88 protein-coding genes (1 of these 88 cut by a window edge) are annotated in these 82,652 nt (G+C 49.1%); 21 read left to right on the forward strand and 67 right to left on the reverse strand.

The features are described 5' to 3' along the window. From pssD to BLV22_RS07065, 5 genes are all read right to left on the reverse strand, one after another. On the reverse strand, positions 1-392 hold the 5' portion of the coding sequence (gene pssD, locus BLV22_RS07045; RefSeq protein ID WP_091613112.1) for a PssD/Cps14F family polysaccharide biosynthesis glycosyltransferase. Its footprint begins 73 nt before the window's first position; the window shows 392 of its 465 coding nt (coding positions 1-392); the start codon lies at positions 390-392; its stop codon lies off the left edge, out of view. Between the two features lie 18 nt (positions 393-410). Beyond that, complete coding sequence (locus BLV22_RS07050) at positions 411-1,856, reverse strand: O-antigen ligase family protein (RefSeq protein WP_091613116.1); 1,446 nt, start codon at positions 1,854-1,856, stop codon at positions 411-413. A 257-nt stretch (positions 1,857-2,113) separates the two neighbouring features. Continuing rightward, positions 2,114-3,112, reverse strand: coding sequence for a glycosyltransferase family 2 protein (locus BLV22_RS07055; protein WP_091613118.1), 999 nt, complete (start codon positions 3,110-3,112; stop codon positions 2,114-2,116). A 27-nt stretch (positions 3,113-3,139) separates the two neighbouring features. Beyond that, entirely contained in the window at positions 3,140-4,231 is a 1,092-nt protein-coding gene (locus BLV22_RS07060; RefSeq protein ID WP_091613121.1) for a glycosyltransferase family 4 protein, read from the reverse strand. Between the two features lie 110 nt (positions 4,232-4,341). Beyond that, positions 4,342-5,397 (reverse strand): glycosyltransferase family 4 protein, encoded by a 1,056-nt coding sequence (locus tag BLV22_RS07065; protein WP_091613124.1) that lies wholly within the window; start codon positions 5,395-5,397, stop codon positions 4,342-4,344. A 523-nt stretch (positions 5,398-5,920) separates the two neighbouring features. On the opposite strand from BLV22_RS07065, the gene BLV22_RS07070 reads away from it, so the two are divergent. Then, positions 5,921-7,927 (forward strand): acyltransferase family protein, encoded by a 2,007-nt coding sequence (locus tag BLV22_RS07070; protein WP_091613126.1) that lies wholly within the window; start codon positions 5,921-5,923, stop codon positions 7,925-7,927. Positions 7,928-7,980: 53 nt separating this feature from the next. On the opposite strand, the gene fabZ is transcribed toward BLV22_RS07070, so the two are convergent. From fabZ to prfA, 23 genes are all read right to left on the reverse strand, one after another. Beyond that, positions 7,981-8,403, reverse strand: a complete 423-nt coding sequence (fabZ, locus tag BLV22_RS07075) for a 3-hydroxyacyl-ACP dehydratase FabZ (protein WP_091613129.1) — start codon at positions 8,401-8,403, stop codon at positions 7,981-7,983. 22 nt (positions 8,404-8,425) lie between these two features. Beyond that, positions 8,426-8,605, reverse strand: coding sequence for a DNA-directed RNA polymerase subunit beta (locus tag BLV22_RS07080; RefSeq protein ID WP_245724036.1), 180 nt, complete (start codon positions 8,603-8,605; stop codon positions 8,426-8,428). A 108-nt stretch (positions 8,606-8,713) separates the two neighbouring features. Then, the gene (locus BLV22_RS07085; protein ID WP_091613134.1) at positions 8,714-9,028 is read right to left on the reverse strand and encodes a flagellar basal body rod C-terminal domain-containing protein; all 315 of its coding nucleotides are present in this window, start codon (positions 9,026-9,028) and stop codon (positions 8,714-8,716) included. A gap of 231 nt (positions 9,029-9,259) precedes the next feature. Next, positions 9,260-10,561, reverse strand: a complete 1,302-nt coding sequence (gene murA, locus BLV22_RS07090; protein WP_091613137.1) for a UDP-N-acetylglucosamine 1-carboxyvinyltransferase — start codon at positions 10,559-10,561, stop codon at positions 9,260-9,262. Between the two features lie 229 nt (positions 10,562-10,790). Beyond that, positions 10,791-11,030: a DUF1146 family protein gene (locus BLV22_RS07095; protein WP_091613140.1), complete on the reverse strand. Its 240-nt coding sequence runs from the start codon at positions 11,028-11,030 to the stop codon at positions 10,791-10,793. A gap of 340 nt (positions 11,031-11,370) precedes the next feature. Next, complete coding sequence (locus tag BLV22_RS07100) at positions 11,371-11,775, reverse strand: F0F1 ATP synthase subunit epsilon (RefSeq protein WP_091613143.1); 405 nt, start codon at positions 11,773-11,775, stop codon at positions 11,371-11,373. A gap of 27 nt (positions 11,776-11,802) precedes the next feature. Next, on the reverse strand, positions 11,803-13,218 hold the full coding sequence (gene atpD / locus BLV22_RS07105) for a F0F1 ATP synthase subunit beta (RefSeq protein ID WP_091613145.1): 1,416 nt from the start codon (positions 13,216-13,218) through the stop codon (positions 11,803-11,805). 51 nt (positions 13,219-13,269) lie between these two features. After that, positions 13,270-14,136: an ATP synthase F1 subunit gamma gene (atpG, locus tag BLV22_RS07110; protein WP_091613148.1), complete on the reverse strand. Its 867-nt coding sequence runs from the start codon at positions 14,134-14,136 to the stop codon at positions 13,270-13,272. Between the two features lie 40 nt (positions 14,137-14,176). Beyond that, entirely contained in the window at positions 14,177-15,685 is a 1,509-nt protein-coding gene (atpA, locus tag BLV22_RS07115; RefSeq protein WP_091613151.1) for a F0F1 ATP synthase subunit alpha, read from the reverse strand. 15 nt (positions 15,686-15,700) lie between these two features. Next, positions 15,701-16,249 (reverse strand): F0F1 ATP synthase subunit delta, encoded by a 549-nt coding sequence (locus tag BLV22_RS07120; RefSeq protein WP_091613153.1) that lies wholly within the window; start codon positions 16,247-16,249, stop codon positions 15,701-15,703. Continuing rightward, positions 16,246-16,737 carry a F0F1 ATP synthase subunit B gene (gene atpF / locus BLV22_RS07125; RefSeq protein ID WP_091613156.1) on the reverse strand — a complete coding sequence of 164 codons (492 nt, stop codon included), beginning with the start codon at positions 16,735-16,737 and terminating at the stop codon, positions 16,246-16,248. The genes BLV22_RS07120 and atpF overlap by 4 nt, the downstream gene beginning before the upstream one ends. A 90-nt stretch (positions 16,738-16,827) precedes the next feature. Further along, positions 16,828-17,040, reverse strand: a complete 213-nt coding sequence (gene atpE / locus BLV22_RS07130) for a F0F1 ATP synthase subunit C (protein ID WP_022794575.1) — start codon at positions 17,038-17,040, stop codon at positions 16,828-16,830. Between the two features lie 69 nt (positions 17,041-17,109). Further along, positions 17,110-17,838: a F0F1 ATP synthase subunit A gene (gene atpB / locus BLV22_RS07135; protein ID WP_091613398.1), complete on the reverse strand. Its 729-nt coding sequence runs from the start codon at positions 17,836-17,838 to the stop codon at positions 17,110-17,112. A gap of 58 nt (positions 17,839-17,896) precedes the next feature. Beyond that, positions 17,897-18,265, reverse strand: a complete 369-nt coding sequence (locus BLV22_RS07140; protein WP_091613158.1) for an ATP synthase subunit I — start codon at positions 18,263-18,265, stop codon at positions 17,897-17,899. Positions 18,266-18,735: 470 nt separating this feature from the next. After that, positions 18,736-19,365 (reverse strand): uracil phosphoribosyltransferase, encoded by a 630-nt coding sequence (gene upp, locus BLV22_RS07145; protein WP_091613161.1) that lies wholly within the window; start codon positions 19,363-19,365, stop codon positions 18,736-18,738. Between the two features lie 192 nt (positions 19,366-19,557). Further along, positions 19,558-20,052, reverse strand: coding sequence for a peroxiredoxin family protein (locus tag BLV22_RS07150; RefSeq protein WP_091613165.1), 495 nt, complete (start codon positions 20,050-20,052; stop codon positions 19,558-19,560). A gap of 161 nt (positions 20,053-20,213) precedes the next feature. Next, complete coding sequence (glyA, locus tag BLV22_RS07155; protein ID WP_091613168.1) at positions 20,214-21,473, reverse strand: serine hydroxymethyltransferase; 1,260 nt, start codon at positions 21,471-21,473, stop codon at positions 20,214-20,216. A gap of 232 nt (positions 21,474-21,705) precedes the next feature. Continuing rightward, positions 21,706-22,251 (reverse strand): TIGR01440 family protein, encoded by a 546-nt coding sequence (locus BLV22_RS07160; protein WP_091613171.1) that lies wholly within the window; start codon positions 22,249-22,251, stop codon positions 21,706-21,708. Positions 22,252-22,275: 24 nt separating this feature from the next. After that, entirely contained in the window at positions 22,276-22,713 is a 438-nt protein-coding gene (rpiB, locus tag BLV22_RS07165; protein WP_091613174.1) for a ribose 5-phosphate isomerase B, read from the reverse strand. Between the two features lie 72 nt (positions 22,714-22,785). Further along, the gene (locus tag BLV22_RS07170) at positions 22,786-23,241 is read right to left on the reverse strand and encodes a low molecular weight protein arginine phosphatase (RefSeq protein ID WP_091613176.1); all 456 of its coding nucleotides are present in this window, start codon (positions 23,239-23,241) and stop codon (positions 22,786-22,788) included. A 28-nt stretch (positions 23,242-23,269) separates the two neighbouring features. After that, positions 23,270-24,319 (reverse strand): L-threonylcarbamoyladenylate synthase, encoded by a 1,050-nt coding sequence (locus BLV22_RS07175; protein WP_091613179.1) that lies wholly within the window; start codon positions 24,317-24,319, stop codon positions 23,270-23,272. Between the two features lie 223 nt (positions 24,320-24,542). Next, positions 24,543-25,409 (reverse strand): peptide chain release factor N(5)-glutamine methyltransferase, encoded by an 867-nt coding sequence (gene prmC, locus BLV22_RS07180; protein WP_091613182.1) that lies wholly within the window; start codon positions 25,407-25,409, stop codon positions 24,543-24,545. After that, positions 25,409-26,482, reverse strand: a complete 1,074-nt coding sequence (gene prfA / locus BLV22_RS07185) for a peptide chain release factor 1 (RefSeq protein WP_143030961.1) — start codon at positions 26,480-26,482, stop codon at positions 25,409-25,411. Before prfA ends, prmC begins: the two co-directional genes overlap by 1 nt. 211 nt (positions 26,483-26,693) lie before the next feature. On the opposite strand from prfA, the gene BLV22_RS07190 reads away from it, so the two are divergent. Continuing rightward, the gene (locus BLV22_RS07190; RefSeq protein WP_091613186.1) at positions 26,694-28,022 is read left to right on the forward strand and encodes an FAD-dependent oxidoreductase; all 1,329 of its coding nucleotides are present in this window, start codon (positions 26,694-26,696) and stop codon (positions 28,020-28,022) included. Positions 28,023-28,079: 57 nt separating this feature from the next. Here the strand turns inward: BLV22_RS07190 and BLV22_RS07195 are convergent, their stop codons facing one another. The 8 genes from BLV22_RS07195 to BLV22_RS07230 form a co-directional block, all read right to left on the reverse strand. Then, positions 28,080-28,658 carry a thymidine kinase gene (locus BLV22_RS07195; protein WP_091613188.1) on the reverse strand — a complete coding sequence of 193 codons (579 nt, stop codon included), beginning with the start codon at positions 28,656-28,658 and terminating at the stop codon, positions 28,080-28,082. A gap of 84 nt (positions 28,659-28,742) precedes the next feature. After that, on the reverse strand, positions 28,743-28,985 hold the full coding sequence (locus tag BLV22_RS07200; protein ID WP_022794589.1) for a type B 50S ribosomal protein L31: 243 nt from the start codon (positions 28,983-28,985) through the stop codon (positions 28,743-28,745). A gap of 88 nt (positions 28,986-29,073) precedes the next feature. Next, on the reverse strand, positions 29,074-30,351 hold the full coding sequence (gene rho / locus BLV22_RS07205) for a transcription termination factor Rho (protein WP_091613191.1): 1,278 nt from the start codon (positions 30,349-30,351) through the stop codon (positions 29,074-29,076). 384 nt (positions 30,352-30,735) lie between these two features. Beyond that, the gene (glpX, locus tag BLV22_RS07210) at positions 30,736-31,707 is read right to left on the reverse strand and encodes a class II fructose-bisphosphatase (protein ID WP_091613195.1); all 972 of its coding nucleotides are present in this window, start codon (positions 31,705-31,707) and stop codon (positions 30,736-30,738) included. A gap of 18 nt (positions 31,708-31,725) precedes the next feature. Next, positions 31,726-33,012 carry a UDP-N-acetylglucosamine 1-carboxyvinyltransferase gene (locus tag BLV22_RS07215; RefSeq protein ID WP_091613199.1) on the reverse strand — a complete coding sequence of 429 codons (1,287 nt, stop codon included), beginning with the start codon at positions 33,010-33,012 and terminating at the stop codon, positions 31,726-31,728. Positions 33,013-33,264: 252 nt separating this feature from the next. Continuing rightward, positions 33,265-33,909 (reverse strand): fructose-6-phosphate aldolase, encoded by a 645-nt coding sequence (gene fsa, locus BLV22_RS07220; RefSeq protein ID WP_091613202.1) that lies wholly within the window; start codon positions 33,907-33,909, stop codon positions 33,265-33,267. A 142-nt stretch (positions 33,910-34,051) separates the two neighbouring features. Continuing rightward, entirely contained in the window at positions 34,052-34,915 is an 864-nt protein-coding gene (fba, locus tag BLV22_RS07225; protein WP_091613205.1) for a class II fructose-1,6-bisphosphate aldolase, read from the reverse strand. A 248-nt stretch (positions 34,916-35,163) separates the two neighbouring features. Then, positions 35,164-35,532: a response regulator gene (locus BLV22_RS07230; RefSeq protein WP_091613207.1), complete on the reverse strand. Its 369-nt coding sequence runs from the start codon at positions 35,530-35,532 to the stop codon at positions 35,164-35,166. 114 nt (positions 35,533-35,646) lie between these two features. On the opposite strand from BLV22_RS07230, the gene BLV22_RS07235 reads away from it, so the two are divergent. Then, the gene (locus BLV22_RS07235; RefSeq protein WP_176967696.1) at positions 35,647-36,168 is read left to right on the forward strand and encodes a DUF2529 family protein; all 522 of its coding nucleotides are present in this window, start codon (positions 35,647-35,649) and stop codon (positions 36,166-36,168) included. Between the two features lie 60 nt (positions 36,169-36,228). Here the strand turns inward: BLV22_RS07235 and BLV22_RS07240 are convergent, their stop codons facing one another. The 4 genes from BLV22_RS07240 to BLV22_RS07255 all read right to left on the reverse strand — a co-directional run bounded on the left by BLV22_RS07240 (position 36,229) and on the right by BLV22_RS07255 (position 40,627). Beyond that, positions 36,229-37,830 carry a CTP synthase gene (locus BLV22_RS07240; protein WP_091613213.1) on the reverse strand — a complete coding sequence of 534 codons (1,602 nt, stop codon included), beginning with the start codon at positions 37,828-37,830 and terminating at the stop codon, positions 36,229-36,231. Positions 37,831-38,205: 375 nt separating this feature from the next. Continuing rightward, a complete protein-coding gene (gene rpoE / locus BLV22_RS07245) occupies positions 38,206-38,742 on the reverse strand; it encodes a DNA-directed RNA polymerase subunit delta (RefSeq protein WP_176967697.1) in 537 nt (178 codons plus the stop codon). Positions 38,743-38,903: 161 nt separating this feature from the next. Then, positions 38,904-40,355 carry a sodium/pantothenate symporter gene (gene panF / locus BLV22_RS07250; RefSeq protein ID WP_091613218.1) on the reverse strand — a complete coding sequence of 484 codons (1,452 nt, stop codon included), beginning with the start codon at positions 40,353-40,355 and terminating at the stop codon, positions 38,904-38,906. Further along, a complete protein-coding gene (locus tag BLV22_RS07255; RefSeq protein WP_245724037.1) occupies positions 40,355-40,627 on the reverse strand; it encodes a YhdT family protein in 273 nt (90 codons plus the stop codon). The genes panF and BLV22_RS07255 overlap by 1 nt, the downstream gene beginning before the upstream one ends. 193 nt (positions 40,628-40,820) lie before the next feature. Here BLV22_RS07255 and BLV22_RS07260 point away from each other — a divergent pair, with 193 nt between their 5' ends. Further along, complete coding sequence (locus tag BLV22_RS07260; protein WP_022794603.1) at positions 40,821-41,012, forward strand: hypothetical protein; 192 nt, start codon at positions 40,821-40,823, stop codon at positions 41,010-41,012. Between the two features lie 273 nt (positions 41,013-41,285). Here the strand turns inward: BLV22_RS07260 and BLV22_RS07265 are convergent, their stop codons facing one another. Beyond that, complete coding sequence (locus tag BLV22_RS07265; protein ID WP_176967698.1) at positions 41,286-41,771, reverse strand: GNAT family N-acetyltransferase; 486 nt, start codon at positions 41,769-41,771, stop codon at positions 41,286-41,288. A gap of 181 nt (positions 41,772-41,952) precedes the next feature. Here BLV22_RS07265 and BLV22_RS07270 point away from each other — a divergent pair, with 181 nt between their 5' ends. Continuing rightward, positions 41,953-43,413 (forward strand): carbon starvation CstA family protein, encoded by a 1,461-nt coding sequence (locus BLV22_RS07270; protein WP_091613226.1) that lies wholly within the window; start codon positions 41,953-41,955, stop codon positions 43,411-43,413. A gap of 40 nt (positions 43,414-43,453) precedes the next feature. On the opposite strand, the gene argS is transcribed toward BLV22_RS07270, so the two are convergent. The 3 genes from argS to BLV22_RS07285 form a co-directional block, all read right to left on the reverse strand. Then, positions 43,454-45,124, reverse strand: coding sequence for an arginine--tRNA ligase (gene argS, locus BLV22_RS07275; RefSeq protein WP_091613229.1), 1,671 nt, complete (start codon positions 45,122-45,124; stop codon positions 43,454-43,456). A gap of 4 nt (positions 45,125-45,128) precedes the next feature. Next, positions 45,129-45,566: a YwiB family protein gene (locus BLV22_RS07280; RefSeq protein ID WP_176967699.1), complete on the reverse strand. Its 438-nt coding sequence runs from the start codon at positions 45,564-45,566 to the stop codon at positions 45,129-45,131. Positions 45,567-45,864: 298 nt separating this feature from the next. Beyond that, entirely contained in the window at positions 45,865-46,851 is a 987-nt protein-coding gene (locus tag BLV22_RS07285; protein ID WP_091613235.1) for a cyclodeaminase, read from the reverse strand. Positions 46,852-46,991: 140 nt separating this feature from the next. Here BLV22_RS07285 and BLV22_RS07290 point away from each other — a divergent pair, with 140 nt between their 5' ends. Next, the gene (locus BLV22_RS07290) at positions 46,992-47,975 is read left to right on the forward strand and encodes an aldo/keto reductase (RefSeq protein WP_091613238.1); all 984 of its coding nucleotides are present in this window, start codon (positions 46,992-46,994) and stop codon (positions 47,973-47,975) included. A gap of 75 nt (positions 47,976-48,050) precedes the next feature. Continuing rightward, positions 48,051-48,290, forward strand: coding sequence for a hypothetical protein (locus tag BLV22_RS07295; protein WP_091613240.1), 240 nt, complete (start codon positions 48,051-48,053; stop codon positions 48,288-48,290). 66 nt (positions 48,291-48,356) lie between these two features. On the opposite strand, the gene BLV22_RS07300 is transcribed toward BLV22_RS07295, so the two are convergent. From BLV22_RS07300 to BLV22_RS07310, 3 genes are all read right to left on the reverse strand, one after another. Beyond that, positions 48,357-49,190: an STAS domain-containing protein gene (locus BLV22_RS07300; RefSeq protein ID WP_091613243.1), complete on the reverse strand. Its 834-nt coding sequence runs from the start codon at positions 49,188-49,190 to the stop codon at positions 48,357-48,359. Between the two features lie 82 nt (positions 49,191-49,272). Beyond that, complete coding sequence (locus BLV22_RS07305) at positions 49,273-50,709, reverse strand: NAD(P)H-binding protein (protein ID WP_091613246.1); 1,437 nt, start codon at positions 50,707-50,709, stop codon at positions 49,273-49,275. Positions 50,710-50,773: 64 nt separating this feature from the next. Beyond that, on the reverse strand, positions 50,774-50,956 hold the full coding sequence (locus tag BLV22_RS07310) for a hypothetical protein (RefSeq protein ID WP_091613249.1): 183 nt from the start codon (positions 50,954-50,956) through the stop codon (positions 50,774-50,776). Between the two features lie 183 nt (positions 50,957-51,139). Here BLV22_RS07310 and BLV22_RS07315 point away from each other — a divergent pair, with 183 nt between their 5' ends. Both BLV22_RS07315 and BLV22_RS07320 read left to right on the forward strand, forming a co-directional pair. Further along, the gene (locus BLV22_RS07315) at positions 51,140-52,102 is read left to right on the forward strand and encodes an L-lactate dehydrogenase (RefSeq protein ID WP_091613252.1); all 963 of its coding nucleotides are present in this window, start codon (positions 51,140-51,142) and stop codon (positions 52,100-52,102) included. 163 nt (positions 52,103-52,265) lie between these two features. Then, the gene (locus BLV22_RS07320; protein ID WP_091613255.1) at positions 52,266-53,312 is read left to right on the forward strand and encodes an SEC-C metal-binding domain-containing protein; all 1,047 of its coding nucleotides are present in this window, start codon (positions 52,266-52,268) and stop codon (positions 53,310-53,312) included. 51 nt (positions 53,313-53,363) lie between these two features. Here BLV22_RS07320 and BLV22_RS07325 read toward each other — a convergent pair whose 3' ends face one another. Continuing rightward, positions 53,364-53,750: a DoxX family protein gene (locus tag BLV22_RS07325; RefSeq protein ID WP_091613258.1), complete on the reverse strand. Its 387-nt coding sequence runs from the start codon at positions 53,748-53,750 to the stop codon at positions 53,364-53,366. Between the two features lie 115 nt (positions 53,751-53,865). After that, the gene (locus BLV22_RS07330) at positions 53,866-54,288 is read right to left on the reverse strand and encodes a hypothetical protein (protein ID WP_091613261.1); all 423 of its coding nucleotides are present in this window, start codon (positions 54,286-54,288) and stop codon (positions 53,866-53,868) included. Positions 54,289-54,460: 172 nt separating this feature from the next. Between BLV22_RS07330 and BLV22_RS07335 the strand changes: the two genes are divergently transcribed. Next, positions 54,461-54,727, forward strand: coding sequence for a hypothetical protein (locus BLV22_RS07335; RefSeq protein ID WP_091613265.1), 267 nt, complete (start codon positions 54,461-54,463; stop codon positions 54,725-54,727). Positions 54,728-54,797: 70 nt separating this feature from the next. Here the strand turns inward: BLV22_RS07335 and BLV22_RS07340 are convergent, their stop codons facing one another. The 4 genes from BLV22_RS07340 to BLV22_RS07355 form a co-directional block, all read right to left on the reverse strand. Continuing rightward, a complete protein-coding gene (locus BLV22_RS07340) occupies positions 54,798-54,980 on the reverse strand; it encodes a hypothetical protein (RefSeq protein ID WP_091613268.1) in 183 nt (60 codons plus the stop codon). 221 nt (positions 54,981-55,201) lie between these two features. Then, positions 55,202-57,619 carry a heavy metal translocating P-type ATPase gene (locus tag BLV22_RS07345; RefSeq protein ID WP_091613271.1) on the reverse strand — a complete coding sequence of 806 codons (2,418 nt, stop codon included), beginning with the start codon at positions 57,617-57,619 and terminating at the stop codon, positions 55,202-55,204. A 123-nt stretch (positions 57,620-57,742) separates the two neighbouring features. Beyond that, positions 57,743-57,955, reverse strand: coding sequence for a copper chaperone CopZ (gene copZ, locus BLV22_RS07350; protein WP_022793956.1), 213 nt, complete (start codon positions 57,953-57,955; stop codon positions 57,743-57,745). 58 nt (positions 57,956-58,013) lie between these two features. Then, positions 58,014-58,316 carry a metal-sensitive transcriptional regulator gene (locus BLV22_RS07355; RefSeq protein ID WP_371862273.1) on the reverse strand — a complete coding sequence of 101 codons (303 nt, stop codon included), beginning with the start codon at positions 58,314-58,316 and terminating at the stop codon, positions 58,014-58,016. 181 nt (positions 58,317-58,497) lie between these two features. Between BLV22_RS07355 and BLV22_RS07360 the strand changes: the two genes are divergently transcribed. The 6 genes from BLV22_RS07360 to BLV22_RS07385 all read left to right on the forward strand — a co-directional run bounded on the left by BLV22_RS07360 (position 58,498) and on the right by BLV22_RS07385 (position 65,081). Next, positions 58,498-59,511 (forward strand): LacI family DNA-binding transcriptional regulator, encoded by a 1,014-nt coding sequence (locus BLV22_RS07360; RefSeq protein WP_091613274.1) that lies wholly within the window; start codon positions 58,498-58,500, stop codon positions 59,509-59,511. A 76-nt stretch (positions 59,512-59,587) separates the two neighbouring features. Then, positions 59,588-60,847, forward strand: coding sequence for an ABC transporter substrate-binding protein (locus tag BLV22_RS07365; protein ID WP_091613277.1), 1,260 nt, complete (start codon positions 59,588-59,590; stop codon positions 60,845-60,847). A gap of 24 nt (positions 60,848-60,871) precedes the next feature. After that, complete coding sequence (locus BLV22_RS07370; protein ID WP_091613280.1) at positions 60,872-62,197, forward strand: carbohydrate ABC transporter permease; 1,326 nt, start codon at positions 60,872-60,874, stop codon at positions 62,195-62,197. 19 nt (positions 62,198-62,216) lie between these two features. Next, positions 62,217-63,038, forward strand: coding sequence for a carbohydrate ABC transporter permease (locus BLV22_RS07375; RefSeq protein ID WP_022793961.1), 822 nt, complete (start codon positions 62,217-62,219; stop codon positions 63,036-63,038). Positions 63,039-63,069: 31 nt separating this feature from the next. Beyond that, positions 63,070-64,113 carry a Gfo/Idh/MocA family protein gene (locus tag BLV22_RS07380; RefSeq protein WP_091613283.1) on the forward strand — a complete coding sequence of 348 codons (1,044 nt, stop codon included), beginning with the start codon at positions 63,070-63,072 and terminating at the stop codon, positions 64,111-64,113. Continuing rightward, entirely contained in the window at positions 64,113-65,081 is a 969-nt protein-coding gene (locus BLV22_RS07385) for a sugar phosphate isomerase/epimerase family protein (RefSeq protein WP_091613286.1), read from the forward strand. The genes BLV22_RS07380 and BLV22_RS07385 overlap by 1 nt, the downstream gene beginning before the upstream one ends. A 47-nt stretch (positions 65,082-65,128) precedes the next feature. Here BLV22_RS07385 and BLV22_RS07390 read toward each other — a convergent pair whose 3' ends face one another. From BLV22_RS07390 to BLV22_RS07420, 7 genes are all read right to left on the reverse strand, one after another. Beyond that, positions 65,129-65,758 (reverse strand): response regulator, encoded by a 630-nt coding sequence (locus BLV22_RS07390; RefSeq protein WP_091613289.1) that lies wholly within the window; start codon positions 65,756-65,758, stop codon positions 65,129-65,131. Then, a complete protein-coding gene (locus BLV22_RS07395; RefSeq protein WP_245724038.1) occupies positions 65,755-66,789 on the reverse strand; it encodes a sensor histidine kinase in 1,035 nt (344 codons plus the stop codon). The genes BLV22_RS07390 and BLV22_RS07395 overlap by 4 nt, the downstream gene beginning before the upstream one ends. Next, positions 66,786-67,508, reverse strand: a complete 723-nt coding sequence (gene liaF, locus BLV22_RS07400) for a cell wall-active antibiotics response protein LiaF (protein ID WP_091613292.1) — start codon at positions 67,506-67,508, stop codon at positions 66,786-66,788. The genes BLV22_RS07395 and liaF overlap by 4 nt, the downstream gene beginning before the upstream one ends. Before the next feature lie 66 nt (positions 67,509-67,574). Further along, positions 67,575-68,213 carry a hypothetical protein gene (locus tag BLV22_RS07405; protein ID WP_091613295.1) on the reverse strand — a complete coding sequence of 213 codons (639 nt, stop codon included), beginning with the start codon at positions 68,211-68,213 and terminating at the stop codon, positions 67,575-67,577. A 17-nt stretch (positions 68,214-68,230) separates the two neighbouring features. Next, complete coding sequence (locus tag BLV22_RS07410) at positions 68,231-68,587, reverse strand: lmo0954 family membrane protein (protein ID WP_091613298.1); 357 nt, start codon at positions 68,585-68,587, stop codon at positions 68,231-68,233. A 131-nt stretch (positions 68,588-68,718) separates the two neighbouring features. Further along, positions 68,719-69,345, reverse strand: a complete 627-nt coding sequence (locus tag BLV22_RS07415; protein ID WP_091613301.1) for a hypothetical protein — start codon at positions 69,343-69,345, stop codon at positions 68,719-68,721. Positions 69,346-69,394: 49 nt separating this feature from the next. Continuing rightward, positions 69,395-70,255, reverse strand: coding sequence for a GAF domain-containing protein (locus tag BLV22_RS07420; RefSeq protein ID WP_091613303.1), 861 nt, complete (start codon positions 70,253-70,255; stop codon positions 69,395-69,397). Positions 70,256-70,513: 258 nt separating this feature from the next. On the opposite strand from BLV22_RS07420, the gene BLV22_RS07425 reads away from it, so the two are divergent. From BLV22_RS07425 to BLV22_RS07445, 5 genes are all read left to right on the forward strand, one after another. Further along, positions 70,514-71,086 (forward strand): RNA polymerase sigma factor, encoded by a 573-nt coding sequence (locus BLV22_RS07425; protein WP_091613306.1) that lies wholly within the window; start codon positions 70,514-70,516, stop codon positions 71,084-71,086. Then, positions 71,086-71,262 (forward strand): YvrJ family protein, encoded by a 177-nt coding sequence (locus BLV22_RS07430; protein WP_091613309.1) that lies wholly within the window; start codon positions 71,086-71,088, stop codon positions 71,260-71,262. The genes BLV22_RS07425 and BLV22_RS07430 overlap by 1 nt, the downstream gene beginning before the upstream one ends. Beyond that, positions 71,255-71,494, forward strand: a complete 240-nt coding sequence (locus BLV22_RS07435; RefSeq protein WP_245724048.1) for a helix-turn-helix domain-containing protein — start codon at positions 71,255-71,257, stop codon at positions 71,492-71,494. The genes BLV22_RS07430 and BLV22_RS07435 overlap by 8 nt, the downstream gene beginning before the upstream one ends. Positions 71,495-71,878: 384 nt before the next feature. Then, positions 71,879-72,301, forward strand: a complete 423-nt coding sequence (locus BLV22_RS07440; RefSeq protein WP_091613311.1) for a MarR family winged helix-turn-helix transcriptional regulator — start codon at positions 71,879-71,881, stop codon at positions 72,299-72,301. Beyond that, a complete protein-coding gene (locus BLV22_RS07445; protein WP_245724039.1) occupies positions 72,298-73,491 on the forward strand; it encodes an MFS transporter in 1,194 nt (397 codons plus the stop codon). The genes BLV22_RS07440 and BLV22_RS07445 overlap by 4 nt, the downstream gene beginning before the upstream one ends. A gap of 55 nt (positions 73,492-73,546) precedes the next feature. On the opposite strand, the gene BLV22_RS07450 is transcribed toward BLV22_RS07445, so the two are convergent. The 7 genes from BLV22_RS07450 to iolD form a co-directional block, all read right to left on the reverse strand. Next, positions 73,547-74,902, reverse strand: a complete 1,356-nt coding sequence (locus BLV22_RS07450; RefSeq protein ID WP_091613314.1) for a sigma-54 interaction domain-containing protein — start codon at positions 74,900-74,902, stop codon at positions 73,547-73,549. A gap of 150 nt (positions 74,903-75,052) precedes the next feature. Next, a complete protein-coding gene (locus BLV22_RS07455; RefSeq protein ID WP_091613317.1) occupies positions 75,053-75,967 on the reverse strand; it encodes an aldo/keto reductase in 915 nt (304 codons plus the stop codon). Further along, complete coding sequence (locus BLV22_RS07460) at positions 75,964-76,995, reverse strand: LacI family DNA-binding transcriptional regulator (protein WP_091613320.1); 1,032 nt, start codon at positions 76,993-76,995, stop codon at positions 75,964-75,966. The genes BLV22_RS07455 and BLV22_RS07460 overlap by 4 nt, the downstream gene beginning before the upstream one ends. Before the next feature lie 188 nt (positions 76,996-77,183). Continuing rightward, a complete protein-coding gene (iolE, locus tag BLV22_RS07465) occupies positions 77,184-78,122 on the reverse strand; it encodes a myo-inosose-2 dehydratase (RefSeq protein WP_091613323.1) in 939 nt (312 codons plus the stop codon). Positions 78,123-78,159: 37 nt separating this feature from the next. Continuing rightward, complete coding sequence (gene iolG, locus BLV22_RS07470) at positions 78,160-79,200, reverse strand: inositol 2-dehydrogenase (protein WP_091613325.1); 1,041 nt, start codon at positions 79,198-79,200, stop codon at positions 78,160-78,162. A gap of 89 nt (positions 79,201-79,289) precedes the next feature. Then, positions 79,290-80,303, reverse strand: coding sequence for a Gfo/Idh/MocA family protein (locus tag BLV22_RS07475; protein WP_091613329.1), 1,014 nt, complete (start codon positions 80,301-80,303; stop codon positions 79,290-79,292). Positions 80,304-80,499: 196 nt separating this feature from the next. Further along, entirely contained in the window at positions 80,500-82,419 is a 1,920-nt protein-coding gene (gene iolD, locus BLV22_RS07480; protein WP_091613331.1) for a 3D-(3,5/4)-trihydroxycyclohexane-1,2-dione acylhydrolase (decyclizing), read from the reverse strand. Positions 82,420-82,652 lie beyond the last annotated feature (233 nt).

Consider the following 82,652-nt stretch of genomic DNA (forward strand, 5'->3'; position numbering starts at 1 on the left):
TCCGCAATAGGATACACTAACCGCCCCGCCAGATTCGGGGAATGTGATTTGGCAAAGCTTTCAATATAGATGACTTTTTTGCGGAATAGCTTCGCAATGTAACACATCGGCACCGCTGTGTGTACGCCTGTCGTAACCACTACATCCGGACGCAGCTTTAAAAACAAAAACAGCGATTTAACAATGTTGTAGGAAAACTTAAACAGGTACCTGAAGGGATAGTTTCTGGCTCCGTATACTAAAAAGGACATCGGGTACTTTTCTTTCATATCCACCGTTATATCTGTTTTTTCTGTAATCACATGATAATCGTATTCTGAAAACAGGGGTTCGAGCTGCAATAACTGGGTTAGATGACCACCGACAGACGAAATAAATACTACTTTTTTCATTTTATAGAATCCTTTTTATTAATATTTGTTTTTGCTGCGAAACGACAGGGTATTTTGCTGCGGCTCGGAATATTTCATGGTCAACGCCATTGCCACTGCCAGATAGATGGCCGCTGCCGGGTAATACAGAATATGACCTGCTATAATAGAAGCACTTATGCCGAGCCCCATACTGATCAGTCCGAAGAAAAAATAAATGTTCAGGGGAGCCATCTTATATTTAATCAAGTTTCGAATAATCACATACGCTGTTACAAATATCGGGAACGTTAAAATCAGCAGGCCGATAAATCCATAATCGAAAAACCAGTCAAACAAATCCATTTCAATAGGGGCCGCTTCTTCTTCATTAGGATAGTTCTGATACACGCCCATTCCCACGATTTTTTGAATAACCGGAGCTTCATTTAATTGATGAAAAGCCTCCGCCAAATGCTCTTCCCGTCCGCTGAGGATAGCGGAATGGTAAGGGATACTGTTAATGGTATTTAAAATTTCCTGGTTTGGTTCTTCTTCACTTGGTTCCTCCGTATTTTCAGCTGCATTCTCTTCACCGCCTGCATCTTCCGGCTGACCTTCCGCAGAAGCGCTTTCCTCTTCCTCTTCTGCCGGTTCCGGCTCTTCATTCATGCTTTCAGTGACAGCGAGACCGAGATTATTGCCTATCGGCATAGCCGGGGTAGCTACGGCAGTTACGATGAAAACGACAGCCAAAATCACGAAATTAAGATATTTTCGCTGAAATAACGTTATGATGGCGTATACGATTCCAAGTACAAGGCCTGCAATAAGGCCGACAAAAGCCACCTTGGTGCCAAGCGTCATCATCGCCCATATGATCAGCAGAGCACCCGCCATTATCGCCATTTTTTTCCATAATTTTTCTGTTTTCATTAACACGAGTACTACAAAGGGAAAGCCCATCGCAGTAATAGCGCTGATCTCATTGCCGGAGAAAAACCAGCCTGTGTGTCCCTCTTTTGCTAAAAATCCATATGCTCTTCGGCCTGTCCCGGTAATATCAGCCAGGAACACCACTACTCCTATAACGAGCATGTTGATTCCTAAAATGTACGGAATGATTTTTTTATGTAAACCTTCGTCTATTTGTTGATAAATAAACGTCAAATATGTGAAAACGATAATTGGAAAATAAATAGATTTTACGATATTTGTAACTTCAATTGAAAGAACATACGGATCTTTCACAAAATAATTGACGCCGAAATTAATCGCAAAGTACACAAATAACACAGGAATATAAATGAATAAAAGCTTTCTTATCCATCCTGTAGAAAAAAAGTATAAATAGACCAGCCCTGCGCCAATAAATAAGGCCCGGAGCTGGGAAACGAGCGGCGTATCGAAAAATATTAATAAATCTAAAACAGGCTGGACGAGTAAATAAGTTAAAAGAACAATCCTGGCAATATTCTCAAAACTAAGGCTTGCAGTTCTTTCCATCAAGTCGCATCCTCCTAAAAAGGATAGATAATATTATTGCAGCTGCACGTACTCTCACGACGAGAATACTATCATATATTATACCACTCCACTAGAGAGAAAAGTATCTAAACCGCCCTAATCATTACTCATTTTGTCTTCGGCTAATGCAAATCTTTACTTTTTTATTTCAAATAAGGTAAAAAAGATTAACACATAAAATGATTTCAATCATTTACATTAATTAGGTAGTTACGCTTTGCATGGGCAGACGCCGCTTAGCTGCTCTTAAAATTTTCGTTCATGTACTGTTTCCACTCTTTATTCAGTTTTTTAGTTTTTCCTTTCTGCACTGTCTGTTTAAATAGCTGCACAGGGGGGGTGTGAACAAAAGCATTTCTCCATACCTGTATTTTTTTGGCTGAAGTTAATTTTTGTTTTTCTTCGTTAAAATACTGGAAAAAAGTTTTATACTTTCTGTTTCTCGTATAAATTTTACTCACTTCCACGATATGCGTCTGTTCAATTTTTTTTGCTTCATGCACCGGGAGGTGAGTTAAAAAATAATCCTTTTTATATTCAAACAACTGTTCAAGACCTTTCACCTTTGGCTCGAAGCTGTCAGATATCCGGTTCATGGAGTGAACCCGGTACAGTATTAATACGTCCTCTACAGCGTAGACTTTATAGCCGTTTGCGAGTATACGTAAATACAAATCTGTCTCCTGCGCACTCACCACTTCCGGCCGGAACCCGTTCACTTCCATGAGGCATTCTCTTTTTATAAGTGGAAAGGAAGCTCCTCCTATAAAGTTTTCCGTCAGCATTTTAGTGAACGCTTCTTCATTACTGTATAAGTAGTTGTTTCCCCTGTTCATGTAACGTTCAATCTGCAGATCCTGATACACGACCAGACTGCTGCAGGTCACGATACCGACAGCGCTGTCACGTTTAAAGGCTTCCTGCTGCTTTTCAAGCTTTGTATCTGCCCACACGTCGTCATCGTCCAAAAAAGCAACGTAGGCGCCGCTGCTTGCTTCGAGTCCTTTGTTTCTGGCAATGTTTCCTCCCTGCGGAGTAGTGTGCGTAATCACCTTCAGCCTGGGCTCATCAATATTTTTTAAATAAGTGGCGGTATCGTCTTCAGAGGCTTCATCTATCACGATAATTTCAATATTTGTATATGTCTGGGTTCTCGCGCTTTCAACTGCCTGCTGCAGTAGTGTCCGCCTGTTTCTTGTTGGAATAACCACACTGATTAATTCTGGGAAACTCATTGTACCCTTCCTACTTTCTAAAGAGGTTTATTTATTGCCACGAAATATTTGGATAAACTGGTCTTTAATATTATTAATTACATATTTTTTAGACATTTTATCTGCTTCTTCCTGCATCCATCGGTACTTATCGTCATCTGCGTATATTACTTTTCCAAGGTAATAAGCAAACTGTTTTTCGTCGCCCGGAGGCGCTAAATAGCCGTTTTCCCCGTGACGGAGATAGCCCTTCAAACCTCCAATACTGCTCCCCACTACCGGCCGCTTTGACGCCAATGCTTCGAGTCCTACCAGTCCCAGGCTTTCTCCCTTTCTTTCAGTCGGAAAGCAGAACACTTTAAAGCAATTCATCAGCTCGGCTACTTCTTCCTGCTTTAAAGCCCCGTAATGAATGATCGCCTCGCCGATTCCAAGCTCGTTTACTTTTCCCCAAAACTGATCCACTTCTCCGCCTCCACCTACGACAATCCCTTTCACAGCGCGATCCTCTCTACGGAGCAGGGCGATTGACTCCAAAAAAGTCTCCCACCCCTTACCGTAGTCGATTCGGCTTATAAATCCAATATATATATGTTTTTCGTCCAAATGATACTTTTGCTTTAACGCCGCGATATTATCTCTTTCATAAAAAATTTCCGGGTTTATACCACCAGACGGAAAAACGTACAGCTTTTCTTTGGGAATTTTATGTTTTTGTATTACTAAATCGCGGAAGTATTCAGATGGGCAGATGATTTTATCTGCACGCTTTAACGAAAGCACTGTTATTGTATTCATGATTTTTTGCTTCATGTTTTCCGGTACTACGTCACTTCCATGAATGTTCACATAAACATTCAGCTTTTTTAAATAGCCCGCGATCAATACAGATATAGAAGACAAAGACGGGTAATGCACATAAACAGCATCATATTTATTTGCCAGCGCCTTTACTAGTGTTTTGGCGTAAAATAATCCATAATTCAAATACCTTGAGACAGGATTCTGGTGTTTTGTTAAGACAGCTTTCTCCACTTTTATTCCATTTTCTTCGAGCATTTTTTCTGAGTTTCTTACAAATGTTCCATATGAAGGATATTTATTACTTGGATACATATTAGACACAAGCAATACTTTCATGATTATGCCACCTTCACTGTAGGTTACACATCTAAATAAAATAGACCCGGTCCAAAAGCTGAAAGGTAGCTGGCGGCGGATCTATTTATACATGGATTTTAGTTCTCAGCTTATTCTTTCATAGAGCCGGACAACCGTTTAATAAAGTTTAAAAACGGCCGGTACTCTTGACTGACTAGTCCCACACTTTCCACTAGAATCTCAATCAAAATCATTACCACCAACAGCAGAATGAGTGATACCCACAGTGTAGAGAGGGTGAACGCTACAGCAGAAATACTGCATACAGCACTTATGCAGTAAATAATGAGCACTGTTTCCCGGTGGGAATACCCGAGCCGCAGAAGGCAGTGGTGCAGATGGGATTTGTCGGGGGCCGATAAAGACTGCTTATGCACAATTCTCCGGATGATCGCAAAAAACGTATCTGATATCGGCACGGCCAGTATGAGTGCCGGCACGATTAGAGAAAATACGGTCACATTTTTGAAGCCCATCAGTGCAATAACTGCGATCATAAACCCTAAAAACAGGGCACCGGCGTCTCCCATGAAAATTTTAGCCGGATGAAAATTATACACTAAAAATCCAAGCGTACCCCCGAGAAGAGCGATGCTTAAGGCTACAATGAAGATGTCACTCTGCAGAATGGCAAGCACCGAAATAGTTGTTAACACGATAGCAGAAACTCCGGCAGACAAACCATCAAGGCCGTCGATTAAGTTTATCGCATTGGTCACCCCGACGATCCAGAGCAGTGTGATTGGGATACTGAAAAGGCCCAGTTCAAGCTCTCCGCCAAACGGCAGATTAATAAAGGTTACCTGCACGCCTCCAATAATGACGATTACAGCTGCAACAATCTGGGCCAAGAACTTTACTTTAGCCGTTAATTGATAAATATCATCCATAACACCAGTTGCTATAACAATCGTGCTAGCGATAAGGATATAAAAATAGGTTTCGTTTTCCGGACGCAAAATCAGCACACCCGCTAAAAAAGCAATATAAATAGCAAGACCGCCCATTCTGGCCATCTGACCGGTGTGAACTTTTCGGGCATTCGGCTGATCGGTAGCACCAATTTTAAACGCCAGCTTTTTTACTAAAGGCGTTATTAGCAAGGCCACTACAAAACTAGTTATTAACGCAATAGCAGTAACCATTGTGGTCCCCCTGTTGAAGAACGTTTTATATGAACATTTCAGGCACGTTCGAATCCGGGAAGTGAGACCTATTATCTTAACTATGCATTCCTATAATCATCCCATTCCAAAAATCCCTACAAATTTAGACGTTTCTTCATGTGAAAAGTTTCGTTATTCTCAAGATAAATAACTGGCATATGAAGGTTACAAATTAGTTAATGAAATCTCATTATATCTTAGAATAAGCATAAAAACCCGAAAACGCCTAAAAACCAATAAATAGTACCTTCTTTGTACAATTACTGCCTGTGCCTATATTATTTAAAAAGCCGGGATATATCTGCTTTTTTGGTTATCATCTATCTTTATACATCATCAGTTCAGATAGATTAGACTCGTTTCATAGATAAATATTTCAAGGAAAGCATATTCTTCCACCTTCCATGCTAAAATATATACTACTTACATATTGTGTTAACGTAAGAACATTTTGAAAATTAACGCTTTTTAGAAGGAAATTACAGGTTTGGAGTGAATACCAATGAATGATTTGCGGACACCTGAGAAAAGATTCCGGCCTGAAATTGAAGGGGTGCGAGCTGTAGCTGCATTTTTAGTGGCTGTGTATCATATTTGGCTCGGTTCTGTTTCAGGCGGAGTGGATGTATTTTTCGTCGTTTCTGGTTATTTGATTACTACATCACTGCTATCAAGAATTGAACGGGAAGGAACAATTAACCTCCCTGAATACCTGCTTGGCCTCGGCCGCCGGCTGCTGCCTCTTGCTGTAATCGTTATTTTGTTTACGATGGCCGGCTCCATTGTCTTTCTTCCGCAGTCACAATGGGAACAGATTGTTTCGGAAATGCTTGCTTCGGCGCTGTATTTTCAAAACTGGGAGCTCGCCACCAGTGCTGTCGACTATCTGGCGCAAAACAACGAAGCCAGTCCATTTCAGCATTTTTGGGCACTTTCCATTCAGGGACAGTTTTATGTGTTCTGGCCTCTACTTATACTATTAACCTATTTTCTTGCAAAAAAAACATTTAATACTCCTGTACGTAAAACCCTGTGCGGTGTACTGGCTGCTGTGTTCATACTTTCACTCAGCTATTCTATTTATATTACCGCTGTCAATCAGCCCTGGGCTTACTTTGATACGTTTGCCAGGGTATGGGAATTCAGCCTTGGAGGTCTTGTGGCGCTGCTGCTTCCTTATTTAACGATGAAAAAATCCGTCGGCTTTGTTCTTGGCTGGCTGGGGCTTGCAGTTATTTCTCTCACCGGCCTGCTTCTTCCTGTTTCTACTGTTTTTCCCGGCGCCGCTGCTTTACTGCCGACCACCGGGGCGCTTCTAATTATTACGGCAGCTGAAAACAGCAGCCGCTTCGGCGTCGACAAGCTGTTGGGCTCCAAGCCGTTTCTATATTTCGGCAGCATTTCCTACGGATTTTATTTATGGCACTGGCCAATTCTTATTTTTTATTTTGCCTATTTCGACAACACAACGGTATCGATCAAGGGCGGCATAGCTATTATAGTTCTTGCCTTCGCCGCTTCGGCGCTCTCTGTCAAAATAATTGAAACACCGCTGCGCAAAATAAACATTAAACAATCAAAGGCAAAAGCAGTAACTGCACTGGTCTTATTCCTGCTGCCGGCCCTTACAGCTGCCGGTATCTGGGACAATTATGTGGATAAAAATCAGTCAGGCGTCGGAGAGGACTATACAGTAACTGACTACCCCGGGGCCCGCGCGATATCAGAGGATATTGAACCAAATCCAGATATCGATCCTCTCGAAAATGTGGTACAGGCCGAAAGTGAAATGCCGGCTTTTTATGCTGAAAGCGAATGCTACTCCAATCTTGAAGAGACGGAAATCAGCATGTGCTCTTACGGGGACACGACTGATCCCGAATATACCATTGCCCTTGTAGGCGGTTCTCATTCCGGCCACTGGTTTCCGGCCCTTGAAAAAATGTCTGAGGATCTGAGCCTTCAGATCGACGTGTTTAATAAAGACGGCTGCCGTTTTTCTGCAGATGATTTTGACGGTACCCTGTCTGACTCATGCATGCAGTGGAATGAAGATTCCATTGAACCGCTGAAGAAAAACGATCCTGATTTACTTTTCACTACCGCCAATGTAAATGCTGGAGGCACCATACCAGAAGGCTACCTTGAGATCTGGGAAGAATTCGAAGGCCATACGGAAGTATTCGCGATACGTGACAACCCGAGAATGCAGGAGGACATCCCTTCCTGCCTGGAAGAAAGCGACGATCCGGCCGATTGTGCCGTACCAAGAGAAGAGGTATTATCTGAGAACCCTCCTTGGGAAAACACAGAAGAGGAAAATATTCCGGATAACGTAACCTTTGCTGATATGTCTCCTTACTTTTGTGATGACGACACGTGTGACCCTGTGATTGGCAACGTCATTACTTTCCGGGACAACCACCACATTTCCACCCTCTATTCCCGCACGATGGGACCGGCGCTTAAAGATCACATTGAAGATGCATTAGAGGAAAATGACGAATAACAGCAGACAGTAAAAAAAGGACTGCAGCCAAGAGTCGGCTGCAGTCCTTTTTCCTATTGAATCGCAAACATCAGGTCGGCTTCTGCGACGACTTTGCCGTCCACGGAAGCTGTCCCTTTTCCTTTGACGATGGAGCGTCTCTGTTTGGTGACCTCCATTTCGAGGCGCAGCTGATCTCCCGGCTTCACCTGTCCTTTAAACCGGCATTCATCAATGCCTGCAAACAAGGCGAGTTTTCCTTTCATGTCTTCCTGCTGCATCAGTGCGACACCGCCGGTCTGGGCGATTGCTTCAATAATAAGCACTCCCGGCATCACCGGATAATCGGGGAAGTGTCCGTTGAAAAATTCTTCATTGGCGCTGACATTTTTAATGCCTACCGCCCGCTCTCCGGGTTCTACTTCGATAATTTTATCGACAAGCAGAAACGGGTAGCGGTGGGGAATAATTTCTTTGATTTGTTCTATTGAAAGCATCATTTTTTCCTCACTTTTTATGCTAATTTCCTCGCATTAACCGATAAATCTCCAGCCACGTCGATGGGTTTAAAGCCTGAAAAGGATTGCCTCCCCCGACAGCATAGCCAATCATCAAGCCGATAATCGAGCAGATAAAAGCCAGAATTAAAATAATAATCAGCCAGTGCCACCAGAGCAGGTGCTGAAGACGTGCCCACACCTTTTGCGCGCCTCTTTTCAGCTGTGCTTTCCTATCTGGTTTAGACGTCCTTGTATGGTTGTCCTGATTGCTCATATGTACTATCTATGCTCCCTTAACCGCAAAGACTTATCGAATACTGTTAATTAATCCAAGCATCTGGTCTCCCTGCGTCAACGCACGGGAATTAAACGAGTATTGTCTTTGGGCATTCATCATATTTACTAATTCGTTCGATAAATCCACATTAGACTGCTCGACCATTCCCTGCTTTACGCTGGACGGGTCAGCTTCTATAACCATATCATCTTCCGCTGCCCCGAGTCCATCTAAATCCTCAAAACGGTACCGATTACCTCCGACAGACGTCAACGCCTGCGGATGCTCCACTTTTCTCTGCTGGGCTGTCATCCCCGATGCAGTGTTATAAAAACCCCTCAGCATAATTGTATTCCCCGTTTCCGTAAATGCAGGCCGAACATAAACCCGGTGGGCATGCTTCCATCTTCAAATCGTTCATATTTATAATCAGTTCTATTTTACCACAAAAGCCTGTCATGAGGAATATAAGCCGGCATTTAGCGATGTATATCCTATTTCATCAGATACTATATACCTACTATTAAAATATAAAAAGACCACCACTGAATAGTGATGGCCTGCGTTATTAAACCACTAGGAGCGCTGGGCGGTTTTCAGGGAAGTGTCTGCTTCCTCGTCTGCATTCACGCGCTCTACATTTGCGCCGAGACCCTGCAGTTTTTTATGAAAGTCCACGTATCCGCGGTCAAGATGACGGAGCTCTGTGACCGTTGTTTCTCCCTCCGCTACGAGACCGGCAACGATCAAGGCAGCGCCTGCGCGGAGATCGGTAGCCGACACTTCAGCACCCTGCAGTTTTTTCGGACCACTGATGATCGCTGTGCGTCCTTCGATCTTGATGCTTGCGTTCATGCGCTGGAACTCCTCTACGTGCATAAAGCGGTTTTCAAAAACCGTTTCTGTGATAAGACCTGTGCCCTTTGCCTGGGTTAACAGCGCCATAAACTGCGCCTGCATGTCTGTTGGAAAACCGGGATGCGGCATTGTTTTAATATCCACCGGTCTTAAAATATCCGGACCTGTGACAAGCATGCCTCCGTCGCTTTCTTCAATCTTCACACCCATTTCACGCATTTTTGCTACAAGCGGACGTAAATGTTCATGCATTGCCCCTTCGACGAATACTTCTCCCCCGGTAATTGCAGCGGCAATCATAAAGGTGCCTGCTTCAATCCGGTCCGGAATAATCGTGTGCTCCGCTCCGGTTAATTTATCTACACCCTCAATGCGGATAGTGCCGGTTCCGGCGCCGCGCACTTTGCCTCCCATGGCATTAATAAAGTTGGCAAGGTCAACGATTTCCGGTTCCTCTGCTACGTTTTCAAGCGTGGTAGTACCTTCTGCAAGAGCAGCGGCCATCATAATATTTTCAGTTGCGCCGACGCTTGGAAAATCCAGATAAATGCGTGCTCCCTGCAGGCGATCTTCTACCTTCGCTTCGATATAGCCATTGCCGATTTCAACGTGAGCGCCCATCGCTTCAAACCCTTTTAAGTGCTGGTCGATCGGACGGGAGCCAATCGCACATCCCCCCGGAAGTGCAATATGGGCGATTCCTTTTCTCGCCAGAAGCGGACCCATGACGAGGAATGAAGCCCGCATTTTGCTGACATACTCAAACGGAGCTTCTGTGGAAAGATCCCCGGTGGCATCAGCCGTCCAGCGGTGGTTCTCGTAATTAACTTCTGTTCCGACATGGCGCAGAACATTGGAAATCGTGTCTACGTCTGCGAGCGGCGGCACATCATAAAGTGTGCTGCGTCCTTCTTCTGCCAAAAGAGTAGCTGCAATAACAGGCAGAACCGCATTTTTTGCTCCTTCTGCTTTGACGGACCCCTTTAGGCGTCTGCCTCCCTGTACAATAATTTTATCCAATTTAATTCCCTCCGCTATACTTATGCATATTATCTTTTTGTGCTGCGTACTTTACCTAAAGAACCGTGCTTTTCTTTCGTCCATTTGTCTAACCTTTTCATTAGTCGCTTCTCGTCTCAAAACGTTACATTGGTAAAGAGACAGTTTTTTCCGTGTCAATTTCAGCAGCATCAATGAGTTTCATTACAGAATCCTTTACCCGCTCCCGCATTTTCATAATCTTTTATGCCTAAAGTGTGAAAAACAGGTAACGGAGGTACAAGGAAAAATCAAAATAATCGATAAAGAAACTGCTTACAGAGTAGCTGATTGCAATAGCGAACAGTATAATCAAAAGCCTTCCCTTCAGGCTTTCCGGCCGCCGGATAAAAACGTCAAACCGAAACGCCTGCAGACACCACCAGGTCAAGATAAAAAAAGAGAGATGAAGCAGGATATGTATTAGTGCTTCCTGACCGTCCGGATTCATGCCATCATGCCTTTCTTTGTTGCCGTACAACGTTCATTGCAAATTTTGAACCACGTTTCAGAATAATTAAATGCATCAGGGAAAACAAGAGACAAAGGTTCTGCTACTATGTGCGGCGGTCATTGGAGTCATGGATTCATTTACTGGTTTAATGGAATTTTATAACTATAAGCTCATTTTATTATAAAGGATTCGTAATTAAACATCTATAGTTCTATCTTCTTTAGAAAAGGAAGATATTGCTACTACTTAACTCCGGCTTTTTCTGCCGAATAGCAATACGAATGTAAAACAAAAGAACCGTTTCTCCTTTTGGAAAAACGATTCTTCAGATGTATCTTTATGAGCCTTCGGAAACCTTCAGGCGGGTGTTCGCCCGTTTCAAGGCAAGCTTTGCCCGCATGACATCAATTTCCTCTTCATTTATCCGGTCCAGTCGTTCTTCTGCCCGCTCTTTGGCGATACGGGCCCGTTTCGGATCGATCTCTCCTGGAGTTTCTGCAGATTCCGCCAAAATATTAACTGCGTCAGAGCGGACTTCCACGAAGCCTTCACTCACAGCCAGTAATTTCACTTTGTTTTCGTACTTAATGCGGACTGCATCAATTTTTAGAGGAGCCACGGTTGGAACGTGGCCGGGGAGAATCCCCATTTCGCCACTTTCCGCACGAACACTGACCATCTCTACTTCTCCATCAAAGACGGACCCGTCCGGAGTCACTACGCTGAGATGCATCGTTGCCATCTGTGTTCTCCCTCCCCCGTGTCGTCCTTAGGACATAGATTTTGCTTTTTCCACTACATCTTCAATCGGGCCGACAAGGCGGAAGGCGTCTTCCGGTACATCATCGTGCTGCCCGTCAAGAATTTCCTTGAATCCACGTACCGTATCCTGCACGGACACATACGTACCCTTCTGGCCGGTAAACTGCTCTGCCACGTGGAAATTCTGTGAAAGGAAGAACTGAATGCGGCGGGCACGGTTTACCGTGAGCTTGTCTTCTTCGGAAAGCTCTTCCATCCCGAGGATGGCGATAATATCCTGGAGTTCATTGTACTTCTGGATCGTTTGTTTTACCTGCTGGGCGACTTCGTAATGCTCCTCACCAACAACCTCCGGTGCAAGCGCACGTGATGTGGAAGCGAGCGGATCCACAGCCGGATAAATACCCATCTCTGTTAACCGGCGCTCCAGGTTGGTGGTTGCGTCAAGGTGGGCAAACGTTGTTGCCGGTGCCGGGTCCGTGTAGTCATCGGCCGGTACATACACTGCCTGAATCGAGGTAACCGATCCTTTTTTCGTGGAAGTGATACGTTCCTGAAGCTGACCCATTTCTGTCGCAAGCGTCGGCTGATAACCAACAGCGGACGGCATCCGGCCGAGAAGGGCGGATACTTCCGAGCCTGCCTGCGTGAAACGGTAAATGTTGTCGATAAAGAGAAGCACGTCGGCCCCTTCTTCATCACGGAAATGCTCTGCCATTGTCAGGCCGGTCAGAGCTACGCGCATCCGGGCACCCGGCGGCTCGTTCATCTGGCCAAACACCATGGCTGCTTTGTTAATAACACCGGAATCGCTCATTTCAAAGTAAAGATCGTTCCCTTCACGGGTACGCTCCCCTACGCCGGCGAACACGGAAATACCGCCGTGCTCCTGGGCAATGTTGTTAATGAGCTCCTGGATAAGTACGGTTTTCCCTACGCCGGCACCGCCGAACAGGCCGATTTTTCCGCCTTTTACGTAAGGTGCAAGCAGGTCTACGACCTTAATGCCTGTTTCAAGCACCTGCGTTTCCACAGCGAGTTCGTCAAACTTCGGCGGCTTGCGGTGGATCGGCTTGCGCTCCACGCTGTCGGCCACCTGCTCTTTCATATCAATCGGCTCGCCGAGAACGTTAAATACGCGGCTGAGCGTATCGTTTCCGACCGGCACTGAAATCGAGCCTCCTGTGTTGGTCACTTCTGTTCCGCGAATAAGACCGTCTGTCGAAGACATCGCGATCGTCCGCACGGAGTTGTCGCCCAAATGCTGCGCAACTTCGAGGGTGACTTCTATTGCATCTTTATTTTCAGTTGCCGGCTGTGATACGCGGAGCGCGTTGTTTAGTTCCGGAAGCTGGCCGCTTGGAAACTGAACATCAATAACCGGTCCCAAAATCTGAGTAATTCGACCGTTTTCTTCACTCATTGTAATCGTTCCCCTCCTTACTGTCCGGCAGGGCCGGACGAAATGATTCTTTTATTCAAGCGCAGCTGCACCGCCGACGATTTCGGTGATTTCCTGCGTAACCGCTGCCTGGCGGGCACGGTTGTAGGAAAGTGTTAGATCATCGACCATGTTATTGGCGTTATCGGTTGCTGCACTCATCGCTGTCATCCGGGCCCCGAACTCGCTCGCTTTGGCATCGAGCAGGGCGCCGTAGATTAAGCTTTCCGCATACTGCGGGAGAAGCTGCTTTAAAATCGCTTCCGGTGAAGGCTCGTATTCATACTGGGCCGTGCCTTTGCTGTCCTCTTCGCTTACTTCCTCCGTCAGCGGCAGCAGTTTCTTTTCTGTCACCTTCTGCTGGATCGGATTAATAAAGTGGTTGTACCAGATATACAATTCGTCCACATCTTCATTTGCATACAAATCAACCGCCAGACGCGTGACGTTTTTAATATCGTTAAAGGACGGCTGGTCCGGCAGGCCCGTGATTTCGTCGAACATCGGAATGCCGTAGCGTTTTAACAGGTCTCTTCCTGTCCGGCCAATCACAATGACGGTGTATTCGTCCTTTGACTGGTGGCGCTCCCGCAGCTTTTGCATTAAGTCCCGAAGAATATTCGAGTTGTATGCCCCCGCAAGCCCCTGGTCTGTAAATATGGCAATATAGCCAGTCTTCTTTACAGGCCGTTCTTCAAGCATGGGGTGGGAGATACCGCTGCTGCCGGCAGCGATGCCGGAGACAACGTCTTTAATTTTTTTCGTATACGGCTCATATCGTTGAGCATTTTGCTGAGCCTTATTCAGCTTCGACGCAGAGACCATTTCCATGGCACTTGTAATCTGCTTCGTTTTTTTCGTCGACTGAATACGGCCTTTAATTTCTTTTAAGGAAGCCATCTGTTCACCACCTTTTGAACCTTTTTACGTTCGGCACTCTTTATTTTGAAGGATTAAATGACTTCTCAAACGATTGAATCGCCTGTTTGAACTCTTCTTCGTCCGGAAGCTTTCCAGTGTCACGAATACCTGCCAGAAGCTCTGAATGACTTGATTCAAGATACGCAAGCAGTTCTTTTTCGTAACGGCGGATGTCTTCTGTCGGGATGTTGTCCAGGAATCCTCTTGTCAGGGCAAACACAATTGCCACCTGCAGCTCCATACGGAGCGGCTGGTGCAGTCCCTGTTTGAGCACTTCCACTGTTCTTCCCCCGCGGGCCAGTTTGTCCTGTGTCGATTTGTCCAGATCGGAACCGAACTGGGAGAAGGCTTCAAGTTCACGGAACGAGGCCAGATCCAGACGGAGCGTACCGGAAACTTTTTTCATTGCTTTCGTCTGAGCCGAGCCGCCGACACGGGATACGGAAATACCCGGGTTGATGGCCGGACGGACGCCGGAGTTGAAAAGGTTTGCCTGCAGGAAGATCTGGCCGTCGGTGATGGAAATCACGTTTGTTGGAATGTAGGCACCTACGTCCCCTGCCTGGGTTTCAATGATTGGAAGAGCTGTCATTGAACCAGAGCCTTTTTCATCACTCAGCTTTGCTGCACGTTCGAGCAGACGGGAGTGAAGGTAAAAGACGTCCCCTGGGAAGGCTTCACGGCCCGGTGGGCGGCGAAGAAGGAGGGAAAGTTCACGATAGGCGTTCGCCTGTTTTGTTAAGTCATCATATACAATAAGCACGTGCTTGCCGTTGTACATAAACTCTTCGCCCATGGACGCTCCGGCATACGGGGCCAGATAAAGCATTGGTGCAGGCTCGGAAGCCCCTGCGTTTACGACAATCGTGTAATCAAGCGCACCTTTCTGGCGGAACGTATCCACGACTTCTGCCACGGTGGAGTCTTTTTGGCCGATCGCTACATAAATGCAGATAACGTCTTCGTCTTTCTGGTTCAAAATCGTATCGATCGCAACTGCCGTTTTACCGGTCTGGCGGTCGCCGATAATGAGCTCACGCTGGCCGCGGCCGATAGGGATCATTGTGTCCACGGCTTTAATACCGGTCTGGAGCGGTTCGGATACCGACTGACGGTCCATAATTCCAGGCGCTCCGCTTTCAATCGGACGGGATTTGTTCGTGTTTGTGGAGCCGAGTCCGTCTACAGGCTGGCCGAGGGCGTTAACTACACGTCCGAGCAGCTCTTCGCCTACCGGTACTTCCATGATACGGCCGGTCCGTTTGACCTGGTCGCCTTCGCGAATTTCTTCATAGGCACCGAGAATAATAATACCTACGTTGCCTTCTTCAAGGTTCTGCGCCATACCCATGACGCCGTTTTCGAATTCCAGAAGTTCACCGGCCATTGCGTTATCCAGACCGTAGGCACGGGCGATACCGTCCCCTACCTGAATGACGATGCCGACTTCTTTGGACTCTGTCTCCGCTTCAAACTGTTCAATCTGCTGTTTAATTAAAGAACTAATTTCATCGGGTTTGATACTCACCAGGATTCACCCCATTCATGATAAATTCGTTTGCGTTATTTCACGCTGCAAGCGGTCTAGCTGACCTTGAATGCTTCCGTCAAAAATTGTATGTCCAATGTGCACCTTCATGCCGCCAATGAGCGAAGGATCTACTCTGTTTTCAATATAAAGCTCGCGCTTTCCGACCCGCTGGGCAAACTTGCGGGAGACTGCCTGCTTCTCTTCGTCCGTTAATGGCTTCACGGTATAAACGACCGCATGGGCAATGCCGAGACGGTCGTTAATCAGCGCAATCACTTCCACTGCTACTTCATCAATCAGGTGAAGCCGTTTCCGGTCAAGCAGCACACTCATCATTGAACGGCTGCGTTCACTCCAGGACCCAAAAGTACTTGCTATGAAAGACTGTTTTCTTTCACGGCTGATTGATGGATACCTGAAAATCTGAGCAATCTCCGGATGCGCGTGGAACACTTCGAGCATCGCTTCCCATTCCTGCTTGGTTTCTTCAAGAGCCCCGTGTTCTTCCGCACTTTTTAAAAGCGCTCGGGCATAGCGTTTTGCCAGGGTTGGATTACTCATAAGCGACCGCCGCTTTCCTGTACGTATTCCTGAATCAGTTTTTCCTGTTCTTCTTCATCTAATTCTTTTTCAATAATTTTCGTCGCAATTAACACAGAAAGCTGGCCGACCTGGGCACGAAGCGCTTCAACTGCCTGCTCCCGCTCTCTCGTAATATCAGCGAGGGCATTGTCTTTCATGCGGTTTGCTTCTTCGTGGGACTCCCGGATGATTTCCTTGGATTGCTCCTGAGCCGTTTTACGGGATGTTTCGATGATGGACTGCGCTTCTTCACGCGCTTTTTCCATTTCCACCCGCTGCTCTTCTAAATATTTTTCCGCTTCCTGACGGTGATTTTCCGCTGTCTCTATTTCATTGGAAATGTGATTTTCACGTTTTTTCATCTGTTCCACAATTGGACCCCAGGCGAACCGGCGAAGCAAAAGCAGTAAAATGAGAAACGTAAAAAGTGAGAAAAGCACATCTCCGAACGCAAATGTAGATGGCAAAAGATTTCACTCCTTTCTTAGATATACAAAAGGAATGGCGAAGCCAGTTCCCCCACTCCGCCATTTTGCTTCCCTTTCCAAAACTTATGTTTATTGGAAAAGCGTGATAAAACCAACAACGACTGCGATGATCGGAACTGCCTCAACAAGACCGATACCGATGAACATAAGTGTCTGCAATCTGCCGCCAAGCTCCGGCTGACGGGAAGTACCGTCGATTGCCCCTTTGATTACGATTGCGTTACCAATACCTGCACCAATTGCTGCTAAACCTGCTGCGATTGCAGCTGCTAAAAGACCCATGTGCAAATCCTCCTTAAATTAGTTTAAAACTATATTGTTGTTTCGTTGTTTCTGCAGATGCTGCTGTCATTAATGATCCGTTTCCACTTTGTGAGAAATGTAGACCATGGTCAGTACCAGGAAGATAAACGCCTGGATAAAACCGATAAACAAGCTGTATCCCTGCCAGGCAACCATTGGAATAATACCAAGAGCGGTACCGATTGGAAAAGCTGTACCCACCGTCGCCAGAAGCGTCAGCAGTATCTCTTTGGCATAAAGGTTGCCGAAAAGCCGTGCCCCGAGTGTCAGAGTGTTGGTGAACTCTTCAAGGATGTTAATCGGAAAGAGAAATTTCTTTGGACGGAAGTAGTTCTTTCCGTACTCTTTCGCTCCACGAAGCTTGATGCCGTAGAAGTGTGAAATCACAATTACCATTACAGCAAGTGTCATCGTCACCACCGGATCAGCCGTCGGTGATTTCCACCAAAGCACGTGGGTTTCATCATTAATCAGCATGAACGGAATCCCGAGCAGATTCGCTACCAGTATGAACAGGAAAATCGTAATTCCAAGTCCGAAGAAACGCTCTCCGGTTTTCCAGTCCATAGTGCTGCCAATCATATTGCGGACGAATTCAATCACCATTTCAAATGCGTTCTGCATACCAGTTGGTTTCATAGAAAGAGTCCGCGCACTCACCACACCAATGATAAACACAATGACTGCCGCAATAGTCAGCATCATGATGTTGGAAAGATTAGCATGGAAGCCCGGTATCCCAAACACATCATAGACGTACGGCGATTCGTGCTCTATATTCAAGTCTCAGTCACCCCTTTACTATGTTAGTCGATTGTGCGCTGCAGCTGAAAAACTACTTTTCTTTGCTGAAGTGAACGGATAAAGCATAAAGCAGCAGATATGGACTGAACAATCCAATCACAAGGTAAAGCAGACGGAATTGTTCCGGAAACCGGACATAGAGCATAGCAATGACTACTCCTACTGCGAGCCTTGTGGCCATGCCAAACGGAAAAATCTTTTTTTCCGCGAGTACCGCCTTCTGGATTCGTTTTGTCTCCCGGTGAGCGTGCCAAATGTTAAAAGCTCCTCCGCACGCTCCTGCAAATAAGCTCACTGCTTCCTGCCGGAACGTTGGAATCAGCGCCGGTGCACCAAACAATACAAGCATTACAGCCAATCCTATAAATAACGAGCGGAGATACAAGCTTGTATTATTCATGCGCGGGCCACCTTTTCCTCCGAAACAGACTGATTAGTCCGTTAATACACTACGAAATCCATTGAGAGAATTTTTACACAACTTTATGTAACGTAGTTGTCCCTGCATGTTTTTAGGCAAAAAAAAGAAACAAATGCGTGAATCATGCCGTTAATGTAGGAAATCCAAATTTCTCCCATATGTAAACCTTATCATACGTTCTTCATCATCGTACAATAGCCGCCCCTTGATGTCAATGGACGAAAATTAATAAAACCCTTTAATGTCGCGTGTTTCAGGCATTTTTTATTTTGTGTCTATTAAGTGACATTTTCATATCTTTAAGTCAATAAAAAGCTGGGCGGAAAGCATGAACGTCCGGCATCCATTCCATGCATAAACGTTATCTGACTGCCCTGCTTCATTAACAGGATACACTTTTTACAAATCAAAGGGCTTTTCCGTCCGTACGGGAAAAGCCCTCTCCTACATTATTTCGTGCCGAACAAACGGTCGCCCGCATCTCCGAGACCCGGAACAATATAACCCTTGTCGTTTAACTTTTCATCCATCGAAGCCAGGTAAATGTCCACATCCGGATGTGCTTCCTGAACAAGTGCCACTCCTTCAGGCGCTGCGATTAAACACATGAGCTTGATATTTTGGGCTCCGCGTTTTTTCAGGCTGTTTAACGCTTCAATAGCAGAACCGCCTGTCGCAAGCATCGGATCAATCACGATAAATTCCCGCTCTTCGACATCACTTGGCAGCTTCACATAATACTCCACCGGCTGCAGCGTTTCCGGATCCCGGTACAGCCCGACGTGCCCAACCTTTGCCGCCGGGATCAGTTTGATGATACCGTCGGTCATGCCTAATCCTGCGCGCAAAATCGGCACCACTCCCAGCTTTTTGCCTGCAAGCGTATAGGATTTGGCCGGTCCCACCGGAGTTTCCACCGTTACTTCCTGAAGCTGAAGGTTTCTTGTAATCTCAAACGCCATAAGGGTGGACACTTCATCGACAAGCTCCCGGAATTCCTTCGTTCCTGTTGAGACGTCCCGGATGAATGTAAGTTTATGTTGAATGAGCGGATGATCCAGTACATGTACATTTCCCATAAGTATAGTCGGCTCCTTTTTCCCCGGCGCCAGCCGGTGCTTATTAACCCATGTCCCTATCGAACATATTCTTTAGAAATTCTACCTAAAAAGCGTGATGGATTCAAGGTTATATAAAATGACAGAAATATGCCGCAACTTCTGCGCTCTGCTGGAAATAACAGCAGCGCCCGGATACACTGCTGCGAACGTTTATTTTAAATTATCTTCAATATACTTTACTGTTTTGCGAAATTCCTTCGGACCCGGCCGGCCGAATGGATTTGTCTGGCGGTGCTGATATAAAAATCTGCCCTCTTCGTCGAGCAGAAAATATGCAGGCTCCCCGTGAGCCCCGTGGTCTTCATACGGCGCTTCCGAGCTGTGATAAAAGACGCCGTAATCATCGAGCACCTTCAGCGCTTCGTCGACGAGCACCGGGAACGTGAGTCCGTATTCTCCGGTCATCGTGCTCAGATCTTCTGGATTGTCAGTAGAAATGGCTGTGATATTTACATTGTTGTTTTCAAAAAAACTGCGGTGTTCTTCCCAGGCCTGCAGCTCTTCTTTACATACCGGGCACCATGACCCCCGGAAAAACACGAGCAGCTGCCAGCCCTTACCTATTTTATCTTCGAGTTTAAATTCTTCGCCATTCACATCAGCAAGCGTGAACATTGGCGCTTTTTCATTTAGTGCAAAAACCATTTGAACTCCTCCTTTTCCCAATCTACATATACCCTAACACACTTGCATTCACCCCTGAAAAACAAAGGGTTTTTCCGAAATAATAAAGAAAAACAGCTGCCTCCTTTAAATAGGAGAACAGCTGTATCCATGTCCCCGTTTTTTGGCCGGGGTCTGCCACCTTACAGGTATTCGTAAATTGGGAAACGGCCCGTTAAAGCTTTCACGCGTTCAGCCGCTTCTTTTAATGCGTCTTCATCCTCATGGTTTTTCAGCGTATAGGCGATGATGGCGCCTATTTCTTTCATTTCTCCTTCGCCAAACCCGCGGGAGGTAACGGCTGCAGAACCGAGACGGATACCACTTGTGACGAATGGCTTTTCCGGGTCATACGGAATAGCATTTTTGTTCGCTGTGAGGCCGACCTCGTCCAGTGCTTTTTCCGCAATTTTCCCTGTCAGCTCCAGGCTGCGGGTATCCATCAGCACGAGATGGTTGTCGGTGCCGCCCGAAACGACGGTAACCCCTTCGTTCTGCAATGAGTCGCTTAAACTGCGGGCGTTTTTCACGACGTTTTCGGAATACGTTACGAAATCCTTCTGCAGTGCTTCGCCGAAGGCAACGGCTTTCGCCGCAATCACGTGCATAAGCGGTCCACCCTGAAGACCCGGGAATACTGCTTTATCAATCTTTTTGCCGAACTCTTCCTTACAAAGCACGAGTCCTCCACGTGGCCCGCGCAGCGTTTTGTGCGTTGTTGTCGTAACAAAATGCGAATGAGGCACCGGGTTTTGGTGCACCCCTGCTGCTACCAGTCCGGCAATGTGTGCCATATCGACCATTAAGTACGCATCTACCTCATCGGCAATTTCGCGGAATTTTTTAAAGTCAATTTCACGCGGATATGCACTTGCGCCGGCAACGATTAACTTCGGCTGTGTTTCTTTTGCCACGCGAAGCACTTCATCGTAATCGATCATCTGGTCTTCTTTAGTCACACCGTATTCCACGAAGTTGTACTGCACACCGCTGAAGTTGACGGGGCTTCCGTGGGTTAAGTGGCCGCCGTGGGAAAGATTCATGCCAAGCACTGTGTCGCCGTGATTTAAAATCGTATAGTAAACAGCCATATTTGCCTGCGCGCCGGAGTGAGGCTGCACGTTCGCATATTCTGCCGAGAACAGTTCCTTCGCCCGGTCAATCGCGAGCTGTTCGACCGTGTCTACGTGCTCACATCCGCCGTAATAGCGGCGGTTCGGGTAGCCTTCCGCATATTTGTTGGTAAGCACGGATCCCTGCGCTTCCATTACTGCACGGCTCGTAAAGTTTTCCGAAGCGATCAGCTCAATCTTATCGCGCTGGCGCCCCAGCTCCTTCTGCATTGCCTCAAATATGGCCGGATCCTGCGTTTGTACACTTTCTGCATTTACCTTTGTTTCCATCTGTAAATCTCCCTTCCCTTTCGATCCAACAACGAACGATTATCTTTTCCGCTAATATTTCGTTCGTTATTTTTCTCTCCGTGTTACTATGTTTTTCATTGTAACACGTATTTTTTACGAAATTCCGTACCTTTCGAAATTTTTTCGGATTTCTTTATTTTCTGCGTGCATAGGAAGAAAAAAGAACCGCGGCATGCGATTCTTTTTCCGGCCTCTTTCCGTACAGCGGCGGCTATTCGTAGCGGGCCCGCTCACCGCCGATCAGCTTCGGCCGTGTTTTTGCCATCGTTACATAGGCAGAACCAATCTGCTTCTGCGGGCCGCGCACCGGAACTGCCACCGGCTTTAAATGCATACCGATCAGGGTGGATCCGATATCAATGCCTGCGTCCGCTTTTACCGCTTCGATGACGACCGGCTCACTCATGTGTTTATATGCATACGAGCTCATCGAACCGCCCGCCCTTGGGTGAGGCACCACACTTACTGCTTCGAGGCCGTAGGCTTCCGCCGTTTCCCTTTCCACCGTGAGCGCCCGGTTAATATGCTCACAGCCCTGAAATGCAAGGTGCACGCCGGATTCTTCGCGGAACTCCTGAAAGACGTCAAACAGCGCTTCGGCTACTTCCTCAGAGCCTGCCTTACCGATATGCTCCCCGAGCACTTCACTTGTGCTCGTTCCAATCACAAGCACCTGGCCGCTGCGGAGCGACGCCTGTTCCTTTAATGAAGCTAACAATTCACGTAAAGGTTGCTGCCATTCTGCTTTGTTCACCATGACAACTCATCCTTTCTTCGTTCCTTATTGTTCAATAGCCGCTACTTTTTGAATGCGGTCGGCGTGCCGGCCACCTTCATGTTCCGTGCTGATCCAGGCTTTGACAATTTCACCGGCGAGGCCGGAACCAACAACTCTCGCACCCATAGCCAGTACATTGCTGTCGTTATGCGCCCGGGTCATCTTCGCACTGAATACATCATGGACAAGCGCGCAGCGGATGCCGTTAACTTTATTCGCAGCAATCGACATGCCGATGCCTGTGCCGCAGACAAGAATCCCGCGGTCCACTTCGCCGGCCGTTACTTTTTCAGCCACCGGCACCGCGTAGTCCGGATAGTCTACAGAGTCACTGCAGTCACATCCCAGATCTTCGTATTCCACGCCTGCTTCATCCAGTACAGATTTAATTTCCTCTTTTAATTCATATCCGCCGTGATCGGCACCCAATGCTACTTTCATGTCAACCTCTCCTCCGTTTGATTGTACTGATTTCAGTCTCTCACGTATCCATCAGCCTGTAAATCTCCAGGCTCAGTCCAGCGACTTTTCTTTCATATACCGCTCCCATGCTGCCTGAAGCGACTCTTCCATTTCTTCTGCCGTTTCGTGATACACCTCCCGGCCGCCGCCGATAGGGTCTCCAATATCCTTATCCCCACTGGCACCGGCATATTCCTTTAAGAGCACCGTTTTCTTTTCGGCCCCCGGAAACATCCGCTGCATAATATCTTTATGTCCCCGGGTCATGGCAAAGATAACGTCCGCCCAGTCGATTAATTCCTTTGTGAGCGGCTGGGATTCATGATTCATCTCCACCCGCCTTTCATCCATCGCCCGGACGGCTTCTGTCGCTGCCGGTTCTCCATTTGTAGCCATTACTCCGGCTGAAGCCACTTCCACTTCCGGGTAGTGGTGCTTCATCAGCGCAGCGGCCATAGGACTCCGGCATGTGTTCCCTGTACAGATAAACAATACGTGATAACTCATCGTCATCGACTCCTTGCAGAAGTTTTCATTATTCTGAAGATGCTGCTTTTTCCAGACGGTTCATGAGCGCAGTCCCGATCCCTTCTTTTGAAAAAACTTCACAGAACGCAGCGTCCACCTCCATTGTATCTAATTCACGGAGAACAGCGTACAATTTTGCTGCCGTTTCTTCGGGCGCCCGGCGCGAGCCTAAACTAAGAAAGGCATCCGCCTGCTTCCACGCTGATTTGTTCTCTTCAACGGCAAGCACCGCTACTTTCTTTCCCTCTTCCTGGAAGGCCCGGAGCTTTCTCTGCCATATTTCCTCCGATCCTTTCATTAAATACAGGGAGGTCGCCGGCGAATAGTGACGGTATTTCATCCCCGGTGCTGCAGGCGCTTCCTCTGAAGAAGCACTTTGCGAATAGCGGACTGTGCCGGGGCCGAGCACCTGCTCGATCTGTTCTTTAGTAACTCCTCCCGGACGCAGAATCCAACAGATTTCTGCCGTACAGTCCACGACGGTGGACTCCACTCCGTATCCACACGGACCGCCGTCGATCACAGCATCAATTTTCCCGTGCAGGTCACTGTATACGTGATCCGCCGTGGTCGGGCTCGGGGAGCCGGAACGGTTGGCACTCGGCGCTGCGATCGGCACGCCTGCGTGCTTTAGCACTGCCCTTGCCACCTCGTGCTCCGGAATCCGTACAGCCACTGTGGACAACCCCGCCGTTACCAGGGGCGATAGAGGAGTTTCTGCCGTCAGTGGGAATATAAGCGTTAACGGGCCGGGCCAGAACGCATCCATCAGCTTTTCCATGCTCTCTGTCCACGTAACCCCAAGCGTGTCGAGCTGGGCACGGTCAGCAATATGAGCAATCAGCGGATTGTCCGGGGGACGGTTTTTAGCTTCAAAAATCGCCCGGACGGCTTCAGTGCATACGGCGCTTGCCCCGAGGCCGTAAACCGTTTCTGTTGGAAGTGCCACTGTCTTCCCCTGCGTTATCCACAGCCCCATTTCCTTTAATACAGAATTCTCCGTAGAGGCTTCATTTATTTTATCCACATTTTTTATGACCGTCTGTTTATAACTCATGCGGCTTTCGTTCCTTCCAAAAAATTAAAATGCTTTCACATCAGGGTTTATTTTACATTAATTTAGGTTTTTCACACTATTAACAGGCGCTTATTTTCTGTGGATAACTAGAATTTACACTGCTAATTCAGCCTTTGAATTTACATTTTTTACGAAAAATTAATGTTTTCCACATATATGGGGTCATTTGTCTTTTGTTATCCACAAACCGTGGATAACTTTCTTACTTATTCACAACTGTAACGATTCGGTCGTTCCCATTCAAGTCCTTTATTACCTGAATCCTTTTTCCCGGGAAAACTTTTTCAGCCGCTTCCATCACTGCTTTCCCCTGCTGCCAGCCGATTTCAAAAGCAAGCAGTCCACCAGGAGCCAGAACTTCGGCAGCACGACTGATAATTTCTTCATAGCTGTGAATTCCTTCTTTTCCTTTACCGATCAATGCAACCGCAGGCTCCTTATCCCGGACGAGCGGGTCGAGCTTCTCCCATTCGTCTTTTGGAATGTACGGAGGATTGGATACAATAACCTCGGCCTGTTCTTTCCGGGACGCCATGCCTTCAAGAAACGATTCCTGATGAAAGGTAACCGGTGCCTGCAGCCGATCTGCATTTCGTTTAGCCGTCTCAAGCGCCCGGCTGTCAATATCTACAGCCTGCACTCGTGCCGATGAAAGCTCCAGCGCAAGCGTGACTGCGATGATGCCGCTTCCTGTGCCGACGTCGACAATCACCGGGGATTTCAGCTCTTTGTTTTTTTGCACCCAGTCGATCACGTGCCAGACGAGCTCCTCGGTTTCCATCCGGGGAATCAGCACGTCTGGATTGACGTGAAACTCGCGGTCGTAAAAAAAGCTGCTGCCTGTTAAATGCTGCACCGGTGTCCCGGCTGCATGGTTACGCACGTCTTGCTGGAAATGCTCCCACGTCTGCAGTGCTACCTTCTCTCTGGCAGCAGCCAGCAGCTGGGACCGGGAGAGCTGCAGATGATGCTCCAGAAGCCAGTCTGCTGCCGTTTCTTCTCTTCCGTGCTCCTTCAAAAAAGAAGAAGCCCATCTCCGGGCTTCAAATACAAGTGGTTCTTCTTTCATTACGCTTCGCCTGCTTTTTCCATCAGCTCGGCCTGTTCTTCCATTACGAGCGGTTCGATAATCTGGTCGAGCTCTCCCTGAAGAATCTGGTCAAGCTTTTGCAGCGTCAGGCCAATACGGTGATCGGTTACACGCGTCTGCGGAAAATTGTACGTCCGGATCCGCTCGGAACGATCCCCGGTTCCTACCGCCGATTTCCGGTTTTCATCGTATTCCGCCTGGGCTTCCTGCTGGAATTTGTCATACACCCGGGCACGGAGAATCGTCATTGCTTTTTCTTTGTTTTTAATCTGGGATTTTCCGTCCTGACAGGAAGCGACAATACCTGTCGGCACGTGCGTCAGCCGCACCGCCGACATAGTCGTGTTTACACTCTGGCCGCCGGGTCCGCTCGCTGCGAACGTATCAACGCGGATATCCTTATCGTGAATGTCTACTTCCACTTCCTCGGCTTCCGGAAGGACAGCCACCGTAGCTGTGGACGTATGCACGCGTCCACCCGATTCCGTGCTTGGCACCCGCTGAACCCGGTGGGCCCCGTTTTCATATTTCATTTTCGAATATGCCGAATCGCCGTTAATCATAAAAATGATTTCCCGGTAGCCGCCAAGGTCGCTTGCGGTCGATTCCACGATTTCTGCTTTCCAGCCCTGTTTCTCTGCATAACGGGTGTACATTTTGTATAAATCAGCGGCAAACAGCGCCGCTTCTTCACCGCCTGCGGCTCCACGTATTTCAATAATAACGTTTTTATCATCATTTGGATCCTTCGGAAGAAGGAGCCTCCGGAGCTCTTCCTCTTGATTTTCAATACGTTCGCTCAATTCTTCGACTTCCGATTTTACCATGTCTTTCATTTCTGCATCGAGCTCGTCTTCAAGCATCGATTTAGCTTCATCAAGCTGCTGCCGGGCTTCTTTATATTCCCGGTAAACCTCCACTGTCCGCTGCATCTGTGCCTGCTCTTTGGACAGCTCCTTGATTTTATTCGGATCGTTTGCGATTTCCGGATCGCTCAGCTGTTCATTTAAATATTCATAACGGTCTTCCACCGTCTGCAGTCGCTCTAACACACCGTTCACCTCTATTTTTCAAATTTTATCCGGCTGAATTGTATTTCGTTACGTTTTACACGTTACTCGTTCTCCTTTACAGTATACTAATTATAATACAGGGGCATAGGGGCGTCAAAATACCACCGCCTCTATAAATTTCGTTTGACCAGCGCGGGAGCGGGGAACCGCCCTGTAAGTGCCTATTGTTTAAGCAGAAGGGGGAAAAACAATGAAATACGTTATTATCGGTGGTGACGCTGCCGGCATGAGTGCAGCTATGCAGATCTACCGGCAGGATGAGAATGCAGAAATTATTACACTCGAAGCTGGGGAAGTATATTCCTACGCTCAGTGCGGCCTTCCTTACATACTCGGGGGCGAAGTCGAAGACAGCGCGAATTTAATCGCCCGCGACGTCGATACGTTCCGGGAAAAGTACGGCATCGATGCCCGGGTAAACCACGAGGTGACCGGCGTCAATGTGGATACAAAAGAAGTGACCGGTGTACATACCGGCACCGGCAAGCCGTTTCAGGTTACGTATGATAAGCTGCTGATTGCTTCCGGCGGGCGTCCGATCCTGCCAGACTGGCCGGGGCGGGAGCTTGAAGGCGTTCATACGCTGAAAACGATCCCGGATGCCGAAACGATCAAAGCAGATCTTGCGAACGTAAACCACGTCACTGTCGTAGGCGGCGGCTATATCGGCCTTGAGGTGGCGGAAAACTGTATTCATGCTGGAAAGAAAGTGACGCTCGTACAGCGGGGCGATCAGCTTGCCGGTATATTCGATCCGGACATGGCAGCATATATTGCTGAAGAAGCGGAAGCAAACGGCATTGAGCTGTTGCTTGAGGAAAACATTCAGCATTTGTCGGGAAAAAGCCGGGTGGAAGCCGTGCATACCGACCGCCGGGTGATCGATACCGATGCCGTGATTGCCGGCGTCGGCCTGCGCCCGAATACGGAAATGGTGTCCAAATGCGGCCTGTTCCGTCACGGTAATGGAGCTCTCCAGGTGAACCGCTACATGGAAACCAATGTCCCGGACATATATGCCGCCGGAGACTGTGCCACCCAGTTTCACCGGATCAAGGAGATCGATGACTATCTTCCGCTCGGAACCCATGCCAATAAGCAGGGACGGGTCGCCGGCCTTAACATGGCAGGAAGCGTAAAGTCCTTTAAAGGCGTAACCGGCACCTCTATTCTCCGCTTTTTCAGCCTGACGCTCGGTAAAACCGGCATCTCTGAAACGGAAGCTGCCGATATGCGCTTTCCTTACCGCAGCGAGGCGCTTACTACCTCGAGTCATGCCGGCTATTTCCCGGGAAATAGCAAGCTTCATATTAAAGTTACGTACTGTCCGGACACAGGCATCATCCTGGGCGGCCAGCTTATTGGCGGTGACGGCACAGACAAACGGCTCGACGTTCTGGCAACCGCCCTCTTCCACCGTATGACGGTAACCGATTTTGAGGATCTGGACCTAAGCTACGCTCCGCCTTACAATAAAGTGTGGGATCCGCTTCAGCAGGTGATCCGTCGGGCGAAGTAACTGTCCATTTATATAGATAAAGCCAGCCGGCACAGTGCCGGCTGGCTTGTTTTTTGTTTACAGGGCAATAGGCGGATTGGCATGGCATCTCCGGCACACCGGATAATAGGAGTCATTGCCGCCGATATGAATCTGATCGCCTGTATAAATCGGCCGGCCCTCGCCGTCGAGTCTTAAATTCATGACTGCTTTTTTATGACAGAACCAACAGATGGTCTTCATTTCTTCGATTTTATCCGCATAGAGCAGCAGATGCTTGCTGCCTTCAAACAGTTCATTTTGAAAATCGTTTTTCAGGCCGAAGCTCATCACCGGAATATCAAGGTTATCAACAATTTCCGCCAGCTGAATGATGTGCTCCTGGGATAGAAACTGTGCTTCGTCCACGAGGATGCAGAAGGGACGCTGCGCTTCCTGACGGACAATATCATAAATGTTTGTCTCTTCAAACACTGGTACAGCCTCACGCTCCACTCCGATTCTGCTTGCTACAAATCCGACTCCGCGCCGGTCATCCAGACCGGAGGTAAAGATGAGCACCGGCTTATTCTGCTCTTCATAATTGTGGGCCACCTTTAAAATTTCGATGGACTTGCCGCTGTTCATTGTTCCGTATTTAAAAAATAACTGCGCCATATTTTTCTCCCCCGCTTATCGGTTTCGGTTCGTGATACAAAAAAGACGGAAGCCGCAGCTTCCGCCTTTACCCAACCATTGTGCTTAGCGGTTGTATTTTCTTTTGAACTTGTCCACACGGCCGCCGGCAGTGTTCTGCTTCTGCTTGCCGGTATAGAACGGGTGGGAGTCGGAGCTTACCTCAATTTTGATTACTGGGTACGTGTTTCCGTCTTCCCATTCGATAGTTTCAGACGAGCTTTCTGTCGAACCGCTCAAAAACTTGAATCCCGTACTTGTATCCATAAACACAACTTTATGATATTCCGGATGCACTTGTTGTTTCATAGCTGGTCACTTCCTTTCGATTCTTCTCTTTTTCACACATAACGAGATTATAACAACTTCCCCGAAATTTATCAATCTTTCATTTCGTTTATTTCTTTCCGGTCGTTACTTTTCCCTGTTTGTCTTTTTGAAGCTCTTCAAAAAATTCTTCGTTCGTTTTGGTCTGCTTAATGCGCCGGATAAAGTGATCCACGAAATCCGGCGCATCGTTCATCGTCTTGCGGATCGCCCATAAATTATCCAGATGCTCCTTGGAAACGAGCAGCTCTTCTTTCCGGGTGCTTGAACGGCGGATATCGATCGATGGGAAAATACGGCGCTCAGCCAGACGGCGGTCGAGGTGGAGTTCCATGTTCCCTGTGCCTTTAAATTCCTCATAAATCACGTCGTCCATCCGCGACCCGGTTTCTACAAGGGCCGTCGCCAGAATGGTCAGGCTTCCGCCTTCTTCAATATTGCGGGCTGCCCCGAAGAAGCGCTTCGGACGGTGAAGCGCTGCAGGGTCAATACCACCGGAAAGCGTCCGGCCGCTTGGCGGCAGCACCAGGTTGTACGCCCGTGCTAGTCGGGTGATGCTGTCGAGCAGAATGACGACATCTTTTTTGTGCTCCACGAGCCGCATCGCCCGTTCAAGAACAAGTTCAGAAACTTTAATATGGTTTTCGGGAACTTCATCAAAAGTTGAGCTGGCTACGTCCCCGTCTACAGAACGCTCGATATCTGTAACCTCCTCCGGACGCTCGTCCACAAGCAGCACAATCAGCTCGGTTTCCGGATGGTTTTCAGTGATACTGTTGGCAACTTCTTTCAACAGCGACGTCTTTCCGGCTTTTGGCGGAGCCACAATGAGCCCGCGCTGGCCGAAGCCTACCGGGGTAATCAGATCGATAATCCGTGAAGACGCGCGATTGGGATGGGTTTCCATCTGCATGCGCTCTTCCGGATACAGGGGTGTCAGCGCCGGAAAATGCGGGCGCTCCTTCGAAGAGTCGGGGTCTTCCCCGTTGACTGCTTCCACCTGCAGCAGGCCGTGGTACCGCTCCGAATCCTTCGGCGGCCGTACCTTTCCGGAAACTTTATCCCCATTTCTCAAGTCAAAACGGCGGATCTGCGAGGCAGAGATATAAATGTCCTCCGTGCTCGGCAGATAGTTAATCGGGCGCAGAAACCCGTAGCCTTCTGCCTGGATAATTTCAAGCACGCCTTCCATAAACATCAGGCCGTCTTTTTCCGCCTGCCCTTTTAAAATCGCAAAGACGAGTTCCCGTTTGTTTAATTTGCTGTAATACGATACCTTGTATTCCTTGGCGAGCCGGTACAATTCTTTCAGCGTCATTGTTTCGAGCTCTGCGATGTTGACTGCCAATGCGGTCACCACTTTCTTTTTCTATTATGAATGTAAAAAAATAATCATGTATATTAGTTCCATCAACGTGAAGAAACACTTACACTTTGTGAATGTAAGCTGCCTTTTTTATTTCCGTTATGGCTTTCCGGCAAAGCGTGTTGGGATAATTGGAAGATAAGAAAAGGAACGGATGCCCTGCATTCTTGGAGCGTTGAAGCAGATGTGCCTTCGCTCTGCATAAAGGAGAGGAGAACTGTTGAATGGCAGTAAACGTTTTACGAATACAGTTTGTACTTCATTATTTTAACTTTGAACGTCTCTGTCTGCAAGTGAAATTATCAGCACGGAACGCTTCCGGCATAAAAATGAGAAAAGGACAGGTTTCCCTGCCCTCTGACCGTTCTATTCGTCTCTGATGACAAAGTCCGGCTTTTTCTGCACGTTGTGCTTGCCGTCGACAAAGCGGACCGTACCCGATTTCGCCCTCATAACAAGGGACTGGGTCGTAGCCTTGGAGCTTTTAAAATTCACGCCCTTCAGCAGCTCGCCCTCTGTTACGCCGGTAGCGGCGAAGATGCAGTCCTCCCCGCCGACCAGATCCGACATAAGAAGCGGCCGGCTGACGTCCTCAATGCCCATTTCTGTGCACCGGGCCAGCTCATCGTCGTTCTGCGGAAGCAGCTTACCCTGCATTTCCCCGCCCAGACATTTGAGTCCGACAGCGGCAATAACACCCTCCGGGGCTCCCCCGGATCCGAGCAGTATATCCACGCCTGTTTCATCAAAGGCGGTATTAATCGCCCCGGCAACGTCCCCCGCAGGAATCAGCTTGATGCGGGCACCGGTGTCGCGGACGTCCTGAATCAGTTTGGCATGGCGCTCCCTGTCTAAAATGGTAACCACCACGTCTTCGATATCCTTGCCTTTTGCCTTCGCTACGGCGTGCAGGTTGTCTGCGACCGGCGCATCGATATCAATTGTCCCGATTGCTTCAGGCCCTACCGCAATTTTATCCATATACATGTCCGGAGCATGGAGAAGCCTTCCATGGTCAGCAATGGCAAGTACCGCGAGGGCATTCCAGGAGCCGCTGGCGACGATTTCTGTACCTTCAAGCGGGTCTACTGCCACATCGACTCTCGGGCCGAAGCCGGTACCGAGCTTTTCCCCAATGTAGAGCATCGGGGCTTCATCCATTTCCCCTTCGCCGATGACCACAGTCCCTTTCATTGGGATCGTGTCAAATACATCGCGCATTGCGCTTGTGGCAGCATCGTCAGCCTCGTCCTTTTTTCCACGGCCCATCCAGCGCGCAGACGATAACGCCGCTGCTTCTGTCACCCGTACTAACTCCATCGATAGACTTCTTTCCATTGTTATACTCCCCCAAGCTTATGAATTTTGAATTTCCTGCATTTCCTGCTCGCTAATAGTCTCTAAACGGACTTCAGCGCCTAAATAACGCAACTTGTGCTCAATTTTTTCATAGCCCCGGGCCACATGCTCAAACCCGGTGATGACGGTCTCTCCTTCGGCCATCAGCCCGGCTACAATCAGGGCAGCTCCGGCTCTCAGATCGCTTGCTGCCACCTGTGCACCCTGAAGCTGCGCAGGACCCCGCACAATCGCAGTACCTTCACCGGTAGTCACGTCCGCTCCCATGCGCGACAGCTCATCTACGTGCTTGAACCGGGACGGATAAATGGTGTCGTGAACAATCGTTTTTCCTTCGGCTCTTGTCATAAGCGCCGTGAACGGCTGCTGCAGATCGGTAGGGAATCCAGGGTACACGAGCGTTTTTAACTGCACGCCCTGCAGCTGATCCGTCCCCGTAACACGGACTGAATTATCATACCATTCAACGCCCGTACCTGTTTCCCGGAGCTTGGCCGTTAACGCTTCGAGGTGGTCCGGGATGACGTTATCTATTACTACTTCGCTTCCCATAGCCGCCCCGGCAATCATATAAGTGCCCGCCTCGATCCGGTCAGGGATAATTGAATGAGTGCATCCGTTTAATTCTTCGACGCCGTCAATGCGGATAACATTTGTGCCCGCACCTTTAATATTTGCCCCCATATTTGTTAAAAGAGTGGCTACGTCGATGATTTCCGGCTCTTTCGCGGCATTTTCGATGACTGTCCGGCCCTTGGCCATAACTGCCGCCATCATAATGTTAATCGTCGCCCCAACGCTCACCACATCCAGATAAATGCGGGCACCTTTCAGCTCTTTGGCGTGAATATGGAGCGAGCCGTGTTCATTTTCGACCGTAGCACCGAGAGCTTCGAAGCCTTTGATGTGCTGATCAATCGGCCGCGGACCAAGATAGCAGCCGCCCGGCATGCCGATAACCGCCTTTTTAAACCGGCCGAGCATCGCCCCCATCAGGTAGTAGGAAGCACGCAGCTTCTTTACTTTGCCGTTTGGCAGCGGCAGCGGACGAACATTCTTCGCGTTGATTTTCATTCGGTGATTTTCTGTTTTTACATTCGCTCCCGCGTCCTGCAAAATCTCAGCCAGCGTGTCGATATCGTGAATGTCGGGAAGGTTCTCAAGAGTCACGTGGCCATTGGCCATCAGTGCAGCCGGAACCAGTGCCACTGCGCTGTTTTTCGCTCCGCTGACCGACACCCGTCCTTCTAAAGGCCTGCCGCCTTCAATAATCATTTTCTGCATGCAATCATCCTCTATAGTCATTATCCGGCATCCTCAGCTAGTCTGTATGGACCGGTATGCAAAAGCTGAAGCCCGGACCCGGGCCCAGGCAGCACCTGCCCTTTTTATGCTATTTGTGTCCTACTATTTGTTAAAAGTGTTTTCTTTTTTCAGCATAGATGTTTTTCCACTTATTAGCAAGAGAATTTGGCTGAATTTTCATACAAAAAAAGGCTTCTGCAGAGTTTCTGCAGAAGCCTGTGCTGTTTTATTTTACTGCTTACGGTTTTCCCAGTCGCTCAGGAATTTTTCGATGCCCTGATCTGTCAGCGGATGCTTCAGGAGGCCAGGAACAACTTTAAACGGAATGGTCGCGATATGGGCACCGCGGGCCGCTGCTTCTGCCACGTGAGTGGAATGGCGCACGGAGGCAGCAATAATTTTCGTTTCAATGCCGTGAACGTTAAAGATCTCGGAAATTTCACTGATCAGGTCCAGGCCGTTGTGACCGATATCGTCCAGACGTCCAAGGAACGGGGACACGTATGTCGCTCCTGCTCTTGCCGCAATTAACGCCTGGACGGAAGAGAAGACGAGCGTAACATTTGTTTGAATGTTTTCTTCTGTAAAGACCTTTACGGCTTTCATGCCTTCAAGTGTCATTGGAACTTTGACCGTAATATTTGGAGCAATTTTTGCGAGCTCCCGGCCTTCCGTGATCATGCCTTCTGCTTCGGTCGAAATAACTTCGGCACTGACGGAGCCGTCGACGATAGCAGTAATCTCTTTTAACCGTTCATGAAAGTCGACGCCTTCTTTGGCGACAAGACTCGGATTCGTGGTGACGCCCGCGAGAATCCCGAGGTCATTCGCCTCTCTGATTTCATCGACATTCGCTGTATCTACAAAAAACTTCATACATGTTCCCTCCTATTATTTAGTACTCTTTATCCATTTCAAGCAAACGCTTGCAAATCATTTTACTATGGGAAGAAGAAAGTAAGGCGGAGAAAGAAGCGGCCCGTGGCCGGGCCCCTTTTCTTCGCTTTGTGCTCATTATTTACGCCTGGTTGGAAGAACCAAATTCCTGCATTTTGAACTTCACTGTTTCTTTGACAGCATCGCGTGCCGGACCGAGGTATTTACGAGGGTCATACTGGTTCGGCTGCTCTGCCAATACTTCGCGTACTTTCGCCGCAGAAGACATCTGGCTTTCCGTGTTTACGTTCACTTTTGCGTGACCGTAACGGATCGCTTTTTTCACGTCTTCTGTCGGGATGCCTGTACCACCGTGCAGAACGAATGGAACGTCCACGAGCTGCTGGATTTCTTCCATGCGGGTAAAGCTGAGGTTCGGCTCGCCTTTGTACGGGCCGTGCACAGAACCGAGTGCTGCTGCGAAGCAGTCAACTCCGGTCTGCTCTACAAGCTCTTTACATTCTGCAGGAATAGCGTAAGCTTCTTCCGCTTCAGAAACGACCAGGTCGTCTTCCTGCCCGCCTACACGGCCGAGCTCGGCTTCTACAGATACGCCGATCGCGTGCGCAGCATCTACAACGCGCTTAGTCATTTCAATGTTGTATTCGAGCGGGTGGTGGGATCCGTCGATCATTACAGAAGTAAATCCTGCTTTCATTGCCTTCATGCAGTTTTCAAAGCTCGAACCGTGGTCGAGGTGAATGGCTACAGGTACTGTGACGTTGTATTCTTTCATCAACGATTTCACCAGGGTAACGACTGTTTCGAAGCCACCCATGTAACGGGCCGCGCCTTCAGAAACACCGCAGATTACTGGAGATTTTTCTTCTTCAGCCGCCTGAAGAATGGCCTGGGTGAATTCCATGTTGTTCAGGTTGAACTGTCCTACGGCATACTGATTTTTTTGTGCTGTTTTCAGCATTTCCGTCATTGATACCAATGGCATAAAAAATATCCTCCCTCTTCGTTTCAAGCAAAATGTTTGAGCAGCTTCCATACATAGTAAATATATTTAAGCACACGAAAGCATCTGCAGCTTTCATTCAGGCTGCATCGAATAGTGTTTATTAAAGCGTGATGATGATATGATCAGGGCGTCTTCACTGTCAGATACTTCCGCTTGAAAACAAACCGACTATGCTATGTAGATCTTACTCAAATTCTTTTTTCATTATAGCATATCGAGGCCAATTGTCACCCTTCTTGCGAAACTTTGCCGATGACGCTCTTTAAGTTTTCAATGTCAAACGGCTTGGCGATATAGTAATCCGCCCCGTTTTGTCTGGCCGCTTCCACCTGCTCCTTTTCACCAAAGGCAGTCATTATAATCACGTAGGCACCTTCAAGACGGGAGGAGCTTTGAAGTTCTTTAAGCAGTGTGAGCCCGTCGATCCCCGGGAGTTTCATATCGATGATAAAAATTTCCGGCGTCCATTCTTCCACCATATGTAAAGCAAGTTCACCGTTATGTGCTTCTTTGACGGTGTACCCCTCTTCTTCGAGCACCTCTTTTAGGAGAAGCCGGATTCCCATTTGATCATCTACAATTAACACCCGTTCCATTACATGAATTCCTCCTTCTCTACTTTCTTCTACCTGCAGTATATATTACTATGAGATTTATGACCACGTATGTTTCATCCAGGCATCAATTTCAAAGCAGAAAAGAGGATTTTCATGAAAATTTTTTCTACCCAGCTTCAGGGTAAATTCCAAAGTATCATGGACCAGGAGGAAGAATTTGAAGATGCGGCACGTCTGGCCGTACAGGCTGTAAGAGGGCTGGGCAGGCTCTGGGTCGCGGGATCGCCGTCCGCCCATGCTATTGCCCTGGCGCTGGCTGGTCATCCGGACGCCCCGGAAGGCACGACGGCCATTGTACCTTCTCCCGAGACCGAAGCCCTGGCTGAGGTCGACCGTTTGTTCTTAATCATTCATCCTGACGAGCAGGAGGACATGCTTTCGTTTATCCGGACATGCGAAAACAGCGAAACACCTTTAATTATTTTTACGCAGGACGATGCCCGGATCAACGAACTGCTTGGGCCGTTAAACTGCCATATTTCAGCACCTTCGGCTGACCCGGTCATTCCGGACGAAAACGGAGAGCGCTACGGGTATCCATTTGACTTGTCAGCAATGTTTGCCGGCCAGCTTTTATATTTATATATTAAAGAATTATCGGATGAACTCGAATAAAGCAGTAGTATTATGTACAAAGAAGCCTGGATGGTCTATGCCATCCAGGCTTCTTTTCATTTATTCACCTGCAGAGTAACGGATAAATTCGCGGAATAAAGGCTGCGGGCGGGTCGGACGGGAAACAAATTCCGGATGAAACTGCGAAGCAACAAAGTAAGGATGGTCTGCTACTTCAATAATTTCTGCCAGACGGCCGTCCGGGCTCGTACCACTGAAGATAAATCCGTGGTTTTCCAGCTGCTCTCTGTAGGCATTGCTGAATTCATAGCGGTGGCGGTGACGTTCGTAGACGATCTCCGCCTCATCGTAAGCTTCCTTCGCTCGGGAGCCTTCTTTTAGCTTACAAGGATAAAGACCGAGCCGGAGCGTACCGCCAAGATCTTCTACATCCTTCTGCTCCGGAAGCAGGTCGATTACTGCATTTTTGGCATCGGGATGAAATTCTGCCGAGCCCGCATCCTCTATGCCGGCCACGTTTCTTGCAAATTCCACGCTTGCAAGCTGCATGCCAAGACAAATTCCGAGAAACGGAATCTTCTGTTCACGGGCATAGGTGATCGCTTCAATCTTACCCTGGATGCCCCGGTCTCCGAAGCCTCCGGGCACGAGAATTCCATCGGCATCCTTCAGGCGCTCAGCCACATTATTTTTATTCAGATCCTCCGACTGCACCCAGTCGATTTCGATGTCTGCATCAAAGTGGTAGCCCGCGTGCTTAAGCGACTCCGCCACTGAAAGATACGCATCCGGAAGCGCCACATATTTTCCCACAAGGGCAATGCGTACAGTTTTACTTAAGTTTTTCACCCGGTCGACGAGCGCAGTCCATTCCGTCATTTCTGCCGGAGGCGCTGTCAGCTTCAGGTGATCGCAGACAATCTGGTCCATATGCTGGCGCTGCAGTTCAAGCGGGATCTGGTACAACACTTCTGCATCCCCTGCTTCAATGACCGACTCTGAAGGCACGTCGCAGAAGGAAGCAATTTTTTCCTTCATGTTTTCCGGCACCGGCTTTTCTGTCCGGAGTACAATGACGTTCGGCTGAATGCCGATGCCGCGCAGCTCTTTGACACTGTGCTGCGTCGGTTTGGATTTCATTTCTCCGGCTGCGGATAAGTATGGGATTAACGTACAGTGCACGTACATTACGTTGTCGCGTCCGACATCGCTTTTGATCTGGCGAATGGCTTCAAGAAACGGCAGGCTTTCAATATCGCCGACCGTGCCGCCGATTTCTGTAATTACCACGTCGGCCCCTGTTTCTCTTCCTGCACGGTAGACCCGTTCCTTAATCTCATTTGTGACATGCGGAATAACCTGTACAGTACCGCCGAGATAGTCGCCGCGCCGTTCTTTGCGAATAACGGACGAATATACTTTTCCGGTCGTGACATTGCTGTTTTTGCTGAGGTTGATATCGATAAAGCGTTCATAGTGTCCGAGATCCAGGTCTGTTTCCGCTCCGTCGTCTGTCACGAAAACTTCCCCGTGCTGATACGGGCTCATTGTTCCCGGGTCCACGTTGATATATGGGTCAAACTTTTGGATAGTAACACTAAGTCCTCTGTTTTTAAGCAGTCTTCCGAGGGAAGCTGCTGTAATGCCTTTACCTAACGAAGATACAACGCCGCCAGTAACGAAAATATATTTACTCGCCATATACCTATCTGCCTCTCTTTATATAAATGTTCTTTAAAATAGTGCTTCCAGGGCCCGCGCCGCTAAACAGGCTTCCTTCGCTTTTCTTTGTCCAGCTTCGGGTGTTACCAGCTTAATCCATTCGTGATTTCAGATCGTTTGCGACTTCGTCTCAAGCCGACTGAAATCGACGAGCCGTTTAAGCTGGTGCCCAAACACCCTGCGCTTTTCTTTAATCATAAAAAAAACAAAAGTGGCGCCCTGCCACCATATGGAGGGGGCACACTTTTGTTTGTCGTTCATGCTTATATAGGTATCATTTTCACCTTTACGTCACAGCCCAAAAATGATTGTACCTATACGAGTTTCGAAAGTCAAGATCTGGACACGATAAAATTACCGGTTCTCTTCTTCACTTTCCTCTGTATTGTCGCTTCCACTGTCTTCTTCATCTTCGTCTTCCTCTTCGTCAAATCCTGGCCCCGCGTTGCCCGGCTCAAAGCCTTCGAGATCATTATCATCAAATGTGTCTTCATCGGCATCGTCTTTTTTAGAGATGGCGTCCAGATCGTCGGAGATGTCCACCAGGTCATCGTCATACGTTTCTTCCTCCGGATCAATCTCTTCCGCAAGCTCGTCCGATCCCTGCACTGTGTGGCTCAGTTCCTCATCTGACTGATCGAGAGGATACCATCCGCGAAGACCCCAGTGGTTTTCGCCCAGATGCACAAACCGTCCATCCAGATTCATGGAGGTAAACAGTTTGATCATACGGCTTTTTCTTTCTTCTTCCGTGTACCCTTTTAATTCTGTCAAACGGTCCATGACTCTCGTATAGCCTGATGCTCCGCCCTCTTCCTCGAGAATCATATACGCCAGTTCCATCGAGGACATTTCCCTTACTTTTTCTTCGTTCAACTCATTTATTTTCACAGCTTCATCGCTCCTTTTCACGAACATGCCCTTATGCTGATTCCTTTATGTTAATCGCTTCATCGCTACGAAAATTCATACCTAAAATTATAAACATATTTCGAAGGAAAATTCCATAATTATTATTCAATTCCTGCTGATAGAATTTACCGTCTGCCTGCTTAATTGTTTTCCAGGGGGCTCCATTCGTTCTCCTGCCGGTTTGTGAGAAGAGAAACGAGCACAAACGCTGCAAGTGAAAAAAGAACAGGCATTGCCACTTCGTGCATACCGAGCCACCCCGGGACCCAGATCGAAATAATCATGTATGAGGCGATACCGGTGATCATCGCTGCAAGCGCTCCCCATCCATTTGCCTTTTTCCAATAAAGACCTAAAACGATTGGCCAGATAAACGCTGCTTCCAGTCCTCCAAAGGCAAACAGATTGAGCCAGATTAAAAACTCCGGCGGGCTCCATGAAATAGCTACAACAATAATGCCGACTGCTGCCGTAACAATCAGGCTCAGCAGGCGTATTCTGTTTTCCGAAGCGTCCGGCTTGATATAGTTAATGTATACATCTTTTACTACGGAGGAGCTGATCATCAGGAGCAGAGAATCCACGGTGCTCATGATGGCCGCCATCGGCGCTGCCAGTACGATACCGGCCAGCCATCCCGGAAGGACAGTCATGGTAAGCTCGGGCATAACGGTATCGGCAACTTCAATGCCCGGAACGACGACGCGGCCCATAACCCCGGCCATATGCATTCCAAACATCATAAAAGCAACCACTGCCGTTCCGATAAGAAGCGCACGATGCATAGCAGCCGAGCTTTTATACGACATCGCCCGTACTGCCACTTGAGGCAGCCCGACCACTCCCACACCGACTAAAATCCAGAATGATGATACATAAAGGGCCGTTAAATCTCCGTCCGCGCCGAACGGTGTAACGAGGTTCGGGTTCTCCTGGTACAGGGAGGTCATAATATTATTCATGCCGCCCCCTGCTATCAACGTAGCGGTGAAAATGATCAACGTACCGACTACCATAATAATGCCCTGCACCGCATCTGTAACCACTACCGCCCGGAAGCCCCCGATAATTACGTAAAACAGTACAGCTCCTGCAAACAGGAACAGGGATGCCTGATAGCTCATGCCTGTGACCGACTCAATGAGCCTCGCCCCACCTACCCACTGGGCGGCCATGGCGGAAAATAAAAAGACTACAATGCTGAATGCTCCTACAATAACGACCAGCCCGTTATTGTAGCGGGAGCGGAGAAAATCCACGAGTGTTACAGCCCGGTACCGGCGGGCCATGATGGCAAACCGCTTGCCGAGTATCATCAGCGTGAAATAACCGGTAACCACCTGGGACATGGACAAAAGCACCCAGCCAAGCCCGCGGTCGTAGGCGATGCCGGGACCTCCAACAAAGCTGCTCGCACTTCCGTACGTCGCAACCATTGTCATGGCCAGCACCAGCCCGCCAAGTTCACGGCTTCCTAAATAGTAGTCATGAAGAAAAGAAGCGGCTCCCGTCCTTTTTTTAGCGGACCAGATACCGATCGCAAACGTAAAAAGTAAAAAAACGACTAATGGCACAATCACTTCTATATTCATCAGTCTTGCTCCTGATCGAGAGGAATATCACAGAGGACGAACTTCACGACAAACCATAGAGTGACGAATAAAAGAACCGGCCCGAGTACGCAGCTGTAAAAAAGCCAGTCAGGCATACCGAGTATGTATTGATAATTCTGGGGGTCTCTGCCTCCAAGCCCATATGCAAAACCGAACCACCAAATAAAATGGCCCACAGCAATAGCAACACCAAGAAGCGCTTCTTTCGCTGTGAGCTGCTGCAGCTTTTTCTCTTTTTCTTCCAGGCTCATGACCATCCTCCATTTATTTCGTTCCTTCAAAAACTTCAATTAGTTTAGCTGATTTACCAGCCTGCTGCAACTATATTGACAAATCGTTCCTGTTTCAAGAGAATATACGTATTGTGCCTGTACTTTCAAGTGATGTTTAATCATTATAAAAAAGGGTAATATAATTTAATAAAGCTAAAAGGTGTTGATGTAAATGGCTGGCGAAAAACAATTCGACCAATTCGAACCTGGAGAGGTTGTTCATTACGAAGGCTATGAAATGAAAGTTATTTCTGAATTTGAACGCACGGTTATTGTAGAATTCAGTGATTATCCAATTGTGGGAAAAGAAGAAGAATTTCCTTACCACCGCATCGTCCTATTAAAAAATGAAGTAACCCATTAAAATAGTCATCTATCAAATGCAAAGCTGCTCCTCTTTTGTGAGGAAGCAGCTTTTTTTGATTTATAGAAGCTCAAATCCGGGGGCAGGCTATGTCCAGCTCCGCCTCCTAGCCGTCCGGTCCATTGGCTTCATCCTTGTTTCACCGTCTAACGACGCTTCCAACAAGGCTTACGCCAGCCGTCCGGGGCCTGCGAATGCAGGTCAGTTCGATGTTGTTACGGAAGTAACGTCTTTAATCGAACTTCCTCAATACAAGTCGGCTCCGCTTTTCTTTTACATTTCCTTCTCCATAATAAGCATCGGAATCTGATAGCCGCCAAATTCTCCCTGCAGCTTTTCTTTTTTCTCGAACCCCTGAGCTTCGTAGAATTTTTGTCCACGTGTATTTTTTTCCTCTATATACACCCGGATCTTTTTAGCGTTCGGTTCTTCCATCAGCGTTTCGTCAAACAACTGTTTTCCTATCCCACGGCTTTGATGCCCGGGAAGCAGATATAAAGCTGACATTTTGCAGGTTCTTTTGTCGTCGATCGGCCCTAAATCGGAAAAGCCAATAACTTCTCCATCCACTTCAGCTACTTTGGAGGTATGCTTGGATATACGGCGCATTAACATCTCATCGTTGTAGGCCTGGCTTAAATACATCTCCTGGGCTGGCAGAGGAATAATGCCCTCGTAGGCATCGTACCAACACTCCCTTGCGACTTCACGGATTCTATCCAAATCTTTGTACTTCATCGGGCGGATTATAACAGCCATCGCGCTTCCTCCTTCTGCATGGTAGCATGTCTTTCTGTATTCTTCTGGATATATCATTATTTACCCTTCCTCCCTGCAATAAAAACCGCACGGCCCGCTTCATTTTTCTGCTTGACGTTTATGACTTCCAATTGTATAACTAATCTGTAAGCGTATTCAAATTTACCAGGAGGACGACATCATGATTACTTTTATCATCGCAGTAGCATTACTGATTATCGGCTATTTTACATACGGTGCTTTTATTGAAAAATTATTCACTGCAAACGATAAGCGGGCAACCCCCGCCTTCACTAAACAGGATAACGTAGACTACCTTCCTATGGGAACGAAGCGAAACTCCATGATTCAGCTGCTGAATATTGCCGGCGTCGGTCCTATCTTCGGTCCGATCATGGGTGCTCTTTACGGCCCTGTTGCTTTTTTATGGATCGTGTTCGGCGCTATTTTTGCCGGAGCGGTACATGATTACTTAACCGGAATGATTTCCATCCGGAACGGAGGCGCCCACCTTCCGCAGCTTGCCGGCAAATTTCTCGGCAAGTCGATGAAACATATTGTAAACGCGTTTTCCGTGCTTCTTTTATTATTAGTTGGAACCGTTTTCGTTACCGCTCCTGCGGAACTGCTGAGCGGAATTCTTCCAGCAGGAATCGGCCTTGCTGCTATTATTACGGTTATTTTCGCCTACTATACTCTCGCGACGCTTCTTCCGGTGGATAAAATTATCGGCAAGATCTATCCGATCCTCGGGGCGCTTCTGCTGCTCAGCGCTATTGGTATCGGAGGCGGGCTTATCGTTCAGGGACAGCCGATTCCGGAGCTTTCGTTCCAAAACATGCACCCGGACCAGGCACCTATTTTCCCGCTGTTGTTTTTGACTATTTCCTGCGGGGCTATCTCTGGCTTCCATGCTACACAGACACCGATTATTTCCCGCACCACCCAGAGCGAAGGCAGCGGCAGAAAAATCTTCTACGGCATGATGATCGCCGAGGGTATTATCGCCATGATCTGGGCCGCTGCTGCCATGAGCATTTTTAACGGCGTTTCCCTGAATGAAATCATCGCTGCCGGCGGTCCCGGAGCTGTGGTCAGTGAAGTTTCAATGACGATGCTTGGTGCCGTTGGCGGTACGCTCGCAGTTATTGGGGTTATTGTTCTTCCAATCACTTCCGGCGATACTTCGTTTAGAAGCGCACGGATGATCATTGCGGACTACTTCCGGATCAATCAAAAGAAAATGCCGAACCGGCTTTGGATCGCACTTCCATTGTTTGTCGCTTCGTTTGCTTTAACGAACATGGACTTTACCATTTTATGGCGGTACTTTTCCTGGGCCAACCAGTCCACCGCCATGATCGCCCTGTGGGTCGGTGCCATGTACCTCGTGCTTGCCGGGAAAAATCACTGGGTCGCTTCGATTCCGGCCACGTTCATGACTATGGCAACATTCACCTACATTTTAAACGCGCCGATCGGCTTCGGGCTTCCGATGGAATTGAGTTATATTATCGCAGCTGTCGGAACACTGACTGTCATCGCCCTGTTTGTTAAACGGGCCCGCGCCTACGTGGGAACAAGGTTTCCGGTCGACGAGCAGATCGAATCGGTGTATGAAAAAGCTCCCGCCAAAGCATAATAAAAAGGCACCGCCCATTCGGGTGGTGCCTTCGTCGTTATTACATCGTTTCCGGCGCGTTCACGCCGATAAGATCCAGGCCGTTTTGCACCGTCGTCTGGACTGCCTTAGCCAGTACGAGCCTTGCCTGGGTTTTCGGCTCATCCTCAGCATCCATGACACGGTCTGCGTTGTAAAAGCTGTGAAACGCAGAGGCCAGCTCGTGGAGATAGGTGGTCATGCGGTGCGGGGCGAATTTATCCGCTGCAATCGCCACTTCTTCCGGGAATTCCCCGATTTTTTTCAGCACGTCCAGCTCTTTTTCACTGTGAATCGGCGTCAAATCTGCCGCCGGGTCAAAGGTGATGCCGCGTTCCTCCGCCTGACGGAAAATGCTGCAAAGCCGGGCGTGGGCGTACTGAACGTAGTATACCGGATTTTCATTGGACTGCGATTTGGCCAGGCTTAGGTCAAAGTCCATGTGAGTGTCCGGACTCCGCATCGCAAAGAAATAACGGGTGGCATCAATACCGACTTCGTCCATCAAATCCCGCAAAGTTACCGCCTTACCGGTCCTTTTGCTCATCTTCACGCGCTCACCGTTTTCAAACAGATTCACCATTTGAATGATCTGCGTTTCGAGCTGTTCTTTATCATGGCCAAGCGCCTGCACCGCTGCTTCCATACGTGGAATATAGCCGTGGTGGTCCGCCCCCCAGATATTAATAACTTTTTCAAAGCCGCGGCCGAATTTGTCCCGGTGATACGAAATATCCGGCAGCAGATACGTATAGGTGCCGTCGTTTTTCACGAGCACCCGGTCTTTATCATCCCCATAACGGCTCGAGCGGAACCATACCGCTCCGTCTTCTTCGTATGTTTCTCCCTGGTCGTGCAGGTATTGCAGAGTTTCTTCAACATTGCCGTTTGTGTAAAGAGCGGTTTCCGAATACCACACATCAAAACGGACTCTGAATTGTTCAAGGTCCTGCTTCAGCTTTTCGATTTCACGCTTCAGGCCGTACTCGCGGAAAAACTCGAGCCGTTCCTCTTCCTCGACATGCACAAACCGGTCGCCCTGCTCACTGGCAAGCTCTTCGCCGAACTGGCGCACGTCTGCTCCCTGATAGCCGCCTTCAGGCATTTCCATATCCATGCCAAGAGCTTCAAAATACCGGCTTTCGACCGACCTGGCCAGGTTTACAATCTGGTTGCCGGCGTCATTAATGTAATATTCACGCGTCACATCGTAGCCGGCAAAGTCCAGAATGTTGCAAAGCGAGTCCCCTACGGCTGCCCCGCGGGCATGGCCGAGGTGCAGGTTGCCTGTCGGGTTCGCCGATACAAACTCCACCTGAACCTTCTTCTGCTTTCCAACATCAGAACGCCCGTAGTCCGCTCCCTGATCAAGCACTTCCGGAATCACATCAATTAAATACCGGTTATCCATAAAAAAGTTAATAAAGCCGGGTCCCGCAATTTCAATTTCTTTAACGGAGGCTTTGTCTGTGTTTAAGTGATTCACGATGTCTTCGGCGATCGCCCTCGGGGCCTTTTTTGCCACGCTTGCGAGCTTCATCGCTGCGTTGGACGCAAAATCCCCGTGGCTTTTTTCCTTCGGGGTTTCAAGCACAATTTCCGGGACATCCTCCCCCCAGGCAAGTCCTGCCGCTTCAATTGCCGCCGCAATTTCTGTTTTTAACTGTTCTTTCACCTGATCCATTATATTCATATGCTCATGTGTCCTCCTCAATAACGATCGAAATTTCGTAACGCCCTACCGGCGTCCCCTGCAGTACCAGCCGGTAATGAAAATCAATATGCAGCATCCATTCGGGGCTGGCCTTTGTAACAGCCAGATGGTCCGTTACCGCTTCGGTATGAAGCCGGCCGTAGCCCATATCGTAGGTACCTTCAGTGCGCTCGCCGTACGCGTATACCTGACGCATGGCCACGGCCCCGCTTCGGAGTACCATAACCTCTGTATTTCCGATTTTCAGCGTTGTCTGTACTTTTCCTATGCCCTCGAGTTCTTCTTCGAACCGGACATACGTCCATTCCTGTTTTTCGTACATTTCGCCATCTGCGTTCAGCTGGATGGTTTCACGTTCATCTTCCTGCTGCATATTGGTTGTCATAGCGACTTTTACCGGGGTCTTTGCTGTGTCTGCCACGATGAGCCACCTTTCTCTATGCCTGCACATACTCGCTTTTAACGTTCCGGTTAATCACTGTCTTATTTTAACACGACTTCGCGCATTGAGAAGGGAAAATTGATCATTTGAAAAGCCCGCAGACAAAAAAACTCCCCTGCCGGAGCACGGAAGCTTTAATCACCCTTTGACCGAACCGGCAAGCAGGCCCATTCTTCGGCCTGGGCGGCCCTAATCCCGGATATTCCGGAATAACCGATCTCCTTCCTCTGGAAAGAGCATAAAAAAGACACCGGATCGTTGGCCCGGTGCCCTGCGTTTATTCGTCTTCCGTTATTTCGAGACCTTCTCCCGAAGCCTTGAGCTGATCGTACGTGTAGACCGCAATGGCTGTGTCCTGCACCCCGGTGCCTGTCAGATCACAGAAGGTGACCTGCTCCATCGTTTCCCTTCCGGGGGCATCTCCACTGATAATCGCCCCGATTTCCACAGTGCTGCTTTCATCGATGACTCCTGATTCTTTTGCCGTCCGGTGTTCTCCGATGGAAAACACCTGCGAGGCAGCATCGCAGGCAAGAATATCCACCGCTCCGAGTACGTCCGGCTCGATTTCGTTCTTTTCCGCAGCATCTGAGCCCATAGCCGTAATGTGAAGCCCCGGATGCAGCCATTCTTTTTTGATGAACGGCTCTGTTGATGGCGTCGTTGTAACGAGCACATCGCAGTTTCGTACTACTGTTTCAAGATCGGCAGCTTCTGTTGTAACGCCAAGCTCATGCTCCATTTCGCGCTGATACGCTTCGATCCGCTCTTTTTTGCGTCCGTACACATACACTTTTTCAATCGACGGCCGCACCATTTTCAGCGCCCGCAGCTGAAAGCGCGCCTGCGTGCCGGTACCGACAATACCTGCAATCCTTGCCTCGTCTTTAGCCAGATACTTGGCTGCCGCAGCGCCGGCAATTCCTGTGCGTACATCGGTCAGGTATCCATTGTCCTGCAGCACTGCTGCCGGGAACCCGGTATCCGAATGAAACAAAAGCATCATGCCGCTAAGGCTTGGAAGCCCTTTGTCCGGGTTATCGAAAAAACCGGTCGAAATTTTCAGGGCAAACTGGTCCATGCCTTTGACGTAGGCCGTTTTTGCATCCAATTCACCATTTTTGTCGGCAATGGGCATGCTGAGTACGGGAGGCATGGTTACTTCTCCTGCCTGCAGGCGCCGGAAGCCGTCTTCAATGAGGGAAAGCGCCTGCTGATTGACATCAATCGTATTTCTGATCGGTTTTTCTTTGAATAAATACAAGGACTCCGCCTCCTTTAAAATGTACTGCTTTTATTATAGGAAACATTACACTAAATCAAAACCATTAATCATGAGAACGCTTAAATATATGCAGAACGGGAATAGCCTACCATACTTTGATTAAAAGGCAGGTGGACGGTATGAAATATCGTCAGTTGGGAAATACCGGATTGGAAGTAAGTGAACTGAGCTTTGGCACATGGGCCATTGGTGGCGCGTGGGGAGCAACAAACGATAACGAAGCGCTCAGGGGCCTCGAGGCGGCTATGGATTCCGGTGTCAATTTTTTCGACACGGCTGACGTTTACGGGGACGGCCACAGCGAAGAGTTAATCGGAAAAGCGACAAAAGGAAAAGAAGACAAGATTCACGTGGCCAGCAAATTTGCGCGCGGCGGCGATATTAATGACCCAAATACTTATTCCAGGAAAAGTGTCACGGACTATCTGGACGCTACGTTAAGGCGTCTCGGCCGCGAACGCCTGGATCTTTATCAGATTCACTGTCCGCCGATTGATATTTTAAAAGACGGCTCGGTGTTTCAGGTACTTGATGACCTGCAGGCACAGGGAAAAATCCGGCATTACGGAGTCAGCGTAGAAACCGTGGAGGAAGGCATGGAATGCCTTCATTATCCAAATGTTAAGGCACTTCAGGTGATCTACAATATTTTCCGCCAGAAGCCGGCAGAGCGGCTGTTTCCACAGGCGAAAAAGCAGGGCGTCGGCATCCTGACCCGCGTGCCGCTCGCAAGCGGGCTGTTAACCGGTAAATATACAAAAGAAACGACTTTCGCTGAAGATGACCACCGTAATTTCAACCGGGACGGAGACGCCTTCAATGTCGGAGAAACATTCGCCGGCCTTCCTTTCCAAAAAGGCGTGGAGCTCAGCACCTCCCTCCAGTGGATTAAAGAAGAACGGGGAACGATGGCGCAGGCAGCCCTGCGCTGGATTCTTGATAACGAAGACGTCACCTGTGTCATACCAGGATTCCGAAATGAAAAACAGGTGTCCGACAGTCTCGAAGCAGTCAGCGTGCCTTCCTTCTCCAGAGACGAGCAGGAAAAGCTGACGAAGTTTTATTTAGAGGACGTGGAGCCAAATATCCGGGGCGGATATTAAATCGTATGATTAACACAGATTTTACCCGGGTATTAGTACGAGTGGACAAAATATAACTTAAAGGAGCGATTATATATGGGAAGCCAATCTGTTTCCGAACTTACTGCAGGTACAAACTATAAAGCGAGTGAAATCGACAGCTTTGTAGAAAACAATCATGTTACAGTTGTTTCTAACAATGAAAATCAATTGTTTACAGAACCGGACCGCGAGTACAAAGTCGTCTATAAATTCGGCGGCTACTTCGATCATTCGGAGGAACTCGGCGGAAAAGAATTCGTTGAAAAACCAACGTACGTCGTAGAAAAAGTCTAAAAACAGAGTAATTCTGTATTAAAGACAAAGGAAGGCCGGCGCCCCTCATACGGGGAGCCGGCCTTCTTAGTATTTCTGATCCATTGCCTGGGCAAGCGATGAGGCAATCGGCACGTCCTGAAAGCTGATGCCAAGATGGACGGAGGTCTGGGCAATTTCCGGACGCATTCCTGCCAGGACAGGCTGTACGCCAATCAGCTTTAACGAGCGGATCAGCCCGAAAATCTGATGTGCGACGTGGGTATCGATGCCGGCGACGCCGGAAAGATCAATAAACAATTCAGAGACCTGCTTTTTCGAGCATGCCTCGAGGGAGTGCTCGAGTATCACCGCGGCCCGTTCTTCATCAATTTCACCTATTAACGGAAGAAGGGCGGATGATTTATTCAGCGAGATGACCGGAGCACTCAGTTCGTTAATAATGCTTTCTTTGGCTTCCAGTTTCTGCAGGAACAGCCGGTTGGACTTTTCCACATAAGAAAGAATAATCTGATCCACGCCGTTTGTTACGAGCTCCCGAAGCTGTTCTTTCATATTGGCGGAGAGCCCCGTGTGCTCTTCAGCGTAAAAGCGCTTCAAGTAGGCAGTATACTGCTCCCGGTATCTCATCATTTCCCGGACCACCCGCGCATCCTTCGTCCGGAAGTATTTGGGATCATTTATAATGCCGTCTATCCATACTTCAAAGGTATTTTCCCATGTATTCCGATCCTCGATAAAAATGCTCGAGAAATATAAATGAAACTCATACGTCTGAGACTTCAGTTCCTCGGCTTCTTTTGGATCGGTCGTTGCGTAAGCAGATTCCCTGTCTGATTCCTCCAACGTTTCGTACCATGAATTCGCCATTTCCGCTGCGTGATTGACAAAATAGTCACGGATCAACTGGTTGGTGCTCATACGGCACCGTCTCCCTTCTGTATGCAGACTACTCCTATCCTTTTTCGTGTTCCTTAAAAAAATTGAAACTAAACAAGGAAAATTATGACTCCGGCTGGAGCTGAGATGACCTTCTTAACGTCCACTGATCTTTTTCAAGATGTGCTTTAAAGCGGTTCATGATCCAAAGATGAATAAACGCCTGGGTATACTGATAAAAGTACCACGGCATAGCCGGAACATAATCATGTACCGCTACAATGCACTGGTTTGTATGAGGAATTTTGCGGAATTCCAGCCGGCCCCGCTCTCCTTCATTTACCTGGGCAAGGAGTCCCCCGGTAATATAGTACAGCGCACGGTCTTCTTCGCTGCGCTCTTTGGAATAGGAAAGCTCGAGAAATGTTCTTTTCATAAAGGCAGGCCGCAGGCTGTACAGATAACGGTCGGTCGTTTCCACCTTTACGAATGGGCGCAGAAGCTTCGGGAGCCATTTTATATAATAACGGGCCGTCCAGTCCGCGTCTCTTCCATTTGGAATGGTTACACGCTGAACGGAACGTACATTCCGCTCCACAGGTGCCGGCTTCAGGCGGGCCAGAATGGAGGGCTGCTCCTTCCTGTTTTCCTTCAGCGAATTTTCGGCCGCTTCCCGGAATGGAATTTTTCCATCACTGATGCCCTTCACACTTTTTGCAGGATCAGCCACCATTGGATGAATCAGACTTTCAATCAGCGGATAAACCAGGCTTTTGGGCGTCCCTGTAGTTACACTCACCCATAGTCTTGAAAGACGAACGGTGAAAAAAGGCACAGTGACGGCGTACCGCTTTTTCCCCATCACCTTTGAAGTGATGTCCATCATTTTCCGGTAGGTCATTACGTCCGGCCCTCCAACATCGATGGAACGGTTGTAGAGCGATTCTTCCCCGATGCTCTTCTGCAGACTGTTTAACACGTCGGCAAGGGCGATCGGATGAGTTTTAGTCTGCGTCCATTTCGGAAGAATCATGACCGGCAGCCGCTTCACCAGCTTTGCGAGAATAGGGAACGAGGAGCCTTGCGGACCGACGATTAACCCTGCACGTATAGCAGTCACCGGGGTCCGGTATGATTTTAGAATGTTTTCCACCTCGAGCCGGCTGCTTAAATGGCGGGACAGGCGGTCGGCTTCCGGAATAATGCCGCTCAAATAAACGACCTGCTTCACCTGCTTCTGCTCAGCGGCACGCGCGAAATTGTCCGCAAGGATAACATCCATATCCTCAAAGCGGCCCTGGGTTAGTTTGGACGTCGGCATCATCGAATGAACTAAGTAGAGAGCGTAATCTGCGCCTTCGAGTGCCTGTTCCGCGTCTTTTAATGAAAATAAGTCACACGAGCGCCACGTTACATGCTCCTCGTTTTCTTTTGTGTCTATGTTTCTCGACAAAGCAATAATATCTGCATGCTTTTTCAGCTCCGCCATCAGGTTTCGCCCGATGTATCCGCTCGCTCCGGTAATCGCTACGACCGGCCGCCGGCTCTTTGTCTCTTCCATTTTCACACGCCCCTTCTCGTTTTTAAACTTTACCTATACCATTCCCTAATTTCTCCGGTGCTAATTACATATTTATTTTAGAAATAATCCACTGCGCAATTATCACTGTAACAAAGCTGACGAGAAATCCAAAAACCACGAAAGCAAGCACCCAAAGCCAGCCCCTGTCGAGATTCAGACCGGCGAGCAGACCTATCACTGCCCACGTCAACGCTGTCGGGAGCGCGTATTTTAATGCGTTTTCCATCGAGTCATCCCCTCCTCTTCTGCTCCTTTCCCGTTTCAAATTCCCCCCAACACTTAAGTTCATCATTTGTTCACAACTATATATTTTCCACACTTGCATCCTATTGTGAAATAGTGCACAATATAGATAGATAAGGATTGCTCATTCATTCACATGATTCACATTCGAAAGGGGATTTTATATATGAAAAGAAATCACGTCCACCGGGTTGTTGTTGTCGGAGCCGGCGCTGTCGGCAGCGGTTATGCGTTTTCGTTAATTAATCAGGGCGTCGTCGAGGAGCTCGTGATCATCGATTTGGATGAACGCAAGGCCGAAGGGGACGTGATGGACCTGAATCACGGCAAAGCCTTTGCTCCGCATCCCACTAAAACATGGTTTGGCACCTATGAAGACTGCCGGGAGGCCGATATTGTCTGCATTACCGCCGGTGCCAATCAAAAACCCGGTGAGAGCCGTCTCGACCTTGTAGGCAAAAATACGGCTATATTTAAAAATATTGTTGGTCAGGTGATGGATAATGGCTTCGACGGAATATTCCTTATCGCTACCAACCCTGTAGATATTCTTACGTATGCCACCCAGCAGTTCAGCGGACTTCCGAGAGAGCGGGTCATTGGAAGCGGCACAATTCTTGATACCTCCCGCCTGCGGTTTATGCTGAGTGACTATTTCGACACTGCCGCCCAGAATGCCCATGCCTATATCATTGGTGAACACGGCGACACGTCGCTTGCCGTCTGGAGCCAGGCAAACGTCGGTGGTCGAAACGCAGTGGAGCTGGCAGAGGAAAAAGAAGGTAAACATGTGGAGGAAATGAAAGGCATGATTAAAGACGTACGCGGGGCTGCTTATGAAATCATTGAGCGCAAAGGCGCCACCAGCTACGGCATCGCGATGGGGCTCACCCGTATTACAAACGCGATTCTTAAAAATGAAAACAGTGTTTTGACCGTCAGTGCCCACCTTGACGGACAGTACGGGGAAAATAATCTGTACATCGGTGTTCCGGCCGTCATTAACCGCGAGGGGATCCGGGAAGTGATCGAACTGCCGCTGGATGAAGAAGAAACCCGGAACTTCCGCCACAGTGCAGAGACACTCCGCAACGTATGGGAAAAAGCCAGCGGGCAGGCGGCTAATTAAACGATCCTCTTGTTATAAAAACGTAACCCTGAAGAGCCCTTCCACTGCGAAGGGTTTTTTCACGGCTCCATTCCCCTTAAAGCGTAGGGATTCCCCATTTCGGGGCAATGTATGTTAGAATTTGAAGGAATAGCAACCTACTAGTGAGAAGGAGCCTGAATGTATGAGTATTTCACGTAACGACCCGTGTCCTTGCGGCAGCGGTAAAAAATACAAAAAATGCTGCGGCGACCCCGCCAACCAGCCAGCTTATACGACTGAAGAAGTAACCAACATACAGCTGGATCTTGCAGCCGCTGCAAACAAAGACAGCCGGAAGGATTTCAGTCATTATTACCGCCGTGTCTACCGGCCGAACTATTTCCCTTATGCCTGGCATAAGTTTGTCCAAAACCTGGCGCTTGCCGATTTTTTACTGCACGGCAATGAGCGCAGGGAATGGATGAATATCCATCAGCAGATAGAGCAGAACAATCAGCATCCCCGGCTTCAGCGGCTTTATTCCAACTGGACCGGACACAATCTGTCATTATTCCGTCTGAATAAAATGACCGACGACTGGTACGAAGTCACTGACCTGTTGAGCGAGGAAGTTCACCACATTGAACCACTGTCCTTTTTCCGGGACCTGCAGGAAAACATTGTGTTTCTCGCCTTTTTAGTGCCTGTGGAAGACAAATGGTATCCAATGCTCGGCCTGCTGCCGTTCCATCCGGATTTCGCCGATGACGTCATTAAAAGTGTTACCGGCTCTGTTCCGGATAGTGAAGCGGATAAAGCCGGCTGGATCACGCATCACCTGCCGGACGTACTTCGCACCCTGAAGGACGATCTTCAGGAGAAATACCAGGAAGCAGACAGCATCTCCACCCCTTCTGAAACAGGTTCAGATGCTGCGGCCGATACAAAAGAGACCGCTGCGCCGTCCCCTTCAGGCCTGAATGACGATCAGCAGAAAGTAGTGGAGGCGCTCGAAAACTCCGATCAGCTGTCCAAAGACGCAATATCTACAGCCTCAGAGCTGTGGGCCCGCTTTTGCGAACAGGAAAACCCTGTGATCCGCAAACCGGAAGCCCAGGCAGCAGCTCTGGAATACGCAGTAGGTGGCGGCACCCAAAAAGAAATCGCCGAACGCTACGGTGTGGCTTCATCCACTATTCGTACGCAGTGGAAAAAGATGGAGCCTTATACGTCAAATGAAAATGCATAAAAAATAAACGACGGCCTGCAGGGGGTGAAACCCCGCAGGCCGTTTACTATTTCAGAAAGAACGTTTCTTTTTCCGTTTTTTCAAGGCAAGCATACGGCTTCCGGTAAGCGCCAGATGGATTGAGGCAGCCATCAGTATAAGATCAAGCTCAAAGCCTCCAATCAGCCCCTCCTGCCATTTGACCGTTACAATCGCTCCAAGCATAATGAGCGCAAACAGGCCGGCAACCACACGCGTCAGCAGCCCAAGAATAAGTAAAAGACCTCCCACGGCTTCGATGACTGCTACAGCGTAAGCAGTGCCATCCGGCATGCCCATGCTGCCAAACGATGCAGCCGATGCACCCATTCCGTTCAGTAATTTATCTGCTCCGTGGGCTAAAAATATCACACCCGTTACGATCCGGAGGATCAGCAGACCGGCTTCCATATTTTTCATTTTATTTCCTCCTCTTTCTTTTTCACCAGTATGTCGAATGCCCGCGAATTTGAAAAGACACTATAATAAGATAGGTGATTTCTGCCTACAAAAAAGAGGCCGGGGCGGCCTCTTCTCACAGTTTTTTCTCAAGCCAGATGCGTTCATCTGTTAACTCCTCTTTCACCTGAAAGCCTGCTGCCTTCAGCATATCAATAAATTCCGGGTACTGGTGGGCGAGCTTGGTCTGCACTACCTGATATCCCTGCTCACGGGCATGAATAAGAACATTGCCGACAAGACGGCTTCTCCAGCCATCATCTTCAGATGCTTCCTCCATCCCGTTCAGCCAGCTGTACCACACGCTGTCATCTTTTGCGTAGCTGATGTCATAGCCGAGAATCTTTCCTTCCTCCCGTGCTACCTGCACGAGAGACGCCTCTGCCTGTTCGAGGGTCTGATGCATTGGTTCCATTTTTTCAAAAAGCTGAGCGTGTAAATATAAGATGCCCTGAAGCACTTCGCTTGGAGGCATACCTTCGTATTTTTCTATCTGCATCGTAATTGTTCCTTCCTTCCATCACTAACTTCTACGGCAAGTGTAGCATATGCGGGCACGGTTTATCTTTCCTACCGCCTTTTCCTTGTTCATGTTACCATGTAAAGTGATATGAAAAGACGTCACGGCGCACGCATACATACCAGAATGTAGTTGAGGAGATCGATGGGTCATGGAACTAACGTTAAATCTGTATTACCTGTTATTTATCGGCCTGGCATTAAATGCCGTTATTTACGTCATCGCACGCATTAAGCAGCACGGCCGCCGGCACCGGTTCGCTGCAGCGAATGTAACATTCATAGCCTTTTTTTCTGTATTAATGTTAAGTATTGTATTCTCCCGATGGATCGGGCCCGACTTATTTGTCGTAAGCGTCGGCATGATTTTTATGTTCGTTATCGCCGCCCTTTTGGATAAAAAAATAGAAGCAGACTAAAAACAGACAGTGGCGCTATGCCCTGTCTGTTTTTAGCCCGATAAAAAGCCGCTTAACAGGTATTCAATCATCACACGGATTTCCCCTGGAGTTTTTGAATCTCCTGCATTAATAAATTAAGCTCTGCCTGGGCACTGTTTATGGAAGCTGTTAACTTGCCAAGTTCGATATTGGCGGTCTGGTACAGGCACTTTGTGAGTTTATCGATGGAGTCGGAATTAGCAATTTTAGCGTTGCTTATAGATGGGGACATACCATTTGCAGCTATTTTGAACAGCCTCCTTGAGTCACTTTTTCATTAGAGAAACTTCTGCGAACTGCATTCAAACCATTATATTGTACCTATAAATCCCTATTCATTATAACATAAACTAAGAAAATTCATAGTAATATAGTAATGAATTAGATTCATAATCATTTTCCTGTCACGCTGGAAAAAAGGAGACAGAGCCGCTTGGCCCTGCCTCCTTTTTATTATGAAATTTTCATCCGCTGCAGGCGCAGGGCATTCAGCACAACAGAAACTGAACTGAACGCCATGGCGGCCCCAGCCACCCATGGAGCAAGCAGGCCGATGGCGGCAATAGGAATGCCGACGGAATTATACACAAACGCAAAGAATAAATTTTCTTTGATGTTTTTCATCGTTGCCCGGCTCATGAGTACAGCATCTGCTGCGCTGTTTAAATCCCCGCGCATCAGCGTAATATCGGCTGCCTCCACAGCAATGTCCGTGCCTGTACCAACAGCCATGCCGATATCAGCTGTCGCAAGCGCCGGTGCATCGTTAATGCCGTCTCCGACCATAGCGACGCGACGCCCTTCGCGCTGCAGCCTCGTTACTTCGCTGCTTTTCTGTTCAGGGAGCACGCGCGCAATCACACGGTCGATTCCTACTTCTGCTGCAATGGCGCGGGCCGTCTTCTCGTTATCGCCGGTAATCATGACGACTTCAAGCCCTGCAGCCTGCATACGTTCCACTGCCCGTCTGGATGTTTCTTTCACTGTGTCAGCTACGGCAATCCAGCCGGCAAAGCGGTCGTTTACTGCCACTCCCATGACTGTTTTGCCCTGCTCCTCCAGCTTTTCGTTTTCTGCTCCTTCCGGCATTCCTGCCACTTGGCGCTCAGCCAGCCAGGCACTGGTGCCGACTGCGACAATACCGGTGTCTGTGACTGCAAGCACCCCTTTGCCGGGTACTGCCTCAAACGAAGAAGCACGCTGCAGCGTAATATTTTTCTGCGCCGCATCCTGCACAATCGCCTGAGCCAGCGCATGCTCGGAGGACTGCTCCGCTCCGGCGGCGTGCATCAGCAGCTGCTGCTCTGTCCAGTCCGGTGCCGGCACAATATCAGTCACTGCCGGCTCTCCTTTCGTAATCGTACCGGTTTTATCGAGCAGAATTGTCTCCACTGCGCCGGTGCTTTCCAAATACTGGCCGCCTTTAAACAGCACGCCGTTTTCAGCCGCTCTGCCGGATCCTGCCATAATAGACGTCGGCGTTGCCAGACCGAGCGCACACGGACAGGCAATAACAAGGATGGCAATAGTCGGCAGAAGCGCTCCTTCGAGCGATCCGGGCTGCACAAAAAGAATCCAGGTGAGAAAGGTCAATAGCGCGATGCCAATCACAATTGGCACGAACACTCCGGACACCCGGTCGGCGAGGCGCTGAATTTCTGCCTTTCCGCCCTGGGCTTCTTCGACGACCCGGACAATCTGGGACAATGCCGTGTCCTTACCGACCCGGGTAGCGCGCATGCGGATGCGCCCGTTTCCATTCACCGTCGCACCAATCACCGTGTCTCCCGTGTCTTTTTCGACCGGAATGCTTTCACCCGTAAGCATTGATTCATCCACGGACGACCGGCCGTCTATGACCTCCCCGTCCACCGGCACTTTGGCTCCCGGCTTCACGTGGACAACGTCGCCCTCCTGTACATCTTCGCTCTTAATCTCTGTTACTTCCCCGTTTCGTTCCACCAGGGCGGTTTCGGCTTTTAACGAGAGCAGTGATTTAATGGCGCGCGAGGTGCGTCCTTTCGCTTTCGCTTCAAACCACTTGCCGAGAAGAATAAGCGTAATAATTACTGCTGACGTTTCAAAATACAGCCCTTCGGACGCATTGCCCGTCAGCACAAAATACAGACTGTAAAAATAGGCAGCCGAGGTTCCGAGAGCGACCAGCACGTCCATATTGGCGCTGCCGCTTCGCAGTGATTTATAGGCGCTCCGGTAAAACGTGGAGCCGATGACAAACTGGACCGGCGTCGCAAGGCCGACCTGCACCCACGGGTTCATCAGCACGCCGTGTGCCCCGAGAAAGGACAGAAACCCGAAATGTGACACCATTGTCCATACAAGCGGAAGGGTTAAAAGCGCGGAAACCAACAGCTGCCACCCTTTTTTCCGCTGTTCTTTTTCTCTCGGATCCTCCGTCTCTTCCTCAGTCCGTTCGGTTAATCCATATCCTAATTTATCCACTGCCTGTTCCATCTCTTCTACAGAAACTTCCCCGTCCAGGTAGTGGACCGTGGCACGCTCCATAGCCAGGTTGACGGAGGCTTCTGACACTCCGGGCAGTTTATTCAGCTTCTTTTCCACCCGGTTGGCACAGGCCGCACAGGTCATCCCGGAGACGTCAAACACCGCTTCGCTGCGGCGCACGCTGTAGCCAGTCTGTTCTATTTTTTCTTCCATATCGTGCGGTGCTACCTCGTTGGGGTCGTACTGCACCGAAAGCTGTTCGGTCGTTAAGTTAACGGAGGCTTCCGAGACCCCCTCCATTTTCCCCACCTGCTTTTCAATCCTCCGGGAGCAGGCCGCACAGGTCATGCCCTCCACGGAGGCGTTCCAGTGGGAAAGATTGTTATTGGTTTTCTGCTTTTCCATACCGACACCTCATTTCCATCACAGACTTTCTTTTAATATTATACCCCCGTATAGTATTTAGCAAACAAATACTGTGATAAAAAAAACAGACCGTGCAGCCACGATCCGCTCCTTCTTAATTATTTATGCAGATACCACATCGTATCCCTGGTCATCTATAGCTTCATCAATATCTTTTCGCGAAGTTACTTCAGGATCGTATTCTACGTCTACAGCCCCTGTATCGAGGTTTACTTTTACATTGGAAACACCCTGCAGTTCACCAACGCCGCCTTCTACCGCAGAGACGCAGTGTCCACAGCTCATTCCTTCTACCTGGATCGTTTCTTTTTTCATTTCAACCATCCTTTCTGTCCCCTCATTATATAATACACCTAAGGGGTATTGTCAAAAATCACTTCATCATCCGCCGCATAACGGCCATCAGCTCTTCAATGGATTCTTCGCCTTCGCCGTCTTTAATTGCATTCGCTACACAGTGCGAGGTATGGTCCTCCATTAATGCCAGTGACACTTTGTTGGTCGCAGACTGAATAGCTGCAATCTGGTTTAAGATATCCACACAGTAACGATCGTTTTCCACCATATCGTGAACGCCGCGCACTTGTCCTTCAATGCGCTTTAATCGATTCAGCATTTGTTGTTTATTAGGCTGGACGGTCCTTTTATTGCCTGAAGCATGCTCCATACTGTCCACTCCTTCTTATCGCTTATTTACCGCCAGTTTACTAGGTTGAGCGGTTTTAATCAATTTTTATGATTCATAGAAAAGCACTGTTTTTTGTTTTAATTTTTAAAAATTTTCAATTTAGGGTTGCGTTAAATGAAAGCGTTTTCTATAATTAAACCATTCTTCCAAAACGTTTCGGAGGCTGATCATGAATACTATAAAAGATATCGCTAAAGCAGCCGGCGTTTCCGTCACCACTGTTTCAAGAGCTTTGAATGGATACAGCGACGTCAATGAACAGACGCGTATTCGTATCCAGGAGATCGCTGAACAGCTCGACTATACGCCAAATCACATCGCCCGCGGCCTTGTTATGAATCGTTCGAAGACAATTGGGCTCTTAACCTCCCAATCTTTTCCGTCCAATCCAAAGGATACGTTTACACTTGATATTCTGGCCGGCGTAAACGAATACGCCAACGAATGCGGTTATGACCTTATCCTGTTTCAATCCCGTCCCACCAGGGACCGCACATATTACCAAATGTGCCGGGAGCGGCAGCTCGAAGGCGTCATCACCCAGAACCTCCCTCACAACCATTCCGCCACTGAGGAACTGGCGGCTACCGGACTTCCGTGCGTGTTTATCGACAATCCGGTGGAAAGCGGTAACGCAAGCTTTGTTACTACCGATAACGCCGACGGCGCCCGTCAGGCGCTGGTCCATCTGATCGGCCTCGGGCACGAACACATCGCATTTATTAACGGCCATCAATACGCCTACGTATCCAGGGAACGCCGGAAAGGCTACGAAGAAACACTGCGGGAGTTCAGCCTGCCTTACCGGGAGGAATACGTCCGGGAGGCAGCCTTCGATGAAAAAATGGCAGAGCAGAAAGCGCTTGGGCTGCTTCAGGCCCATCCGCACGTTACCGCCGTCTTTTGCGCAAGTGATTTGATGGCCCACGGCGTCATGCGGGCAGCTCACCAGCTCGGGTACGAGCTGCCGCAGGATTTGTCAATCATCGGCTTTGACGACCTCGTACTCGCAGAGTATTTTTCACCCCCCCTGACCACCATCCATCAGGACCGGTACACCCTCGGGCGCAAAGCCTGTGAATTACTTATTGAGAAGATTGAAGGAAGAGACACGCCTGCCAGCCTGATAATTCCTGCATCGTTAACCGTCCGGGAATCCACCAGCCCCCCGGGGAGCAGGTAATTTGTTTCTTTTTTCTCTCCGTAACCCGAAACGTTTCGGGTATTTTGAAATCGATTTCACACAAGGAGGAATAGGCATGAAAAAAGCTGCAGCCGTTACAGGAGCGTTTATAATGCTCGCCGGATGTTCAACTGCGGACATCTCCCCCACCGCGGAGGACGAAGTGACGATTACGTACGCCCGCGGCGTGGATACGACTAACGCGACAGATGCTACGATTAAGGCATTTGAAGAAGAGCATCCAAACATCAATGTGGAGGTACGGGAGATGCCGCCGGATACAGGAGAACAGCATAACCAGTATGCCACGATTTTAAGCAGTGGCAGTGATGAAATCGATGTATTTGCCGCCGACGTTGTCTGGCCGGCAGAATTTGCCCAGGCCGGCTATGCGCTTCCGCTCGACCGCCTGATTGAAAGGGACAACGTTGATGTTGATGCCCATTTCCCGGCTACCATTGAATCTACGTCCTATAACGGCCGGCAGTTTGCCATGCCAGCGTATACAGATGCCGGCCTGTTGTTTTACCGGAACGATATTGTAGACGAACCACCGGAAACGTGGGAAGAGCTTGAAACTATGGCTGCAGAGCTTCAGGGCGAAGAAGGCACGTCCTTCGGCTACTCGATGCAGGCCTCCCAGTATGAAGGCCTCGTCACTAATGCCATTGAATACATCGGTGCCTACGGCGGCCAGATTATTAACGAAAACCAGGAGGTAGTCGTTAATTCCCCCGAGGCCATCGAAGGCATTCAAAAAATGATCGATATCACCCAATCTGACTTTGTACCAAATAACATTTTAAATTTCCAGGAAATAGAAACAGAAAATGCGTTTATCAACGGAAATACTGTCTTTGCCAGAAACTGGCCATATCTGTTATCGACCTCGACCGACCCGGAAATTTCCAATATTCCTGACAATGTCGGATTTACTACGCTCCCTTCCGGAAGCGATGGCACTGCTTCCGCTCTTGGCGGATGGACCACGATGATCAATAAAAATTCCGAGGAAGTCGATGCTTCATGGGAATTTGTGAAATTTATGTCCAGTGAGCAGGGCCAGAAAATCGGTGCTCTCGAAGGCAGCCGGGCTCCTACTATTGAGTCGTTGTATGACGATGAAGACATCCAGGAGGCAAATGCTCTGTTTGCGGATGATGCATTCGTCGAAACGCTTCAAAACGCAGTGCCCCGTCCAGTGACGGCGGACTATCCGGAGGTTTCGGATATCATGCAGATTGAGCTTTCGCGTGCAGCAGCGGGTGAAATTACGGCTGAAGAAGCTGCTGCCAACATGGAACGCAAATTGAGCGCCGTTTTGAATGAAGAATAATACGGATTCAAAGGAGGAAGCCCCATGGCTGGAAAACCTGGACGCAAATTTCAATTAAACGAAAAACAATTAGGCTACGCAATGGTCGCCCCGGCGCTCGTTTTGATTCTTCTTGTCGTAATATGGCCGATCATGCTTTCCGGCTGGAACAGCCTGTTTGACTATCGGCTGAATGACCCGACCAAGTCGGAGCGAATCATGACCGAAAGCCTGAACCTCGAAGAATACGCCGATAACCGGTACCTTGTCGAACAAGGTGTCAACGAGTTAAGCGAAGCTTATCCGGAAGGAGAAGAAACGTTTAACGAAACCTGGACGGTCGTCCAGAATCATCATGAAGAACTCGTTGCTGAAGATGCCATGGCTTCAAGCTATCAGGAAGTCAACAGCATGCTGAATGACTACGAGCCGATCACGGATGATAACCTCCGTATTCAATCCATTGATGGCTCATGGGGGAGCGACTTTGAAGCCGCAATGGATGAACAAATCGAAGCCGTTACGGCCGTGCAGCAGCAGGCGGACGGTGATACGGCAGTAGAAATAGGCTATCTGGCTGCCCAGCTTGAAAACCTGCAGGGCTCGGTGCTGTCCTCGAACTTTGTCGGCCTGCAGAATTACGCAGATTACCTGCTGGACGGCCGGACCTGGACCGCTTTGACAAATACGACGTTCTTTACGATCGTTTCCGTCGGTGCTGAGCTGATCATCGGCCTTGGTGTCGCTCTGTTAATCAACCGGACCTTCAAAGGCCGCGGCATCGTCCGGGCATCAGTCCTCGTTCCGTGGGCTATTCCAACAGCAGTGGCTGCCATGATGTGGAGCTATCTGTTCGACGGACAGTCCGGGGTTGTCGCCCACTATATGGCTGCCGTCGGCTTAATTTCCGACCCCGGCGCCCTTTTAACCACCGCTTCCGGGTCCATGTTTTCCATCATATTCGCAGACGTCTGGAAAACAACGCCTTACATGGCTCTCCTTCTGCTTGCCGGGCTGCAGACTATACCAAACACGCAGTATGAAGCAGCGGAAGTTGACGGGGCCGGCAGAGTGCAGAAGTTTTTCTTTGTCACCCTGCCACTGTTAAAATCAGCAATTCTCGTTGCCCTGCTGTTCCGGACACTGGATGCCTTCCGCGTATTTGACCTGATTTATGTACTGACCGGCGGTGGTCCGGCAAACGCCACGGAATCGATTTCCGTCTTTGCCTATAAGGCCCTGTTTGAACAGCAGAACTTCGGTGCCGGCTCTGCCCTTTCCGTCATTGTATTTGTCTGTGTGGCCATCATCAGCTTTATCTTCGTCAAGCTGCTTGGTTCGGACCTGTTTCCGGAAAGAGCGAAAAAATAAATGGAAGGAGTGACTGTACATGCTTAAAAACCAAGCCGGTATCCGTTTTTACATTTTCCTGGCTATCTTCGTATTTCTCGTTATGTTTCCGTTCATCTGGATCTTTTTAACATCCCTGAAGCCCCAGAATGAGCTTACGTCGTTCGCCTGGTTCACATCCAACGCCACTCTCGAGTCCTACGCGTCAGCGATTACCACGAGGCCGCTGTTCCGCTACATGCTCAACAGCTTCGTCGTTTCCGGCCTGACTACGGTTTTATCACTTTTGATTGCGTCATTCACGGCCTATGCGGTTACGCGGCTTCCCATACGCGGCAAGACCTTAATTTTAGGTCTTGTACTGGCCTCATCAATGTTTCCGCCGATTGCAATTTTGTCTCCGATCTTTAACTTTGTGACGGACACAGGACTTCGCAACAGCTATATCGGCCTCGTTATTCCGTACATCACCATCAGCCTGCCGCTTGCCATCTGGATTCTGGCCACCTTTTTTCAAAAAATCCCGTGGGAGCTCGAAGAATCGGCCAAGCTGGACGGTGCTACACCATTCCAGACGTACCGCCAGATCATTCTTCCGCTCGCTACACCAGGTATCTTTACTACGGCAATTCTTGTTTTCGTCGCAGCCTGGAATGAATACCTTTTCGCCCTGGCCATTAATACCGCCGATGCCTGGCGGACGATCCCGGTCGGCATTTCTTTCTACCAGAGTGAATACACTGTCCCGTGGGGCGACATTTCCGCCGCTACCGTCATCGTCACCATCCCAATTGTCATTCTCGTTCTGATTTTCCAGCGCCGGATTGTTTCCGGACTTACGAGCGGGTCAGTAAAAGAATAATCACCAGTATATAAAAAGGAGTGGGACTCACATGAAAACAGTAAGTATCGGCGTCATCGGGTGCGGAAGCATCGCGAGAAACCGCCACATTCCAGAATATGAAGCCAATGCACATACTACTATCCAGGCCGTCTGCGACCTGGTGAAGGAACGCGCCGAGGAAACGGCTGCTCATCTCGGGGCTGCGGCGTACACAGATTATCATGAGTTGTTAAAGGACGAATCGATCGAGGCGGTCAGCGTCTGCACCTCCAACCATATGCACGCCCAGATCAGTATCGACGCCCTGTTTGCCGGCAAACATGTGCTCTGTGAAAAACCGATGGCGACAAGTGCCCAGGAAGCTGAAGAAATGATGGAAGCTGAAAAAAGCAGCGGTAAAAAACTAATGATTGCCCACAATCAGCGGTTCGTCCCTTCGCACGTGAAGGCAAGGGAGCTGATTGCAAACGGCGACCTTGGTAAGATCTTCAGCTTCCGGACGACGTTTGGCCACGGAGGTCCCGAAGGATGGAGCATTGACGGCAAAGACAGCTGGTTTTTTCGAAAAGAAGAAGCCTTTATCGGCGCCATGGGAGATCTTGGGGTGCACAAATCCGACCTGATTCAGTTTCTGCTCGGTGAGCCGGTGACCCAGGTAGCTGCTTTCGTGGAAAACAATGCAAAGGAAAATATTACGGTGGACGACAACGCTGTCTGCCTGCTCAGAACAGCGGGTGGCTTAATCGGAACCCTTACGGCCAGCTGGGCGTACGTTCCCGAGGAAGATAACTCGACGATCATTTACGGAGAAAAAGGGACACTCCGGCTTGAAGACGACCCGGTTCATTCGCTGACTGCCCACTATACCAACGGCCACACGGTCCGATACGAGCTGGGCGGCATTCAGACAAATGACGCGGACGGCCAGGAAAGCTCCGGCGTGATTGACGCCTTTACCGAAAGCATCGTTTCAGACGCCCAGGTTCCGGTGTCCGGTGCAGACGGCAAACAGGCACTCGCCGTCATTCTGGCAGCTCTTGCCTCCAGCGAACGCGGCCAGTTTGTTACTATTGGGAAAGAAGGTGTTCAATAATGAAGATCGGCGTTTTTACTGTTCTCTATGCTGATTTGGCTTTTACAGACATGCTCGATAAGGTTAAACGTGCCGGGGTGCAGGCCGTAGAGCTTGGCACCGGCGGCAACCCGGGCAACGCCCACGCAGATGTGGATAAGCTTTTAAACAGCGGAGATGCACGCAGACAGTTCCAGGAAGCACTGGATGCCCGGGGCTTAACCGTCAGTGCCCTCAGCTGCCACGCCAATCCGATTTCCCCGGATCCGGCCGAAGCGAAGGATGCGGACGAAACGTTCAAAAAAACCGTGCAGCTTGCCAGCCTCCTGAATATTCCGGTAGTCAATACATTTTCCGGGGTCGCCGGAAGCGACGAGAGCGCCAAGCATCCAAACTGGCCGGTCGCCCCGTGGCCGAGCGCGTATTCGGACATTTACAACTGGCAGTGGGAGCAAAAGCTTATTCCATATTGGAAGGAAGCCGGCAGCTACGCCAAAGAACACGGTATAAAGGTTGGCATCGAGCCTCACGGCGGCTTCCTGGTTCATACGCCCTACACGGTATTAAAGCTGCGGGAGGCCACCAATGACGCGGTGGGTGCCAACCTTGACCCGAGCCATATGTGGTGGCAGGGAATCGACCCGGTAGCCGCAATTAAAATTCTCGGAAAAGAAGGAGCGATCCACCACTTCCATGCCAAGGATACGTACATTGACCAGGATAACGTCAACATGTACGGCCTCACCGATATGCAGCCGTACAGCAGCGTTCAGTCCCGGGCCTGGAGCTTCCGGTCGGTCGGCTTCGGCCATGGCATGAAGGAATGGAGCGATATGATCAGTGCGCTTCGTACGTTCGGCTATGACCATGTGGTCAGCATCGAACATGAAGATCCGATCATGTCTCTCGATGAAGGCTTCGAGCGGGCCGTGCAAAATCTGAACTCCGTCAACATTTCCGAGCGTCCGGTCGACATGTGGTGGGCCTAGCCCTCCGTATCAAAAAAGCTGCTCCCCTTATTAGGGTGGGCAGCTTTTTAAAATAGACGGTGCTTGTACGCATAAACGACTGCCTGGGTCCGGTCCTGCACCTGGAGCTTATGGAGGACACTGCTTACGTGCACCTTCGCTGTTTTCAGAGCAATAAACAGCTCTTCAGCGATTTCCATATTGGTTTTCCCTTCCGCAAGCAGCCGCAGCACCTCGAGCTCGCGCGCGGTCAGTTCCTCATGAAGCTCCCTCTGGTCCCGCCGTTTCATGTTCGCCATCAGCTTCCCCGCTACTTCCGGCTCCAGAATCGACTGGCCGTCGTGCGTTTTCCGGATCGCCGCTGCAATCTCTGTAGCCCGGGAGGTTTTTAAAATATAGCTTACCGCGCCCGCTTCAAGCGCCGGATACACCTTTTCATCATCGATAAAGCTTGTGACAATAATAATTTTGGCTGCCGGCCATGCCTCCATAATTTTTTCTGTCGCCTCAATTCCATTCATATCATCCATCACCAGATCCATGAGGATAATATCCGGTCTGAGTTCAAGAGCCAGCCTGACTGCTTCTCTGCCACTTGAGGCTTCAGCGGTTACTTCCATATCCGGCTGCGTCGATAAATACGACGTCACCCCAATACGCACCATTTCATGGTCATCTGCAAACAGGATGGTAATCATACCTCTTCCTCCTTCGACAGCCAGGGCACTTTTACGTCGATGCGGCTGCCTTCTCCCGGCAGACTCACTAAATGAAAGTGCCCGCCGATTTCCTCCGCTCGTTCCTTCATCGTACTCAGTCCGTAGCTGTCCGGTTTTTCTTCCTCCATATAGAAGCCGACACCGTTATCCTGGACACGCAAAATGATAAATTCTTCGCGCTGCAGGAGGGATACCTTCAGCTCGGTCGCCTTCGCGTGGCGCAGCGTGTTGGATATGGACTCCTGGCTGATCCGAAACAGCTGGTCCTCCACTCCCTTTTCAATCGGAAATGGTTCAATCACCTGCTTAATCTGCAGCGGCACCTTCGTTGTCAGATCGTTCAGCAGCTGAGTGATCCCTTCCTGCAGTGTTTGCTTATTCAGTGCAGCCGGCCGCAAATGAAGAAGCAGGGCCCGCATTTCGAGCTGAGACTGGTTGATCATCCGCTCGATGGTCTGCCATTCCCGGGAGGCTTCCCCCGGGCCGGACTGTTCATTAACCGCAGATATCATCATAGAGGCCGCAAACAGCTGCTGGCTGACCGAATCATGGAGCTCACGGGCAATCCGGTTTCTTTCCTGCGAAATGACTTCCTGCAGGCTCTTTTCCCGGTCCTCTGCCCGTTCTGTAGCCAGCTTCTGCCCCCGCTCCGCCTGCCCTTGCAGCTGACGCTCTACCGCTTCAAGCTCCGTACGCAGCTCCGCTACTTCCCGGTACATCTCCGCCGGCCAGATTGTTTTAGAGCTTCCTCTGCTCAACCGCTCCAGCACAGCCTGCAGCTGCCGCCAGCGGGCGTCCCAGGCCCGGAACACCAAAAATCCGAGAGCGGTGCCGAGCAGAACGATCAGAACAACAAGCAAAAAGCCATACGGGAGGCCGCTTACGGTTTGCCCCATCAGCACGTTCCCCGTGTCAAAAGGCAGCAGCAACAGCAGCGGAACGACGGCGGCGGCACTGATGAGAAAGGCTGCAGCAATTCCCCATCCGGCCGCTTTCACAAAGCTGTTCATCGCCGCTCCACCTCCAGATCTCCACTAAGAAGGGAGGTGAAAATATAAAGCGTGGACGCTTCCTCATCTGCTGCAGGGGCGCGATAAGTAACCGTCTGGTTCCACCGCTTTGCTTCTTCTTTTCCAAACAGGCGCACGCGCCCGTATACCGTGCTGTGGCGAATAACCACGTTCACTTCGTACGGCACATAGACAGTCACTGAGCCAAGGCCATGACGGACGATAATCACCGCCTGCGCCGGCAGCACCGTATTAGTCGCATCAACAATTTTATCGCCGACGCCGCCGATCACATTAATGTCCTTCCAGTGAAACGGCTTCCGTCCGACCTTCTCCCGCCCCCACAGGCGGTTGTCAAGCAGCTGCTCCCGTTCATAATTCTCTACCCTGCCGGCCAGCTCTTCCACCTCTGCCTGTTCTTCGACAGGCTCCCGGCCCGACCGGCGCATCTGCAGAAGCAGCAGAACAAAAAAGGCAATTACCCAGAACTGGACGGCCCAGAGAGTGACCGCTGTAAGGCCCAGACCGATCCATCCGGTCCACCAGAAAATGGCCGAGAGCGTCCGCCTTTTCGTCCGCTTTCCAATAAAAATAAACAAGGCGAAAAAGAAGAGCACGGGCAGCAAGCCCGCTCCGTCCGAAAAAAATTCCAGTATGAACAGGAGGATTCCCGTAAAAAACACGAATTGGATCATCTTCGTTGATATGTGGGAAAACATAGGAACCCTCCTTTGCTGTTTATGTAAGTTAAAAATAGAGACGCCCTGGTCAGCGTCTCTATTTTATCACGCTTTTTCCTGCTCCGCCTCTGTCTTCCGTTTTTCAAGACGGGCTACCCGTTCGTCGAAGGTGGAATGCTCATACTCCTGCTGCTGATGGTGCTCCATACTTTCCAAATACTGTTCCACTTCTTTAAAACGGGATTCCGGGTCGCGGCCGTTCTCCTGATACAGCTTAGAAATATTGTGGTTGGCCCGGGCTACATTTTCCCGTCCCATCCACTCCATCCGTTTCAAACGCATATCCTTCAGCTTGTACACCATTTCCTGATGCCGCCGTTCAAGCGTCTGGAGCTGTTCTTCTGCTTCTTTTTTCATCGAAGCAAGCTTCAGCACCCGCTCACCATACTGTTCAATTTCCCTGGCGGCAATATCATACAGCTCATTCTCTTCATAATGCTTTACTACCGCGGCCTGCTGCTTGCGTTTATCGAGCATGCTTTCTGCTTCGTCCTGTTCGTGCTGAAATTCTTCAACCAGCCGGCGCTGGCGGTCTGTCAGCCTGCTTACCTTTTCCGTCTCGCGCTCTGCTTCTTTAATATAGCGGTTGAGCGATACGATCGGATTATCTGTTTCCTTTTTCATGTTCCACCGCCCCCATTCTTGTTCGACATCCTCCTTGAACTGCTGCCAAATGCCTGCCATGGCCCATTCCTCCTTTTTTATCTGCGCTTTAGCTTTTTCCATTCTTCTTCAAAGCCTGTAAAAGGGTCTTTCGTTCTTGTACGGCGGTCGATGTCCACCTCGTCACCATTCCATTTTTTTACGCTCCAGTATATTGCATACAAGCCGAGAAGCGCGATTACTGCATAAATGTTGGTAAGCGCAAGCAGTATGGCTGCGATACCCACAATCACCCAGAAAACCCTGGCCGCGGTGGATGTGCTTTCCTGAAACTGTCGGTAGACGATATACGCAAGCGCCACTCCGGCTGCGAGCAGCAGCAGCGGCCCAAGGTTGGACAGAACGACAATCGCTGCGACTGTAATCACTGCTGTTAATCCGATTTTTTTCCACATGGTGTTTCCCCCTTCCTGTACTTCTATCTTACGCCGGTTCCCAGGATTCCGGGAGCAGCCCGGGGTCTATCTTTTCTACGCCTCAAGGCGTATTTAACATAAAAAAGCACCCTTTCTGTATAAAAGGGTGCTTACGTCTGGATCTGCTGCCCTGCATTTTCCAGGGCCCCGATCGTCTTTTTTTTAAATACATCGTCGACCGGACGACCGTCCGGACTCGCATAATTCAGCTGATTTTTTTCCGGGAGGTAAACATATCCCAGTGCTTCAAGCTCTACGCAAAGTCCGGCCGGCAGCTCACCGGATCCCGTCTGCCGGATAAAATGCTCTGTTACCGAGACAGTGACCTCTGTATCCGTCGATCCGGTGTTCAGCACAAACAGATCATTTTCGTTCTGCTTGATCCACTTTCCTTTGGAAAAGAGCGAAAACGTCGATGCTTCGAGGGCGGAAATGCCGCTGAGGTTCACTCGGTACACGTCATTAATGATCTGTCGCACCATTTCGCCGGACAGAGTGGCCGGCAGCCGGACAAGTGCATAGTCAAGCAGCTCCTCTTTGCCGGCGGCCTGCCATTCCTGTTCAGTCCATGCTGCGAAAACGGGATGCGACCTCCGGGCGCCAGGCGCTTTCGGGTCTGCTGCAATACTCTGCAGTGAGATATCGAAAATGGTAAAAACAATGCGCTCCACCGAGGCTGCGGTAAGTTTATTTTCATTTTCCACTCTTTCATCCATCTGTTCTGCTTTTGTACTCATACCAGTTCCTTCTTTCAACTTGATATGTAAACCGTCCGCCGTTCTCTGTTCACTCGTTTCTGACCAGCCGGAATCCAATAGACTTCAGCGCCGTTTCCAGGCTCTTTTCGATCATAATATTTTCGCCGAGGATATCTTTGCGGATGTCCTGAACAGCCATATCAGGGCGGACGCCGGTCAGGATAGGATCGATGCCCATCAGCTTCAGTGCCTGAATGACCTGGGAAATATACGTCGTAAACATTTCGTTAAAGGCGGAAACACCTGACACATCGATCATAAAATAGTCGTATTTTCCGCCGTACACTTCCTGCAGCACCGTTTCCATCAAACGGTTGGACCTGCTTTCATCCATCGCCCCGACGAGCGGGAGCACGGCAATTCCTTCGCCTATCGGCACAATCGGATATCCGAGCACTTCTATTTTTTCATTCATCTGGTCGACACGGATCAAATAACTCAATAAATTACCGAACGTCTGCATTAACGAAATCTCTTCTTTCTTAAATTCACGCGGCTCGCGGTTTAATACGCATAGTGTGCCAAACGGGCCGCCATCCTGATTTTTAATGTATACGCCCAGAAAGGTATGTACATTGAAATTTTTCGGCATCAGCAGTTCCTTAGTTTCTTCATCATTCACAGCATCGGAAAAATGAAAATACTCCTGATCATCATTTTTCAGCACGTACTGACAAAATGACGCTTCGTGCTCTACTTTCATTCCCTCGGAAACAAGGGCCTCTCCGTGATTATTATAGGCACGCAGCACATCCATATAAGTATCCTCTTTTTTTGCGATATAAACAGAGTCCACCTGAAGGGACTCCGCGATCACGCTCATAATTTCTTCAGCCATTTCTTCAATGGAGAAAGTGTATCTGCTCAACGGCCCTGATGTTAAATTCACTTTTTCCCCTCCTGTTACACAAAGCTAGTATTCCTCATTCCCGTTTCTGTTTTTAAATAATCTTTTTGTAAACACATTATGCCACCGATGAGTCTTTTTTAACAGGACTTAACCTGTAAATTTTTTTAATTTAAGTATTTTCTTGTATACAGGAAAAGCGTTCGTATAAAATATAAGAACAAACGTTCGTATTAATGGTTTACTTTTTATCTGCAAGATGTCTTTTATAAACAACAGGGGTAAGGAGAGGAGGCATCTATGACACATTCATCATACGCTGATTCAAAAAGAGAAACATGGGAAACCTTCAGAGAGAAAAATCATTCGTTCCTGCGAACCCGGCTTATCCGCGAATTTCTGGAGGATGCTGTGCATCAGCAGTTATTAAAACAGGCTTTAAACGAAGATGCTTCCTGGGCTCACAAAGCCGTTGATTTGTCTTTTAAGCGGTACTACCAGGAAGTGATCTGGCGGTCTTATATGTTAAAAACCCTGCACTGGGATTCCATCCGCTATGACCGCTACCATCGCCGGCGCCAGCAGCGGACGCCCTTGTCCGACCAGGAGGAACTGTTTGAAGAAGCAGGCTCTTTTTACAGCCGGGCCGCAGAGCAGAGCCTTGAAGAAGAGCTGCACAATTATCCGCTCTGGCTCGGCTTTCGTTCGCTGACCCCGTACCAGCAGTGGATTTTTTCTAAAAAATACAGCTGCGGCTGGAAGGATACAGACATTGCCAGTCACCTTCAAATCAGCCGTCAGGCAGTGTCAAACGCCCACCGGAAAGGTTTGAAGACGCTTCGTTTTTATGCCGGGAAACGGGAGGAGCAGTGATGCACATTATTGATTCCAATGCCGTCGTCGAATTGCTTGCCAATGTCGGTTTTCCTATCATTGTAACGTTCTATCTGCTTTTGCGGATTGAACAGCGGATTGAGCACCTGCGCCGGGATGTGACCCGTTTGGCATGCTCTTCACCAAAAAAGGAGGAAACGATGCATGATGACTAACAACCGGACCCCAAAAAACCAGCGCATGAGTGAAGAAGCGCTGTATGAAGAGCTTCAAAAATTCGAACCCTTCATCCAGCAGGCGCTGCGTCAAACATCATACCAGGAACGGGAGGATCTTCAGCAGGAGCTCCGCCTGAAATGTATTGAAAAAATACTCACGTACGAGCCGCCGGAAGTGCCCGGCTTCTGGGAATACAAACGACGCTATGAGCAGCAGACGGACGAATAAACCGGCTCGCTCCATAATAAACAACCGGCCCGGCTGCTGGCCGGACCGGTTGTTACATATGTGCTACTCCATGTTGGAATGACGCCTGGCCATCTGTTCGTAGTCAGCTTCTCTGCCTGCGTGAACAGCAGTAATAATTAAGCCGTCCAGTATAAGGTGCAGACTCTGGTCAAATTGATTTCCCGGGAAATAACACTTATTTTCTTATCTATAGTATCTTCCCTTGTTATCTCTGGCTGCTTTTCCCTGGACTGCAAACGCTTTATTAATTTTTTTGCTTTTCGTAATCGTTTCCAGGGTTTACCTTTATCCAAATACTTCGTATACTGGTAAAGCTGCAATTAGTTAGCATGCTAATTAAATTCAAAAGGAGCTTTCTTTTCTATGGAATCAGATCAGCTTATTCATATGATTCATCAGCGGTCGCGTACACTGTCGAACACGCTAAACGAAACGCTTGCCCCGTTTGGGCTGTCCCATGCACAGTATATGATCATGTATGTGCTTGATACCGGCGGACCGTCCACCCAGTCCCATATGCGGAAATATCTGCAGGTGGAAGCGCCGACGATTGCCCGCACAATCGCCACGATGGAGCGCAATGACTGGATTGAAAAACGTCCCGGTACAGATCGGCGCACGCAGATCATCCACCTTACCGATAACACAAAAAAAATGCTTCCCGGGATTAAAGCACGGGTAGCAGAGGCAGAGAAGCGTTCTCTTATGCAGCTGTCGGACAAGGACCGGGAAGTTCTGCATGAGCTGCTCGGAAAAATTACAAACGAAAGGAGCGTGGAACAGTGAGCCGTCATGACCATCCCATCTGGACGAAGGATTTTATTAGTATCACGATTACCAATTTTATGGTTTTTACCGTATTCTATTCTCTTTTAACTACGCTGCCCCTTTTTGTTACCGGCACTCTCGGCGGCACCAGTGCCCAGGGCGGGCTCATCGTCACGATTATGCTCGTTGCTACAATCATTACCCGGATATTTGCCGGTAAAATACTGGAAAAAACCGGACGTAAACGGGCACTGGTCTGGGGCGCTGCCGCATTTGTCCTTTGTACTTTTTTATACCTTTTTATCGATACATACACGGGCCTGCTGCTGCTCCGGTTTGTACACGGCATTCCTTTTGGCATTTTGAGCACAGCTGCCGGCGCTATCGCTGCAGATGTTATTCCAAATGAGCGCCGCGGGGAAGGCCTCGGTTATTTCACGACCTCCATGAATGTGGCCGTCGTCATTGGGCCGTTCATCGGACTGACGCTGATACAGTTTGCCCCTTTTGCCCTTTTATTTGTACTGCTCGGCTTGTTTATGATTGTCGGCATCTGGTGTGCAGCCATTGCCCGTGATCCGGGAGTCCCTGCCGCGCCGCAGACTGAAAAAAAGAAGCTGTCCATTCATGATTTTATTGAACTGCGGGCACTTCCAATTGCTTCTATCGGTCTGCTTGCTTCTTTTTCCTACGCCGGCGTCATTTCATACATGTCCTTATTTGCCGAAGCTATGGGTCTGATCCAGGTATCGAGTTTCTTTTTTCTTGTGTTCGCTGTTGTCGTCATTGCTTCACGCCCGGTGGCCGGACCGTTATTTGACACCCGTGGGCCAGGAGCTGTTCTATACCCTTGTCTGCTGATTTTTGCCATCGGCCTCGTAACGCTCAGCTTTACCACTGCCGGCTGGATGCTGCTGTTGTCTGCCGCTTTGATCGGCCTTGGCTACGGTACGCTTCTTCCCGGTTTTCAGACGATGTCCATTCAGGCGGCCGAGCCGCACCGAAGCGGGCATGCCACCGCTACATTCTTTATTATGTTTGACTCCGGCATCGCTCTCGGCTCCTTTTTTCTCGGGCTATTAGTGAATGCTGTCGGCTACCAGTATTTATATCAAATCACGGCGGGCATTATACTGCTGACGATTGGAACTTTGTTTTTGTATTTCCGGACGTCGTCGGTTTATGCCTATGAAGAAAAAAAGGCATAAGCCCCTATAATATTCTGTATATAAAAAAAAGCAGGAAGCTCCTGCTTTTTTTGTATTACATCTGATGATCGCGCATTTTTTTATATAACGTTGTCCGGTGGATCCCAAGCTTTTTGGCAGCTTCTGTCTTATTACCGTTTGCTTCTTCAAGCGCCTGCTTAATCATATTCTGCTCCTGGGCCGATTTCTGGTTCTTCCAGTTTGCTGCGTTCGCGCTTTCGGTCCGGGACCTCTGAACGGGCTCTGTGGCTTCACGGGCTTCTGCAGAAGAGATGGGAAGATCTTCAGTACGTATTTTCCCACCGTCGTGCATTGCGGCAAGTTGTTCAATGACATTCATCAATTCCCGGATGTTCCCCGGCCAATCGTACTGCTTCATGGCTTCCATGGCCTTGTTCGTTATTTTTAGAGGCTTCACGCCCAGCTCAGTGGAAAAATGCGTATTATAGTACTCCACCAGAAGCGGGAGATCTTCGGTCCGATCTCGCAGCGGCGGCAGGCCCACTGGTACCACGTGCAGGCGGTAATACAAGTCCCGGCGGAATTTTCCTTCCTCCACCAGCTGTTCGATGTTTTCATTAGTGGCAGAAATAATCTTCATGTTTACCGGGATCGGGGCCGCGTTGCCGATCTTGCGCACATACGAATCTTCAAGCACGCGCAGGAGAGCTGCCTGCATCGCCATAGACATATTGCCTACTTCATCGAGAAACAGCGTACCTTCGTGAGCAGCTTCGAGTAAACCAATAGAACCCTGCTGGGGCTGCATCGGGACTTCTTTTCCGAATAATTCTTCTTCAAGGTGGGTGTCCGGAATGGAGGCGCAGTTCACCGCTATAAACTCTCCTGTTCTCCCGCTTTCCTGATGAATCGCCTGGGCAAACAATTCCTTGCCTGTACCCGTCTCTCCGGAAAGCCAGACAGGAGTTTTCGTTTTAGCGGCCCGCTTCGCCGTTTGGATCGCCCGGTGAATCTCTTCATTTTCCCCTATGATGCGCCGGAAGGTAGCGATGGAGGGCCGAAAGGTGGGAGAGGAAGCCGTTTCAGACGTATGTAGCTCTTTTAACGCTTTTTCCGTCCAGACCCCGGTGACTCTCCCCTTTTTGTTTACGACCGCGATTGGCGGGTACTGCTGTTCCCATGATTCCGGAATCTGGCCTTCAGTAATCTGGGAGACTTCTAAAACCCATCCGTCCTTAATCTTTTTATTAAGGCTTTTTTCCTTGTAGATATGGTTCCACACTTTTGTTTCATCGAGAACACCTACTGGACGGCTGTCTTCATCCACCATCACGATGGCATCCTTTTCCCCGTTCTTCCAAACCTTCAACACGTCAGACACTTCAGTTTTTGACGCCTCAAGCATATGTGGTTCCACTACGAACTGTTTCCAGTATTCTACTTCTGCCACACTCCATCACCCTTCCTGTTCATGAATTTATACCTCCGCTATTCCCTTCTGCTTCCCGAAAGAAACAACAGCTTTGGTTCAAAGACATTTTTCTGTTCTTTATATACCAAACGCCCTTCCCTCTTCAGGAAAAGGCGTCAGCTGTTTCAGTTAAATAGTGAACAGGGAACTGTCTTTATTATCAAGAAGGTCTACAGCTTTGGCGTTGCTTACCAGCTGTTCAGGCGTTTTGCAGCCAGGGATGACAGCATCTACACTCGAGTTGGCTAAGCACCAGGCAAGTGCCCACTGGGCAAGCGGCACGTCGTCCGGCAGTTTCTCCTTGAGCCGCAGGGCTTCCTGAAGCGCCGCTTCCTGCTCATTTTGCGGATGACGGTGGCGGACATCATTCTCTTCAAAGGAAGCCCCAGGTGTATATTTTCCGCTTAAGTAGCCGCTCGCCATTGGGACTCTGGCGATAACACCGAGGTTTTGGCGGTCACATTCCGGAAAAGCATCTTCGGCATTTTTACGGTCGAGGCGGTTGTACACCAGCTGTATTGTTTCTGCACCGACAGCTTCTGCCTGCCTGATCTGATCCATGTAGTCCTGTTTTTTTACAGAAAGACCAAGATGACGGATCTTGCCGGCTTTTTTCTGTTTATCGAGCATCGTCCACAGCTTATCATCCTGGAACTCTTCGTCTGTTCCGGAATGAAACTGGTAAAGATCAATGTAGTCCGTCCGGAGCGCCCGCAGGGATGCTTCGAGCTGCTTCTGCACATCCTCCGGATCATAGTGCCGGGTCCGGTCATTCGGCCCGTGAAAATGATGGCCGAACTTGGAGGCTACAAACCACTGATCACGGTCCTTTTGAATGGCCGCCCCGGTGAGTTCTTCCGCTAGATGGTCACCGTAGCATTCGGCGGTATCGATAAAATTAAGGTTTTCCGTTCTTGCTGCTTCAAACAAACCGTCCACTTCTTTCTGAGTGAAGGTTTTGCCCCATTCCCCGCCGAATTGATACGTCCCAATACCTACGACAGAGACCTCTTCGTTTGTTTTGCCGAGCGTGTTATATTTCATGAGTTGGTAACATCCCTTTCTGCTTTTTTTACATTTGCGGTCGTCTTGCGCACGTGCAGCTCCGGATTTAAAATAACTGTCCGCGTCGTTTCGTTTTTGCCGCCGATACGGTCCACGAGCATCTGTGTCACCAGCCGCCCCATTTCAAGAATAGGCTGCGCTACTGTAGTCAGCGGCGGGTCGCTCAGCGTAGCAATAAATGTATCATCAAAGCCGACAACGGATAAATCTTCAGGCACCCGCCGCCCCGCTTCTTTACCTGCCTGAATACAGCCGATTGCCAAAAAATCATTCAAAGCAAACACCGCGGTGATATCGGGATCACTCTGCAGAGCCTCGAGCATCGACTTTTTAGCGTCATCAATTGAATGATTGTCTTGTACCAGCACCGCTTCCTCCCGGCTTACCCCATGCTCATCGTACGCTTCGTAAAAACCTTTCAGCCGTTCCGTATCACTCGAATTGTTCATCTCGCCCACAACAAAAGCAATCCGGGTATGTCCTGCTTTGAGCAGATGCTTCGTAGCCGCGTATCCGCCCCGGTAGTCATCAACGAGCACCGTATCCACATCAATCTCGGCAGCGTCTCTTGCCACGAGCGCGAGGGGAATGTTCTGTTTCATAAAATCCTGCAGTGCTTTAGTGTTTTGTATTCCTGTTCCCAGAATAATACCGTCTACTCTTTTTTGATTCAGCCACCACAAATACTGAATTTCTTTTTCCGGATTGTTATCGGTATTGCATATAACAACATTGAACCCACCGGCGTGTCCTGTATCTTCCACACTTCTCGCAAGCTCGGCAAAAAAGGAGTTGGCAATATCAGGAACCAACAGGCCGATCGTATTCGTCTGCTTTCCTGTCAAAGCAGAAGCCACCGTGCTCGGCTGATAATCAAGCTCATCCATAATGGCGAGCACCCTCTGTTTGGTTTTTTCTCCTATTTTTCCTTTGTTGTTAATCACCTTTGACACTGTAGCGATCGAAACCTCGGCCCGCTCAGCGATGTCGTAAATTGTCGGTCTCATTTTATCTTCCTCATTTTTGTCGTTTCGTTTATTATAAATCCTCCGTTCCTTCCTATCCACCGGGAGAGCCTTTTCTTTTCAGCTTTTTGACCCGGCAGGAACCAACAGTCTTTGCGATCCCGCCCGTCTTCAGGCTCCCTGAAGCAGAAAAAAGCATTTCGATATTCACTCGAAATGCCTTCGCTCGTTTATCTGCCGGCTTTTTCCCCGTATTTCTCCAACACCTTTTCCATTGTTGCATCCAGATGATCCTTCGCCATTTTTGCATATTTGTACGGCGGTGCCACGTCCGGATCCTGCTCTGCTTCTACTACTGTCCAGCCCCGGTAGCCCCGTTTCATCAGCTCTTCAAGGACAGGCTCAAAATCGATGCAACCGTCGCCGGGCACCGTGAACAGGCCTTCGAGCACAGCTTCCCGGAACGTCAGGTTTTCTTTAATCGTTTTATTCCAAATGTCCTCACGGACGTCTTTGTAGTGTACATATTTAATGCGGTCGTAGTACCGTGTCAGCTGATCCATTGGGTCGTAGTTGCCGAAAAAGGCATGCCCGGTATCATACAGCAGCGACACAGCATCTTCATCGGTTTCTGCCATCAAACGGTCGACGTCTTCGCGCTGTTCTACAATCGTGCCGGCATGCGGATGATATACGAGCTCAAGCCCGTATTTTTTCGCGATGCGTCCGGACTCGTTCAAGCCGTCCACCATGCTTTTCCACTGCGCTTCTGACGGTGCTGTGATTCTTGCTTTGTCCGGATCGTCTTTATCCCAATGCATCGAGTTGCCCATCTCACAGACAATCACGTACTCGCAGTCCATGTCTTTCAAAAACCGGACCCATTCTTCGAAATCGCGGACTTCCTGCTCCTTGCGCTGCAAATTGGAAAACTGTGTGCCGACGAATTTACTGGCAAGCGTAATCTCGTGCTTTTCGAGAATCGCTTTTAATTCCTCGAGCTTACGCGGGAACGTCCGTCCCATTTCAGTCGCTTCGTACCCGATTTCCCGCATTTCTCCTAAAATCTGATCCAACGAATAGTGGTCTCCCAGTCCCGGAATGTCGTCATTCACCCAGCTGATAGCTGCAATTCCGAGATGGAACTCGTAGTTTCCAAGTCCCGCCATATGCTGCACCCCTTTTCTTGTAGTTTCCGCTTCTGCTTTAGTCGGTATAAACTTTATCCTGATGGACGTCTTTCATATAAATGCGCTCCCCGTTGTGTTTAAATGATTCGGTGGCAGCGAGCGCTACCTGCATATTGATTTTGGAATCCAGTGAAGTGACCCGCGGTTCCTGGTCTCCCTTAACGCATTTAATGAACTGTTCGAGCTCGAGGATATACGCTTCCCGGAACCTTGTCTGGAAATTAGGCACAATTTCGTGATTGCTTCCCGAACTGCTGTGCACTGTCACATCACTGTTACGAAGCGAACCGACAAAGATGGCTCCTTCAGTACCGATAATCTCCGCCCGGATGTCATGGCCGTACGGGGACGTTCTGCTTGCTTCCACGTCACCGGCCCCTCCGTTTTCAAACTCCAAATACGTAATCGCCTGATCAACGTCTCCGTATTCTTCCATGAAGGAATTGATAAGAATGCGGCCATGGCCGGAAACGGAAGAAATTTCCGATCCCATTAAATACCGGGCCATATCATAGTCATGAATGGAGCAGTCCAGAAATATTCCTCCGCTGTTTTTAATGAAAGAGGCAGGCGGGGAACCGCTGTCCCTGGAAAATCCTTTAAAATAAATCGGCTTGCCGATTTCTCCGGCTTCAATTCGCTCCTTGGCGTCATGAAAACCAGGGTCGTACCTTCTCATGAAGCCGACCTGGCAGACAACGCCGGTTTGTTCAACGACCTTAATCACCTCTTCAGCTTCCGCTACGGTGGAGGTCAGGGGCTTTTCCACGAAGATCTGCTTGCCGCTGCGGGCCGCTTTTGTAATCATGTCAGCATGCGTACTTGTCGGCGTTACAATCACTACTGCATCTACTTCCTGGTCGGCAAACACTTCTTCAGGGTCGGACGTCCAGCGTTCCACCCCAAGCTGTTCAGACACCATTTCGGCATGATCAGCAAGTGGATCGCATACAAGTATCAGTTCGGCTCCTTTTACCTTGTTCATCATGTTGCTTGCATGAAACAGTCCCAGCCGTCCGAGTCCAAGCACCGCTACTCTTATATCGTTCTGTGCCATTTGTACACCTCCTGTGTTTTTCCTGCCCGCCTGAGCCTGACTTGTCTGCTCTTCTTTATGGCTTCTGTGCCACTCCTTTTCTCTTCACCTTAAGAAAGTACTTTATTTAACTGGTCGGCAACGTTTATTTCTTCCCCGGTTTTCGCGCTTTCATAAATGCTTGTTAACAGGAAGGTTGATTTGTACGCTTCCTCTGCATTTACCGGCGGTTCTGTTCCATTGACCAGAGCGTCAATAAACAGCCGGTTTTCTTCTTCATAGCCCCATTTTTTACTGACTGGCATGAGGTGATAATCAGAGGAATCAATTTCACCTTCAAGCCCGCAGGCAACTTTCACTGTTTCGAGTTCAGCGGTCGATGCCGTACTGTATTTGCCGTAAATTTCAATCGCTTCAAACGGAAAGCTCCACCCGGAATGGGCAAAGGTGTTGAACGTCATGACCAGACCGGATTCAAAGGTCAAAAGAATCGCAAAGTTATCGAGTTCGCTGCCTGATACGGCCTGCGTTGCCTGGCATTTCACTTTCTTTACTTCCCCGAAATAATAGCGGCAGAGGTCCATCAAATGAAAAGGCGTTTCGTATAAAAAGCCTCCGGTTTTCGCCGGGTCAGAGGTCCAGGCAGGATGCAGCAGCTCTCCCCGGTTCATTTTAAAATGAGCGGAATACGCATCAAGCTGGCCGGAATCCATGTAGCTTTTAATTTTTTTGTACACATAGGCGTAGCGGCGGTTCATGCCGAGGTTGTAACACCCCCTGGACTCCCGTGCGGCATCGCGTATCTGCCTTGCTTCTTCTTCCGATGTGGCCATCGGCTTTTCACTGAATACGTTTACATTATTCTTTAAACAATGAAGAACCGGACTGACATGCATCGTGTTTGGCGTCGTGATGTAGACAGTGTCCACCCCAAGCGCGATCAGTTCTTCAATTGAGCCCGCTGTACGAACGTCCGGGCCTGCTTCTGCGGCCAGTTCTTGCGCTTTTTCTTCGAAAATATCAGCAATTCCAACGATTTCGACCCGTTCATCCTGTTTTAAAAGACCAGCATGAACAGCGGCGATGTGCCCTGCTCCCAGTATTCCAACCTTAACTTTATTCACGTTTCAGAACCTCCTGCACTGTTTTTTTATCGTTATTATAATTGTTTTTGAGTAAGCGCTTAACTTATGTTTATACTATCGTTTCCTTCCGGGTAATTCAAGGGGTAAACGGAAAAAATGTAAGCGATTTATCAAAAAGATAAATTCCCGTTAAAAAAAAGCGTCCAAAGCCGGGGCTCTGAACGCGTTTAACCATTTAATATTTCCGGGCGTCCTGCAGCTGCTTTTCTTTGTCTTCAAAGGACTCCCGTACGCTTTCGCGTTCAGAAACCTCTGAAACGCCGACGTGCCACCAGGATTCATAATCCCCGGTCATCGTCTTCGGCAGCACCTTTACGTCAATCAGTGTAGAAACCGTCTGCTTTTTCGCATCAGCAATAGCTTCCTTCAATCCTTCCTCCGTCGTCACCCGGTACGTTTTCAAACCATAGCCTTCAGCTACTTTGGCATAGTCAATGTGCATCACGCTGCCGCACATTTCATCCTTTGCTTCATCACGATGACGGAATTCGGTTCCGATGCTCTGCATGCCGTTGCCCATCTGCAGGTTGTTAATGCAGCCGTAGCCGGAATTGTCGAACAGCATCACGTTAATCTTTTTGTTTTCCTGCACGCTTGTAATCATTTCCGAGTGCAGCATCAAAAAGCTGCCGTCCCCGACCATGGCGTATACTTCTTTGTCCGGCTCCGCGAGCTTGGCTCCGAACGCCCCGGAAATTTCATAGCCCATGCAGGAATAGCCGTACTCCATATTGTACCGGTACTTCCGGCTCGACTCCCACAGGCGCTGCATATCGCCAGGCAGGCTTCCGGCTGCCCCTACGGCTACAGCATCTTCATCGATTTCCCGGTTCACAATACCGAGGGCTGTCGTCTGCGCCAAGTCTGTTCCCAGCACTTTACGGTACTCCTGCAGCTCTTCGTCAAGATGGCCGGCAATTTCCGGTGTGAATCCTTCTTCCGTATAGCGGACGGAATAAAGGCGTTCTTTTTCTTTGGCCCACGCAGCCTTTGCTTCCTCGGTCTCTTTTTTAAATTCAGACGTATAGTTCCCGGTTTCATTTACAAGAGCTTCAATCACGGCTTCCGCGTCCCCGATCAACGGCGAGGCATCCATTTTCACCCCGTGAAATTCCGACACGTTGATCGAAATAAATTCGACGTTTTCATCCCGGAACAGCTGCTTCGAGGAGGTGGTAAAGTCAGCCAGGCGCGTACCTACTGCAATAATGACATCCGCCTTCGGAGCGAGCGTGTTCGCTGCCAGGTTACCGGTTACACCAAGACCTCCGACATTCCACTCGTGCGTACTTTCCACCGCGCTTTTTCCGGCCTGCGTCTCTGCGATCGGCACGTTCCAGGCCTCAGCCATTTTTTTCAGGCTTTCTCCTGCCTCCGAATAGCGGACGCCCCCGCCGCAAATGATGAACGGACGCTTTTTGCTCCGGATCAAGGCTGCTGCTTCTTTTACCGAACGTTCATCCGGCACTTTTCTCGAGACGCGGTGGACCCGTTTCTGGAAAAACGATTCCGGAAAGTCATAGGCTTCCCCCTGGACATCCTGAGGCACGGACACGGTAACAGCACCGGTTTCTGCCGGATTTGTCAGTACACGCATCGCATGGATTAAGGAGGTCATCAGCTGTTCGGGTCTTGTAATACGGTCCCAGAACTTACTTACCGGACGGAACGCGTCGTTCGTGGAAAGCGTTAAGTCATGAGGCTGTTCCACCTGCTGCAGCACCGGGTCCGGCTGGCGGCTTGCGAAGATGTCTCCCGGAAAAAGAAGCAGCGGTATATTGTTTACCGTTGCCACACTCGCCGCTGTCACCATGTTGGCAGAGCCCGGGCCGACAGAAGACGTGCAGGCGATGATGCGTTTGCGATTGTTCTGTTTGGCATACGATATGGCTGCATGCCCCATGCCCTGCTCGTTTTTTCCCTGATATACACGGAGCCGCTTTGCTTCAGAAAGAGCCTGGCCGAGGCCGAGTACGTTACCGTGACCGAAGATCGTAAACATTCCATCTACAAACGGAATTTCTTCGCCGTCCCATTCAATATACTGCTGCTCCAAAAAACGTACGATTGCTTGTGCTGTTGTTAATACGGGCATAAAAATCCCCTTCCTGTTGTCGTTTTATAGAAGAAAAAACTGCCTTCTCCTCTCTCAGAATAGAAAGGAAAGAGAAGACAGTCTGGGGGTTGTGCTATTGTGCTGAAGCTGTACGATTACCAGCGGGCAGTCACCATTTTCTTGCGGGTGTAGAACTCCACGCCGTCCTTGCCGTTCGCATGCAGATCACCGTAGAAGGAATCCTTCCAGCCCGAAAACGGGAAGAACGCCAT

Source organism: Marinococcus luteus, from assembly GCF_900106595.1.
GTDB lineage: Bacteria > Bacillota > Bacilli > Bacillales > Marinococcaceae > Marinococcus > Marinococcus luteus.

Coding starts and splice junctions, on each gene's coding strand:
- BLV22_RS07065 (WP_091613124.1), bottom strand. CDS start 5,397: ATGGTTACTGCTATTGCGTTAATAACTAGTTTTGTAGTGGCCTTGCTA.
- BLV22_RS07335 (WP_091613265.1), top strand. CDS start 54,461: ATGGAACTAACGTTAAATCTGTATTACCTGTTATTTATCGGCCTGGCA.
- iolE (WP_091613323.1), bottom strand. CDS start 78,122: ATGGCGGGACTTGGAAACTACGAGTTCCATCTCGGAATTGCAGCTATC.
- BLV22_RS07315 (WP_091613252.1), top strand. CDS start 51,140: ATGAAAAGAAATCACGTCCACCGGGTTGTTGTTGTCGGAGCCGGCGCT.
- liaF (WP_091613292.1), bottom strand. CDS start 67,508: ATGTTTTCCCACATATCAACGAAGATGATCCAATTCGTGTTTTTTACG.
- atpD (WP_091613145.1), bottom strand. CDS start 13,218: ATGAGTGAAGAAAACGGTCGAATTACTCAGATTTTGGGACCGGTTATT.
- BLV22_RS07070 (WP_091613126.1), top strand. CDS start 5,921: ATGAATGATTTGCGGACACCTGAGAAAAGATTCCGGCCTGAAATTGAA.
- BLV22_RS07310 (WP_091613249.1), bottom strand. CDS start 50,956: ATGGAAAACGCATTAAAATACGCGCTCCCGACAGCGTTGACGTGGGCA.
- BLV22_RS07175 (WP_091613179.1), bottom strand. CDS start 24,319: ATGAGTTATAAACAGACGGTCATAAAAAATGTGGATAAAATAAATGAA.
- panF (WP_091613218.1), bottom strand. CDS start 40,355: ATGAATATAGAAGTGATTGTGCCATTAGTCGTTTTTTTACTTTTTACG.
- BLV22_RS07140 (WP_091613158.1), bottom strand. CDS start 18,265: ATGAATAATACAAGCTTGTATCTCCGCTCGTTATTTATAGGATTGGCT.
- atpE (WP_022794575.1), bottom strand. CDS start 17,040: ATGGGTCTTTTAGCAGCTGCAATCGCAGCAGGTTTAGCAGCAATTGGT.
- argS (WP_091613229.1), bottom strand. CDS start 45,124: ATGAATATAATGGATCAGGTGAAAGAACAGTTAAAAACAGAAATTGCG.
- BLV22_RS07385 (WP_091613286.1), top strand. CDS start 64,113: ATGAAGATCGGCGTTTTTACTGTTCTCTATGCTGATTTGGCTTTTACA.
- iolG (WP_091613325.1), bottom strand. CDS start 79,200: ATGGCACAGAACGATATAAGAGTAGCGGTGCTTGGACTCGGACGGCTG.
- fba (WP_091613205.1), bottom strand. CDS start 34,915: ATGCCATTGGTATCAATGACGGAAATGCTGAAAACAGCACAAAAAAAT.
- BLV22_RS07160 (WP_091613171.1), bottom strand. CDS start 22,251: ATGGTGAACAAAGCAGAATGGCAGCAACCTTTACGTGAATTGTTAGCT.
- BLV22_RS07295 (WP_091613240.1), top strand. CDS start 48,051: ATGGGAAGCCAATCTGTTTCCGAACTTACTGCAGGTACAAACTATAAA.
- BLV22_RS07300 (WP_091613243.1), bottom strand. CDS start 49,190: ATGAGCACCAACCAGTTGATCCGTGACTATTTTGTCAATCACGCAGCG.
- copZ (WP_022793956.1), bottom strand. CDS start 57,955: ATGAAAAAAGAAACGATCCAGGTAGAAGGAATGAGCTGTGGACACTGC.
- BLV22_RS07215 (WP_091613199.1), bottom strand. CDS start 33,012: ATGCAGAAAATGATTATTGAAGGCGGCAGGCCTTTAGAAGGACGGGTG.
- BLV22_RS07100 (WP_091613143.1), bottom strand. CDS start 11,775: ATGGCAACGATGCATCTCAGCGTAGTGACTCCGGACGGGTCCGTCTTT.
- BLV22_RS07435 (WP_245724048.1), top strand. CDS start 71,255: ATGACTAACAACCGGACCCCAAAAAACCAGCGCATGAGTGAAGAAGCG.
- BLV22_RS07055 (WP_091613118.1), bottom strand. CDS start 3,112: ATGAGTTTCCCAGAATTAATCAGTGTGGTTATTCCAACAAGAAACAGG.
- BLV22_RS07290 (WP_091613238.1), top strand. CDS start 46,992: ATGAAATATCGTCAGTTGGGAAATACCGGATTGGAAGTAAGTGAACTG.
- BLV22_RS07170 (WP_091613176.1), bottom strand. CDS start 23,241: ATGAGTTATCACGTATTGTTTATCTGTACAGGGAACACATGCCGGAGT.
- BLV22_RS07270 (WP_091613226.1), top strand. CDS start 41,953: ATGATTACTTTTATCATCGCAGTAGCATTACTGATTATCGGCTATTTT.
- fsa (WP_091613202.1), bottom strand. CDS start 33,909: ATGAAGTTTTTTGTAGATACAGCGAATGTCGATGAAATCAGAGAGGCG.
- BLV22_RS07345 (WP_091613271.1), bottom strand. CDS start 57,619: ATGGAAAAGCAGAAAACCAATAACAATCTTTCCCACTGGAACGCCTCC.
- BLV22_RS07415 (WP_091613301.1), bottom strand. CDS start 69,345: ATGAGTACAAAAGCAGAACAGATGGATGAAAGAGTGGAAAATGAAAAT.
- BLV22_RS07330 (WP_091613261.1), bottom strand. CDS start 54,288: ATGCAGATAGAAAAATACGAAGGTATGCCTCCAAGCGAAGTGCTTCAG.
- BLV22_RS07340 (WP_091613268.1), bottom strand. CDS start 54,980: ATGTCCCCATCTATAAGCAACGCTAAAATTGCTAATTCCGACTCCATC.
- BLV22_RS07190 (WP_091613186.1), top strand. CDS start 26,694: ATGAAATACGTTATTATCGGTGGTGACGCTGCCGGCATGAGTGCAGCT.
- BLV22_RS07085 (WP_091613134.1), bottom strand. CDS start 9,028: ATGCTGAGGGGTTTTTATAACACTGCATCGGGGATGACAGCCCAGCAG.
- BLV22_RS07425 (WP_091613306.1), top strand. CDS start 70,514: ATGACACATTCATCATACGCTGATTCAAAAAGAGAAACATGGGAAACC.
- BLV22_RS07050 (WP_091613116.1), bottom strand. CDS start 1,856: ATGGAAAGAACTGCAAGCCTTAGTTTTGAGAATATTGCCAGGATTGTT.
- BLV22_RS07405 (WP_091613295.1), bottom strand. CDS start 68,213: ATGGCAGGCATTTGGCAGCAGTTCAAGGAGGATGTCGAACAAGAATGG.
- fabZ (WP_091613129.1), bottom strand. CDS start 8,403: ATGCTTTCAATAGAACAAATCAAAGAAATTATTCCCCACCGCTACCCG.
- BLV22_RS07440 (WP_091613311.1), top strand. CDS start 71,879: ATGGAATCAGATCAGCTTATTCATATGATTCATCAGCGGTCGCGTACA.
- upp (WP_091613161.1), bottom strand. CDS start 19,365: ATGGGAAATGTACATGTACTGGATCATCCGCTCATTCAACATAAACTT.
- BLV22_RS07360 (WP_091613274.1), top strand. CDS start 58,498: ATGAATACTATAAAAGATATCGCTAAAGCAGCCGGCGTTTCCGTCACC.
- BLV22_RS07230 (WP_091613207.1), bottom strand. CDS start 35,532: ATGGAACGGGTGTTAATTGTAGATGATCAAATGGGAATCCGGCTTCTC.
- BLV22_RS07320 (WP_091613255.1), top strand. CDS start 52,266: ATGAGTATTTCACGTAACGACCCGTGTCCTTGCGGCAGCGGTAAAAAA.
- glpX (WP_091613195.1), bottom strand. CDS start 31,707: ATGGAAAGAAGTCTATCGATGGAGTTAGTACGGGTGACAGAAGCAGCG.
- BLV22_RS07410 (WP_091613298.1), bottom strand. CDS start 68,587: ATGTGGAAAAAAATCGGATTAACAGCAGTGATTACAGTCGCAGCGATT.
- rpiB (WP_091613174.1), bottom strand. CDS start 22,713: ATGAAAGTAGCATTGGGTGCCGATCACGGCGGATATGAATTAAAAGAG.
- BLV22_RS07370 (WP_091613280.1), top strand. CDS start 60,872: ATGGCTGGAAAACCTGGACGCAAATTTCAATTAAACGAAAAACAATTA.
- BLV22_RS07460 (WP_091613320.1), bottom strand. CDS start 76,995: ATGAGACCGACAATTTACGACATCGCTGAGCGGGCCGAGGTTTCGATC.
- BLV22_RS07305 (WP_091613246.1), bottom strand. CDS start 50,709: ATGGAAGAGACAAAGAGCCGGCGGCCGGTCGTAGCGATTACCGGAGCG.
- BLV22_RS07060 (WP_091613121.1), bottom strand. CDS start 4,231: ATGAAAGTATTGCTTGTGTCTAATATGTATCCAAGTAATAAATATCCT.
- BLV22_RS07235 (WP_176967696.1), top strand. CDS start 35,647: ATGAAAATTTTTTCTACCCAGCTTCAGGGTAAATTCCAAAGTATCATG.
- BLV22_RS07365 (WP_091613277.1), top strand. CDS start 59,588: ATGAAAAAAGCTGCAGCCGTTACAGGAGCGTTTATAATGCTCGCCGGA.
- glyA (WP_091613168.1), bottom strand. CDS start 21,473: ATGGAAACAAAGGTAAATGCAGAAAGTGTACAAACGCAGGATCCGGCC.
- BLV22_RS07325 (WP_091613258.1), bottom strand. CDS start 53,750: ATGAAAAATATGGAAGCCGGTCTGCTGATCCTCCGGATCGTAACGGGT.
- BLV22_RS07390 (WP_091613289.1), bottom strand. CDS start 65,758: ATGATTACCATCCTGTTTGCAGATGACCATGAAATGGTGCGTATTGGG.
- BLV22_RS07200 (WP_022794589.1), bottom strand. CDS start 28,985: ATGAAACAACAAGTGCATCCGGAATATCATAAAGTTGTGTTTATGGAT.
- BLV22_RS07455 (WP_091613317.1), bottom strand. CDS start 75,967: ATGAAATATAACACGCTCGGCAAAACAAACGAAGAGGTCTCTGTCGTA.
- BLV22_RS07255 (WP_245724037.1), bottom strand. CDS start 40,627: ATGAGCCTGGAAGAAAAAGAGAAAAAGCTGCAGCAGCTCACAGCGAAA.
- prmC (WP_091613182.1), bottom strand. CDS start 25,409: ATGAAAGAAGAACCACTTGTATTTGAAGCCCGGAGATGGGCTTCTTCT.
- iolD (WP_091613331.1), bottom strand. CDS start 82,419: ATGCCCGTATTAACAACAGCACAAGCAATCGTACGTTTTTTGGAGCAG.
- BLV22_RS07380 (WP_091613283.1), top strand. CDS start 63,070: ATGAAAACAGTAAGTATCGGCGTCATCGGGTGCGGAAGCATCGCGAGA.
- BLV22_RS07150 (WP_091613165.1), bottom strand. CDS start 20,052: ATGGTTTTTGCACTAAATGAAAAAGCGCCAATGTTCACGCTTGCTGAT.
- BLV22_RS07375 (WP_022793961.1), top strand. CDS start 62,217: ATGCTTAAAAACCAAGCCGGTATCCGTTTTTACATTTTCCTGGCTATC.
- atpG (WP_091613148.1), bottom strand. CDS start 14,136: ATGGCTTCCTTAAAAGAAATTAAAGGCCGTATTCAGTCGACGAAAAAA.
- BLV22_RS07395 (WP_245724038.1), bottom strand. CDS start 66,789: ATGAACAGCTTTGTGAAAGCGGCCGGATGGGGAATTGCTGCAGCCTTT.
- BLV22_RS07430 (WP_091613309.1), top strand. CDS start 71,086: ATGCACATTATTGATTCCAATGCCGTCGTCGAATTGCTTGCCAATGTC.
- BLV22_RS07240 (WP_091613213.1), bottom strand. CDS start 37,830: ATGGCGAGTAAATATATTTTCGTTACTGGCGGCGTTGTATCTTCGTTA.
- BLV22_RS07195 (WP_091613188.1), bottom strand. CDS start 28,658: ATGGCGCAGTTATTTTTTAAATACGGAACAATGAACAGCGGCAAGTCC.
- BLV22_RS07120 (WP_091613153.1), bottom strand. CDS start 16,249: ATGAGTAATCCAACCCTGGCAAAACGCTATGCCCGAGCGCTTTTAAAA.
- BLV22_RS07095 (WP_091613140.1), bottom strand. CDS start 11,030: ATGAATCCGGACGGTCAGGAAGCACTAATACATATCCTGCTTCATCTC.
- BLV22_RS07260 (WP_022794603.1), top strand. CDS start 40,821: ATGGCTGGCGAAAAACAATTCGACCAATTCGAACCTGGAGAGGTTGTT.
- BLV22_RS07265 (WP_176967698.1), bottom strand. CDS start 41,771: ATGGCTGTTATAATCCGCCCGATGAAGTACAAAGATTTGGATAGAATC.